The 115,343-nt window shown below is 62.8% G+C and carries 76 protein-coding genes and 1 tRNA gene (2 of these 77 only partly in view); 29 read left to right on the forward strand and 48 right to left on the reverse strand.

The window, feature by feature from the left end:
* Positions 1-337, forward strand: partial view of a delta-9 fatty acid desaturase DesA gene (gene desA, locus N805_RS21260; protein ID WP_019473677.1) — the end only. It extends 848 nt beyond the left edge of the window; the window shows 337 of its 1,185 coding nt (coding positions 849-1,185); its start codon lies beyond the left edge, outside the window; it ends in the stop codon at positions 335-337.
* A gap of 99 nt (positions 338-436) precedes the next feature.
* Positions 437-1,465 (forward strand): GGDEF domain-containing protein, encoded by a 1,029-nt coding sequence (locus N805_RS21265; protein WP_019473676.1) that lies wholly within the window; start codon positions 437-439, stop codon positions 1,463-1,465.
* Between the two features lie 141 nt (positions 1,466-1,606).
* Here N805_RS21265 and N805_RS21270 read toward each other — a convergent pair whose 3' ends face one another.
* The 5 genes from N805_RS21270 to N805_RS21290 form a co-directional block, all read right to left on the reverse strand.
* Entirely contained in the window at positions 1,607-2,866 is a 1,260-nt protein-coding gene (locus N805_RS21270; RefSeq protein WP_019473945.1) for a response regulator, read from the reverse strand.
* Between the two features lie 138 nt (positions 2,867-3,004).
* Positions 3,005-4,282: a 4-aminobutyrate--2-oxoglutarate transaminase gene (gabT, locus tag N805_RS21275; RefSeq protein ID WP_019473946.1), complete on the reverse strand. Its 1,278-nt coding sequence runs from the start codon at positions 4,280-4,282 to the stop codon at positions 3,005-3,007.
* 182 nt (positions 4,283-4,464) lie between these two features.
* The gene (gene gabD / locus N805_RS21280) at positions 4,465-5,907 is read right to left on the reverse strand and encodes an NADP-dependent succinate-semialdehyde dehydrogenase (RefSeq protein ID WP_016484375.1); all 1,443 of its coding nucleotides are present in this window, start codon (positions 5,905-5,907) and stop codon (positions 4,465-4,467) included.
* Between the two features lie 339 nt (positions 5,908-6,246).
* Positions 6,247-7,923: an aryl-sulfate sulfotransferase gene (locus N805_RS21285; protein ID WP_019471767.1), complete on the reverse strand. Its 1,677-nt coding sequence runs from the start codon at positions 7,921-7,923 to the stop codon at positions 6,247-6,249.
* A gap of 17 nt (positions 7,924-7,940) precedes the next feature.
* Positions 7,941-10,277, reverse strand: a complete 2,337-nt coding sequence (locus N805_RS21290) for a TonB-dependent receptor (RefSeq protein WP_019471768.1) — start codon at positions 10,275-10,277, stop codon at positions 7,941-7,943.
* Positions 10,278-10,469: 192 nt separating this feature from the next.
* Between N805_RS21290 and N805_RS21295 the strand changes: the two genes are divergently transcribed.
* Positions 10,470-11,384, forward strand: a complete 915-nt coding sequence (locus tag N805_RS21295; RefSeq protein ID WP_019471769.1) for a LysR family transcriptional regulator — start codon at positions 10,470-10,472, stop codon at positions 11,382-11,384.
* Between the two features lie 140 nt (positions 11,385-11,524).
* Here the strand turns inward: N805_RS21295 and N805_RS21300 are convergent, their stop codons facing one another.
* Together N805_RS21300 and N805_RS21305 are read right to left on the reverse strand one after the other, a co-directional pair.
* Positions 11,525-12,430 (reverse strand): TauD/TfdA dioxygenase family protein, encoded by a 906-nt coding sequence (locus tag N805_RS21300; protein ID WP_019471770.1) that lies wholly within the window; start codon positions 12,428-12,430, stop codon positions 11,525-11,527.
* A 40-nt stretch (positions 12,431-12,470) separates the two neighbouring features.
* A complete protein-coding gene (locus N805_RS21305) occupies positions 12,471-13,508 on the reverse strand; it encodes an ABC transporter substrate-binding protein (RefSeq protein ID WP_019471771.1) in 1,038 nt (345 codons plus the stop codon).
* Positions 13,509-13,805: 297 nt separating this feature from the next.
* On the opposite strand from N805_RS21305, the gene N805_RS21310 reads away from it, so the two are divergent.
* Together N805_RS21310 and N805_RS21315 are read left to right on the forward strand one after the other, a co-directional pair.
* Complete coding sequence (locus N805_RS21310) at positions 13,806-15,407, forward strand: ABC transporter permease (RefSeq protein WP_026034483.1); 1,602 nt, start codon at positions 13,806-13,808, stop codon at positions 15,405-15,407.
* Positions 15,404-16,267: an ABC transporter ATP-binding protein gene (locus N805_RS21315; protein ID WP_019471773.1), complete on the forward strand. Its 864-nt coding sequence runs from the start codon at positions 15,404-15,406 to the stop codon at positions 16,265-16,267. The genes N805_RS21310 and N805_RS21315 overlap by 4 nt, the downstream gene beginning before the upstream one ends.
* On the opposite strand, the gene N805_RS21320 is transcribed toward N805_RS21315, so the two are convergent.
* From N805_RS21320 to N805_RS21355, 8 genes are all read right to left on the reverse strand, one after another.
* Positions 16,207-16,542 carry a DUF971 domain-containing protein gene (locus N805_RS21320; protein ID WP_019471774.1) on the reverse strand — a complete coding sequence of 112 codons (336 nt, stop codon included), beginning with the start codon at positions 16,540-16,542 and terminating at the stop codon, positions 16,207-16,209. The genes N805_RS21315 and N805_RS21320 overlap by 61 nt on opposite strands.
* A complete protein-coding gene (locus tag N805_RS21325; protein WP_028614136.1) occupies positions 16,542-17,507 on the reverse strand; it encodes a HEAT repeat domain-containing protein in 966 nt (321 codons plus the stop codon). The genes N805_RS21320 and N805_RS21325 overlap by 1 nt, the downstream gene beginning before the upstream one ends.
* The gene (locus N805_RS21330; RefSeq protein ID WP_019473130.1) at positions 17,504-18,355 is read right to left on the reverse strand and encodes an ABC transporter ATP-binding protein; all 852 of its coding nucleotides are present in this window, start codon (positions 18,353-18,355) and stop codon (positions 17,504-17,506) included. Before N805_RS21330 ends, N805_RS21325 begins: the two co-directional genes overlap by 4 nt.
* Positions 18,355-19,137, reverse strand: coding sequence for an ABC transporter permease (locus N805_RS21335; protein ID WP_019473129.1), 783 nt, complete (start codon positions 19,135-19,137; stop codon positions 18,355-18,357). The genes N805_RS21330 and N805_RS21335 overlap by 1 nt, the downstream gene beginning before the upstream one ends.
* A gap of 15 nt (positions 19,138-19,152) precedes the next feature.
* Positions 19,153-20,559: an ABC transporter substrate-binding protein gene (locus tag N805_RS21340; protein ID WP_019473128.1), complete on the reverse strand. Its 1,407-nt coding sequence runs from the start codon at positions 20,557-20,559 to the stop codon at positions 19,153-19,155.
* A gap of 119 nt (positions 20,560-20,678) precedes the next feature.
* On the reverse strand, positions 20,679-20,924 hold the full coding sequence (locus N805_RS21345; RefSeq protein ID WP_008096634.1) for a 4Fe-4S dicluster domain-containing protein: 246 nt from the start codon (positions 20,922-20,924) through the stop codon (positions 20,679-20,681).
* 162 nt (positions 20,925-21,086) lie between these two features.
* Positions 21,087-22,811 carry a fumarate reductase/succinate dehydrogenase flavoprotein subunit gene (locus tag N805_RS21350; protein WP_019473127.1) on the reverse strand — a complete coding sequence of 575 codons (1,725 nt, stop codon included), beginning with the start codon at positions 22,809-22,811 and terminating at the stop codon, positions 21,087-21,089.
* A complete protein-coding gene (locus N805_RS21355) occupies positions 22,808-23,557 on the reverse strand; it encodes a GntR family transcriptional regulator (protein ID WP_019473126.1) in 750 nt (249 codons plus the stop codon). The genes N805_RS21350 and N805_RS21355 overlap by 4 nt, the downstream gene beginning before the upstream one ends.
* Before the next feature lie 214 nt (positions 23,558-23,771).
* Here N805_RS21355 and N805_RS21360 point away from each other — a divergent pair.
* Positions 23,772-23,848: transfer RNA gene (locus N805_RS21360), tRNA-Arg, on the forward strand.
* Positions 23,849-23,887: 39 nt separating this feature from the next.
* On the opposite strand, the gene N805_RS21365 is transcribed toward N805_RS21360, so the two are convergent.
* On the reverse strand, positions 23,888-24,793 hold the full coding sequence (locus tag N805_RS21365; RefSeq protein WP_019473125.1) for a hypothetical protein: 906 nt from the start codon (positions 24,791-24,793) through the stop codon (positions 23,888-23,890).
* A gap of 210 nt (positions 24,794-25,003) precedes the next feature.
* On the opposite strand from N805_RS21365, the gene N805_RS21370 reads away from it, so the two are divergent.
* From N805_RS21370 to N805_RS21430, 13 genes are all read left to right on the forward strand, one after another.
* Positions 25,004-26,503: an SrfA family protein gene (locus N805_RS21370; protein ID WP_026034639.1), complete on the forward strand. Its 1,500-nt coding sequence runs from the start codon at positions 25,004-25,006 to the stop codon at positions 26,501-26,503.
* Between the two features lie 21 nt (positions 26,504-26,524).
* Positions 26,525-29,602 (forward strand): virulence factor SrfB, encoded by a 3,078-nt coding sequence (locus N805_RS21375; protein WP_019473123.1) that lies wholly within the window; start codon positions 26,525-26,527, stop codon positions 29,600-29,602.
* Positions 29,599-32,307 carry a virulence factor SrfC family protein gene (locus N805_RS21380; RefSeq protein WP_019473122.1) on the forward strand — a complete coding sequence of 903 codons (2,709 nt, stop codon included), beginning with the start codon at positions 29,599-29,601 and terminating at the stop codon, positions 32,305-32,307. The genes N805_RS21375 and N805_RS21380 overlap by 4 nt, the downstream gene beginning before the upstream one ends.
* Positions 32,308-32,312: 5 nt before the next feature.
* Complete coding sequence (locus N805_RS21385) at positions 32,313-33,353, forward strand: hypothetical protein (RefSeq protein WP_019473121.1); 1,041 nt, start codon at positions 32,313-32,315, stop codon at positions 33,351-33,353.
* Complete coding sequence (locus N805_RS21390) at positions 33,350-35,302, forward strand: vWA domain-containing protein (protein ID WP_019473120.1); 1,953 nt, start codon at positions 33,350-33,352, stop codon at positions 35,300-35,302. The genes N805_RS21385 and N805_RS21390 overlap by 4 nt, the downstream gene beginning before the upstream one ends.
* A gap of 6 nt (positions 35,303-35,308) precedes the next feature.
* The gene (locus N805_RS21395; RefSeq protein WP_019473119.1) at positions 35,309-36,007 is read left to right on the forward strand and encodes an ABC transporter ATP-binding protein; all 699 of its coding nucleotides are present in this window, start codon (positions 35,309-35,311) and stop codon (positions 36,005-36,007) included.
* A complete protein-coding gene (locus tag N805_RS21400) occupies positions 35,991-37,214 on the forward strand; it encodes an ABC transporter permease (protein ID WP_026034638.1) in 1,224 nt (407 codons plus the stop codon). The genes N805_RS21395 and N805_RS21400 overlap by 17 nt, the downstream gene beginning before the upstream one ends.
* On the forward strand, positions 37,204-38,754 hold the full coding sequence (locus tag N805_RS21405) for a formylglycine-generating enzyme family protein (protein ID WP_019473117.1): 1,551 nt from the start codon (positions 37,204-37,206) through the stop codon (positions 38,752-38,754). The genes N805_RS21400 and N805_RS21405 overlap by 11 nt, the downstream gene beginning before the upstream one ends.
* Before the next feature lie 25 nt (positions 38,755-38,779).
* Entirely contained in the window at positions 38,780-39,514 is a 735-nt protein-coding gene (locus tag N805_RS21410; protein WP_019473116.1) for a hypothetical protein, read from the forward strand.
* Between the two features lie 13 nt (positions 39,515-39,527).
* Positions 39,528-40,031, forward strand: a complete 504-nt coding sequence (locus tag N805_RS21415) for a hypothetical protein (protein ID WP_019473115.1) — start codon at positions 39,528-39,530, stop codon at positions 40,029-40,031.
* Positions 40,032-40,077: 46 nt separating this feature from the next.
* Positions 40,078-41,313, forward strand: coding sequence for a VWA domain-containing protein (locus N805_RS21420; RefSeq protein WP_019473114.1), 1,236 nt, complete (start codon positions 40,078-40,080; stop codon positions 41,311-41,313).
* Between the two features lie 8 nt (positions 41,314-41,321).
* Entirely contained in the window at positions 41,322-42,614 is a 1,293-nt protein-coding gene (locus N805_RS21425) for a VWA domain-containing protein (RefSeq protein ID WP_026034635.1), read from the forward strand.
* Between the two features lie 125 nt (positions 42,615-42,739).
* On the forward strand, positions 42,740-43,177 hold the full coding sequence (locus N805_RS21430) for a CBS domain-containing protein (protein ID WP_019473113.1): 438 nt from the start codon (positions 42,740-42,742) through the stop codon (positions 43,175-43,177).
* Between the two features lie 6 nt (positions 43,178-43,183).
* On the opposite strand, the gene N805_RS21435 is transcribed toward N805_RS21430, so the two are convergent.
* The 3 genes from N805_RS21435 to N805_RS21445 form a co-directional block, all read right to left on the reverse strand.
* Positions 43,184-43,822 (reverse strand): hypothetical protein, encoded by a 639-nt coding sequence (locus N805_RS21435; RefSeq protein WP_019473112.1) that lies wholly within the window; start codon positions 43,820-43,822, stop codon positions 43,184-43,186.
* A gap of 69 nt (positions 43,823-43,891) precedes the next feature.
* Positions 43,892-44,134, reverse strand: coding sequence for a DUF2789 domain-containing protein (locus tag N805_RS21440; RefSeq protein WP_019473111.1), 243 nt, complete (start codon positions 44,132-44,134; stop codon positions 43,892-43,894).
* Between the two features lie 61 nt (positions 44,135-44,195).
* Positions 44,196-44,654 carry an aminoacyl-tRNA deacylase gene (locus tag N805_RS21445; RefSeq protein WP_019473110.1) on the reverse strand — a complete coding sequence of 153 codons (459 nt, stop codon included), beginning with the start codon at positions 44,652-44,654 and terminating at the stop codon, positions 44,196-44,198.
* 98 nt (positions 44,655-44,752) lie between these two features.
* Between N805_RS21445 and N805_RS21450 the strand changes: the two genes are divergently transcribed.
* Positions 44,753-46,090, forward strand: a complete 1,338-nt coding sequence (locus tag N805_RS21450; RefSeq protein ID WP_026034634.1) for an NfeD family protein — start codon at positions 44,753-44,755, stop codon at positions 46,088-46,090.
* 11 nt (positions 46,091-46,101) lie between these two features.
* Complete coding sequence (locus N805_RS21455; RefSeq protein ID WP_026034633.1) at positions 46,102-46,854, forward strand: slipin family protein; 753 nt, start codon at positions 46,102-46,104, stop codon at positions 46,852-46,854.
* 32 nt (positions 46,855-46,886) lie between these two features.
* Here the strand turns inward: N805_RS21455 and N805_RS21460 are convergent, their stop codons facing one another.
* From N805_RS21460 to N805_RS21470, 3 genes are all read right to left on the reverse strand, one after another.
* On the reverse strand, positions 46,887-47,519 hold the full coding sequence (locus N805_RS21460) for a LysE family transporter (protein WP_019473108.1): 633 nt from the start codon (positions 47,517-47,519) through the stop codon (positions 46,887-46,889).
* A 199-nt stretch (positions 47,520-47,718) separates the two neighbouring features.
* Positions 47,719-48,306, reverse strand: coding sequence for a mechanosensitive ion channel family protein (locus tag N805_RS21465; protein ID WP_016497491.1), 588 nt, complete (start codon positions 48,304-48,306; stop codon positions 47,719-47,721).
* On the reverse strand, positions 48,306-50,216 hold the full coding sequence (locus N805_RS21470; protein WP_026034632.1) for an ATP-binding cassette domain-containing protein: 1,911 nt from the start codon (positions 50,214-50,216) through the stop codon (positions 48,306-48,308). The genes N805_RS21465 and N805_RS21470 overlap by 1 nt, the downstream gene beginning before the upstream one ends.
* A gap of 50 nt (positions 50,217-50,266) precedes the next feature.
* Between N805_RS21470 and N805_RS21475 the strand changes: the two genes are divergently transcribed.
* Entirely contained in the window at positions 50,267-50,749 is a 483-nt protein-coding gene (locus N805_RS21475) for a TIGR02444 family protein (protein WP_028614135.1), read from the forward strand.
* Here N805_RS21475 and N805_RS21480 read toward each other — a convergent pair.
* Entirely contained in the window at positions 50,725-51,843 is a 1,119-nt protein-coding gene (locus N805_RS21480; protein ID WP_028614134.1) for an AlgP family protein, read from the reverse strand. The genes N805_RS21475 and N805_RS21480 overlap by 25 nt on opposite strands.
* Positions 51,844-52,022: 179 nt before the next feature.
* On the opposite strand from N805_RS21480, the gene N805_RS21485 reads away from it, so the two are divergent.
* On the forward strand, positions 52,023-52,661 hold the full coding sequence (locus tag N805_RS21485) for an FKBP-type peptidyl-prolyl cis-trans isomerase (RefSeq protein WP_019471711.1): 639 nt from the start codon (positions 52,023-52,025) through the stop codon (positions 52,659-52,661).
* A gap of 9 nt (positions 52,662-52,670) precedes the next feature.
* Here the strand turns inward: N805_RS21485 and N805_RS21490 are convergent, their stop codons facing one another.
* From N805_RS21490 to N805_RS21520, 7 genes are all read right to left on the reverse strand, one after another.
* Positions 52,671-53,141, reverse strand: coding sequence for an Rsd/AlgQ family anti-sigma factor (locus N805_RS21490; RefSeq protein WP_019471710.1), 471 nt, complete (start codon positions 53,139-53,141; stop codon positions 52,671-52,673).
* A gap of 231 nt (positions 53,142-53,372) precedes the next feature.
* Entirely contained in the window at positions 53,373-53,879 is a 507-nt protein-coding gene (locus N805_RS21495; protein WP_019471709.1) for a disulfide bond formation protein B, read from the reverse strand.
* Positions 53,880-54,101: 222 nt separating this feature from the next.
* Entirely contained in the window at positions 54,102-55,340 is a 1,239-nt protein-coding gene (locus N805_RS21500) for a heme biosynthesis protein HemY (protein WP_019471708.1), read from the reverse strand.
* Positions 55,337-56,437 (reverse strand): uroporphyrinogen-III C-methyltransferase, encoded by a 1,101-nt coding sequence (locus N805_RS31050; protein ID WP_019471707.1) that lies wholly within the window; start codon positions 56,435-56,437, stop codon positions 55,337-55,339. Before N805_RS31050 ends, N805_RS21500 begins: the two co-directional genes overlap by 4 nt.
* Positions 56,438-56,482: 45 nt before the next feature.
* On the reverse strand, positions 56,483-57,250 hold the full coding sequence (locus N805_RS31055; protein WP_019471706.1) for a uroporphyrinogen-III synthase: 768 nt from the start codon (positions 57,248-57,250) through the stop codon (positions 56,483-56,485).
* Complete coding sequence (hemC, locus tag N805_RS21515; RefSeq protein WP_019471705.1) at positions 57,247-58,188, reverse strand: hydroxymethylbilane synthase; 942 nt, start codon at positions 58,186-58,188, stop codon at positions 57,247-57,249. Before hemC ends, N805_RS31055 begins: the two co-directional genes overlap by 4 nt.
* A 199-nt stretch (positions 58,189-58,387) precedes the next feature.
* The gene (locus tag N805_RS21520) at positions 58,388-59,131 is read right to left on the reverse strand and encodes a LytR/AlgR family response regulator transcription factor (protein ID WP_015268539.1); all 744 of its coding nucleotides are present in this window, start codon (positions 59,129-59,131) and stop codon (positions 58,388-58,390) included.
* Between the two features lie 296 nt (positions 59,132-59,427).
* Between N805_RS21520 and argH the strand changes: the two genes are divergently transcribed.
* Entirely contained in the window at positions 59,428-60,822 is a 1,395-nt protein-coding gene (gene argH, locus N805_RS21525; protein WP_019471704.1) for an argininosuccinate lyase, read from the forward strand.
* Between the two features lie 131 nt (positions 60,823-60,953).
* Here argH and N805_RS21530 read toward each other — a convergent pair whose 3' ends face one another.
* On the reverse strand, positions 60,954-61,616 hold the full coding sequence (locus N805_RS21530; protein WP_019471703.1) for a glutathione S-transferase: 663 nt from the start codon (positions 61,614-61,616) through the stop codon (positions 60,954-60,956).
* Between the two features lie 147 nt (positions 61,617-61,763).
* Here N805_RS21530 and N805_RS21535 point away from each other — a divergent pair, with 147 nt between their 5' ends.
* Both N805_RS21535 and N805_RS21540 read left to right on the forward strand, forming a co-directional pair.
* Positions 61,764-62,063, forward strand: a complete 300-nt coding sequence (locus tag N805_RS21535; protein ID WP_019471702.1) for a hypothetical protein — start codon at positions 61,764-61,766, stop codon at positions 62,061-62,063.
* A 69-nt stretch (positions 62,064-62,132) separates the two neighbouring features.
* Positions 62,133-62,378, forward strand: a complete 246-nt coding sequence (locus N805_RS21540; protein WP_016484337.1) for a TIGR02647 family protein — start codon at positions 62,133-62,135, stop codon at positions 62,376-62,378.
* A gap of 134 nt (positions 62,379-62,512) precedes the next feature.
* On the opposite strand, the gene N805_RS21545 is transcribed toward N805_RS21540, so the two are convergent.
* From N805_RS21545 to N805_RS21585, 10 genes are all read right to left on the reverse strand, one after another.
* The gene (locus tag N805_RS21545) at positions 62,513-64,456 is read right to left on the reverse strand and encodes an FTR1 family protein (RefSeq protein WP_019471701.1); all 1,944 of its coding nucleotides are present in this window, start codon (positions 64,454-64,456) and stop codon (positions 62,513-62,515) included.
* 112 nt (positions 64,457-64,568) lie between these two features.
* Complete coding sequence (locus N805_RS31340; RefSeq protein ID WP_080956829.1) at positions 64,569-65,291, reverse strand: RHS repeat-associated core domain-containing protein; 723 nt, start codon at positions 65,289-65,291, stop codon at positions 64,569-64,571.
* Between the two features lie 107 nt (positions 65,292-65,398).
* The gene (locus N805_RS21555; protein ID WP_026034480.1) at positions 65,399-65,650 is read right to left on the reverse strand and encodes a DUF3077 domain-containing protein; all 252 of its coding nucleotides are present in this window, start codon (positions 65,648-65,650) and stop codon (positions 65,399-65,401) included.
* Complete coding sequence (locus tag N805_RS30595; RefSeq protein ID WP_019471697.1) at positions 65,647-65,802, reverse strand: hypothetical protein; 156 nt, start codon at positions 65,800-65,802, stop codon at positions 65,647-65,649. Before N805_RS30595 ends, N805_RS21555 begins: the two co-directional genes overlap by 4 nt.
* A gap of 443 nt (positions 65,803-66,245) precedes the next feature.
* Positions 66,246-67,664 (reverse strand): efflux transporter outer membrane subunit, encoded by a 1,419-nt coding sequence (locus N805_RS21560; protein ID WP_019471696.1) that lies wholly within the window; start codon positions 67,662-67,664, stop codon positions 66,246-66,248.
* Positions 67,661-68,536, reverse strand: a complete 876-nt coding sequence (locus N805_RS21565; protein ID WP_019471695.1) for an HlyD family secretion protein — start codon at positions 68,534-68,536, stop codon at positions 67,661-67,663. The genes N805_RS21560 and N805_RS21565 overlap by 4 nt, the downstream gene beginning before the upstream one ends.
* Positions 68,533-68,745 carry a DUF1656 domain-containing protein gene (locus N805_RS21570; RefSeq protein WP_016497473.1) on the reverse strand — a complete coding sequence of 71 codons (213 nt, stop codon included), beginning with the start codon at positions 68,743-68,745 and terminating at the stop codon, positions 68,533-68,535. The genes N805_RS21565 and N805_RS21570 overlap by 4 nt, the downstream gene beginning before the upstream one ends.
* Positions 68,742-70,829, reverse strand: coding sequence for an FUSC family protein (locus N805_RS21575; protein WP_019471694.1), 2,088 nt, complete (start codon positions 70,827-70,829; stop codon positions 68,742-68,744). Before N805_RS21575 ends, N805_RS21570 begins: the two co-directional genes overlap by 4 nt.
* Entirely contained in the window at positions 70,826-71,278 is a 453-nt protein-coding gene (locus tag N805_RS21580) for a MarR family winged helix-turn-helix transcriptional regulator (protein WP_019471693.1), read from the reverse strand. Before N805_RS21580 ends, N805_RS21575 begins: the two co-directional genes overlap by 4 nt.
* Before the next feature lie 232 nt (positions 71,279-71,510).
* Entirely contained in the window at positions 71,511-72,305 is a 795-nt protein-coding gene (locus tag N805_RS21585; protein ID WP_019473265.1) for a tetratricopeptide repeat protein, read from the reverse strand.
* A gap of 207 nt (positions 72,306-72,512) precedes the next feature.
* Between N805_RS21585 and N805_RS21590 the strand changes: the two genes are divergently transcribed.
* Positions 72,513-73,070, forward strand: a complete 558-nt coding sequence (locus N805_RS21590; protein WP_019473266.1) for a WYL domain-containing protein — start codon at positions 72,513-72,515, stop codon at positions 73,068-73,070.
* A 113-nt stretch (positions 73,071-73,183) separates the two neighbouring features.
* Here N805_RS21590 and N805_RS21595 read toward each other — a convergent pair whose 3' ends face one another.
* From N805_RS21595 to N805_RS31065, 6 genes are all read right to left on the reverse strand, one after another.
* Positions 73,184-74,047 (reverse strand): ABC transporter permease, encoded by an 864-nt coding sequence (locus tag N805_RS21595; protein ID WP_019473267.1) that lies wholly within the window; start codon positions 74,045-74,047, stop codon positions 73,184-73,186.
* Between the two features lie 14 nt (positions 74,048-74,061).
* Positions 74,062-74,925, reverse strand: a complete 864-nt coding sequence (locus N805_RS21600; RefSeq protein WP_019473268.1) for an ABC transporter ATP-binding protein — start codon at positions 74,923-74,925, stop codon at positions 74,062-74,064.
* A 6-nt stretch (positions 74,926-74,931) separates the two neighbouring features.
* The gene (locus tag N805_RS21605) at positions 74,932-75,951 is read right to left on the reverse strand and encodes an ABC transporter substrate-binding protein (protein WP_019473269.1); all 1,020 of its coding nucleotides are present in this window, start codon (positions 75,949-75,951) and stop codon (positions 74,932-74,934) included.
* A 17-nt stretch (positions 75,952-75,968) separates the two neighbouring features.
* Positions 75,969-76,868 carry a TauD/TfdA dioxygenase family protein gene (locus tag N805_RS21610; protein ID WP_019473270.1) on the reverse strand — a complete coding sequence of 300 codons (900 nt, stop codon included), beginning with the start codon at positions 76,866-76,868 and terminating at the stop codon, positions 75,969-75,971.
* 198 nt (positions 76,869-77,066) lie between these two features.
* Positions 77,067-77,408: a hypothetical protein gene (locus N805_RS21615; RefSeq protein WP_012269973.1), complete on the reverse strand. Its 342-nt coding sequence runs from the start codon at positions 77,406-77,408 to the stop codon at positions 77,067-77,069.
* A gap of 170 nt (positions 77,409-77,578) precedes the next feature.
* On the reverse strand, positions 77,579-108,721 hold the full coding sequence (locus tag N805_RS31065; protein WP_046811335.1) for an immunoglobulin-like domain-containing protein: 31,143 nt from the start codon (positions 108,719-108,721) through the stop codon (positions 77,579-77,581).
* A gap of 1,007 nt (positions 108,722-109,728) precedes the next feature.
* Between N805_RS31065 and N805_RS21625 the strand changes: the two genes are divergently transcribed.
* Both N805_RS21625 and N805_RS21630 read left to right on the forward strand, forming a co-directional pair.
* Positions 109,729-111,885 (forward strand): type I secretion system permease/ATPase, encoded by a 2,157-nt coding sequence (locus N805_RS21625; RefSeq protein ID WP_019471019.1) that lies wholly within the window; start codon positions 109,729-109,731, stop codon positions 111,883-111,885.
* A gap of 7 nt (positions 111,886-111,892) precedes the next feature.
* Complete coding sequence (locus N805_RS21630; protein WP_169725173.1) at positions 111,893-113,251, forward strand: HlyD family type I secretion periplasmic adaptor subunit; 1,359 nt, start codon at positions 111,893-111,895, stop codon at positions 113,249-113,251.
* Positions 113,252-113,436: 185 nt separating this feature from the next.
* Here N805_RS21630 and lapD read toward each other — a convergent pair whose 3' ends face one another.
* Positions 113,437-115,343: the 3' portion of a cyclic di-GMP receptor LapD gene (gene lapD, locus N805_RS21635; protein WP_019471021.1), read on the reverse strand. Its footprint extends 40 nt past the window's final position; only the last 1,907 of its 1,947 coding nucleotides appear in the window; the start codon falls outside the window, past its right edge — the gene reads right to left on this strand; the stop codon is at positions 113,437-113,439.

Genomic DNA, 115,343 nt, shown 5'->3' on the forward strand with positions numbered 1-115,343 from the left:
CGGCCCGCTGGTCAAGCAGGAACTGGCCCGGGTGGACGCCTCGGTGCGCCACCATTTCCGCCGCGCCAAGCGCCTGCTGTCGCGCGAAACCAGCCTGCTGGAAGACCGCCACCATGTGCGTATCGAGTCCATGCTTGCCCATAGCCAGGCGCTGAAGACCATTTACGAAAAACGCCTGGCCCTGCAGCAGATCTGGGCGCGCACCAGCGCCAACGGCCACGACATGCTGGCTGCCATGAAGGACTGGATACACGAGGCCGAAACCAGCGGCATCCACGCCCTGCGCGACTTCGCAGCACAACTGAAAACCTACTCCCTGCGCCCGACTGGCGCCTGACCGCCGTTGATCGGCACGCCCCATTGCGGTGCGTGCCGTTCGGAACTTAGCCACCTCGACGCCACTCAAATTTGGCACATCGCCCGCGTGGCGGGCCAGATGCTGGCCGCACGCTTTTACGTCGAGACCCGCTTCGTGCACATGGCCAAGAACATTCCAACGACATTGCCCGGCACCTCACCTCCCGAAGCCGCCCAGACTTTACTGGCGCTACTCCACGCCCAAGGCGAGGTAGCCCGCCTGAGCGAGCGCGACCAGTTGTTCAGCTCGTTGCTGGACAGCGTTAACGCGGTGCTGTGGGCCTTCGACTGGGAAACCCGTCAGGTGCTGTACGTAAGCCCCGCCTACGAGCGCATCTTTGGCCGCCCGGCCAGCCTGGTGCTGGCCGACTACAACGAATGGCGCGACAGCATCTACCCTGACGACCTCGAGTTTGCCGAACGCAGCCTGGCCCAGGTGCTGCTCAAGGGCTCGGTGGAAGACCGCGAGTACCGCATCCTGAATGCCGACGGGCAACTGCGCTGGCTGAGCGACAAGTGCTACATCAACCAGCAACACGAGGGCGACCGGGTAATCATTGTCGGTATCGCCGAAGACATCACCGAGAAGAAACAGCTTGAAGGCGAACTGCAGCGCCTGGCCACCACTGATGTGCTGACCCAGAGCAGCAACCGCAGGCACTTCTTCGAATGCGCCCAGCAGGCCTTTGACAGCGCCCGGGAAGACGGTACGCCGCTGGCCTTTCTGCTGCTGGACATCGACGACTTCAAACGCATCAATGACAGCTACGGGCACCAGGAAGGCGACCAGGTGCTGCAACACATCGCCGACAGCGGCAAGGCCGTGCTCCGCCGTGGCGACCTGTTCGGGCGCATTGGCGGCGAGGAGTTTGCGGCGGTGTTCCCCGGTTGCAACACGCAAGTGGCCGAGCAGATTGCCGAACGCTTGCAGCGGCAGATTCAGCGTTTGAGCTTCAACCATGGCGAGCAGACGTACGGGGTGACCGTGAGCCAGGGGCTGACCGGGCTGACCGAAGAAGATGTGGCCCTGGACAGCCTGTATGCCCGGGCCGATGCGGCGATGTATCAGGCCAAGCGGCAGGGCAAGAACCAGATCGTCCTCGGCTGACCCATCCCCCGCTGGAAAGGTATAACTGGGGCTGCTTTGCAGCCCTTCGCGGGCTTGCCCGCTCCCACAGGTTCGGCAGGAACACCCTGCCCCTGTGGGAGCGGGCAAGCCCGCGAAGGGCTGCAGAGCGGCCCCAAAAACTCAGCTGGGCGCTTCAGCCTCCGCCACAGGAGGCTCTTCCTGGGGCTTCACCTCCGGGTTATCCACCTTGCGCAGCCGGTTCAGCTCCGGCAGGCCAAGCTTGAGCAAGCGCGCGGTCTTGCCACTGGCCACTTTCTCCAGCCCCTGCTCGGCCGGCAGCCGCGACAACTGCCCCGCCAGGTTCATGGCCAGGATCTCCCGCGAATACACGCCACCGCCCAACTGGTAGATCGCCGCGATCAATTCGCGCAAGGCCAGCGGCAAACGCCAGCGGGTACGCAGCGCCGAGCCGAATGCCGCACCAAACGCTTCCAGCGATTGCTGCACGTCGCGTTCGTCCAGCTCGCCCCCGGCCAACCGCCACTCTTGCAGGCAGCGCAACACCGCCAGATCGCCCAGGCAATGCAGCAACCCCGCGCAATAGCAGCGCCCTTCGTCCAGCTCGAGCATGCGCGCCAAGGTACGGCCATATTCGGCCGTATGCAGTGAAAGGTCCCAGTACCCGGCTGCGTGCTGCGCCAGCAACGGGTCGCTGAGCCGCGCGCTGCGCTTGAGGGTCATGCCCAGAATCAGGTTCATGCTCTGGGTGCTGCCAAGCTTGTTCAGGGCCTGCAGCAACGTTTGCACCGGCGCTTCACGGTGCAGCGCGGCGCTGTTGGCGGCCGCGATCAACACGGCGGTAACCTGCGGATCGTTACGCACCTCCTCTTCGAGCACCTTCAGGTTCAGGCCCTGAGGGTTGAGCGCCCGCTTGATCGCCACCTGCACATCGGCCAACAGCGGCCCGCCATCGGCGGTGGCGCGGCGCTGCTCAAGGTAGGCGGGCAAGCTGGCACCTGGCTGCAAGGCCGGCACGGGGCAGGCGATTTCTTCGCCAACGGCCAGCAGCAGCTCTTCCAGGCGCTTGCGCAGGTTGTCCAGGTTCAGTGGTTTGCTCAGGTAGGCGGTAGGGTGCAGGGGCAACACCTCGTGCACACTGGCGCTGTCGCTGCGGTTGCTCATGAGGATGAACGGCAACCCCGGCCCTTTGGCGCGCACCTTGCGCAACAGGTCCAGGCCATCGACACCGGCCAGCTCGCGGGCGGCGATAATCAGGTCTGGCTTGCTGGACAGTGCGCTGAGTGCCTGCGACCCATCGGCGCATACCTGCAGGCGGGCATCGCAGCGCACGCTGAGCAGCATCTCGCTGAGCATGTCACGCACCCAAGGGTCGCCCTCGACAATCAGTACGCTGGGGGGGGTGGGGTCTACAGCGCTCATCGCCAACTACTCCTGAATAGCCTGACACACAGTCCGTCGCAGCTTCCAAAGCCTGTCCTCCGACAACCATAGCGCCACATGGCTTTTCAGGGCACAAAAAAAACCCGCCGAAGCGGGTTTTTTCAGAAGCACGTCACATCAAGCGAGTTCAGCGAAGCACTCTTCGATGATGGCCAGGCCTTTGTCCAGCAGTGCATCTTCGGCAGTCAGCGGTACCAGGATACGCAGAACGTTGCCGTAGGTGCCGCAGGACAACAGGATCAGACCCTTGTCACGTGCCTTGGCAACAACCTGGCCAACAGCAGCAGCGTTCGGGGTGTGAGTGCCTTTCTCGAAGACTTCAACAGCAATCATCGAGCCCAGACCACGGACGTCGCCGATGATCGGGTGCTTCTTCTGGATTTCGCGCAGGCCGGTGGTCAGACGCTCACCCACAGCCTTGCTGCGGTCCAGCAGTTTCTCTTCTTCGAACACTTCGATCACGGCCAGGGCCGCGGCGCAAGCGATCGGCGAACCGGCGTAGGTGCCGCCCAGGCCGCCTGGGGCGATGGCGTCCATGTATTCGGCCTTGCCGCACACACCGGCCAGCGGGAAGCCGCCAGCGATGGATTTGGCGAAGGTGGTCAGGTCAGGCGCAACGCCCATCTGTTCCATGGCGAAGAAGGTACCGGTACGGCCAGCGCCAGTCTGTACTTCGTCGGCGATCAGCAGGATGCCGTGCTGGTCGCACAGGGCGCGCAGGCGCTTCATCAGCTCTTTCGGCGCTGGCAGGAAGCCGCCTTCGCCTTGTACTGGCTCGAGGATGATCGCAGCGATGTCTTTAGGCTCGGCGTCGTTCTTGAAGATACGCTCGACCGAAGCGATGGCTTCGTCAACGCTCACACCGTGCAGCTCGTTCGGGAACAGCGCGCGGAACACGCCGCCTGGCATCAGGCCCATGCCAGCGGAGTACGGCACGACCTTACCGGTCAGGCCCAGGGTCATCATGGTACGGCCGTGGTAAGCGCCGGTGAAGGCGATGACGCCAGCACGGCCGGTGGCGGCACGGGCGATCTTGACGGCGTTTTCAACGGCTTCGGAGCCGGTGGTAACCAGCAGGGTCTTCTTGTCGAAGTCGCCTGGTACCAGCTTGTTGATCTTTTCGCACAGCTCTACGTAGGGTTCGTAGGCCAGCACCTGGAAGCAGGTGTGGCTGACTTTGGTCAGCTGCTCTTGCACGGCTGCAACCACTTTCGGGTGCAGGTGGCCGGTGTTCAGTACTGCGATGCCGCCGGCGAAGTCGATCAGTTCGCGGCCTTCAACGTCGATCACGGTCGAGTTCTTCGCGGTGTCGACGAAGATCGGGTGGATCTGGCCAACGCCACGTGGGACGGCGGCTACACGACGTTGCATCAAGGATTCGTTGGTCTTGCTCATAATGCCCTCATTGCGCCGACAGGAATGGCGCTTTTATTCGGGGGTGGCTGGGAGTGCTCGCGCACAGTATTCGTTGATCGACTGCCGTAAACGCCCTGGCCACCAGGTACTGCGATGTAAAAAAGGCCAGCGAGACGTCGCTCTCGCGCCCCGCTGGCAGAGGTAAAGCCTTTACCGTGCTATCAGACGCTGATGCACAGGTATTTGATTTCGAGGTAGTCCTCGATACCGTATTTGGAACCTTCGCGGCCCAGGCCCGAAGCCTTGATGCCACCGAACGGTGCTACTTCGTTGGAAATCAGGCCGGTGTTGATACCCACCATGCCGTATTCCAGGGCTTCGGCAACACGGAACACACGGCTCATGTCGCGGGCGTAGAAGTACGAAGCCAGGCCGAACTCGGTGTCGTTGGACATGGCGATGACTTCGGCTTCGTCTTTGAAGCGGAACAGCGGCGCCAGTGGGCCGAAGGTTTCTTCCTTGGCGACAGCTGCGGTCTTCGGCACGTCGACCAGGATGGTCGGCTCGAAGAAGTTGCCTTCGATCAGCTTGCCACCGGACAGCACCTTGGCGCCTTTGGAGACGGCGTCTTCGATGTGTTCCTGAACCTTGGCGACAGCTTTACCGTCGATCAGCGGGCCAGTGGTGGTGCCGTCTTCCAGGCCGTTACCGATCTTCAGCTTGGCAACTGCAGCGGCCAGCTTCTGGGCGAACGCGTCGTAGACACCGTCCTGCACGTAGATACGGTTGGCGCAGACGCAGGTCTGGCCGTTGTTGCGGTACTTGGAGATGATCGCGCCCTCGACCGCCTTGTCCAGGTCGGCGTCGTCGAACACGATGAACGGGGCGTTGCCACCCAGCTCCAGGGAAACCTTCTTGATGTCCTTGGCGCATTCTTGCATCAGCTGGCGACCGATTTCGGTCGAGCCGGTGAAGGACAGCTTGCGTACCAGGGAGTTGCCGGTCAGTTCGCCGCCAACTTCGCCAGCGCTGCCGGTAACGACGCTCAGCACGCCAGCCGGGATACCGGCACGGTGTGCCAGCTCGACCAGGGCCAGGGCGGAGTAAGGGGTTTGCGATGCAGGCTTGAGCACCATGGTGCAGCCAGCGGCCAGGGCCGGGCCGGCTTTACGGGTGATCATGGCAGCCGGGAAGTTCCACGGGGTAATGGCCGCGGTAACGCCGATTGGCTGCTTGATGACGATCAGGCGCTTGTCTGGCTGGTGGCCCGGGATGGTGTCACCGTAGACGCGCTTGGCTTCTTCGGCGAACCACTCGATGAACGAGGCGGCGTAGGCGATTTCGCCCTTGGCTTCAGCCAGTGGCTTGCCCTGCTCGGTGGTCATCAGGCGAGCCAGGTCGTCCTGGTTCTCGATCATCAGTTCGAACCAGCGACGCAGCTTGGCCGAACGCTCTTTGGCGGTCAGTGCACGCCAGGCCGGCAGGGCCTTGTCGGCGGCTTCGATGGCGCGGCGAGTTTCCGCGGTGCCCATCTTCGGCACGGTACCGATGACTTCACCGGTGGCCGGGTTGGTCACCTTGATGGTCTGGCCATTGTCCGCATCCAGCCACTCACCATTGATATAGGCTTGCTGGCGGAACAACTGAGCGTCTTTGAGCTGCATGTCGGCTTCCCGAATTGTTGATTGTTGAAAAGCGCCCAAGGCAGGGCATCGAGCGTTTGAAATCTCAAACGAATGCTAAGCGGCTGCTGGGGTGTTGGACAATAGGCTGTTCGAAAAAAAGAACGAATGGTTGAACAGCCGGGCGGAAAATTCATCATTCTGCGTGATGGCAACTGGCCTCTTCGCGGGTAAACCCGCTCCCACAGGGACCTCACAGCCTCTGAAATCTGTGGGGTCCCTGTGGGAGCGGGTTTACCCGCGAAGAGGCCGGTACAGGTTAGACGAATGAGCTGAAGGAAATGTGAAGGGAGGACCGACGGCCCTCCCGAAGGGGATGGATCAGAATGCCTTGGCCAGGTCGATCACCAGTGCCCGGTAGCCGACACTGCCCGGCTGCCGGCTGTGCACCTTCAGCTCCACCAGCACCTCCTGGGTCCCGCGGCGCACCTCGTTGAGCACGGTGGTGGTCAGTTTCTCGGGGGTCAGGAAGTTCACCGAAGCCGAGTAGATGAACTGGGTGTCGGTCTCTGGCCGGTAGGCCACCACCGAGGTCACCGGGCTGTACCACTCGTCGCCGCGCTCCTTGCCGTACTCCCACACCTGCTCGACGGTGCCCTTGGCTTCGTCGATGCGGTACTCCACCGCCCGGCTGTAGTTGCCGGCAAGCTTGGTCGGCGCAAAGTCGCGCCCCCAGCCGTTGTCGAACACGGTCAGCGTGCCTTTGCCAGTCAGCCAGGCGGTGTGCTGGGTCCACGACCAGTCGAAGTTTTCGCTCGCAACCGGTGTCAGCACTTTGTCGCGCAGGCGCTCAGGCCAGCCTTGGGGCGAGGCAAGAATCCACTTCACCTGCTTGTCGCGACCAATCTTCACCACGCCCTGATGCCGTGCTGAAACGATGATGCTGTCGTCATCGGCGTCGTAATCGATGGCATTGACGTGTGCCCAGTTGCGCCCGGTGCCCACACCCGGGGTGTCGCCAAAGGGCAGGTTACCCTCGGCCAGTTCGTTGGCCAGGCGGTCGTCCTGCCTCTGCACCCCTTCGGGCAACTGGATCGCTGCCTTGCCGAGGGTTTCCAGCAAGTCGCCACGGTACGGGTCGAGAATCTGGTTGAGGTCCCAGAAGTCCAGTACGTCCCCGGCTTCGCTGACCTCGATGATGTGGTCACGAATCGAACGCACACGCTTGCCGTCGGGGCGGCGGTAGTCGCTGGTGCCCACCCGCAGCAGGTAGGTGCCGTTGGCGGTTTCGCGGATTTCGTGGGAAAAGTCGGCGAACTTGTCGGGCAGGCTCCGCTGCCAGATGCGCCGCCCCAGCAGGTCGTACTTGGAGTAGGTCTGGCCCTGGCCCCAGATCAGCTTGCCGTCGCGGGTCTGTTGGAAGCCCATGGTGCCGCCCAGGCCGTCGCGGCGGTTGGAGTCGTGGATCTGCTCGATATCCAGGTACCAGCGCACATCGCCATTGCTGTCGGCAATCCAGTTGTTGCCCACCTGGTCCCATTCCGCTGCGCCACCCAGGGCATTCCACTTGAAGGCGCGGCCGCCCGGGATGTCACCCTGCAGGTGGTTGAACAGGTACAGCCGCTTTTCAAAGCCGGGCGCCACCTTGACCGGCTGCACCTCCGGCAGCGCGGCGGTCTGCCTGGCCACCACCGGCAGGCGCACGGCAGGGGCGTAGATCTGGTACTGCTCGCGAATGCGCTCGCCGTCGAGCTTGTAGGTCACCTCGACCTGGTTGACGTAGTCCGGATACAGCCCGAATACCGGGATGCCGCCGTAGGTCCACAACGAACGGTCAGACACGTCATAGACAATGTCCACACCGCGCTCGCCACGCCCCAGCACACGCACATGCGCATCACTCAGGCTGCGCCCACCGTCGCGGATGATCGCGGTCAGCGGCGCCAGGCGGTACGGGTTGACCACCACGTCGCCGAGCAGCGCTTGGTCGCGCTCCGGGACTTTCGCAGTAAGGCAGGCGCCTTCAGGCAGTGCAGGGGTTTCGGTCTTGGCATTCATGGCAAAGCTCCTTGTGCTCAGAAGTCGTAACGGGCGGTGGCGCCGAAGGTGCGCGGGGTGCCGAGCACGCCGGCATAGCCACCGTTGGCGGAGTTCCACAGACTGGTGAAGTAGGTTTTGTCGCCGGCGTTTTTCACCCACAGCGACAGGTCGACCACGCCATCGCCTTGGTCCAGGCGCACACCGGCGGAAAGGTTGACCAGCGCATAGCTGGGGATCTGGCCGAAATCGGAATCGTCGATGGTGCCCACGGCCTTCGAGCGGAAGGCGTAGCTGGCAGTGACGTAGGGCTCGACGTGCTGGGTGGCCTGCCACTTGTACTGGGTGTTGAGGTTGGCGATGTACTTGGAGGCGCCGACCACCTGGTGGCCGGACAGGTCGCAGGTGGCGGTGGCATTGGCCAGGCTCACCTCAGGCGGGCATGGAGCATCCTTGTACTCGGTGTAGCGCACGTCGTTCCACGAGCCGTTGAAGTTGACCGTGAGGCCACGGATCGGCAGCGCCGTGGCTTCGAACTCCAGGCCGCGCGAGCGCACGCTGCCGGCGTTGGCCAGGTACTGCACGCGGTTGATCTGGTCGTAGACGTTGGCCTGGTAGCCATGCACCTCGGCCCAGAACAGGTTGCTGTTGAGTTGCAGGCGACCGTCGAACAGGGTGCTTTTCAGGCCCAGTTCGGCGTTGTTGACCCGCTCGGTACCCACCAGCAGCGAATCGGTACCCAGCCGTGGTGCGGCGCCGACGGTAAGGTTGACGCCACCCGACTTCTCGCCGTGGGTCAGGGTGGCGTAGCCCAGCAGTTGTTCGTTGAAGCGGTAGCTCAGGCCCAGCAAGCCGGAAGGGCTGAAGCTGTACTGGTTGAGGTCACCCGAATCGTAGGCCCCTATCCGCGCCTGGCGCGCGGTGGCAGCAGCCCCGGTTACAGCCGCACCACCGTCAGGTGCATCGCGGGTTACCCAGGCGCTCTTTTCTTCATAGGTACCGCGCACGCCGGCGGTGAAATCCAGGCGGTCGGTAACATGCCAGGTGCCCTGGGCGAACAGCGCATAGCTGTCAGTATCGATGTGCCCGTCACCAATGGTGTTGACGTTGTTCAGCGCACCGGCCGGGGTGAGGTTCCAGACATCCGCCTGCGGCCCGTAGTAAGTGAAGGATTTGTTGTCCAGGTCCTGCTTGAAGTAGTAGGCACCCAGCACGTAGTCGAAGGCGCCACCCGTAGGTGAAGCCAGGCGGATTTCTTGCGAGTACTGCTTGTCGCGTACCGATACCCCGGCGCTGTAGAACACCGGCACGTCCAGGCCATCGTCGTTGCGCGGGGTGAAGTCCCACCAGCGGTAGGCAGTGATCGAAGTCAGGGTGAAATCATTGGGCAGTGTCCAGTTGGCCTCCACCGAAGTGCCGCCCTGGAACACCGTCACCTGCTGGTCGGCGTCGAAATTGACCTTGCGGTCCTTGCCCGACACCAGCGTCGCACCCGCCTGGGCAGCCAGGCTTTCGTAGCGGTTGACGCCATTGATGGTGGGGCCGGTGCTGTACAGGCTGAGGATGCCGTTGTTGGAGTCTTCTTCGTTGTATTCGCCAATCCAGCGCAGGTTGAACGTTTCGCTGGGCTTGAAAAGCAGCTGGGTGCGAAAGCCCTGGCGCTTGCCGCCGTTGAGGTCGTCACCGTTGTGGATGTTCTTCACATAGCCGTCGTCTTCGGTGCGGTAGGCACTGATTCGCCCGGCGAGGGTTTCGCTGATCGGCCCCGAGAAGCTGCCCTGGGTTTGCAGATAGCCGTCTTCGCCAATCGACTGCTGGATGCTGCCTTCGCGGTGGAAGGTGGGCTTGCGCGTGGTGATGTTGAGCACGCCGGCCGTGGTGTTCTTGCCGAACAGCGTGCCCTGCGGGCCGCGCAGCACTTCCAGCTGCTCCACATCCAGAAGGTCGAATACCGCCATGCCCGGGCGGCCGAGGTAGACGTTGTCCAGGTAGATGCCGACGCTGCCTTCCAGGCCATCGCTGGCCGGGTTGTTGCCCAGGCCACGGATCGAGATGCTCGACTGGCGTGCATGCACGTAGGCGACGTTGGTGCTGGGCACCAGCTGTTGCAAATCCTGCACGCGGTAGATGCGCTGGGTTTCCAGGGTTTCGCTGTCCAGCACGCTGATGGGCGTGGGCACGCTTTGCGCGGTTTCTTCACGGCGGCGGGCATTGACCGTGACGGTGCCGAGCTTGGCTTCCTGCTCTACCGCCGGGGTGGCGCTGGCCGGCTCTTCGGCGAAGCTGCCAGAGGACGCCGCCAGCAACACTCCGGCGGCCAAGGGTTGCAAGGTGAAACGCGACGCGCGCGCAGGCCAACGGGAAAGTCCGGACATGCAAATGCTCCTTGAGGCGTGGGCCCTGGCGAGCATTTCCGTTGGCGGAACCGAATCGCGGTCAGTCGGGCTTATATTCTTTTAAGTGATATAAATATTTGTAATTCATATTTAGTGGAATAAGTAACACCCTTTATAAGGGGACTCACCCTTGTCAGCAATTGCATTTGACCGAAGGTTTTAATGTAAAAAATGCATATCGATCTGCGTCAGCTGCGCCACTACATCGCCCTTGTCGAGCACCGCAGTTTCGTGGCCGCTGCCGCGGCGGTGAACCTGTCGCAATCGGCCTTCAGCCGCAGCATCCAGACCCTGGAGCACAACATTGGCTGCCGCCTGGTGGACCGCGCCAGCAAGGAACTCGCGCCCACGCGCCAAGGCTTGCTGGTGCTGGAGCATTCGCGGCGGCTGGTGCATGGGGCGCACAACCTGGTCAACGAGATCCACCAGTTCAATGGCGCCACCACCGGGGTGGTACGCTTTGGCTCCGGCCCTGCGCCAGCCGGCGGCCTGGTGCCGCGCGCGGTAGCGCGCTTCGTGGCCGAGTACCCGGCGGCGCGCACCTGCTTCCAGGTGGACAATTGGCAGGCGCTGAACCGCAAGCTGGTGGCCGAAGAGATCGAGTTCTTTGTCGCCGACACCCGCCAGTTCGAGTCTGACCCGGACTACCAGGTGCACAAGCTGACACCACAGCGCTGGCATTTCTGCTGCCGCGCCGGGCACCCGCTGACCGAGCAGGAGGCCGTGCAGGCGCGCGACCTGTTCGACTTCCCGATGGCCACTACCTTCCGCCCGCCGAACATCCGCAAGATCCTCAGCGACCTCAGCGGGCGGCAGGACTTCTTGCCAGCGGTGGAGTGCGAGCACGGGTATGCGTTGCTGAATGTGGTGATGCATTCGGACACCATCGGCATTGCCTGCAATGCCAACTTGCGGCCATATCAACGCGAGGGCGGGTTGGTGAAGTTGAAGCTGGCAGACCTGACGCCCGAGCAGGAAGAGGCGTGCCATACCCGCTATGGGGTGGTAAGCCGGGTGGGGTATGGTTTGTCGCCGTTGGCGCAGGGGCTGGTCAGGCAGTTGATCGCCTGTGATACCGGGTTGTGACGGGCGGGGGCTTCGCCCCCGAATCGCCGGCAAGCCAGCTCCCACAAGATCACCGCTGCCTCCTGCCCTGTGAGTTACCTGTGAGGTACCTGTGGGAGCTGGCTTGCCGGCGAAAGGGCCGCAAAGCGGCCCCGGCAATATCAGCCTTTACGGGTAGTCCGGCTCAACTGGCCATCCACACCCACCGGCACCTCCCCTGCCAAGGTCACACGCCGCACCACACGCGGCTGGGTGCCGTAATCATCCACCGCATAATGCTGCGTCGCGCGGTTATCCCAGATCGCCACGTCCCCCGCCTGCCAGCGCCAGCGCACGGTGTTTTCCAGGCGCGTCACATGCCCCTGGAGCACAGCGAACAGGTGCTGCGAATCCGCCAGCGAATACCCCTTGATGCGCTTCACGAAATGCCCCAGTTGCAGCGCCCGCTCACCACTGATCGGGTGCACACGCACTACCGGGTGCTCGGTCTCGTAAACGGTCGATGTGAACACCTTGCGATAGCGCTCCAGCTTGGCCGGGTCGACATCCGGCTTGATGCTGGCATAGTCGTATTCGTTGCTGTGCACCGCCCACAGCTTGTCGGCCAGCTCGCGCAGCGGTTCGGGCAGTTCCTGATAAGCCGCAGCCGTGTTGGCCCAAACGGTATCGCCACCCGAAGCCGGCGCTACCACGCTGCGCAGGATCGAGGCCTTGGGGTAGGCGTCGACGAAGGTTACGTCGGTGTGCCAGGAGTTGGCCCGCTGGCCTTCGGCGCCATCGAGTTGCAGCAGGTAGCTGGTGCCATCCACCACCGGTACGGTGGGGTGGGCGACCGGCTCGCCGAGCAGTTTGGCAAAGCCTTCCTGGCTCTGGTCATCCAGGTGGGTCTGATCGCGGAAGAAGATCACCTTGTGCTGTACCAGTGCAGCCTGGATAGCCTCGATGGTGGCGGCATCGAGGTCGGCGGACAGTTGCACACCGCGGATTTCGGCGCCGATACGGCCGGCAACCGGGTGAATGTCGAGTTCGAGCGTTTGTGGCGCGGTGGCCAGGGCGGCATTGCTCATGGTCGTGGTCCTTGCGGTCATTGTCGGGTTTTTTGAAGGTTTAGCGGGCGGCCTGCACGGCCTGTTCCTGTTTCAGCGCAGCATCGAGGAAGCGTGGCTCGACCCAGTCGGCGACCTGGAAGCCACGGCGGATCAGGCGCTCCTTGGCAGCCAGGTCCACGCCCTTCTGCAACTGGCCTACGAAGTCAGCGTCCAGGCGCGGGTCGAAGTAGTGGGCAAGGTCTTCTTTGGCCAGGTCATCGCTGAGGATGGTGCGCGGCCAGTTGGCGTTGCTGGCCACAAGATCGATATAGGCCTGGCGGTTGTGTTCATCGCGCAGCCAGGTACTGGCGTGCTCCTGGGCGTTGACCAGGCGCTGGACCAGCTCGGGGTATTTACGGATGAAATCGCCGGTGCCCAGCAGCACTGCCTGGGTGCTGCCGGCGCCTTCCAGGTCACGCGAATTGACCGGCAGTTCGACCAGCCCGCGCTCACGCAGCGACAGCAGGTTGGACAGCCCCCAGGTGGCGTCAATCTGCTTGGCGGCCAGTGCGGCGTTGGCGGCGTTGAAGTCCAGGTTGATGACTTTCAGCTCGCGTTCGGTCAGCCCTTGGCTGGCCAGAGCGCTGGCGAACGACAGCTGGTTGGCTGTGCCGCGGAACACCGCCACGCGCTTGCCCTTGAGGTCCTGCAGGGTCTTGATGCCAGAGCCGGGCACCACGCCCAGGTAGCTTTTGACCCCACGCACCCCCGCCGACAACACGCGGGTGTCCAGGCCGTTGGCCTTGCCGACGATCGCGGCCAGGTCGCCCAGATAGGCGAAGTCGGCCTGGCCGTTGGCCAGCGCCTCGTTCACCACAGGCCCGGCGCCTTTGAAAAAATGCCAGTCGATGCGAATGCCGTCCTTGGCAAATTCCTTCTCTAGCAGCTGCTGGTCACGCAGCACATCGACCACCCCACCGGCGCTGGGCTTGCTGCCGGCACTGAGGTCGGGCACGGCGATGCGGATGCTTTCTGGCTTGGCGGGTTCAGCCGCGTGGGCACCGAGGGTGAAGGCCAGCCCAAGGGCGGTGATCAGGTGGCGCAACGGGGTTTTCATGGCAAGGCTCCTTGGCAGGCTGCCACCGGCGAAGGCCGGCGCTTTGGCCAGAAGCTAGGCAGGTCTGGTTAGAACCTACAAAGATCAAAACTTCATTTTTTAGTAACTGAAAGGCATAAACCAAGCGGCATGCGGGCCTGCGGGGAGCTTGCGGAAAACGCATGGAAAATATGAGGAAAACGCAACGGCGGGGGGCTTCCGTATGCACGGGGCGCATGCTCTTATCTCTTGAAAGTCACTTTTTGGTTTTTCTAATTCCATAAGTGAATAACCTAACAACGCTTCGAGAGATGGCTGATGAATGGAGTTCTGAGCAGGAATCGGAGGTGGCTTCGGGGGCCGCTTCGCGGCCCTATCGCGACACAAGGCCGCTCCCACATAGGCCGTGAGCGCTTGTTGCCTTGGTTGTTACCTGTGCTGATTGCGCTGCTGTGGGTGGTGGCGAGCCGGCAGCACTGGATGAGCGAGCAGATCCTGCCGGCACCGGCGCTGGTGTGGCAGAGCGCGCTGGAGTTTGGCTCCGGGGAGCTGTGGGGGCACCTGTGGATAAGCCTGCAACGGCTGTTCTGGGGGCTGGCGGCGGGCATTGCCAGCGGCTTGCTGCTGGGTGTGTGGCTGGGGGCTTCGCGGCGGGCACAGAGGCTGGTGCTGCCGACCTTCGTGGCGCTGGCCCAGATCCCTACGCTGGCCTGGATTCCGTTGTTCATGCTGTTCTTCGGCATCGGCGAGCTGCTCAAGCTGGTGGTGCTGGTAAAAGCCGTGGTGGTCCCCGTTACCTTGCACACGCTGGTGGGTGTGCGCGATGCCCAGCCAAAACTGCGTGAGGCCGCTGCGGCTCTACGCCTGCCCAGGCACCTGCTGCTCCTGCGCCTGTTACTGCCAGCTGCCCTGCCCGCCTTCCTCACGGGTGTGCGCCTGGCCCTGGCCACCGGCTGGACCTCGCTGTTGGCGGTCGAGTTGCTGGCCTCCAGCGAAGGGATCGGTTACCTGATGGTGTGGGGGCGGCAACTGTTCATGCTCGACCTGGTGATGTTGTGCATTCTGGTGATCGGCCTGGTCGGCGCTGTGCTGGAGCGCAGCTTCTCAGCCCTGGAAAAGCGCCTGCTGTATTGGCCGCAGCCGGCCACTGGCGAGCAGCAGCGCGGGCCTGTGCCACGCGGCTGGCAAAGCCTGCTGCTGCCCTTGGGGCTATTGGCGCTGTGGCAGGCCAGCAATAGCTTTGGCTGGGTTGACCCGAACATCCTCACCTCGCCACTTGAGGTACTGCGCACGCTGTTGGTCGGCCTGGCCGATGGGTCGCTGCCGCAAGCCTTGTTGCTGAGCCTGCAACGCACCCTGAGCGGCCTGTTGCTGGGCGGCGCCGCGGGCTTGCTGGGCGGATTGCTGCTGGGGCTTTCCAGCACAGCCGAACGCCTCTTCGGGCCGAGCCTGTCGGCCTTGCGCCAAGTTGCACTGTTCGCCTGGGTGCCATTGCTGACTGCGTGGTTCGGCCTGGGTGAAGGGGCCAAGCTTGTGTTCGTTGGCCTGGCCGCATTCTTCCCGCTGCTGATCGCTACCCAGCGCGGTATCGCCAGCCTTTCGCCACAACTGGGCGAAGCGGCCCGCACCCTGCGCCTGAACCTGTGGCAACGCCTGCGTCTGCTGGTGCTGCCTGGCGCGGCACCGGCGATTTTCGCCGGCCTGCGCCTGTCGCTGATCTACGCCTGGCTGGGCACCATCGGCGCCGAATACTTCATGCCGTCGGACGGCGGCATCGCCAGCCTGATGATCGGCGCCCAGCAACTGTTCCGCATGGACCAGGTGATGGCCGCCATGGTCCTGATCGGCCTGGTCGGCGCCCTGCTCGGCACCCTTGGACAACGCCTTGAATCGCGCGCCACGCGCTGGAGAACCGCATGAACGCATTCAACACTTCGCACCTGCAGGCGGCCAACCAGCCCGACAGCACCCCGCCTATTGTCAGCTTCGAGGGGGTCGGCAAGGTATTCAGCGTGGACGGCCAGCCGCTCGAGGCTATCCGCAACTTCAACCTGTCGATCAACGAGGGCGAGTTCATCGCCATCGTCGGGGCTTCCGGTTGCGGCAAGTCCACCCTGCTACGGCTGTTGGTGGGGCTGGATACCGAATACAGCGGCAGCATCCGCGTCGATGGCCGCGCTGTCAGCGGCATTGGTGGCGAACGCGGCATCGTGTTCCAGGAGCACCGGCTGTTCCCATGGTTGAACGTGGAACAGAACATTGCCTTGGGGCTGGTCAACGAGTCGCTCACTCAGGGTGAACGCGCCCGGCGGGTGCATGAATTCGTGCAACTGGTGGGGCTGGTCGGCTTCGAATCGGCTTATCCACACCAGTTGTCGGGCGGCATGGCGCAGCGCGTGGCAATTGCCCGTGGCCTGGTAGCCAGCCCGCGTATCCTGCTGCTCGACGAGCCGTTCGGCGCCCTGGATGCCCTGACCCGCCAGCAACTGCAGGACGAGCTGCTGGCCATTCGCGAACGGGCAGGTATCACAACCTTGCTGGTGACTCACGATGCCGAGGAGGCGACGTACCTGGCTGATCGGGTTGTGGTGCTGGAACCACGCCCGGGCAGGATCAAATCGGTGGTCGAGATAGACCTGCCGCACCCACGGTTGCGCACCGGTGTTGCACTGCATGGGCTACGCGAGAAGGTGCTGCACCAGATCACCGGGGATGGCGGCTACCTGCCACCGCCGGTGCGACGGGTCGAAGGGCTGCGGCCGGAGCTGATTGCATTGTGAATGACCAGGTCACGCAAGTAAGCCCAAGGGTAGATCCCGCGCTCATGCCCATCGCTGAACACCAGCTGCACGCCGTACCCCTGCGAGGTAATCCGCTCCACACGCACATCGTCGCGCACCAGGCTGATCGCACCCGACAGCCGCGCCGCACGGCATTGTGAACAAGGGCAGGCACCGCGTAAACGGGTATGGCTGAGGCTGTGTTCGCCGTCTTCCCATTGCAGTACCAACTGCCCTGGCCCGCGCAAGTTGCGAATAGCTTGCGGGGCGTTCATCAGGCAGCCCCGCGCAGTTGCGCCAGGGCAATCCGCACCGCCTTGCGCACCTCAGGGTCGCTGTCGGCCTCGGCGGCCTGCAGCACCGGCAAGGCACGCGCCCGGCCCAGCTCGCCCAGGGCCAGCGCCGCTTCCTTGCGCAGGTTGGCAATGCCATGGCCAAGCAACGCGCCAAGCGTGTCCAGTGCAGCGGCATAGCGCAGCCGACCCAGTGAGCGCGCTGCCCGCAGGCGTACCTGCCAGAAGTCATCGGCAAGGGCATCCACCAGCGCCGGGCCTGCTTGGTCCTGACCGACTTTGCCTAACGTGGTGGCGGCCTCCTCGCGCACTTGCCAGGCCTGGTCAGTCAATGCCGCCACCAACGCAGGCAACACCGAGTTGTCGCGGGCAAGGCCCAGCGCGCCGATGGCCGCGCGGCGTACCTCGGTGTCCGGCTCGGCCTCGGCGAGCGCTGCCAACGCCCGCAACGCCGGCTGGTGCTTGAGCCAGCCCAGAATGCCCACTGCCTCACGCCGCACGGCGGCGTCGTCATCGGCCAGCGCCAGCAGCGCAGGTTCGGCAGCATCCTCCAGGCGCAGCTCGCGCAAGGCACGCAGGGCACTGGCGCGGACGAAGGCATCGGCGTGTTTGGCCCACGGGAGGATCAGCTGGCCGGCCTCAAGGCTCTTGAGTTCGCTGAGGCTCTGCGCTGCTGCCAGCCGTACCGGCTCGGCGGCATCGGCCAGCGCAGCGCACAAGGCTTGCACAACTTCGGGTTCTTCCCAGGCCTCAAGCAGGCGCGCGGCCTCGGCACGCACCTCGTCGGCGGCGTCCACCAGCAGGGCATCGGTGAGCCAAGGCAAGCCATCCGGGTCTTCCAGGTCGGCCAGCTCGATCAGGGCGATGCGGCGCACGCCAGCATCGGTGGCATCAAGGCGAGGCAACAGGGCAAGGATGTCGGGGTTGTCGGTCGTTCGGTCAGTCATAGCGCGATCCGTAGCGGTGGGTGGTCAGTGTCCGGCAGGCCCAGCGGGGTCAGGCGCGGCAGTTCGCGGCCTTCCTCGTGGCGCAGCAACGCCAGGCAGTGACGCTTGAGGTGAGTGAATTCAGGGCTGGTCAGCAGGCTGGCGCGGCGTGGGCGCGCAAAGTCCAGGCGCAGGTCTTCGATAAAGCGACCAGGGCGCGGGCTCATCACCAGGATGCGGTCGGCGAGGAACAGCGCTTCGTCGATATCGTGGGTGACGAACACCACGGTGGTGCGGATGCTGGCCCAGATATCCAGCAACAGCTCCTGCATGCGGGCACGGGTTTGCGCATCCAGTGCGCCGAAAGGTTCGTCCATCAGCAAGAGCCGTGGGCGGTTGATCAGCACCCGGGCGATTTCGGCCCGCTGCTGCATACCGCCGGACAGCTGGCTGGGCCAGCGCCCGGCAAAGTCGGCCAGCCCCACCAGTTGCAACATTTCACGTGCTTGCCGGTGACGTTCGGCGCGGCCCAGGCCCTGCATCTTCAGGCCGAAGGCCACGTTGTCGAGCACGCTACGCCAGGGCAGCAAGGTGTGGTGCTGGAACACCATGCCCCGCTGCGGTGACGGCCCGGCAACGGGCTGACCGTCCACCTTCAACTGGCCGCTGCTGGGCACCAGGTGCCCGGCCAGGGCGCCGAGCAACGTCGACTTGCCACAACCGGAGGGGCCGAGGATGCAGACGAACTCGCCCGGCTCCACGGCAAAGTCCAGGCGCTGCACCGCCTCGAACGCCTCGCTGCCGTGCCCCAGGCGAATCGACAGGCCACGACCATCGATACGCCCCGGCGCCTGTTGATAACTGTTCATCAACTGGCCCTCCGCGTGCGGTACCACGGCGTGGCCAGCGCCCCCAGGCGCTTGACCAGGGCGCTGCTGCCCATGCCCAGCACGCCGATCAGCAGCATGCCGACGATGATGTCCGGGTAGTTTTGCAAGGTGTAGGACTCCCAGGTGTAGTAGCCGATGCCGAACTGCCCGGAAATCATCTCGGCAGTGACCAGGCAGAACCATGACGTTCCCATGCCGATGGCAAGGCCGGTGACGATGCTCGGCAACGCCCCAGGCAACACCACCTCGCGCAGGATCGCCCAGCGCCCGGCGCCGAGGCTGCGCGCCGATGCCACCAGGCGCGGGTCGACGGCCTCGACGCCGTGCACGGTGTTGAGCAGGATGGGGAACAACGCACCAGTGAAGGTGATGAACACCATCGACAGTTCCGACGACGGGAACATCAGGATCGCCAGCGGGATCCACGCCACCGCCGGAATCGGCCGCAGCACTTCCAGCGGCGGCAGCAGGGTGTCTTCCGCCCATTTCGAGCGGCCGATCAGCAACCCCAGGGCCACGCCAACCAGTGCCGCAGTGGCATAACCGGCAAATACCCGCGACAGGCTGCTGCCCAGGTGCGCCAGCAGGGTGCTGGAGGTCAGCAACTGCCAGGCAGCGTCCAGCACCGCCTTGGGTGTGGGGACATAGGTGAACGTCAGCAGACCAAGGTCCAGTTTCACGTTTGCCGCCAGCTGCCAGAACAGCAGGCAGGCCAGCAGCGACGCCAGGCGCACCGGCCAGCGCTTGAGGTTGCGGGTCATGTCGGTGCCTCCCGGTCAGCGCTGGGCGACCAGCTTCTGGTTGGCGCTGACGAAGTCCAGCGCCTCGCCACCATGGGCCTTGGCATACTGCTCGGCCTGGCCCTTGAGCAGGAACGCCGCCAGCTCGCCTTTACCGTTGCGCACGAACCAGGCCTGGTTGGCCAGCAACTTGATGCCGCTGTCGGCGGCCTGGGCGTAGATGGCGCGGATGTCCTTGCCCTCCTGCTCCAGCTGGGCCAAGGCACCAAGGGCGGCCTCCGGCGAAGCGTAGTGGCGGACCTTGTCTTCACCGCGCACCCAGATCTGCGCCAGGCGGCTGAAGTCGGTGATCGGTCTGCCGGTCAGCGCGTCATTGGCCTTGAGTGGCAGTGGGTCGTAGTCTTTCAGCGCCTTGTCGTAGTCCAGGCCAGCCTGTTTGAAGGCGGCACGGATGTACTGGTCGTCGATGAACTTGTCGGTGTCCAGGCCACGGTCGGTCTTTTTCAGCAGCTCGAGCGTATCGATGGATGTAGCCACTGCCTGGCGGTATTCAGGCTTCCAGGTCAGGTCGCGGGTCTGCAGGCCGAGCGGGCCGTGGAACAGGTAATTGACCTCGGCTTCGATCCCCGTGACCTTCTCGATCAACTCGCTGTACTTCTCAGGCTGCGCAGCGATCAGGCGGTCGGCTTCAAGGCTGGCGCGCAGGTAGGCGGTGACCACTTCCGGGTACTTCTGCGCGTAGTCGGCATCGACCAAGGCACCATGGAAGGTCGGTGCGTTGGCCTGGGCACCATCGTAGATCTTGCGGGCGAAGCCGCGGTTGGGGAACAACTCGGCGAACGGCACGAAGTCGGCGTGGGCTTCGATGCGGTTGCTGCGCAGGGCGGAGCCGGCGATTTCCGGCGCCTGGGCGATGATCCGCACATCCTTCTGCGGGTCCCAACCCTGAGCGGCGACGGCGCGCAACAGCATGCCGTGGGCAGTGGAGGCGAACGGCACGGAAATGGTCTTGCCCTTGAGCTCCGCCAGCGACTGCACGCTGGAGGCGGCGGGCACGACGATGCCGTTGCCGCTGCCATGCACGCTGCCCGACAGCACACTGATGAACAGGCTGCGCTTGCCGGCATCCAGGTGCGCAACCCCGTTGAACGACCCCGGGAAGTCGGCCATGGCGCCGAAGTCGAGTTTGCCGGCGACCATTTCGTTGGTCAGCGGCGCACCGCTGGTGAAGTTCTTCCACTCGACCTGGTAGGTGGCGTCCTTGTACTTGCCGTCGTGCGGCAGGTACTTGTCCAGCAGGCCCAGCTCACGGATCAGCAGGCCACCGGTGGCGCAGTTGATGGTGGTGTCCTGGGTGCCGATGGCGATGCGGATGGTTTCGGCGCTGGCGTTCAGGCCAGTGAGCGCCAGCGCGAGGCCGGCCACGGTTGCAACAAGGCGCATGGGTGTTTCCCCTCGAATCGTTATAAGAGTTGGCGTCGTCTCCGCCTCCCGGCTTGGGTGGTGGGAAACGAGGGGCACAGCAGGAGGGCGTCCGGTGGTTCGCCGGATGGCAGGATGAATCAGCGCAGCAGGTACGGGATGTCGACCTTCACCGCACCGGTGGGGCAGTCCTTCTCGCAGGGCATGCAGTACCAGCATTCGTCGAAAGCCATGTAGGCCTTCTGCGTGGCCGGGTTGATCGCCAGCAGGTCCATGGGGCAGACCTCGACGCACACGGTGCAGCCTTTTTCGGCGATGCATTTGTCTTCGTCGATGGTGACCGGGGCGCTGCTGCGAAAGAAGATTTCTTGCGGCTGGTAGGCCATTTCACGGAGTCCTTGGGGCCTGTGGCCCTCGTTCTGTTTTTTGCAGAGGCTGATGGCCCCATCGCCGGCAAGCCAGCTCCTACAGGAGGGTGCAGACTTCACCGCCGATGCAGTACCTGTGGGAGCTGGCTTGCCGGCGATTGGGCTGCGAAGCGGCCCCATTCACGCTGCATCAGCCTTCACTCGCAACCGGTCATAGGCGGTCTGCTCATCGGCATCCAGGGCGATCAGGTAGGGTTCGACGGCCTTCTTGAAACTGGTCATTTCACCGTTCTCGCCCTTTTTCAGGTGGCAATGGCAGTACCACTCGCCATCGTTGCGCTCAGGGAAGTCCACCCGGTGGTGGTACAGCCCCCAGCGGCTTTCCTCGCGGAACAGCGAGGCGCGCGCCGCCATCTCGGCGCAGTCGCGAATCACCGACACTTCCATCGCACGCATCAGTTCATGGGGGTTGCTGGCCTTCATCTGCTCAAGGTCACGCTCAATCTCGGCAAAGCGCGCCAGGCCGATCTCCATCTTCTTGGTCACCTTCGGCGGCTGCAGGTAGTCGTTGACCATGCGCCTGAGCTTGTACTCGACCTGGGCTGGCGGCAGACCATGCTCACGCTGCAGCGGGGCAAACACCCGCGCGCGCTCGCGTTCGACCTGTTCGGCATCGACCTCGGCGAGTTCGCGCCCGGCCACGTAATGCGCGGCGTTCACACCGGCAAACCAGCCGTAGGTAAAGGCGCCCAGCATGTAGTTGTGCGGCACCGCAGCCATGTCGCCCGCGGCATACAGCCCTTTGACGCTGGTCTCGGCCTTTTCATTGACCCACACGCCCGACGCCGAATGCCCGGAGCAGAAACCGATCTCGGAGATATGCATCTCGACCATGTGCTGGCGGTAGTCGGTGCCACGCCCTGCGTGAAACTGGCCACGGCTGGGGCGCTCGTTACTGTGCAGGATCTCTTCGATGTTCTGGATGGTCTCTTCGGCCAGGTGGTCCAGTTTGAGGAACACCGGGCCATTGCCGCCTTCGAGCTCCTGGTGGAACTCCCACATCATCTGGCCGCTCCAGTAGTCGCACTCGATGAAGCGCTCACCCTTGCTGTTGGCGGTGTACCCACCCAGCGGGCCGGTGACGTAGGCACAGGCCGGGCCGTTGTAGTCCTTGATCAGCGGGTTGATCTGGAAGCACTCGAGGTTGGCCAGCTCGGCGCCTGCATGGTAGGCCATGGCGTAGCCGTCACCGGCGTTGGTCGGGTTCTCGTAGGTACCCATCAAATAACCCGACGACGGCAGGCCCAGGCGCCCGGCGGCGCCGCAGGCAAGGATCACCGCCTTGGCCCGCACCACCCGAAACTCGCCGCTGCGGCAGTCGAAGCCCAACACACCCGCGGCGGCGCCTTCGCCATCGAGCAGCACACGGGTGCAGACCATGCGGTTGCTGATCTCCACCCGGGCACGCTTGAGCTGGCGGTACAACACCTTCTTGATGTCGTGGCCTTCGGGCATGGGCAGCACGTAGGCGCCCATGTGGTGAACCTTCTTCACCGCGTAGTCGCCCGTCTCGTCCTTCTCGAACTTCACGCCCCAGCGGTCGAGTTGCTCGATGGTTTCAAAACTGTGGGTTGCGTAGGCATGCACGGTGGCCTGGTTGACGATGCCGTCATTGGCCACGGTGATTTCCTTGGTGTACTGCTCGGGGGTGGCGTGGCCGGGGATGATGGCGTTGTTCAGCCCGTCCATGCCCATGCTGATGGCACCGCTGCGCTTGACGTTGGCCTTGTCCAGCAGCAGCACGCGCAGGCTTTTGTCTTGCTCCTTGGCCTTGATCGCCGCCATCGGCCCGGCGGTGCCGCCACCGATGACGATGATGTCGTAGTCCTGGGTCTGGATGCTCATGCCTTGCCCCCTTTCTGGCGATCAATGCGCAGGCGGTACTGGAAGGCATCGCCGCGGTAGTAAAGGTGTTCGAAGTCCAGCGGCGTGCCATCGGCCGCATGGGTCAGGCGCTCGATGCGCATGATCGGCGAGCCTTCTTCTACATCCAGGGCCTGGGTCAGGTCGCTGTCGGCCAGTACCGCATCGATGGCCAGGTCGGCGTGGCCAAGGGCGATGCCGCAGTCGTTCTCCAGCAGCAGGAAGATGTCGCGGGTGACCAGGTCGGCCTTCTCCAGTTTTTCGCCGACGGCCTTGGGCAGCCAGGTCAGCTCCAGCGATACCGGCTCGCGGTTGATCAGCCGTACCCGGCGGATCTCGGTCACCAGGCTGCCCTCCTCGACCTGCAGCCGCGCGGCCACCAAGGCATTGGCCGGGACATGGCGGAAGCTGCGCAGGCGGTTGATCACTTCGTAGCCCATCTGCGTCATCGACTCACCCAGGCCCTGCAAGGTACTGACGTTCTGGAACGCCTTGGGCTTGGCGACGAACGTGCCTTTGCCGTGGATCTTGAAGATCAACCCTTCCTTCTGCAGGTCGCCCAGCGCCTGGCGCACGGTGATGCGGCTGACGTCGAAGGCCTTGCCCAGTTCGCTTTCCGAGGGCATGCGGCTATGCGGTGGATAACTACCGTCGAGGATGCGCTCGCGCAGCAGTTCCTTGAGCTGGGTATAGAGCGGTACCGGGGACAGGGGGAGCAGTTCGGCCATGGGGTCTCTTCGCTGATCGATGACTTGTTATAACAAGTTGTGACCAGAGGATAGAGGGCATAAGAAGGGTGTGGGAAATATTGATATCGCATATGGATAGATAAATTTGCGCAGGCCAGCGGCCCGCAAACGCCGCCTGCGCAAAAAGAGGAAAAAGGCCACAGATCAAGGCGATGGACGTCAACGACACAGATGGGTATCATGCGTGCGCGTTGCACTCGTAGCTCAGCTGGATAGAGTACTGCCCTCCGAAGGCAGGGGTCGTGGGTTCGAATCCCGCCGAGTGCGCCATATCAAAAAGCCCTGGGAAATCTCCCGGGGCTTTTTCGTTTATTCCGCCTGCGCTTCTATCAGCTGGCCGGCACGCCTGTCACCGTGCAGCGCCATGTACCTGGCCAGTTCGCCCAGACGCTTGTCCAGCGCCTGCAGCAGCCTGTCGCGCGTGCTGTTCACTTCGTTGGCGTTGAAAATGCCGGGCTCTTTCAAGTACAGCTGAAACTGCTGGTTGATCTGCCTCGGCGAGAGGGTCACGAAGTTTTGCCCGGCGTTATGGTTGTACAGCGCCACCATCTGCCCCATGTCCTGGTTGGCGTTGCGCACAAACGCCATGCTCACATACTGCCCAGGGCGCAGGCGCACACCATTGTTGTTCAGCTGGAAACACGCCTCGGTGCCATTCTCCAGGCGCACCCAGAACTCGTGCTCCTGAACATTGTGCGCAGTGACCTGCATGGTCGATGAGCTGCTACCGGTATGACCCGTGCCCTTCCACATGTGGCCACCGGTGGTGCGGTGCGAGTGGTGGGCGTCCAGGTGCGTCTGGTTGCGCTTTTCGCTTTCCAGCACCTCGCCGTTACGCACGAAGAACATCAACTGCCGCTCAAAATGGTTGAACGGCTCCTCGACGAAATTGACGTCTTCCGGGGTTAAGGTGATGTCATACATGGTGCGGATCATTTCCGCGCGCGCGGCCTTGTCGCGCTTGGCCTGCTCTTGCAACTGGGCACGACGCTGCTTGGCATCGTCAATCGCCTTCAGGGCCTGGGCCTTGAGCAAGGGGGTCTTTTCCTGGGCATAGCCCGCGGCCTTGTCACTGGCTTCCTTGATCAAGGGCGCGGCTTTCTGCCCTGCCTCCACCGCCAGGTCCCGGGCCTTCTCCAACGCCTGGGCGGCCTTGGCGGCCAGCTCCGGGTTGGCATCGTAGGCCTTTTTCTTCAGGTCATCCCAAAGGCTCATGCTCTTCGTGCTCCATTCGTCGATGATGAGTTGCCGATGCCGTTGATCGGACCAGGGGGAGTGTAACCGGATAAAACGTCCTTTGACGTCAAAAAGCCATCCATATGAATTGACGAAAAAAGCACTTTGCCATTAGTGTTGCTCGGTTTTTCGGTATTGTTTAATGGATACCGAATGGATTCGGCTAATAGACTAGGTAGGTCTACAAGGATGCGCGGAGTATTACTACGCAGCGGTAGAAGTGAGCACTTCACCGCATTGGGCGAGACTGGCCAACCCGTCTATCGCGCTGCTTTGCAGATTCGCGAAGCGATTCGCCGCAAGTACCCGGAGCACCCGGAGCTGATCGAGCACCTGGCCATCCCGCAGAGCGATGAGCAGGGCCGCACCATCGATTGGTACAGTGACCGCCCAGGCGATGTCATCCCCTGGAGCAGCGCCACCGAGGAAGAACGCGCGCCGGCACGTGTGCAGCTCGAGGTGTTGCAAAGCAAGATCAACGCCCTGAGCAACACCTTGCTTGGCCTGGACGCCAACGGCCAACCCTCGGCAACGGCCAGAAAGGCCGCCGAAGGTGATAACGCGGTGTTCGGCAAGCTGCTGACCTGTGTGGTGCCCTTCCCTGACGAAAACTTCGTCTACCTGGTCGATGGCCGCCCTGTACTGACCTTCTGGGGCTTTATACATGCCGGTGCCGAGCGCAGCCGACAGCCCCTGCACTGCCTGTATCCGCGCACCGCTCCCATCGCCGAACCCGTGGCCGCACCGCTGGTACCGCCAGCCGCCCCCATCGCGCCTGCAGCAGCAGCGGTTGCGCCAGCCGCTGCCGTCGCACGCCTGCCGTGGTGGCGCAACTGGCGCTGGCTGCTGCCATTGCTGTTGCTGCTGGCGCTGCTGCTCCTGCTGTTGTTCGGGCTGCGCGGCTGCATCCCTGGGGTCAACCTTTCCGGTCCAGGCATCCCGGACATTGGCCGCGATTCCTCTACTCAGGTCGATACCCTTTCCAGGACCCAAGGGGCCCCGTCGGCCCTTGTCGGCGCTCCGCACGGCAATGCCAGCGGGCCTGCCCCAGGCGAGTTGACGCCTGCAGGTGGTCCGTCCAGCGTGCCGACGAACCCGCCCGACGCAGGCGGCGAAGCGCCACAACTCGGTAGCGAAGCGCCCGCGCAAGAGGGTACTGCCGAGAACACGCCAGAAGGCACACCAGAGGCACAGCAAGCGCCGGGCGAACAGGCTGCGCCAGAGCAGACGGCCGACACCCCCGATGCCCTGCAGCCCGAAAACACGCCTCCCGCGCCACCACAGATACCCGACGAGCAAGCCGGCAACCAACCACCCCAGCCAAACCAGCTGAGCATTCCGCCAGATGCGGCCGATGGCAACGCTGACTTCCTCAATGGCAAGTGGGCAGGAACAGGTATTCAGGAAGCGGGTACCAGCAAGCCCCTGCGCCTGAAGTACGAGTTTGAAAATGGCAAAGGCCAGGCCACGGTCAGCCGCTCGGACGGCGTGCGTTGCCAGGCGCCGGTATCGGCGGCCATGCAGGGTGGTCAGCTGTCGATCAATAGCGCAGGCCAAGCCGCTTGTGCCGACGGCAGCAGCTACGACCTACCACAAGTGGATTGCACACCCAACGCCAGCGGCGCAACCAACTGCAACGCTAATTACGGCACCCAAGGCTTCCCGATGCAAATGAACAAAGCCGGCTAACCCAGACGAGAAACGCAGAAGATGTTGCCCGAAATCACCCAGTTCGAAGAAACGGTCACGCTGGTCAGCGATACCGGAATTCAATTCATGGATTTCGCCCTGCGTCTCGGCCCGGATGGCGAGCAGACCGGCAAATTCGTCCAGCTCAACAACGGCATGGTGCCTACGCGCCTGCTGTGGTCCAAGGAATACAAGGACTTCTACGAGCCCGAGCCGGACAAAGTGGTGCAGGTGGAGTTCGACACCAGCGAAGAGAGCCACTTCCGCCTGCCCATGGAAGACAGCCTGAAGTTGCTGGACGGGGTCTGGTTGCCGATACCGGTCCTGCGCTTCACACCGCCCTATCGCTTTGACGAGGGCCCGAACAACTGGGCGCGCATGCGCCTGGTCAAGCTCGCGGAGCCCGATGTCGACGGCAACACCCACCGCCTCACCCTCGGCTTCGACAGCCGCACCATGCCAGTGGTTACCGGCGCACCGTACCTGGCGCCCAACGAAGACGACGTGCGCTCCGGCGTGGCGTTCAAGCTGGCCTGCAGTGCCCGCGAATATGGCTGGTTCCTGACCCACACATGGATCCGCGACTGGCTGGCGGAGGTGTACACCGAGGCGCGTGCCGAGTGGACCCGCGAACGCCTGGACCGCGACCTGCAGGGCAACCGCCACCTTGGCCATTATCTGAACCTGCTGAGCCTGTTGCGCCGCCCGGTCCCGGCCGAGCAGAGCAACGAAAAGCCGAAAGTCGAGATCCCGGAAATCAAGGTGATCGCCAACGAGGCCAATGGCATCGTCAAGCCGATCCCGGTGGACCTGGTGCTGGACGTCGGCAACTCGCGCACCTGCGGCATCCTCATCGAGGACCATGGCCAGGCGGGTTCGGGCATGCGCCATAACTACGTACTGGCGCTACGCGACCTGAGCGAGCCGGAAAAGGTCTATAACCAGGCCTTCGAGAGCCGGGTCGAGTTCACCCACGCCGCCTTTGGCAAAGACCACCTGTCGATCAAGAGCGGCCGCCACAACGCCTTCCAGTGGCCGACCATCGCCCGCGTCGGCGGCGAAGCTGGCCGCCTGGCCAGCCGCAACCGCGGCACCGAAGGCTCGACCGGCCTCTCCAGCCCCAAACGCTACCTGTGGGATGAAAAGGCCTACGGCCATGGCTGGCGCTTCAACACCGCCTACGTCAAGACCGACAAGGAGCCAATGGCCGTCGCCGCGCCATTCGCCAACCTGATCAACGACCGTGGCCAGCCGCTGTACCTCAAGCCCTTCGACATGCCGGTCTTCAACCCGCGCTATTCGCGCAGCAACCTGATGACGTTCATGCTGGCCGAAGTGGTGACCCAGGCGCTGACCCAGATCAACAGCCCGGCCCAGCGTTCGCGCCAAGGCCATGCGCGGGTGCCGCGCCTGCTCAACAGCATTACCCTGACGGTGCCGCCGGGCATGCCCCAGGCCGAGCGCAGCCTGCTCAGCAACCGCCTGTACGAGGCCATCGGCCTGGTCTGGAAGAGCCTGGGCTGGCACCAGGACGAGAGCAACCCATTCAAGGGCAAGGACGTCAAGACCCGTACCCCGTTCCCCAGTGTGCGCGTGGAGTGGGACGAAGCCAGCTGTGGCCAGCTGGTTTACCTGTACAACGAGGTCAACGAGAACTTTGCCGGCCACCCGGAGGAGTTCTTTGCCACGCTGGCTCGCCCGGACAAGCAAGAACACGAACAGATCACCCTGGCGACCATCGACATCGGCGGCGGCACCACCGATCTGGTGATTACCGATTACCGCCTGGACCGTGGCGCGGGTGGCGGTGCCGGTGCCAACGTGCACATCGTGCCGACCCAGCGCTTCCGTGACGGCTTCAAGATTGCCGGTGATGACATCCTGCTGGACGTAATCCAGGAGTTCATCCTGCCGTCCTTCGCCAATGCACTGCGCACGGCGGGTGTCCCGGCACCCGATGCCCTGATGTCGCGCCTGTGCGGCAATGGCGATGCCACTGCCCAGGAGCGCTTGCTGCGCCAGCAATTGAACCTGCAGGTGTTCGTACCGCTGGGCCTGGCCCTGCTCAAGGCCTATGAGCAGTTTGACCCGGCACAACCACAGGCTGCCGTGGAGCAGACGTGGCAGCAGGTATTGGGTGAGGCACAGATCAATGACAGCGTACTGGCGTTCGTCAATGCCGCCGTACGCCGCGAAGTCGGCCGCGACGGCGCTCTGAACCTGCTGCAGACCCCGATTGTCTTCGACCTGGAGCGCGTTCACGCCGCCTTCATGGGTGGCCAGATCAACATCACCAAGGTGCTCGGCGAATTGTGCGAGGTGGTGTTTAACTACCCTTGCGACATGCTCCTGCTGACCGGCCGCCCTTCTCGCCTGCCCGGCATCCAGGCCTTCATCCGCCAGCGCCTGCCGCTGCCGCCAGGGCGCATCCTGCCGATGCAGAACTACCGCACCGGCGGCTGGTACCCGTTCCACCGCAATGGCCTGATCGACGACCCGAAAAGCACCGCCTCGGTGGGCGCAATGATCTGCCTGCTGTGCTCCAAGCACAGCGTGCCGAACTTCTATTTCCGCACTGCCGCGCTCAAGCCGTACTCGATCATCAAGCACTTTGGCCAGATCGACAATGCCGGCACCATCAAGCGCGCCGACGTGCTCTACCACGACCTCAAGTCCGACAAGGGGCTGATTGAGCTGCCAATCGTCGGCGAAGGTGAGGAGCGCGGTACGCCTTGGCTGGAAATGCGTGGAGACATGCACCTGGGCTACCGTCAGCTGGCCGCCGAACGCTGGTCTGCCTCACCGCTGTACACCCTGCGCTTCACGTCCTCGGGCAGCGCAAAGTTTTCCCACGCGGTGGGCAAGAACGGCGAGGCTCCAGTGCTGCGCATTCGCCTGGAAATCGAGCAGTTCGACCAGGAGGAACGCGAACAGGGGTTGATCAGCGACAAATTGATCATCCAGAAGCTGGAATCGAACATCCAGGATGCCGACTTCGATTTCGACCGGGATCTTGAACTCTCACTCAACACCATGCCGACCATGAGTTTGAGTGACAGCGACTATTGGCTCGACAGCGGGAACGTCAAAGGAAAATGAGCGACCTAACGCCAAAGCAACAGCAGTTGATGGGTGCCTGGGGCGCCATTCACAAAGGCGCCGGCGAGGCCCTTGACTGGATCGAGCAGGTGCGTGGCAATGCTGCCAGTGTCGAGGCCGAGGCCGATGGCCTCAACCTGCGCCTGCGCCAGGCCCGCAACCGCGCCAAGGACCTGCAGCGTGCCGCTTCCACACCCATGGTGATCGGCTTCTTCGGCCTGTCCCAGGCGGGCAAGTCGTACCTGATCTCGGCATTGGCCGCTGACCGCAGTGGCCGCCTGGAAACCGATTTCGGCGGCCGCATCCTGGACTTCATCGAACATGTGAACCCGACCGGCCTAGGCAAGGAAGCCACCGGCCTGGTCACCCGTTTCAGCCGGCGCGCCAAACCCAGCCCGGATGCCAACCATCCGGTCGAGCTGAAGCTGTTCAGCGAAATCGAAGTGGCAAAGATCCTGTCCAATGCCTGGTTCGAGGATTTCGACCAGGAAAAGCTGGATTACACCTATACAGACGAACGCATCCAGACCCTGCTGGCCGGCTTCGAGGGCCGCGATAACGAAGGCCTGCAACCGGGCGTCAACGGCGATGACGTGGTCGCCCTGTGGGACTACCTCAAAGGCAACTACGAAAAGTCGGTGCGCAAGCTCAACGAGCTTTACTGGCCACGGGTGATCAAGCTGGCGCCACGCCTGAACCCGCGCCAGCGGGCCAAGCTGTTTTCGGTCCTGTGGGGCGAACAGGACGCCCTCACCGAAATTTATGAGCTGCTGGTTGGCAGCCTGCAGAAACTGGGTTTCCCCGACACCGTCTACGCCCCCCTGAGCGTGCTGGTGAAGGAAGAAAACGGCGCCTACACCCAGGCCAACAGCATCATGAACGTCGATATTCTCGGCCGCCTGGGTACTGGCCGCGACCTGCCCGTAAACGTACTGCCGCTGCAGGGCGACAAGGTGCAGGGCAGCGTGACACTGTCGGTCGCGCAACTGGCGGCACTGACTGCCGAGATGACCTTCCGCCTGACCAACAGCCCCAAGGACCCAGTCGTAGAAGAAGTCGACCTGCTCGACTTCCCCGGTTACCGCACTCGCCAGAAGTTGCTGCGTATCGAAGATGCGGCAAGCCCGGACGTGGTAGAAGAGGTCAACCCGGCCGCCAGCCTGATCCTGCGTGGCAAGGTCGCCTATCTGTTCGAGCGCTATACCGACGCCCAGCAGATGAATGGCCTGGTGCTGTGCACCAGTTCGTTCAAGCAAAGCGAAGTGGTCAGCGTGGGGCCGGTGCTGACCCGCTGGATCCACAAGACACAGGGCGCCACGCCCAAAGAACGCAGCCAGCGCACCCCCGGCCTGATCTGGGCGCTGACCATGCTCGATGGTTTCATCGGCAACACCCTCGCCCTGAGCGAAGGGCAGCTGCCCGAAGGCTGCGAGAACATGATGAAGCTGACCATGATCGAGCGTTTCGGCAGCCAGGAGTGGATGAAAGACTGGTCCGGGGTACCGTTCAACAACACCTACCTGGTGCGCAAGCCGCGCCTGGACACTGCGTTCATCGAGCGCGATATCGGCAACGGCGAAGAAACCAGCCTGAACGAGCGCCATGCACCGCGCCTTGTACAGTTACAACAATGCTTCGCGCAAAGCCCGTCGGTGCTGCGGCACATCAAGGACCCGGCTGACGCCTGGGCCGCGATGCTCGAACTCAATGACGGCGGGATCAGCCGCTTCAGTGGCAGCTTCCGGGGCATCAGCAACATCGACTTCAAGCTCACCCGTATCGAAGAACAGCTGGAACAGTGCCGCACCGACCTGCTGGAACACGGCCTGAACACCTGGCGCGAAGAAGATTTCGAACAACTGCTGAACAAGAAGCGGGAAAAGACCCAATACCTGCTCGACAACCTGGGTGCCGACCCGGACGCGATCAGCGAACTGATCCATGCCTTGCAGGTGCCTGTCGAACAGCTGCGTGACCTTTATCTGGGCGGTGTGTACGACATCGACGGGATTGACGGCGACGCCACTGAAGAGCCGGAACAAGCCGCCAAAGCCCCGGCCAACAAGGCCCCGGCCATCAGCTTCGGTAACCTGTTCGCCAATACCCCTGCCGCAGCACCAGCCCCTGCTGCCAAGCCACTGGCCAAACGCCTTACTTCTGAGCAGCGCTTTGTCCGCGCGGCACTGAAGGCGTGGATCAAGCACATGCGCGATCTGGGCACCCAACCCATGCGCCTGGTCAGCCTGCGCATCAGCCGTGAAGTGGTCGAGGCCTTGGTCGAAGAGTTGGTCAGCGCAGTGCGCCGCCCGTTGTTCATCGAGCAGCTGGACACAGCCGTCATGCGCCGGGTGCTAAACGGCATGCGCCGTGACCAGATGGTCCAGCGCCAGGTGCTGACGGTGCAGCTGGCCATGCGCGACTTCCTGTCCTGGTTCGGCTTGCTGGAGAAACCCGCCGCAGAACGCCCGAACAGCCTGCTGGGTTCGCGCGAGCCGGTGTTCGACTTTTACCAGAGCGTGCCCTTGGGCGAGCTGCCGATGCTGCCGGAACAACCTCCGCACCATGAACAACGCTTCCTGGTTGACTGGCTGTCGGGCCTCGCCTGGCTGACCCAGGAAAACGCCAAGAGCGGCGCCGACCCGGAAATTACCACCGAGCAGCGACGCCAGTTGGCGGTGCTGCTGAACACCTTTCAAGCGAGTTGATTGCAATGGGTATCAGAGTTGATGTGCTGCCACTGGACGTGAACACACCAGGCCAAGGCCTGCTGCGGATCACCGGCTGGGAGGGCGCCAGTGAAGGGTTGCAATGCTCCCTGCAAAGCAGCCAGTCCCATGAGTTCCTGCATGAAGGCGGGCACTGGGGCAACGTCGCCCATTGGTTCCGCCTGGATAACCTCACTGCCGTTGCAGGCGCACCGGCCATCGAGACGCGGATCGGCCCCAACCTGATCAACCCATTGCTGCAAGCCAGCGGCACCGCCACCTTCCGCATCGAGGTCAGCAACCCGCAGACCGGGCGCAGCGACCTTGGCATGGTGCGTATCAACAGCGCCATCATCGCGTCTGTCGAGTCTGGGCCAGCGCTGGAGAAATCGCCGCCCCCGGCACCCTTGCCCAGCGCGACGGTGGTTGTCGAGCCACCTGCGGTGACCACCCCTGAGCCTGCTCCGGCAGTGGCGGCAGAGCCCGAGCCCGAGGCCGCGCCAGCCCCCCAGCCCGCACCTGTGGCTCCGCCGCCGAAGGCGCCTGCCAAGCAAGGCCAGAAGTGGCTGCTGCCCCTGTTGATCCTGATCCTGCTGGCGCTTGCCGCCGGCGGCGGTTGGTGGTGGTTCAACCGCAGCGCAGCCGAAGCACCTGCAGCCGTGCCGCCTGAAGACAAGCCCGTCGCACAGGCCGACGCGGCCAAACCTTGTTCGCTGGAAAGCATGCAAGGCCAGACGTCACTGGCGTTCCTGCAGTCGTGCATCCAGAGCAAACCGGACAGCGCAGCGCTGCTTGAGGTGATCAGTTTGGCCAAGGCCAACGACCAGTGCGATGTGGCCCAGCGCCTGTATGCCAACCGCGCCAATGCCGGTGACATCCAGATCGCCACGGCCTACGCCCACGAATACGACCCCAAGTACCACCAGCCAAGCAACTGCTTCAAGGCGCCGGAAGCCGCCACCGCAGCCTCCTGGTACGAGACCATCCTCAGCTTCGATGAAAACAACGCCGAAGCCAAGCAGCGCTACGAGGAGCTCAAGCCATGAAGATGCGTAGCATTGGCGCCGCGCTGCTGGCCTTGTCGCTCAGCCCTGCCCTGCAGGCAGCCGACAAGCCCCTGCTGCAGGATGGCAAGAAAACCCTGTTCCAGCGCGTGTTGACCACGCCGGGCTGCAAACTGAGCGATAACGCCGGGGCAGCCCCTGGCGCCGCACAACCCACCTTCAGCCGCTTCTACGTGTACGAACGCGCCCAGGCTGACGCCCGCGAGTGGCTGCGGGTCGGGCCTGACACCCAGGGCAAGAGCATCGGTTGGCTGCCTGCCGATTGCACCGTCGAATGGAAAATGCAGCTGACCCTGGCGTTTACCAACCCCGCCAACCGTGATCGGCTGATGTTCTTCAAGGAGCGCAACCAGCTCGAAGGCATTCTCAACGCCCCCGACCCGGTCAGCCATGTCGCCCCGCTACGCGCCAAGCTCAAGCACGGCACCGAGGCACCCGGCGTGCTGGCCGAAGAGCCCGAATATTTCGTCGACCTGCAGAAAAACTTCTACCTGCTGCCAGTGCTCAGCGGCGAAGAAGTGATGACCGAGGAAGGCTTCCGCACGCGCATTCTCAATGTGGCGTCGGTCAGCAAGGCCGACAGTGCCGCAGCCGCAACGCCTGCACCTGCCCAGGCCGCTGCCAACCAGCAGTTGAAGGCGTTCAGTGCGGCCGTGGTGTTCGTCATCGACTCGACCATTTCGATGGACCCGTACATCGATCGCACCCGTGAGGCGATCAAGCGCGTGTACGGGCAGATCGAGAAGGAAAACCTCGGCAAGCAGGTCAAGTTCGGCCTGGTTGCCTACCGTTCCAGCACCAAGGCCGTGCCGGGCCTGGAGTACGTCAGCAAGATGTACGCCGACCCCAACACGGTGAAAGACGGTGCCGATTTCATGGCCAAGGTCGCGGACCTGAAGCAGGCCAAGGTGTCCAGCAGCGAGTTCAACGAAGATGCCTACGCCGGTGTCATGTCTGCCGTGGACCAGATCGACTGGAGCCAGTTTGGTGCCCGCTATGTGGTGCTGATCACTGATGCCGGCGCCATTGACGGGGGTGACAAGCTGTCGAGCACCGGCCTTGGCGCCGAACAGGTCAAGATCGAAGCCAGCAACCCTGGCGTGGCCCTGTACACCCTGCACCTGAAAACCCCGAGTGGCGCCAAGAACCACAGCTCCGCCGAAGCGCAGTACCGTACCCTGTCGAGTTACCCGGGTACCAACACCTCGCTGTACTACCCGGTCAATGCCGGCGATGTGGAGGCCTTTGGCCGCAAGGTCGACGGCCTGGCTGCCGCCATCACTCAGCAAGTGCGGGCGGCCTACATGGGCGAGGCGGCCATCGGCAGCGCAACCAACGCCAAGGCCGATCCTGCCGAGAAGAAAATGCTCGAGGATGCCGCACTGATTGGCCACGCCATGCAGCTGGCCTACCTGGGCAAGGCCAACGGAACCCAGGCGCCACCGGTGTTCCAGGCCTGGATCAGCGACCGCGACCTGATCAAACAGAACGTGCCAACCACCGATGTGCGCGTATTGCTGACCAAGGCGCAACTCAGCGACCTGAGCGATGTACTCAAGCAGATCCTGGATGCCGCCAACGAAGGCATGATTTCGCCCGACGAAATGTTCACCCGCCTGCGCTCGGTTGCAGCAACCATGGGTGCCGACCCCAACCAGCTGAAGCAGGGCTCGACCACCCGCGTGGCAGACCTGGGCGTGCTTGGCGAGTACCTGCAAGACCTGCCCTACCAGAGCGAAGTGCTGAACCTGGACGAAGAAACCTGGAAGGGCTGGGATGGCCTGGCCCAGGAGAAATTCATCCGCAGCCTGAGCACCAAGCTGCGCCATTACCAACGCTACAACGCCGATGTCGACCGCTGGGTTGCCCTGGCGCCGGGCAGTGACAGCCGCGACAACGTCTACCCGGTACCGCTGGAAATGATGCCCTGACCCCATATGCTCGATATCAAGGGATTACAAGTCGTTCGAGGCGAAGGATCGCAGGCTCACCGGGTACGGCTGGACACGCTGAGCCTGCAACCCGGCGAAGTACGTGCCATCACGGGCGAGAGCGGCTGCGGCAAGAGCACACTGCTGGAGGCCATTGGCCTGCTGCTCAAGCCTGAGCAACTGACGCACTACAGGCTTGGCCCGCAACGCCAGGATGTGGCCAGCCTGCTGGCCAGCGACCAGCAGCCCGCGTTGGCGGCATTGCGTTCGCGCGAGCTTGGCTTTGTGCTGCAGAACGGCGGGCTGCTGCCTTTTCTCAGTGTGCGCGACAACATCCTGCTGCCACGCCGGCTGCTCGGCCTGCCACCTGCCAGCACGGCGGTGGACAAAGCTGTCGAGGCACTGCGCCTGGCACCGCTGCTGGGCAAACTTCCCCAAGCGCTGTCCATCGGCGAACGCCAGCGGGTGGCCTGCGTGCGTGCCATCGCCCATGAACCACGGGTGCTGTTGGCCGACGAGCCCACCGCCGCACTCGACCCGCACAATGCAGAGCGGCTGTTCGAACTGCTGCTGCAATTGGTGGCTGAGCTAGGGCTGAGCGCCTTGATCGTGTCCCACGACTGGGCACTGGTCGAACGCTTCGGCCTGCCGCGCCTGGGTGCCATCAACGGTCAAGGGGAAACACGCTTTGAACCCGTGGCATAAACGCCTGGCATTGCTGGCACGGTTATCCCTGGCCGATCTCTGGCACGACCGTAATGTTTCCTTGTGCATGGCGGCCTCACTGGTCGCCGTCATTGCCCCGCTGTTGTTGCTGTTCGGCCTCAAGCACGGGGTGGTCAGCCAGTTGCAACAGGAACTGCTCAGCGACCCCCGCAACCTTGAGGTCAAGATGCTCAGCAGTGGCCACTTCGACCAAGCCTGGCTGCAACGGTTGCAGGATCGCCCGGAGGTGGGCTTCGCCATCGGCCAGACCCGCTCGCTGAACACCCAGGCCGACCTGCTGGGTGCACACGGCCGCTTCGCCGACAACGTCGAGGTCATCCCTACCCGGGCCGGCGATCCCTTATTGGCAACAGACCTGAGTGAGCTGGCGCCCGACCAGGTGATTCTCAGCGAACGTGCCGCCGAACGCCTCGACGCCAAGGCCGGTGACACCCTGCGCTTGCGCGTTGCCCGGCGGCTGAACGAAGTCAACGAGCGTGGCGAGCGCACGTTGCAGGTGCGTGCCATCGTCAGCTCGGTGCGCTTCGCCCGCCCTGCAGCCTTCGTCAGCCCCGAGCTGCTGATGGAGCTGGAGCACTATCGCGACGGTTATCTGGTGGCCAGCCTCGGGGCAAGCAGTGGCCAGGCCCTTGATGCCCTGAACGTCGGCTACGCCCGGGCCCGGGTCTATGCGCGGGACATCGACAGCGTGGCACCGCTGGAGCGCTGGCTTAACGAACAGCGCATCGAAACCGCCAGCCGCCTGGCAGAAATCAACAGCGTCAAGGCAATCAACCACGTGCTCGGGCTGATTTTCAGCGTTATTGCCGGGGCCGCCCTGATCGGCTGCATCGCCTCGCTGGTCGGCGCCTTCCTGGCCAACATCGATCGCAAGCGCCGCCACCTGGCCGTGCTGCGCCTGTTGGGCTTCAGCAGCCCCGCCGTATCGGCCTACGTGGTGCTTCAAGCACTCGTGCTGAGCCTGGTGGGCTACCTGGGCGGCCTCGGCAGCTACTACCTCGGCAGCCTGCTGTTCGACCGGTTGCTGGTCAGCAGCCAGGCAACCGGCGCCTTCATTTGTCACATCACCGTATGGCATGGCGTGGTCGCCCTGCTGCTGGCGTTCCTGGTCGCCGGCCTGGTCGCCCTGATCGGCGCCTTGCGTGCCATACGGATACAACCTGCGGAGAGCCTGCGTGAACTCTAAAGCCTACAGCCACCTGCTTCTGGCGCCACTTGCTCTCGGCTTTGCGCTGCAAGCCACAGCGGCGACCTGGGAAGAGAAGTACTACAACCCCATGGCCGACGCCGACGACGTGGTATTGCCCATGCCCTGTGACGGTGCCATGGCCTTTCGCAAGGTGATGATCCCGGTGGCCGGCCCGCTGGACGACTACCCCATCAACATCGGCCAGGACAGCGCCGAGTGGGGCTATGTCGAGCAGACCCGCCCGGCGTTCATTGCCGGCAGTTTCACCAGCGCCAAGGGTGAGAAGTCGCGCTACTACCTGCTGGCCAAGTACGAGATGAGCCAGCTGCAGTACAAGGCGTTGATGGACGAAACCTGCCCGACCGCCTCCAACAAGCAGCGCCTGCCGGTTGTATCGGTGTCGTGGCTGGACGCCCTGCAGGCTGCCGACAAGTACAACCGCTGGTTGCGTGCCAATGCACCCGACAAGCTGCCCCGGGAAGATGGCGCCCAGGGCTTTTTGCGCCTGCCAACCGAGGTGGAGTGGGAGTTCGCCGCGCGTGGCGGTTTGCAAGTCAGCACGGCCGAGTTCCGCGATGGCCGCTACCCCATGCCCGAAGGCCTGAATGCCTACGAGTGGTTCGCCGGCGCGCAGTCTGCCAACGGCCAATTGCAGCTGAGCGGGCTGCTCAAGCCCAACCCGTTGGGCCTGCATGACATGCTGGGCAATGCCAGCGAGATGATGTTCGAGCCGTTCCGCCTGAACAAGCTCGACCGCCAGCACGGCCAGGCCGGTGGCTATGTGGTGCGCGGGGGCAACTACCTGACCAGCGAAGGTGAACTGCGCACCTCGCTGCGTCAGGAAGAGCCGTACTACAACGCCGAGGGCGCAGTCGCCAAGAAGACCAACGGCCTGCGCCTGGCCATGGTTTCCCCGACCCTGACCTCGCGCGACCGGGTAAAAAATATCGAAAAGAGCTGGAGCAAGCTGGGCAGCGATCAACCGGCTGCCGAAAGCAAACAGAAAGGCACCGTCAAGGCGCTGGAAGAGCTCGCCTCCAACGTGGAAGACGAAGCCCTCAAGAACCAGCTCAAGACGGTCGAGAACCAGCTGCGCGCCAGCAACCAGCAACAGCAGGAAGCCCGTGACCAGGCGATTCGCGCCAGCCTCAACCTTGGCGCCTTCCTGTGCACCAAGATGCTCGACGATGGCCAGTACCTGGACTTTTTGCAGAAAAACTACGCCGCCAACTGCAAGGCCGGCGAAGAAGACCCGACCTGTGGCGTGCGCAAGGTCAAGCTCGAAGAGCAGCAGGAGCGCCTGCACAAGCTCAGCCGCTACTACGCCAGCTCCCTGGTGGAGTCGGGTTCGCTGTACGGCAAGGACTTGCTCGAAGCCCAGGTGCCGGTGCTGGACGGCTCGTTCAAGGCCAACAAGAACCTCAAGGATCTGTCGCCCTACCTGCGTACCCACTGGGCCAACCAGGCGTCGTTCCTCAAGACCCAGAAGATTGATGCCAATGCATGGCTGAACAGCTGCAAGACCGTCGCACATTGACCCAAGGACATCCAGGAGCCACACCATGAACTTCCCGACATCCACCCGTATCAATCCCTGGCTGGGTCTGCTGATGGCTGCTTGCCTGGCCATTACCGGTTGTGCAAATACCGGCAGTTCGATGACCGGCAGCCAGGGCACGGCGGACCCGCGCCTGACCAGTGGCAATGATGCCAAGTTCTTCACCACATCGGGCTTCCAGGCCTGTGCCATCGCGGCCAGCGCCGGCATTCTTGCCTGCATGCTGTCCAACTCCGGCAACAAGGCAGCCTGTTCGATCATCGCCGGTGTCGGCGCGTGCGGCGTGGCCATGGGCGCCAACTACTACCTCGATCAGCGCCGGGCGAAATATGCCAATACCACCGAGCGCCTGAATGCGATGACTGCCGAAGTGCAGGGTGAAACCGCCAAAGTCGCGCAGCGTACCGATACGCTGCAACGTGTCATCAATGACGACAAGCAACAAATTGCCAGCATCCAGCAGAGCATGAAAGCCAAGACCCTGGACAAGGCCAAGGCCCAGCGGGATATCGCCAACATCGACCAGAACATCGGGTTGATGCGCAAAGACCTGACCAACATGAAAAAACGCGTTACCGAATACCAGCAGGTGGCCAAGCTTGAACGTGACGGCGGCGCCAGCCAGGCCGAAGTGCAAAAGGTCGAAGCCGAGATCACCAAGATGAACACCAAGGTCGCCTCGCTGCAGCAGGAGGTCGATGGCCTCTACAGCCAGCGTTCGGCAATCACCCTGGGCTGAAGGAGTGCACGCCATGTTTCTACGTAACTGCCTGTGCCTGGCACTGCTGGCCAGCCTTGCCGGTTGTGCGACCACTGCCTCCCAGTGCAATGCCTCCGACAGCAGCGCCAGCCTGATCGGCAAGCTCAACTGCGATTACGGCGGAGGTTATGCCGAGGGTGTGCGCAACAGCGAACAGGAACTGCTCAGCGCCAAGGAGCAGAACCGCCAGTTCAACGAAGTGTACGCACAACTGAGTGCACTGCAGGCCTCGACCCGCCAGGACCTGCAAAGCCAGCAGCGCCAGCAGGCCAGCCTGGAAAAATCGTTGAACGACCTGCTGGGCACGCTCAAGGCGCGCCATGGCAACAAGAGCGATGTGCAAAAGCAGATCGCCGGCCTGGAGCAACAGCTCAAGGCTAACCAGGCCGCACCCTCGCAAAATGCCAGCAGCGCCCAGATCGAAGCCCGCAAGCAGAAGCTGGCGGCCCTACAACAACAGGTCAGCCGCCTTCAGCTGAGCCTGGGTTACGAGTGAAACCTCATCGGCAGCTTCGGCTGCCGTCTCTTTTCAGGATATCCACATGCAGCGGGTCACCCGCGACACCAGCCCCCCCAAGGACGACCTGCGGGTGCTCGAACAGGCCATGGCGATCATCGTCAGGCATTTTCCCCCAAGCATTGCTCATCTGTTTGCCACCCCACGCAACGGCAAGGATGGCCTGCGCGAATGGTGGTCGGAACTGCAAGGCCAACCGCACCGCTACCACGACCTCGGCGCCGAGCAACAGGCAGCCTTGCTGCGCCTCTACGACGAGCGCCAGGAAGCCGTTCACCAGCTGGTAAGCAAACTGCAAAGCCTCGGCCAGGCCAACGATGCTGCAATGCTGCGCAAGCTCATCGGGCCTGCCGACCTGAACAACCTGTACAGCATCAACGGCCAACCGCTGGTCGTGCGGTGGGCCGAACCTGCCCCCGTCAAGCCGCTGCCCGCATCGGTGCCACCGCGACCCGCGCCCGTGATTCGTCGGCGCTGGGTCTGGCTGCCGTGGTTCTTGCTGCCGCTGCTCGGCCTGCTGTTGCTGGCCCTGGCCTTGTGGTTGGGCTGGCCCTACCTGCAGCATTGGCTTGGCAACCGCCACGCCACGCCCTTCGCCTGTGTGAAAGACACCCGTATACAGCCGCCCGAGTTTTCCGTGGTACTGGACACTTCGGGCTCGATGCAACTCAACGTGGCCACCACCCTTGAAGACGAGCAATGGTTCTTCAAGCACATCAATAACGACCCGAACATCGATCAGCAGCGTGTTGCGCAAATCACCCAAGCCCCCGTGCGCATGGACGTGGCCAAGAGCAGCCTGACCCGCCTGATCAACGACCTGCACCCGGCAATCGACATGCGCGTGGTGACCTTCGATGGCTGCCGCGCGCCGCTGGACCATGGCGTGTTCACCCTGGCCCAGCGCCCGGCGTTGATCAAAGGTATTCAGGCACTGGTGCCCGATGATGGCACCGCCCTGGCAGCCAGCCTTGATGTGGCGGCCAGGACCATGAACGGTCGCGATCGCGATGGGGTGATCCTGATGTTCATCGACGGTGCCGATGGCTGTGACCAGGACGTTTGTGCAGTGGCGCAGCGGATTGCCCGCGAGCAGCCGCGGTTGCGCGTCAACCTGGTCGATATCAGCAACAGCAACCTGGCCAGCTGTGTCGCCCAAAGCACGGGGGGAAGCATCTATTCCGCCAACGATGCCGGGCAGGTTGCCGCTGCCATCAAGCTTGCCAGCCAGGAAGTCTCCAGCACAGCCGATTGCGACTAGGACAAACCATGCAAAGGGTAAACCGCGACACCCACGCCAGCCAGGATGCTGCCAGCGCGCTCGAACTCAGGGTGGCGTTGATCCGTCAGCACTTTCCGCCGGGCATCGCTCACCTGTACGCAATACCCCGGCAGGGCCGCGACGGTGTGCTGGAATGGTGGTCTGAACTGGAGGGGCAACCGCATCTGTATACCACGCTCGGCCGAGAGCAGCAGGCTGCCTTGCTCAAGCGCTATGAAGAGCGCCAGGCAGCCGTCAGCCAATTGGCCGATGAGCTGCAACGGCGCGGCCAGGCGCCCGCAGCCGAAGCGTTGCGCACACTGATCGGCCGACCCGACCTGGCCAACCTGTACAGCATCAACGACGAACCCCTGGTGATTCGCTGGGGGCAGCCGGCACCTGTCGCTGCGCCGCCCGTGATGTCGCCACCTCCGGCACCGCGACAGCCCGCGCCGGCCAAGCCAAAACCCGCACCACCCCCCAAGCCCACCCGGACAAGAACCGTGGTGATGACCGAACGCCGCCGCCTGCGCCTGTGGCCCTGGCTGCTGTTTGGCCTGTTACTGCTCCTGCTCTACTGGCTGTACAGCAGCTGGCCTGTGCTGTACCAGCGCTGGCAGGGCTATACGCAGACTGCAATCTGTACCCCGGGGGGCGCCTTCCAGGCGTCGGAATTTGCGGTGGTGCTGGACACCTCGGGCTCCATGGACCAGCGCATCCGCGTGAAAAAGGAAGATGACCCTTGGTACCTCGGCTTGCTGGCGCGCATTCCTTTCGTCGATGAGCTGCTGGCCAACAACCAGCCGCAACGGCTCACCCGTATGGAGGTGGCGAAAACTTCGCTGACCGCCGTGATCGGCGACCTGGACAACGCCGTGGACATGCGCCTGGTAACTTTCGATGGCTGCCGCAGCCCGGTGGATCACGGCGTCTTCGGCCAAGGCCAGCGCGCAGACCTGGTCAAGCGTGTGGCCGACCTGAAAGCACGTGGCGGGACCGGGCTCGGTATAAGCTTGCAAGCGGCCGCAAGCAAGATGAACGGGCGCGATCGAGATGGCGTGATCGTGATGTTCGTGGATGGCCGGGACAGTTGCGGCACCAGTGTGTGCAGCGTGTCGGAACAAATCGCCAAAAACCAGCCACGCCTGCGGATCAACGTGGTCAATATCAGCGCCAGCACCGGCTCCAACTGCGCAGCCAGCAACACCGGCGGGCGGGTGTATACCGCCAACGATGCCGCCGCTGTGGCGGCGGCACTCAAGGAAGCGAGCCAGGAGGTGGCCGCGACGGGTTGCCCGTAGGGGCAATAACGACTAATGACGTTTTTCAATCGACTCAATGCCGTTTCCTGCATTGCCGTGCAGAGCGCCGTGCCGGATGCTTTAGTTACTCCGAGACAGTGCTTTTTTTACCCGCAGAGGCCCGTATGAAGACCGTCGAACAAATCCTCAGGACCAAGTCCCAGCACCAGACCGTTTACACCATCGGCCCGGATGACTCGGTGCTCGACGCCCTGAAAATGCTGGCGGAGAAAAACGTCGGTGCGTTGCCCGTGGTCGAGGGCAACCAGGTGGTGGGTATCGTCAGTGAACGGGACTATGCGCGCAAACTGGTACTCAAGGGCCGCTCTTCCGCCGCCACCCCGGTGCGCGAAATCATGAGTGCACCCGTGGTCACCGTGGAGCCCAAGCAGAAGCTCGATTTCTGCATGAACCTGATGACAGACCGTCACCTGCGTCACCTGCCGGTGGTCGACAACGGCAAGCTGCTCGGCCTGCTGTCGATCGGCGACCTGGTCAAGGAAACCATCACCGAACAGGCCAGCCTGATTCAGCAACTGGAGCAGTACATCCGCGGCGAATGAAGCCCCTTAGTGGTAGGCGCGCTCCAGCTCGTCCAGTTGATGGTCGAAGCTGCGCAGGCGCGCCGACCAGGTGTACACCAGCACCTCCAGGTCACGGTTGAGCACAGCAGTATTGCCATTGCCACTGCAGGTGGGCTCGCCCAGGTCCAGCTGGTAACGTTCACGGGCCATGGCCTGGGCCACGCTGGACAGGTCGCGGGCGTTGGCCAGCCAATGGTGATGGTGGTCATGGATTTCACGGTCGAGTACACGACACTGGCGCTTCAGGGCATCAAGGCTCTGCTCCAGCGGTGTGCCCTTGAGCTCGCCCATGACCTCTTCGAACGTACGCCCCGAATGCCAGTAGCTGCCCCAGAAATAGCGGTCGAATACCGTCTCGACGCGGCGTAGCGCCACCTTGGTGTTCCAGATGGTGAGCAACGTTCGTCCCTGAATCACTTCGCGCTTGTTCAGGTGCAACTGCTGCCAGGCGATCCAGGTCAGCGCCACCAAAACCACCGCCACGGTGACAGCGGCAGCCGCATACAGGAAGTGCACCGCCTGGTTCATCTGTTGCGTCTGCCTGATGCCATAGAAGTAACTGGCCGTCAGGGTGCCCAGGATCGTCACGGAGCACCAGAAACCTGGTGCATAGGGATCTTTCATCGCGCTATCCCCTTATTGTTTTCCTGAGCATAGCAACGGCCGATCACTCGTCAGGTGCCGCTCGGCGCTTTATTTTCGGGGGCGGCGCAACGCTTCGTTGAGTTGATCGAAGGGCACGGCCCAATCGGAATCTTCAATGATGCTTTCCTTGAGAAAAGCACGCTGCGAGTCGGTCCAGAACGGCGCATCCACCAACTTTATCTCGTTCTTCAGCGGAGAATGGCTGGTGATGAACTGATCGATACTCTCGGGATCGTCGGGCAAGCCCAACTGCTTGAACAGGTCGGCAAAGGGATGGATCGGCGCTTCCATGGTTCCTCCTGAGCGCCAGGCAGGCCGTCCACGACGCCCGTCTGGCATTTGTGTGAAAACATCAGCACAGCTCGCGCACTTCGGCGTGCGGCACCAATTTCATGTACTGCTCCATGCTCATGTGGATCAAGTGATCGTGGTCACCCGCCTCAAGGTAGACATCACCCTGGCGAGTAAGACTCGGATCGAGCAACATTTTTATCTGGTAAGCGTCGCCAAGGGCCGGCACGGCGCCGCGTTCGCAGTCGCCGAACAGGCTCGGCAGGCCGCTTTCGCGGGTCAGGTGCCAGGCCCCGGACATGCGCACCTTGGTCATGTCCAGGTGCCGGTTGGCCGGTAACACGGCCATGATGTAGTTGCCATGACGGTCATCGAGCATCACCGACTTGGCGACCCGCTCGGCGGGCACGCCGGCCGTACGGGCCGACTCCAGGCTGGTGGCCGAGTGTGGATGGGGAATGATGTCGTAGTCGCAGTTGGCCTTGTCCAGGCGGGCCTGCAGGGTCTTTGCCATACGCATGATGCACCTCCGGTTTCGCCCCCCAATCTGCAATTTTAGGCCGGCTAGCGCCAGCCAGGGCTAAACTTGTGTAATACGGGCAAACGAGGTGACGACAGGTGATCGCCCGCTGCTGGCGCTGGCTATTGCTGCTGTTGCTGCTTGGCATCACGCCAGGTGGCCAGGCAGCGCCCGGTGCGGTGTGGGTGCTGGGCATCGATGATGCCATTGGCCCGGCCAGCGCCGACTACCTGGTACGCAGCCTCGACCAGGCCCAGGCTCAGGGCGCGCAACTGGTGGTGATCCGCATGGACACCCCCGGTGGTCTGGACAGCGCCATGCGCCAGATGATCAAGGCGATTCTCGCCAGCCCCGTGCCGGTTGCCACCTATGTGGCCCCCAGCGGTGCCCGCGCTGCCAGCGCCGGCACCTATATTCTTTACGCCAGCCATGTTGCCGCGATGGCCCCCGGGACCAACCTGGGTGCCGCCACGCCCGTACAGATTGGCGGCCCCCCAGGTGCGCCCAAAGACGACGAGGCCAAGGGTGGCGATGATGAAACCTTGGCCCGCAAGCAGGTCAACGACGCCGCTGCGTACATCCGCGGCCTGGCGCAGCTGCGCGGGCGCAATGCCGATTGGGCGGAGAAGGCCGTGCGCGAGGCCGTCAGCCTCTCTGCCAGCGAAGCCTTGCGGCTGAATGTGATCGACCAGGTAGCCGATGACCTGCCCGCCCTGCTGCGCAAGCTCGATGGCAAAACGCTGGAGGCCGCCGGCCAGCCACACCAGCTGAACACCGCCGGCGCCAGCTTGGTGGAGCACCTGCCGGATTGGCGCACCCGGGTACTGGCGGTCATCACCAACCCCAGTGTGGCGCTGATCCTGATCATGATCGGCGTGTACGGCCTGTTGTTCGAATTCATGAGCCCCGGCTCTACGGTGGGTGGTGTGGTCGGCGGCATCTGCCTGCTACTGGCGCTGTACGCCCTGCAGCTGTTGCCGGTGAGCTTCGCCGGGGTGGCGCTGATCGTGCTGGGCATCGCCTTCATGATCGCCGAAGCCTTCCTGCCCAGTTTCGGCGTGGTCGGGTTTGGCGGCATCGTTGCCTTTGTGGTCGGTGCGCTGATCCTGATCGACACCGACGCACCCGGCTTCGGCATCCCGCTGGCCTTGATCGGTACCCTGGCAGTGCTCTCGGCGCTGTTGATCGGCGGCGTGCTGGGCATGGCCCTGAAGGCACGCCAACGGGCGCTGGTCAGCGGTGACGCCGGCTTGGTCGGCAGCCTGGTCCCCGTCACCCAGGTGATGGCAGGCAACCCGTTCCGTGGCGTGGTACTGGCCCAAGGCGAGCAATGGCAGGTGCAGTGCGCAACGCCGCTGCACGCTGGCCAAAACGTGCGGGTGACCGCGCGCCATGGCGTGATGCTGGACGTGAGCGCCGCCGCGCCTGCGGCGTAAGGAGAATGACCATGTTCATGCAAGTGGGTTTCGGTGCCGTGCTGATCGTGCTGGTGATGCTGTTGCTGTCGACGTTTCGCATCCTGCGCGAATACGAGCGCGGCGTGGTGTTCCAGCTGGGGCGCTTCTGGCAGGTGAAGGGGCCGGGGCTGATCCTGCTGATCCCGGTGATACAGCAAATGGTGCGGGTCGACCTGCGCACGGTGGTGCTGGATGTACCCCCACAGGATGTAATTACCCGCGACAACGTCTCGGTCAAGGTCAACGCGGTCCTCTACTTCCGCGTGCTCGACCCGCAAAAGGCGATTATCCAGGTGGAGGACTTTCTGGTGGCGACCAGCCAGTTGGCCCAGACCACGCTGCGTGCGGTGCTGGGCAAGCACGAACTGGATGAGCTGCTGGCCGAACGTGAGCAACTGAACGCGGACATTCGCCAGGTGCTGGACGCGCAAACCGATGCCTGGGGCATCAAGGTGGCCAACGTCGAGATCAAGCATGTCGACCTCAACGAATCGATGGTCCGCGCCATCGCCCGGCAGGCCGAGGCCGAACGCGAACGGCGGGCCAAGGTGATCCATGCCGAGGGGGAATTGCAGGCGTCAGAGAAGCTAATGCAGGCTGCGCAGATGCTGGGCAAGGAGCCTGGGGCGATGCAGTTGCGCTATATGCAGACGCTGGGGGCGATTGCGGGCGACCGGACCTCGACCATTGTCTTCCCGATGCCGGTGGACTTGCTGACGGGGCTGGTAGCCAAGCAGAAATAGAGCTGGGGCCCGGACGAGGCCCCAGCGGTCTGTTAAAGAGGTGCGCGGCGCAGGGTCGCCAGGAAGGTGGCCGCACCAATGAACAACCCGGCAAAAGTCCGGTTAAGGCGCTTCTGCTGCTTGGGTGTACGCAGCAAGCGCAACACCCGCGAAGCCAACCCGGTGTAACCCGCCATCACCAGCATGTCCACGGTGATCATGGTCACGGTGATTGCCACATACTGCGGCAGCAGCGGTGCATGCGGGTTGATGAACTGCGGCAGTACCGCCAGCATGAACACCAGCGCCTTGGGGTTGCTGACGTTGACCAGGAACCCGCGGAACACCAGGCTCAGCGGTTTGCCGATAGGGCGCACGCCGGACTCATCGGACATGTCCATCGGCAAGGCGCGCCATTGCTTGTAGGCCAGGTAGACGAGGTAGGCAACGCCGAACCATTTGATGACCTGGAAGGCGGTGGCCGAGGCGGCCAGGATGGCGCCGACGCCGGCGGCAATAATGGCGATTTGCACAATCAGGCCCAGTTGCAGGCCCAGGGCGTTCCAGTAACCACGCCAGAAACCGTATTGCAGGCCGCTGGACATCGAGGCAATTGCCCCGGCACCGGGTGACAGGCTGATCACCCAACAGGCGGCAAAGAAGCCCAACCATACTTCCATCGACATCACACACCTCGCTCGAACATTTGTTGCAAAGCGTTAAGCTAAGGTTTTGGTGAAAAAATAACCAGCGATTTCTGATGGATTTTCTATCGCCTGTACCGGCCTCTTCGCGGGTAAATCCGCTCCCACAGGTACTGCGCCACATCACGGCCTGTGGAGATCCTGTGGGAGCGGGTTTACCCGCGAAGGGGCCAGTACAGGTTTAATCAGCTTCGGCAGCTGTTTCTTTATGCAAGGCCTGCACCTCAGCCCCGCGCCAGCGCCGTACCGACTTCTGGAAGAACTGGCTATTGGGCACCTGCACCAGCGCCCCGCCCGCTTCGGGCATTTCCAGCAGGGTGGTAAACAGCAGGTTTATAGCGATCACCCGGCCTTTCACCCCCGGCTTGTCCAGCGTGTCGACCAGCTCGACCACATCACCGATGCGAAACGGCCCGACCGTGAAGATGAGCACCGCGCACAGCAGGTTGGACAGCACGCTCCACATGGCGAAGAAGGCCACCGCCGCCACCGCGACAAAGCCGGACAATGCCGTCCACAGCACGGTCGCCGAAACCCCCAGGCGCTCCAGCACGAACAGCAGCGCGCTGCCCATGATCAGCCAGCGCAGGCCGCCACGCACCGGTACCAGCAGCTCAGGCGGCAGCGGATAACGCTGGCCCAGGCGGCTCAACCCGCGAGCAACGATGCGCTGCAGGACGAAGGCCGCCACCAGGATCAACAGAATCTGCAAGCCCAGCCAGAAGGTGTCCATCCATTGCCCTGGCAGCAGCGAACGCAGTTCCTCCATCAGGACAGCGCCTCGAGTTCGGCCTGCATGCTTTCGAGGGTTTCCAGCGCTTCCATCCAGGCTTCTTCCAGCTCACCTTCGCGTTGCTTGAGCTTGGTCTGGCGCGCCAGCAGGTCACGCAACTCGTCCTTGCGCGCCGCTTCGTAGAGGCCACCGTCACCCAGCGCGGCCTCGATCTCGGCCAGTTGCACGTGCACCTGGTTAAGCTCGGTTTCCAGCTTGTCGGCAGCCTTCTTGTGCGGTGCCAATTGCTGGCGCAAGGCTGCGGCAGCCTGACGCTGGGCTTTCTTGTCGGTCTTGTCCGGGTTGACCGGGGTGGTACTGGCCGGCGCGCTGCGCTGGCGGTACTCGACCAGCCAGCGGCTGTAGTCGTCCAGGTCTCCGTCAAAGGGTTCGACCTTGCCGTCGGCTACCAGCAAAAAGTCGTCGGTGGTGCTCTTGAGCAGGTGGCGGTCGTGAGACACCACCACCACGGCACCGGCAAACTCCTGCAACGCCATGGTCAGCGCCAGGCGCATTTCCAGGTCCAGGTGGTTGGTCGGTTCGTCGAGCAGCAGCAGGTTCGGCCGCTCCCAGGCAATCAGCGCCAGCGCCAGGCGGGCCTTTTCGCCACCAGAGAAATTCACAACCGGCTCGTCGGTGCGGGCGCCATGGAAGTCGAAGCCGCCGAGGAAGTCGCGCAGGGTCTGTTCGCGCTCGGTGGGGGCAATACGCTGCAGGTGCAGCAGCGGGCTGGCCTTGTCGTCCAGCGAGTCCAGCTGGTGCTGGGCAAAGTAGCCAACCGCCAGGTTTTCGCCACGTACCAGGCGGCCCGACAACGGCTCCAGCTCACCCGCAAGGTTTTTGATCAGGGTCGACTTGCCGGCGCCGTTGGGCCCGAGCAGGCCAATGCGCGCACCTGGGGTGAGCTGCAGCTTGACCTTGTCGAGGATGGCCTTGTCGCCATAACCCAGGCAGCCTTCGGACAGGCTCAGCAACGGGCTGGAGATTTTTTGCGACTCGCGGAAGACGAAGTCGAACGGCGAGTCGACATGCGCCGCCGACAGCTCCTCCATGCGCTCCAGGGCCTTGATCCGGCTTTGTGCCTGACGTGCCTTGGTGGCCTGGGCCTTGAAGCGGGCGATGTACTTTTCCATATGCGCGCGCTGTGCCTGCTGCTTCTCGTAGGCTTGCTGCTGCTGCGCCAGGCGTTCGGCACGGGTGCGTTCGAAAGCGGAGTAGCCGCCCTTGTACAGGTTCAGCTTGCGCTGCTCGACGTGCAGCACATGGTCGACCACGGCGTCGAGGAAGTCACGGTCGTGGGAGATCAGCAACAGCGTGCCGGGGTAGCCCTTGAGCCAGTCTTCCAGCCACAGGATGGCGTCGAGGTCCAGGTGGTTGGTGGGCTCGTCGAGCAGCAGCAGGTCGGACGGGCACATCAGCGCCTGAGCCAGGTTCAGGCGCATCCGCCAGCCACCGGAGAAGTCGCCGACGCGGCGGTCCATCTGCTCGTTGGTGAAGCCCAGGCCTGCCAACAACTTGCGCGCACGGGCGTCGGCAGTATAGCCGTCGGCGCCTTCCAGCTCACTGTGCAGGCGCGCCAGGGCGGTGCCATCGTGAGCCTGCTCGGCCGCAGCCAGTTCGGCCTGGACCTTGCGCAGGCGCGCATCGCCGTCGAGCACATAGTCCACGGCCAGGCGGTCGAGGGTGTCGACCTCCTGGCGCATGTGGGCGATGCGCCAGTCGCCGGGCAGCAGGCAATCGCCGCCATCGGGCGACAGCTCACCGCGCAGCAAGGCGAACAGGCTGGATTTTCCGGCGCCGTTGGCGCCGATCAGGCCGGCCTTGTGACCGGCGTGCAGGGTCATGTCGGCGCCGTCTAGCAAGCGCTGCGGACCACGCTGTAAAGTGAGGTTGGATAGTCTGATCATGATGGTCGCGGAGTCTACCAGCTTCCTCGGCCCATAGCGCGAGTGGAACCATGTACACCGACCTGTGGAATTACGCCCTGGCCCTGTATGCCAGGCCCGGCGTGGAAGCGGCCTGCCTTGAGCTGCAGGCGCAGGGTGGCGATGTCTGCTTGCTGCTGTGCGCAAGCTGGCTGCAGGCACGTGGCGTGGCCGTGCTGGACGAGCGCGTGCAAGCGCTGCACGAAGTTGCCGAGCCCTGGCAGCGTGACGTGGTCGCCCCGTTACGCAGCCTACGCCAGCAATGGCGAGTGTGCGCGGCGGGTGATACGCAACTGGCGGCGTTGCGTGAACAGGTAAAGGGTTTGGAGTTGCAGGCGGAAAGAACTTTGCTGGAGCGCTTGCAGGAACGCTCGCGACAGTGGCCCGCGGACTCCAGTGAGCCCACGGACGACTGGCTGGCCCGGCTGGCGCCCGCCCCTGCCCGACACCACGACGCGCTGGATCAGTTGCGCGTCGCGGCGGCTGCGCTTCAGGACGCCGAAGACGGTGCCTGAGCCGGGGTGCTGGCGGGTGCTGACGGTGCTGCCGACGGGGCCGGGGTGGCCGAGTTGGTTGCCGCGGCCGGGGTGCTTGCGGCTGGCGTAGCAGGTTTGGTTTCGGCTGGCTTGCTGGCAACAGGCTTGGCGGCAGCTGGCTTGGCGGCCGTACGTGCTGGAGCCTTGGCGGCAGCGGGTTTCGCTGCTGGTTTTGCTGCTGGTTTCGCGGCAGCGGCTTTGGCCGGCGCAGGCTTGGCTGCAGCAGTGGCTTTGGCTGCTGGCTTGGCCGCAGGTTTGGCAGCAGTAGTCGCTTTGGCAGCTGGCTTGGCGGCAGGCTTGGTAGCCGCGGTCGCTTTGCCAGCTGGCTTCGCGGCTGGCTTGGCAGCAGCAGTCGCTTTGGCAGCTGGCTTCGCGGCTGGCTTGGCAGCAGCTGTCGCTTTGGCAGCTGGCTTCGCGGCTGGCTTGGCAGCAGCAGTCGCTTTGGCAGCTGGTTTCGCGGCAGGCTTGGCAGCAGCAGCGGCTTTGGCAGCTGGCTTCGCGGCAGGCTTGGCAGCAGCAGCGGCTTTGGCAGCTGGCTTCGCGGCAGGCTTGGCAGCAGCAGCGGCTTTGGCAGCTGGCTTCGCGGCAGGCTTGGCAGCAGTAGCCCGGACGGCTGGCTTGGCTGCAGATTTGGCAGCAGTGGTTTTGGCAGCTGGTTTGGTGGTTTTGGCGGCGCGCAGGTCAAGTGCCTTGGCTGCTGCTTCGCGAACTTTGCCTACACCTTGGGCCAGCTTGAGGCTGTCCTGAGCGTCGCGCTTGAGTTCCTGGATATAAGAGCGGGTCTGGGTTTGACGTTCCTTGAGGGCATCGAGCAGCCCTTCAAGTTCGCCAATGGCTTTTTGCGCTTTGGACTGCGCCTTGCCTTTACCTGCCTTGGCGGCATCCTGCAATTTCAGGCGACCGTTGTGCAGTTTTTCCTGGGCCTTGCCACGCTGCTTTTCCAGTTTGGCCAGCAGTTTTTCCGCATCAGCCAGCGCTTGCGAGCAGGCATCTTCCAAGTGTTCGAGCAGGCTGCCCGAAAGTTGCTGGAGCAGGTGTAACGGCGTACTTACTGGCTTCTTTTTGGCCGACATGGTTTACCTCCTGGCTGACGAGATTGCGGCTCATACTATGCTTCTGCTGCTACCGCCGCTAGGGCATGTTGACAGTAATATTTACGCCGCGTTGCATGCCTGGGCAAAGTTGTTATCTTGCAGCTGCGTGAAAGTGTAGTTGCTGAATTAATCATTGCTGGTATTTAGGAGTCAGGGCATTGCCTCGATATCTTGTATTAGGTTTATGCCTGCTGGTGCCAGTTGCAATGGCTGACAGCAACGACCAGGACCTCGCCTACAGCCTGGGCGCCAGCCTGGGTGAGCGTCTGCGCCAGGATATGCCTGGCCTGCAACTGGACGCACTGGTCGAAGGCTTGAAGCAGTCCTATCAGGGGCAGCCCTTGAAGCTCGACAAAGCACGTATGCAGGCCGTGCTCCAGCAACACGAAGCCCAGGAAGGTGACGCCGCCACGCAGAAGTTGCAGGCAGCCGAAACACGCTTCATGGCCAACGAGCGTGGCCGTTATGGGGTACGCGAACTACCGGAAGGTGTGCTCTACAGCGAGCTGCAGCCAGGCACCGGCGCGCAGCCCAAAGCTGGCGGCAAAGTGCAGGTGCGCTATGTGGGCAGGCTGCCGGATGGCTCGGTGTTCGACCAGAACCAGGCACCCCAGTGGTTCAGCCTGGGCTCGGTGATCGAAGGGTGGCAGGTGGCCTTGCCAAGGATGCATGCCGGGGCCAAATGGCGCCTGGTAATTCCGTCGGCGCAAGCCTATGGCGCCGAAGGCGCCGGTGACCTTATCGCACCCTATACACCCCTGGTGTTCGAGATCGAATTGCTGGCGGTTGGCGACTGACGCCAACCCTCACGCCTGGACTGCACCCTCTTCCTTGTGTGCGTTGTGCAGCACCTCGATCAGGCAATCTTCAAGTTCGAAGCGCTCGTGCAACAGCCCGCCCAACTTGCCCAGCTTTTCGGCGAAGCGTTCGGTGTCCTTGCACTCACCCTTGGTGCATTGGTCATTGAAGGCCAGTGCGATCTGGGTACTGTCGTTGATCCGTGGGTTGATTTCTTCGGCCAGCCTCAGCGCCTTTTCGTCTCCGAAAGCCTTGGCCTCGCTGACCAGTTGCTCGCAAACTTCGAAGTGCCACGCCGAAACGTAGTCGACCAGGAGCGCGCAAAAGTCCCCGTTGGTGTCCTTGTCGGCGAAGGCTGGCTTCAAATCGCGCAGTGCGCCGAAAGACTGCACCAGGTCCTGGCGCGCCTTCAGCCAACGGTCGATCAGGTCGTGAACCCCACCCCAGCGTTCCTGGGCATTCTGACAACTATCGAGCATGGCAATCTCTTCCCTTCTGGGTAGATGCCGCTGCACCTCGCACCACGACCGCGCAGCACAAAGGTGAGATCAGCAGGACGGCATCGAGCAGTTGTATTTTCGGTATGCGTGCTGGGAGATTATTCCCGCGCGTGCTGCCCATCAAGGTACGCAGCGGACAAAGTTCATACAAGTGTTTAATACCCTGCCCAACCGCCATTGGTCGCGCTAGTGACCCACCCTTGTTCCAGGTCAACTTCTTGCCAGGCTGCGGAAACGATACGCCAGCAGGCAACTCAAGGGCAGCATGGCCAGCAACAGGAAGGCCAGCAGGCTCCACTCCGGCAATGTGAGGTCGAGAAAACTCCAGGTCAGCGAGCTGCAATCAGGCCCACCCAGCAGCAGTTGCCGTGCAGCTTGAGCCCAGGATTGCTCGAACACACGCCCGATCGGGGCCGGGCATACCGCAATAGCACCGCTGGCTCCTTGCACCCAGACATGCCGTGCCGCCAGCAACGCACCGGCCAGTGAGCAGCCCAGCGTCGCCCGCGCATAATGGCGGATGCCTTGCGTGCCCGGGGCCTGCAATACCGCCGCCAGGCTCAGCAGTGCGTACACGGCAAGCAGCAGCCGCTGGCTGAAGCATAAAGGGCACGGCACCAGCCCCAGTATGTGCTCCAGCTGGAATGACACGACCAGAACCGCCAGTGCGGCGAGGCAGGCAGGAAGGAAAAAAGTGCGCAAACGGGCCGCAAGCATGGGGGGTGAAAGTCCCAGGGAAAATGTTGTGGTTTGAAACGGTAGAGGAAAGACACGCTTTGTTTCAAGGCACGACAGCAGCGACAAGGCGCTGAATTGTGTAGGAAATTTCCAGCAGTGCAGTAGGAAGCGGCGGAAGAAATGGACTGCAGATCTAACTGGCAGCAGTAGATAAATTACCCGCCCCCAAAGCCCGCACCTTGGCGCGGGCACTGGGGTGGGTCAGGCGCGTACGCCTTCTGGCAATGGCAGCGCCAGCAGGCGCTCGTCCAGCAGGCCAAGGCCCTCCTGGAACAGCTGGTTGCTGCGCTCGGTCTCGCCCAGGCCAGCCAGCAGGCGGGCCAGCTCGGCACAGGCCTCGGGGTTGCGCTCCATGCGCAGGCTGCTTTCCAGGTAATCACGCGCCTTGCCCCACAGGCGATTCTGCAGGCTCAGGCGGCCCAGGGTCAGCAGCAGGCTGGCGTCTTGTGGGTGATCCTTGAGCCAGCCTTCGGCGGTTTGCAGCTGGCGTGCCGGGTCATCACCGCGCACCAGGCCATACAGGCGGGCCAGGTGGCTTTCGTATTCACGCTTGAGGGCGGTGCGCAGCACTTGCTCGGCCTCGCCTTGGGCACCCACCTGGCGCAGTTGCTCGGCGTAGGCCAGCACCAGTTGCGGCTCCTGGCGCTGGGCCGCGGTCAGCTGCTGCCAGGCACGCTCCAGGGCCTGACGTGAACTTTGCGCGTCTTCGCCACGGGTAGTGGCCAGGCTCAGGTTCTGGCCCCAGGCGCGTTGCTCCAGGGCGGCCAGCTCGGCGGCCGGCAGCACCTTGCCTTTGCGCAGGTCTGGCAGCAGGCGGATCAGTGCCGACCAGTCACCGCGCTCCAGGTACAGGCGCTGCAGCAGGCGCAGCACCTGGCCATTGTGCGGGTGACGTTCCTGCATGGCCAGCAGGGTTTCCAGAGCGCCGTCACTTTCGCCACGGTCCATCTGCAACTGCGCATGGGTCAGGGCGATGGCCAGTTCCGCTTGCGGCTGACGCTCCAGGGCGCGCTCCAGCAGGTTGTCGCTGTCTTCGGTGCGGCCTTGCTCGTTGGCAGCGCGTGCGGCACCGAGGTAGTACAGCAGCGGTTGGCGCTCGGCCTCGGCGGCACGGTGCAAGTGGCGTTGAGCGCTGGCCCAGCGGCCTTCGGCAAGGTCCAGCTGGCCCTGTTCGATGGCCAGGCGGATGCGCCGGCTGCGGTTACGCCGCGACCACGGGTTGACCACGCCGCTGGAGGTCAGCACCAGGCCGACCAGGTAACGCACCAGCCACAACAGCGCGACCACGGCCAGCAGGCCGGCCAGTGCCGCCCACAACCCCGATTGATAGCGGAAGCTTCCATAGGAAAGCAGTACGTAACCGCTGTGCTTGGCGACCGCAGTACCCAGCGCCGCAGCAATCACGATCGCCAGCACGGCCAGCAGGTAGACACGCTTCATGGCTTGCCCCCTTCAGCCTCGGCCGGCAGGTGACGGCGCTGGATGTAGGCCTGCACGGCCGCCAGGCTTTCGCTGAGGTCGGGGGTAACCACCGACACCGGCTGATCGGCCAAGGCATTGAGGCTCTCGAGCATGGCCTTGCTTTGCGGGTTGTCGGCGTTGAAGTTGGCCAGCAACACGCTGCGGGCGTCGTCCAGCGCCTGGGTGTAGACCTTGGCGTCACCATTGAGCGCCGCCCACTGGGCCTGCTCGATGGTCAGGCTCAGGGCCAGGCGCAGCTGGTTCAGTTGCTGCCCGGCCAGCAGCGGCCGCACGTTTTCATCGGCATTGAAGTCGATCTGGAAGTACTTGGAGATTTCTGCCCACCACTGCGACAACCGGCTGGCACCATCGCCGTCGGCGGTCAGCGCACCCAGCGCATCGGCATTGCTGTCGAACTCGGGCGACTGCGCGCTCAGCTGCTGGACCATCTCACGCTGAGCGGCCAGTTTCAGGAACAGGCCGGTACGGTCCGGTTGCTGGGTGCTGCCGAGCGTGGCCAGGCTGCGCGCCAATTGCTCGCGGGCGGCGAATGCGCCTGGGTCGCTCTGCTCGCGCAGGATCTCGTCGGCGCCCTCAACCAGGGCCTTGGCGCTGGTGATGTCCTGCAAGGCCGACAGGCGCAGGGTAGCCAGGCGCAGCAGGTGCTCGGCTTCAGCCAGGCGCCACTCCTTGCGGCTTTCGCCCAGCACGGTTTCCAGGCGCTGGCTGAGGCGCTGCTGGTCGCCCTGCAATTGCGCCACCAGGCGCCGGCGATCTTCCAGCTCGCTGGCCGCCGGCAGGCTGGCCAGCTGCGCACTGATCTGCTGTTCGCGCTGCTGCAGGGCTTCGGCGCGCTGGTTCAGCGCCTCGATGTGCTGGCCCTGGTTGAACTCGCTGCCTTGCAGTTGACGCACCTGCCAGACACCCCAGCCACCTACCGCCACCCCGGCCGCACCCAGCAGCAAGGCCAGCGCTGCCAGGCCACTGCCGGAGCGCTTGGCAGGTGGGGCGGTGACGGGTTCCGCCGGCGCCTGTGCCGACGGCTGATCGTTATTGGACAAGACAGTCTCGCTCACGTATCCATCCTTTGCATGGGGGCGCATCGCGTTCAGCTTAGCGCCTTAAGAGGCAGGTGCAGCGCTGCGCTGCACGGCTGCCAGCAAGGCCGTGGCACTGGCGCCACGGCAATCCACAACCTGTTGGGCCCCGGCGGCCCTGGCCTGTTCGGCGACCCGTGGGCTGGGCACGAACAACGGCAGGCGTGCCAGCTGCGGCCAATCGGCACCGGCCAGCTGCTGCAAATGTTCAAAACCCTGCCCACTGCTGACCACCAGGCCATTGAGGCGTTCCGCTTCGATGCGGCGCTTCAGGGTGCCCGCCGGGTAAGCCGGCAGGCAGCGACGATACAGTTCCAGATATTCGACACTAGCACCTTGCTCTGCAAGACGCTCTGCCAGCAGTTCGCGACCTCCGACGCCGCGAACGACCAAGACACGCGCCGCAGGCACGGCAACTGCCTGAAGCAGGGCCGGTAGCGCCAGCAAGGCTTCGCTGTCATCGCCACGCGGCGGAGTGCTTACCGCCAGCCCCGCACCCTGCAGCACCGCAGCGGTTGCCTCACCCACGGTGAACCAGCCTTGCCGTGGAGGTTGCATGCCGGCTTCGGCCAGATGCTCCAGCAACAACCGGGCAGCCGGCTTGCTGACCACGATGATCGCCTGAAAGCCATGCAGGCCCTCCAGCAGCAGACGTTGCTGGGGCTCCACGGTGACGGGTTCTATCGCGAGCAGCGGCAGGCAACTGCTGCCCACCCCCGCTGCCGCCAGGCTTTGCGCCAGCGCTGCACAGTCCTCGGCAGGCCGGGTCAGCAACAGGCGCCATTGGCTCACGGGTGGCCGGCCTCGCCGTAGACTTCCTTGAGGATGGCCTCGGCACCTTGGCCCAGCAGGTCTTCGGCCACCTGTACGCCCAAGGCCTCGGCAGCCGCACGGGGCGCGCGGGCATCGGCCACCAGCAGGGTCCCGCCGCTAGGCTGGCCGACCAGGCCTCGCAGCCACAGCTGGTCACCTTCGAGTACTGCGTAGCAGGCGATCGGCACCTGGCAGCCGCCATTCAGCCGTTTGTTCAGGGCGCGTTCGGCCACTACCCGGTCGGCGGTGTCGGCATGGTGCAGCGGTGCCAGCAGTGCATGGATCCCCGCGTCGGCGCTGCGGCACTCGATGCCCACCGCGCCCTGGCCGCCAGCCGGCAGGCTGTCGTCAACGCTGATACTGGCGGTGATGCGGTCTTCGAAGCCCAGGCGGATCAGGCCGGCGGCGGCGAGGATGATGGCGTCGTACTCGCCGGCGTCCAGCTTGGCCAGGCGGGTGTTGACGTTGCCCCGCAGAAAGCGGATTTGCAGGTCCGGGCGGCGCGCCAGCAACTGGGCCTGGCGGCGCAGGCTGGAGGTGCCGACGATGCTGCCGGCTGGCAGCGCCTCAAGGCTGTCAAAGGTATTGGAAACGAAGGCATCACGCGGGTCTTCGCGCTCACAGATGCAGTACAGGCCCAGGCCTTCCGGGAAGTCCATGGGCACGTCTTTCATCGAATGCACGGCGATGTCGGCTTCGTTGTCCAGCAGGGCGGTTTCCAGTTCCTTGACGAACAGGCCCTTGCCGCCAATTTTTGCCAGCGGCGCGTCGAGCAGCTTGTCACCACGGCTGACCATAGGCACCAGGGTGACAAGCAGACCGGGGTGGGCCTGCTCGAGGCGGGCTTTGACGTATTCGGCCTGCCACAGGGCCAAGGCACTTTTACGGGTGGCAATGCGGATTTCGCGAGTGGACATGGAACGCCCCGAACCAAAGAAATGCCGCCGATGATAACAGCATCTCCTTTATCGCTTGCAGATGTGGATCAGCTGAGGGCCTCTTCGCGGCTAAAGCCGCTCCCACAGGGTGAGGTGCCGCTCTACAGGCCAATGATCAACCTGTGGGAGCGGGTTTACCCGCGAACAAGGGCGCAGCCCTTGCCATGCGGGCGCCGTATCAGAGGGTCTGCATCATCTTGCGCACACCGGCCACATGCCGGCGGCTGACGGTCAGGGCATCGCCGTCCAGGCCTTTCAGGTACAGCTGAAAGTGCCCCAGCGGGGTGCGCTGCAGGCGTTCTATGCGCTCGCGGGCTACCAGCGCATTGCGGTGGATGCGCACGAAGCGCTCGCCAAATTCGTCTTCCAGGGCTTTGAGCGGCTCGTCGAGCAGCACTTCCCCGGCTTCATGACGCAAGGTCACGTACTTGTGATCGGCAATGAAATAGATCACCTGGGGCAAAGGGATCAACTCGATGCCTTTACGCGTGCGGGCACTGATGTGGCTGCGCGGGCCGCCACCTTCATTGGCCGGCCGGGTAAGCGCCGCCAACTGGGCGCGGTTGGGTTTTTCGGCCTTGCGCAAGGCATCGCGCAGCGCCTGGGCCTGGAAGGGCTTGGTCACATGGCTGAGGGTACTGTCCTTGAATGCCTCGGCACCGTATTCATCATCCCCGGTGCAAAACACCACCGCCGGCGGCGCCTCGCGTTCGCACAAGCGAGCGGCTACCTGCAGGCCATCCAGGCCTGGCATGCCGATGTCCAGCAGGACCACATCGGGCTTGAGGCTCTCGATCAGCGCAAGGGCCTCCTCGCCGTTGGTGGCGCTAGGCTCCAGCACGGTGTAACCCTCCAGTTCGCCGAGCAGCCGGCTGAGGCGTTCACGGCCTTGGGGTTCGTCATCAACGATCAGGACATTCATAATTGCGCTGGATTCCTGAATGAGTCTCGCACAGGTATAGCGTAGACAGGTGTGGTTCGAGCGACACTGCGGTCACGCTCTAGACCGGTGCGATGGCCAAAGATTCACTCGGACGGCAGATTCACCGCCAGTCCTTTGTCCAACTGTAGACGGTCCGTGGAACACTGCCGTTCATTCCTTAAAATCCTTCTCTGCCATTTTCCGGGCATTTCTGTCGACCGGCGCCCTGCGGCAGCCAGCCCAACCCTGCTATTATCGGCGCCACTTTTTCGTTCACGCCTGCAATGAGTGAATCCATGAGCACCGACAAGACCAATCAGTCCTGGGGCGGCCGCTTCAGTGAGCCCGTCGACGCCTTCGTCGCCCGTTTCACCGCCTCGGTCGATTTCGACAAGCGCCTGTACCGCCACGACATCATGGGTTCGATCGCCCATGCCACCATGCTGGCGCAGGTCGGCGTGCTCAGCGATGCCGAGCGCGACACCATCATCGATGGCCTGAAGACCATCCAGGGCGAAATCGAAGCCGGCAACTTCGACTGGCGCGTTGACCTCGAAGACGTGCACATGAACATCGAAGCACGCCTGACCGACCGCATCGGCATCACCGGCAAGAAGCTGCACACCGGCCGCAGCCGCAACGACCAGGTGGCCACTGATATCCGCCTGTGGCTGCGCGACGAAATCGACCTGATCCTGGCCGAAATCACCCGCCTGCAGCAGGGCCTGCTGGAGCAGGCCGAGCGTGAAGCCGAAACCATCATGCCCGGTTTTACCCACCTGCAGACGGCCCAGCCGGTCACCTTCGGCCACCACCTGCTGGCCTGGTTCGAAATGCTCAGCCGCGACTACGAGCGCCTGGTCGACTGCCGCAAGCGCACCAACCGGATGCCCCTGGGCAGCGCCGCGCTGGCTGGCACCACCTACCCGATCGACCGCGAGCTCACCTGCAAGCTGCTGGGCTTCGAAGCCGTGGCTGGCAACTCGCTGGACGGTGTGTCGGACCGTGACTTCGCCATCGAATTCTGCGCCGCTGCCAGCGTGGCGATGATGCACCTGTCGCGCTTCTCCGAAGAGCTGGTGCTGTGGACCAGCGCGCAGTTCCAGTTCATCGACCTGCCGGACCGCTTCTGCACCGGCAGCTCGATCATGCCGCAGAAAAAGAACCCGGACGTGCCAGAGCTGGTACGTGGCAAGAGCGGCCGCGTGTTCGGCGCCCTCACCGGCCTGCTGACCCTGATGAAAGGCCAGCCGCTGGCCTACAACAAGGACAACCAGGAAGACAAGGAGCCGCTGTTCGACGCTGCCGACACCCTGCGCGACTCGCTGCGCGCCTTTGCCGACATGATCCCGGCAATCAAGCCCAAGCACGCCATCATGCGTGAAGCGGCCCTGCGCGGGTTCTCCACCGCCACCGACCTGGCCGACTACCTGGTACGCCGTGGCCTGCCGTTCCGTGACTGCCACGAAATCGTAGGCCACGCGGTGAAGTACGGCGTGGACACCGGCAAGGACCTGGCCGAGATGAGCCTGGACGAACTGCGCCAGTTCAGCGACCAGATCGAGCAGGACGTGTTTGCCGTGCTGACCCTGGAAGGCTCGGTGAATGCCCGTAACCACATTGGTGGTACGGCACCGGCGCAGGTACGCGCTGCCGTTGTTCGTGGCAAGGCGCTGCTGGCTTCCCGTTAAGGCCCATTGCGAGGGCTTTGCCCTCGATCGCCGGCAAGCCAGCTCCCACAGGTACTGCATGTGACTTGAAGGTTGCACTGTACCTGTGGGAGCTGGCTTGCCGGCGATGGGCTGCGGAGCAGCCCCTGGTTTTAGCGTTTACCGCTACGAATCATCTCCATGAAGGCTGGCATCGCTGCCTCCTTGTCCGCCATGATCCGCGCCATGTGCGGGTTCTCGCCCATCAGCTGCAGCAACGCCTTGGCCTGCGGGAAGTCCGCCAAAAAGTCGATGTTCAGCACTTTCTTGCCCACGGCATACGCCAGGTCGACCGAGAAGCAGAACATCAGGTCTGCCAGCGTCAGCTGCTCACCCGCAACATAGGGTGCAAAGCGACCGTTGCGCTTGAGGGTGGCAAAGCCGGCCAGCAAATCGGCACGCGCTTTCTCTTTGACCAATGGCTCAACCGACATGCCGAAGAACGACTCGGCATAGCAAGTACGCGCCGGCAGCTCGATGTACAGCTCGATTTCCTTGAGCAGCTCACGCACCTTGGCCTGCCCGAACGGGTCGGCGGGCAGCAGTGCCTTGCCGCCTTGGGTCTGCTCGATGTAGTCGAGGATCACACTGGTTTCGCTGAGGTAACCGTGTTCGGTCTGCAGCACCGGCACCTTGCCCCGCGGGCTCACTTCCAGCGCCTGTGGCGCCTGGCCGCCATAGAAGGTGACTTCCTCGAAGGGCAGGCCTTTTTCCAGCAGGGCCAGCTTGACCATGTTGTAGTAGTTGCTGACCGAGAATCCATGAAGCTTGAGCATGAGGTAACAGCCTCCAGGCCGTAAGGGGTTGGCCCGGCTTTTATAGACCCTAAGCCCGGCCCTGACCAGCGTCATGCACCCCGTCAATGCCCGGGCATTGCCGCCACGGGCGTGGCACACTGTGCATCCCATCACAGGAGTACCGCCATGAGCGAGCCCACCGACATCGACAATGACGACGAAGCCTTCGCCGAGGCGACACTGACCCAGGCCATCGAAAACCAGATTGAAAGCGGCGAGCCGCCTGCGGCCAAGGCCACCTTAAACAAGCTGACCCTGGTCGGTTACGAGCGCGAGGACATCCTCAACCTGATGGCCCATGTGCTGGCCTTCGAAATCGACAACATGCTGGTGGAAGACCGCGCATTCAACGGCGAGTGGTACGAGAACGCCCTGCGCGCGCTGCCGGAGCTACCACCTGAGATGGATCAAGGCGAGGACGAATAACCCGACTACACTCGAAGGTCAGGCACCGTAAGCGGTGCCGCCATCCTTGTCTGGAAGTCAGGAGTCGCCATGTCCTTTACCCCCGATCTGATCGCTGAACTGGAAGTACTCGCGCTGTTCAAACACGACAGCAGCCAGGAAGGCATCAAGATAAACAGCAACGCCGCCCCTGCCCTGGTCGCCGCTGCGCAACGCCTGCATGAAAAGGGGCTGACCGATCAACCCGATGGTGGCTACCTGACCAGCCTGGGTCATGACGCCGTTGACAGTGTCCAGCTGCTGCAGAACATCCTCAAGGCGCCACAGCCAGCCTGAACCGAGATTGCAAGGGGCTGCCATGCAGCCCATCGCCGGCAAGCCAGCTCCCACAGGTATTGCACATGGCTTGAAAATGATGCGGTCGGGGTGGGAGCTGGCTTGCCAGCGATGGGCCGCAGCGCGGCCCCCGGTCAGTTAGCAGTTGCCCTGCGTTTTTCCACCAGCCACGAGCGCCCATACAGGAACACGATGGCCAGCAAGGCCACCGCCTGTGCCGACAGCGAGTAGGCATCAGCGTGAATGCCCAGCCAATCGAACTCGAAGAAGGCCACCGGCCGTGTGCCCAGCACCCCGGCTTCTTGCAGCGCCTTCACGCCGTGCCCGGCAAACACCACCGACAGTGCGCACAGCAGTGCGGCGTTGATGCTGAAGAACAGCGTCAGCGGCAGCTTGGCAGAACCACGCAAGATCACCCAGGCCAGGCCCACCAGCAGCACCAGCGCCGTGGCGCCACCCGCCAGCACCGCCTGGTGCCCGGCAGGGCCTGCTTGCAACCACAGGGTTTCGTAGAACAGGATCACTTCGAACAGTTCGCGGTACACCGAGAAAAACGCCAGCATGGCAAAGCCAAAGCGCCCGCCGCCGCTGACCAGGCTGCTTTTGATGTAGTCCTTCCAGGCGGCAGCGTGGCGGCGGTCATGCATCCACACACCGAGCCATAGCACCATCACCGCGGCGAACAGCGCCGTGCAGCCTTCCAGCAGTTCGCGCTGGGCGCCGCCCACATCGATCACATAGGCCGCCACCGCCCAGGTGGCGAACCCGGCAACCAGCGCCAGCCCCCACCCGATGTTGACGCTGCGTACCGCCGATTGTTGCCCGGTGTTACGCAGGAAGGCCAGGATCGCCGCCAGCACCAGAATGGCCTCCAGGCCTTCGCGCAGCAGGATCAGCAAACCGGAGATAAAACTCAGCGACCAGCTCAGGCCGTCGCTGCCCAATAGCTTGGCGGCCTGGTCGAGCTTGCCTTTTGCCTCAGCCAGACGCTGCTCGGCCTGAGCCACGGGCAGGCCGTCCTGCAGGGACTGACGGTAGGCCATCAGGGATTTTTCGGTGTCCTTGCGCGCCTGGGTATCGATGTTGTCCAGCGAGCTTTCCACCAGCTCGAAGCCTTCCAGGTAGGCCGCTACCGACAGGTCATAGGCCTGGTCGTGGTCACCTGCGCGGTAGGCCGCCAGGCTTTTGTCCAGCGTGCTGGCGGTGTATTCGAGCAGTTGCGCCGGGCCGCGCTTGGCTTGCGGCGGCTGGGCACGCTGGGCACGGAACGCCTCTACGACCGCGTTGCCTTCGTTGGCGGCGACTTCGGCCGGGGTTTGCCGGGCCAGGTCGGCGATGTTCCAGGTCTTGTCACCTTTGCCGGCTGCCGGCTTGGCGGTGAAGCTGGCGATATAGGCGGCCACATCCCAGCGCTGACGGTCATCCAGCTGGTCGGCAAAGGACGGCATCTCGGTGCCGTCGATACCCAGGGCCAGGGTGTTGTAGAGGTCGAACAGGCTCAACTGGTCCAGGCGTGAAACATCGCGCAGGTTGGCGGGCGCAGGCTCCAGGCCCACGCCAGCCGGGCCGTCGCCTGCGCCGGTGTCGCCGTGGCAGATCGAGCAGTTTTGCGCGTACAACGCAGCGCCACGGGCCGGATCCGGTGTGATGACTGGGGCCTGACTGACCTCGTAGGCCACTGCCAGCCGCGCGCCCAGCTGGCGGGCCTGCCTGGCGACAGCCGTGCCCTCCTGGCGCTGATCGATGGCCTGGCGCAACGCCTGGACGCCCTGCTCCAGGGCGGCTTGCTCAGTATTTGCGGGCAGGGCTTTGACCAGGTCGGCCAAGACCGCGCTGAATTCCTGTTGCTCGCGGTATTCGCCCTCGTCGATCACCCTGCCTTCTTGCACCGTCGGCGGGTAGTCGGCGCCGATGTAGTCCAGCAGATGCAGGGCTTTGCCGGCCTCAGCCGGGGCCTCGGCCAGCGCCAAGGTGCTGCACAGCGCCAGCGCCGGGCCGAGCAATGCAGCCGGCAGCCAGGCGAGCAGACGGGTACGGGTTTTCATGGCCAGTCTCGAAGGGAATGCGAAAGAGAACATTGTTCACTCCGACTTGCCTTCCCTCAAGGGCGCTGGGCGGATTTCATGAAAAATTTTGCTTCAAATCAGATGAGGAGAGATTGAGCCAGAAGAGCATCACAATTCGACGTTATCACGAATGTCCGCCAATCTGCCGAATGGTGACTACCTTGTCCTCGATAGTGAAAGTCACCCGGTCATACCCACCAAGCTGAAGCTGATGCTGGTTAACTGTTGCTCCATGCAACGGTTTGATGCGAAGAGTCACAAAGTCTGCAGCATCATTCGGACTGGCGCCGAGATCCTGGATGATTAACTTGAACAACTTGAGCCTTCTTTGCTGATCCTCATTCAGAACGCCTTTGTATTTTGCCTTGTCGGAATTCAGCGTGTATCCGGAGTTCTTGGGCAAAGGCTGTTGTTCGAGACGGTAGTGCTGGACCAGTTCGAGAGCATCGGGGGAAAAAGTGCGTGCAGGGGTGGCGTGATCAATGGTGGATGGCCCTGGCTGGCGCAGCGGATTGGGGCCGGCACTGCTCTGCTCTTTTGAAGACTTTTTGGCTACTGCGAAGGTGACACTTCCATGTTTTCGACCCATATGTCCCGACGGGTCAACGAAGTTGATAGGATCACACTGCGAGTAACAATAGCAATTCAGCCCACCAAGCCCAAACGGGCTCCAGCTATCCGCACTGACAAAGCGCATTAATGATGGACTGAACAGCCGATGATAGCCCGTACCCAGTAGATAGAAGCCCGTGATCACATCCCGGCGCTCGCCGTTGAATCCAAGACTTTCAGCAGAAGAATGCCCATAGGGTGAGTAGGTATGGGCACTGCGTGTTCTTGTGGTCATTGCAGTTCCTGCCTCGCGCCTTGTGTAGGACAGATGATCCAGGAGCGGCACAGGTTTCAAAACTGGCAAAAATGTCAGGGCCGCAAAGCGGCCCCGGCGCTTGAAGGCTATTGAAGAACCTTGCTCATTCCTCGCTCCATATCATCGATCAGCGCCTTGGCCATCTCACTGAGTATCCGCGCAGCACTACCGGAAATACGGTCATTTTCCATTTCCGCTTCGGTGGTCAGGTGGCGGATACAGCCGAGTAATACCGACAACTGTGAAAAAGCATGGCTGAACGGCACATTGGGCTGCAGGCGGAACAGGTCGAAGGTTTCCACCCCTGCGGTTGCAGAATCTCTCGGATCATTGCTCATCCGGTCACTCCCTGGTCGTGGTCGATCGTCAGGGTGAGGGCGCTGATCAGCTCTTCACAGTCTTTGGGGCTGAGTGGGTCGATAAGTGAAAGCGCGGGAGGGTCGAGCAGTAGCAGATCGCTAACAGGTGGATCGGGGATGAGCTTGTTCATCGTAGAACTCCGTATGGTGGATTGAACTGCTCTCCTTCTTGTCTCACGAAGTTGGGTGGCAGTCGTGCACGGTGTGAGACACGGGACATACGGTAACCCCGGCCAGGTCGAAGCCTGTCCGCACACGACCGCCATAAAGCGGTGCTACCGAATGAAAACCGGGTGTCTCACGCCCGATCGCCTTGCGAGGCGACCCCACGACAGTAGTCCGGGAACACTCCCCAGCCAAGACAGCACCTTCCGATAGGTGCTGTAGGATAATTCGACAGAGCGTCCGAACTGAAGCATTGGGTTTCAGGTTCGGAAATGTCTTACAGCTCTAGAACCTAGGCGAGGGCTCTGCCCTTGATCGCCGGCAAGCCAGCTCCCACAGTGCTCCACAGTTTTCGAGGCCTGTGGCTCAGCGGTGGGCGCTGTGGGAGCTGGCTTGCCGGCGATTGGCCTCAAGGCTTGGCGGTGTCCTTCCAGCCACCACCCAGCGCCAGAAACACCCCAATCTGCCCCATGGCTACCTGACTATTGGCCGCTGCCAACTGCGCACGCATATCGGTATAAGTGCGCGTGGCCTGCAAATCCGCCAGGAACGACTCACGCCCGGCCTGATAGTACCGGTGAGTCTGGTCGGCCGCTTCCTTGGCCGACTTCTCTGCCTCGGCCAGCGCATCACGCCGGTCCAGCAGGGCGCTGTACTGCGCCAGGCGGGTCTGGGTTTCACGAATGGCGTTCAGCACCACGCCATCGAAGTTTGCCAACGCCGCCTGGGTAGAGGCTTCGGCCATGCGAATACGCGCACGGGTGCCGTTGGTGGGGATGGTCCAGCTGATCTGCGGGCCGAAGCCCCAGCGGTTGGTCGACGGTTCGCCGAGGTTTTCCAGGATGCCGATGGTGCCAACCTGGGCACCAATGCTGATGTCCGGGTACAGCGACCCTGTGGCCACGCCGATGTAGGCAGTGGCAGCAGCCAACTGGCGCTCGGCCTGGCGCACGTCCGGGCGACGTTTGAGCAGCGCGGCGCCATCACCCACCGGAACCAGCTGGTTCAGGTGCGGCAGCTCGGCACAATCGGCGGTGCCGGCAGGCAATTGATCAACCGGTTTGGCCAGCAGCGCAGCCAGGGTGTACATACCCGTCTCGCGCTCGGCCTTGAAGCGTGGCAGTTCGGCGCGCAAGGATTTGAACTGGGTCTGCGAGCGGGTGACCTGGGTTTCATCACCGCGGCCAGCATCGCGCAGGCGCTGGTTGAGCGTGACGCTTTGCTCCTGCAGGTCCAGCGACTCACGGGCGATGTGGAGTTCCTCGTTGGCCGAACACACCTGGGTGTAAGCCTTGACCACATCCGCCACCAGGGTGATACGCGCGGTATCGGCAGCGGCCTGCACCGCGTCGGCATTGGCCTTGGCGGCCTCGGTGCCGCGCTTGAAGGTACCCCACAGGTCGAATTGGTACGAGGCACTGATGATAGCCTCGCCGATGTTGGCCACCGGAACCTTCTCGGGCTGCAGGAAGGCTTCGCCCGACTCCTGCAGGCGCTGGGCGCCGAGCTTGACGCCACCGTTGAAGCCCCCTTGCGATTCGGCTACTTCGACCTGGGCACGGGCCTTGGCGATGTTGGCCGCCGCCACGCGCAACTCGGTGTTGGCACTCAGGGCCTGACGCACCAGCGTGTTCAGCCGCTGGTCCTGATACAGCTGCCACCAGTCCTCGGGCACCGGCGCCGAGACCACACTGTCGGCATCCTGGCGCAGCGGGCCGCTCAGGTCGCTGCGTTGCACCGCCGCGTCCTTGGGCACCTCATAGTCGGGCCCGACCATCATGCAGGCCCCCAGCGACAGGCACAGGCCGGCCAGGATCAGCTGTTTCATGGGCGCTCGCCCTCGATGATCGACACCGTGGCCGTGCGCCCGGCAATCATGCGGAAGTCCTGCGGCACTTCATCGAAGGCGATGCGCACCGGAATACGCTGGGCCAGACGCACCCAGCTGAACGCCGGGTTGACGTTGGGCAGCAGGTTGGCGCCGCTGCTGCGGTCGCGGTCTTCGATGCCGGCGGCAAAGCTTTGTACATGGCCGCGCAGGCGGGTGTTGTCGCCCATCACGCGAATGTCCACCGCATCGCCAATGTGGATGCCACCCAGCTTGGTTTCTTCAAAGTAGCCGTCAACGTGATACGAGGCACTGTCGACCACCGACAGTACTGGGCGGCCGGCGGTGACAAATTCGTGGTTACGCGGCGCGCGGTCGTTGAGGTAGCCGTCCACCGGGCTGCGCACCACCGAACGGTCGAGGTTGAGCTGGGCGGTGTCGACCGCCACCTGGGCCTCGCTGACAGCAGAGCGGGCGCGGGCCTCGCGGGACTGGCTTTCTTCCAGCTGCTCGGCGGCCACCAGGTTGCCCAGCTTGCGGTTGCGCTGCGCTTCGCGCGAAGCCTGGGCCAGGGTTTCCTGGCGCTCGCCCAGGGTCGCCTTGGCCTGGCGCAGGGCCAGGCTGAAGCGGTCCTGGTCGATGGTGAACAGCACGTCACCGCGCTTGACGGTCTGGTTGTCGCGCACCTCGACCTTCTGGATCAACCCCGACACATCGGGGGCGATCTGGATCACGTCAGCGCGAATGTGGCCGTCGCGGGTCCAGGGGGCAAACATGTAGTACACCACCATCTGCCACACGAGCACGGCGGCGAAGGTCACTACCAGCAAGGTCAGGACCACACGGCCCAAGGTCAGCAAAGGTTTTTTCATGGCAGCATCAGGTTTCGGCAAAAGTGGTCCACCGCACCAAGCAGCACGGCATACAGAGCAACGTTGAACAACGCCCGGTGCCAGACCAGGCGGTAGAAATGAAGGCGCACCAGCACCGCGTGCACCCCCAGGAACACCAGGTAGGTGCCAAACATCATCACCAGCAGCGTGGGCAGAAACACCCCGCTGATATCCAGTTCACCAATCACAGGGGCGCTCCGTCGAGGCCAGGGGGCAGTTGCGGTTGTTCGGCGGGTTCGAGCATCACTTCCACGCCCGGCAACAGCGCCAGCCGCAGGCCGCTCAGGGCATGCAGCAGGTGGGTGCGGGCATCGCCACGCTCGTACAGCTCATCCAGGTTCAGCGCCAGGCGTGCGCGTTCCATGTTGCGCAGCAGCGCGGCCGGGGCATGCAGGCGCTCACCGGCACGCAGGCAGGCGGCGTAGTGCGCGCCGACTTCCTCGACCACCGTGTTCAGGCGCTCGCGGGCCTGCTGGCCGGCGCGCGGCATATAGGCCAGCAGGTCGAGCAGGTTCAGCCCCACACGCAGGTCACGCAGTGCCACCCCGCTGTCCTGGCCGGTTTGCGACAGCCGCGGCAGGTGCTGCATCAGGCGGTCGAGCATCTGCACGCCAACCTGACGGTGTTCGGCCAGGGTCGCCGGTTCGGTCATTTCGACAATGTCGCGCCAGGCGAAGCGGGTCATGCGCTTGGCCGCCAGCTCCACGCCGAACGGGCGCATCACCAGGGTCCAGATGAAAGCGAACAACAGGCCTACGGGGCCGGCCAGGTTGGCGTTGAGGAAGGTGAAGAAGTCGGCGTCATAGGCACCCTGGATGCTGATGAAGGTCGAGGTGTTGACGATGGTCAGCAAGGTGCCCAGGTAGAAACGCGGCTGCACGGTGAGGGTACCGATGCAAATGAACGGCACGGCAAACGCCAGCACCAGCATCGGGAAATCGTGCAGGTTGGGCAGCACCAGGAACAGGTACAAGCTGGAGAAGATGACCGACATCAGCGTCCAGAAGAAGAACCGGTAAATCTGCGGCGCGGGGTCGTCCATGGCGGCGAAGAAGCTGCACGATACTGCAGCCAGGATCACAGCGCTGGCGCCGTCGTTCCAGCCCAGGCCGATCCACAGGCCGCACGCGACCACAATCGCCAGTACGGTGGAGGCCACCGAGTACAGCATCAGGCCACGGTCGAAGAACGCCGTCAGGCGGCCCAGGCGCCAGTGGCGGTACACCGCGCGCCAAGGCTTTGCATCGTCGGTACGCAAGGCGTGCTGCAGGGTGCAGCAGTCCTGCCACAAGTCGGCCCATTCGGTCAGGCGGTACAGAGCGTTGGACAGCAGCAGTTCGGCGCGCTGGTCGAGGGCGGCGGCACCGGGCTGCAAGCGGTCGATCTGCTCGTGCAGCACAGTCCAGCGCGCTACCGAAGCACTGTCGGCCGTGCCTTTGAGCCATTCGCGGGCGGCTTCAAGCACGGGTTGAAGTTGGGCGAACTGGGCCGGGGCGCGGCCTTCCAGGGCCACCAGGGCGTCGTCGAGCGCGTCGATTACCGGCAACAGGTGGATCATCCGCCCGCGCAGCTCACGGGCATTCTTCAGGGTATGGGGGCCGGCGCCTTCGTGGCCTAGCTGGCCGATCATCAGCTCCAGCGAGTTGAAGGTGGCAACCATCGACCCGCGCATGCCGCCGACCTTGTCGGCGCTGGCTTCGCGGGCAAGGTAGGTGTCGCTGTAGCGGATCGCCTCGGTGAACCAGTTACCGGTGGCACCGACCACCACAGGGGCCAACCGGCGTGGCCAGAAAATGGCGCCGACCACTGCCGCGCAGACGATCCCCAGGCAAATTTCCTGAGCGCGGGAAGACGCCACGTCGAACACCGCCAGCGGGTTGTCGACCACCGCCAGGGCGATCATCGGCAGGGTATAGCCAGCCAGCATCAGCACATAGTTATTGGCCGTGCGCAGGTTGAGCGACAGGAACAGCAAGGTGCCGGTCCACAGGGCGATGGCGACGCTCAGCAGCAACGGCGACTGCACCAGCGGCGGCACCAGGAAAATCGCCCCGCCGGCACCCAGCAGCGTGCCCACGGCGCGGTACAGGGCCTTGGAACTTGTCGGGCCGACGAAGGGGCTGGAGACAATGTATACCGTGGCCATGGCCCAGTAGGGGCGCGGCAACTGCATGAGCAACGCGATGTACAGGGCAATCATGGAGGCGGCGAAGGTACGCACGCCGTAGAACCAGTCGCGGGCCGGCGGTACAGAGCTGAAGAAGCCGTTCATGCCACCCCGCCCGCACTGCCCAGGCCGGCAGCTTCGAAAGCGCGCAGCACGCGCAGGGCAGCTTCCAGGTCGGCCTGGTCGATACCGTTGAGCACATCGCGGCGCAGGCGTACCAGTTCGGCTTCGATGGCTTCGGCCAGGGCACGGCCTTCGGCGGTCAGGCTCAGGGCCTTGGCGCGGCGGTCCAGTGGGTCCTCGCTGCGGCATACCAGGCCGGCCTTGCACAGTTGGTCAAGCAGGCGCACCAGCGATGGGCTTTCCAGGCCGGCAGCCTGGGCCACGGCCACCTGGTGCACACCGTCGCCCAGGCGCACGATCATCAGCAGCGGCGCAGCGCAGGCTTCGGAAATGCCGTAACCGGTCAGGGCGGTATGGCAGATGCGCCGCCAATGACGGGCGGCGACCACCATGCCACTGCTGACTTGCAGGCGCAGGAGATCAAGGGACATGACGGGAACCAAGGATATTCATAGTTTGCTAACTATCAATATACGCCTTGCCCTCCCCCTGTCGTCAACAGTGGGCGACGGACAGCCGGGTTAAATGTTGTTCATTTTTTAGCCTGTGCCGGCCTCTTCGCGGGTAAACCCGCTCCTACAGGTACCCCACAAATGTTGAGGCTTGTGGTTTTCCTGTAGGAGCGGGTTTACCCGCGAAGAGGCCGGCTCAGGCAACAAAAAATCAGGGCTGGATCTGGTCTTCCAGCTTCATGGTCAGTGCCAGTGTGCTGCCCATCTGCACCGCCCGGTCCCGCCATTCCTGGTACCGCGCCGCATCACGGCTGCTGAAATGCACCGCCAGCTCCTCCGCCGCCTGCACCACCCCGGCCGCTGCCGCCAGCTCCAGCCAGTACAGCGCGGCCTTGAGGTCGGCCTCTACATACAGCCCGTGCATCAACCGGTAACCCACCTCGAAGCGGCAGCGTGCTTCACCCCGCTCGGCCCCGCGCATGAACCACTGGTAGGCCTGCACCAGGTCGACCTGCCAGCCCAGTTCGCCATCGCACACCTCCTCCTCATACAGGTCACCCAATGCCGCGGCCGCGTGCAGCATGCCTCGCTCGAAAGCCTGCCGGTAGCACTCCGCTGCCTGCACGTAGGAAGGGTCGATGCCTTTGCCAAAGTAATGCTGCTGCCCAAGGTTGAACCAGGCTGCGGCATTGCCCTGCAGGGCTGCCATGCGCAGCAGGTGGCCGGCCAGCACGGTATCGGCCCGCCAGTACTTGCCGTTGAGCCAGATCCAGCCAAGGTCGTTCAGCGCCGCCACGCTGCCTGACAACGCCTGGCGGCGCAGGTCGGCATATACCGCCTGCAGGTCGCTGGCCTCATCCAGGCGGTTGACCAGCATCGAGCGCTGGCTGGGCAAACCCACACCGGCAAACAGCCGCTGTCGCCTCCCGACCGGGGCCGGCGGCGCAATGACCCGCTCGGGAAGAAGGCGGGCAAGCAGCGAATGGATATTGCTGGCAGCAGACATGTTCATCCTCATTGAACGACGCACAACCCCAACCTTCGGCTGTGATGAGGCGTGATTCTGCGTGACGTCACGTCAAAACCTGTCGCGAACGATTCGGCACACGGCAACCAAATGCGAGTTCCTTGATCTGAGCAGGCTGTGGCCAATTGCCATACAACACGCGTGCCGCCATCCTATTGCGGCAAGCCTAGACAAGGACGTTACATTTTGCCGTTCGCCACCACTCGCGCCACCCTCAGCCGTCAGTGGGCGCTGCTGCGCCTGCTGCCCAGCCGCTCCCCAGGCATTACCAGCGCCGAGCTTGTCTGGGGCCTGCGCGATGTCGGCTTCACGGTCAGCAAACGCACTGTCGAGCGTGACCTCAACGAGCTGTCGCTGATCTTTCCGCTGGAGCGCAACGACAAGAGCATCCCGTTCGGCTGGCACTGGTCAGCGAGTGCGGTGGGCGAGTTGCGCGGTAACTTCGACTTGCTGACGCACCTGCGGGGGGATGCGTTGCAACCGGCGCGGGGTGAGGGCGTTGAGCTGGTGGCGCGGATCAGCGATGCACTGGCGCGGCAGTTGCGCGATGCGCCGTTGAGCAGCGACATGCAGCTGACGGCGCTGGAGCATGGGCATCGGTTGCGGGCCACGGTGAGTGACGGCTGGCCATTGCGCTGGTGGCTGTTGAGCCACGGGGATGGGTTGGTGGTGGAGCAGCCTGCGGTATTGAGGGAAGAGATTGGCAAGATCCTGAGCAATGCGGCAGCTCAGTACCTGAGTTGATAGCCTGTACTGGCCCTATCGCCGGCAAGCCAGCTCCCACAGGAAAGCCACAAGCCTCGCGACCTGTGGAGTACCTGTGGGAGCTGGCTTGCCGGCGATAGGGCCAGTACAGGTCAGCGCTGCATCCCCCAACGCCGCACGGTCAACCGCTCCAGGGTGTTGAACACCAACCCTTCCACCAGCAAACCGATCAGGATCACCACCGCCAACCCGGCAAACACCTTGTCGGTATACAGCTCGTTACGGTTCTGGAAGATGTACCAGCCCAGCCCGCCTTTACCACTGCTGGCACCAAACACCAGTTCGGCGGCGATCAGGGTGCGCCAGGCAAAGGCCCAGCCGATCTTCAGCCCCGACAGGATCGACGGCAAGGCCGCCGGCACGAGGATGTGAAGCACCAGCCGCAGCCCTTTCAGGCCATAGTTGCGGCCAGCCATGCGCAGTGTTTCCGAGACGCCCAGAAAGCCCGCGTAGGTATTCAACGCCAACGCCCACAGCACCGAATGCACCAGCACGAAGATCAGGCTGTTGTCGCCCAGCCCGAACCACAGCAAGGCCAGCGGCAGCAGGGCAATGGCCGGCAGCGGGTTGAACATCGAGGTCAACGTACCTAGCAGGTCCCGCCCCAACTGGGTCGAAACCGCCAGGCTGGTCAGGCCGAAGGCCAGAACGATGCCCAGTACATAGCCCTTGAGCAGGATCACCAGCGACACGCCAACCTTGGACGGCAGTTCGCCACTGATCATGCCGTCCCACAGGGCGGCGGCGGTTTGCACAAAGCCTGGCAACAGCAGGTCGTTGTCCTGATAGCGGGCGACGGCCTCCCAGAGCACAGCGATCACCAGCAGGATAACTGCCTTGCGCAGCCAGCCTTGCTGCCACAGGCGCTGGGCCAAGGGCAGTGGTCGTTCCACAGGCACACTGAGCAGGGGCTCCAGCTGCACCTCGTATTCCTGGCGTACAGGTGTAGTGGTCATGGCTGAAGCTCCTGTCAGTAGGCGATGCGAATATCGTTGAAGCCAATGTCGTCAGGCTGCTGCGGGGTATCCACCTCGTCAAACAGCAGACGGTGGATACGCCGGGCACTGGCCTGGAAGTCGCTGCCCCCCAGGCTACCCAGGTCGTACTGATGGCTGTGCACTTCGGCCCGTACCCGCCCCGGGTGCGGCGAAAGCAGCAGGATGCGGTTGCCGACCACCAGCGCTTCCTCGATGGAGTGGGTCACGAACAGCAGGGTGAACCGCACTTCCTCCCATAGCAGCAGCAGTTCTTCCTGCATCTTGCGCCGGGTCAGCGCATCAAGGGCGGCGAACGGCTCATCCATCAACAGGATCTTAGGCTGCGTGGCCAAGGCCCGGGCAATCGCCACGCGGGCCTTCATGCCGCCCGACAAAGTGTGCGGGTAGGCATCGGCAAAGGCAGCCAGGCCGACCTTTTCCAGGTAATGCAGCGCCCGGTCTTCGGCTTCGGTGCGCTTGAGCTGGCCCGACACCAGCAACGGGAACATGACGTTCTGCTTTACCGTTTTCCACGGTGGCAGCTGGTCGAACTCCTGGAACACCACGATGCGGTCGGGGCCTGGGCCACGGACCGCTTGGCCCTGCAGCAGAATCTGCCCTTCCTGCGGCTGGATGAAACCAGCCACGGCCTTGAGCAAAGTGGACTTGCCGCAACCGGAGGGGCCGAGCAGCACAAAGCGGTCGGCACGGTCGACTTCGAAGCTGACCTGGTGGGTGGCCCGCACCACGCGTTGCGCGGTGCGGTATTCAAGGCTGAGGTTATCCACCTTGAGCAAAGGCGGCGTTGCGACACGGCTCAGGTTGCTGGCCGTGTGGCCTGGCAATGGGGCGGTCATGATCGATCAGCTCCCCTGCAGCGGGCGTTCGTCCTGGAAGAAGTAGTCCTTCCACGATTCCGGCTTGTGCTTGATGGCGCCTACCCGATAGAGAAAATCGGCCAGCTTGTAGGTGTTCTTTGGTGTGACGGTGAATTCGTACTGCGGGTTGTCGATCAGCTTGATCAACGCGTCGCGGTCGATCTTGGCCTTGGTTACACGGATGTAGGTGTCAGCGGCAGCGGCCTTGTCTTTCTGGGCAAAGTCTGCGGCTTCGGCCAGGGCATCAACGAAGGCCTTGTAGGTTTTGGGGTTGTCCTTGCGGAATTTCTCGGTGGCAAACAGCAAGGTCGGCGAGTTGGGGCCGAGCAGGTCGTAGCTGTTGAGCACCACATGCACGTCCTTGTTGGCCAGTACCTGGTCCTGGAACGGTGGGTTGGAGAAATGCCCGTTCAGCTCGGTGCCGCCCGCCAGCAATGCGGCGGTGGCATCAGGGTGCGGTACGGCAAGGGTGTATTTGTCGAGGCGGTTGTATTCCTTGTCGCCCCACTGCTGGGCAGCGGCGTACTGCAGGAAGCGCGACTGCACCGAAACACCTACCGCCGGCACCGCGATACGGTCTTTGTTGGAAATGTCGGCGATAGTCTTCACGTTCGGGTTGCTGCTGACCAGGTAGTAGGGGAAGTTACCCAGCGAGGCCACTGCCTTTACGTTCTGCCGCCCCTTGGTGCGGTCCCACACCGTAAGCAGCGGGCCGACACCCGCGCCGGCGATGTCCACCGAACCGGACAGCAGTGCGTCGTTGATGGCCGAGCCACCCGACAGCTGGGCCCAGTCGACTTCGATGTCGATGCCCTGCTCCTTGCCGTGCTTTTCGATCAGGTGCTGGTCACGTACCACGTTCAGCAGCAGGTAGACGATGCCGAACTGCTCGGCAACGCGGATCTTGCCTTCGGCCTGGGCCACTGCGGGGGCGGCCAGGCTGCCGACGACCAGGCTTGCGCCCAGGCCGATGCTTGCCGCCAGGCGGCTGATGGATTTGCGCATGAAGATGTCCTCAGTCGTCAGAACGGGGCGTCGCCCTGGATGGTGGTGCGGTACAGCTTGCGACGCAGGTGCGCGGGGCAGCCGGTGGCCAGGTGAATGAGCGAGCGGTTGTCCCAGAACACCAGGTCGTGGGGCTGCCATTGGTGGCGGTAGATGTTCTGCTCCAGCACGCTCAGGGCGTACAGCTGTTGCAGCACGTCGCGGCTTTCGTCGTCTGGCAGGCCGACGATGCGGGTAGTGAAGCCTTCGCTGACGAACAACGCCTTGCGGCCGTTTTCCGGGTGGGTACGAGCCACCGGGTGAATGACTTCCTGTACCTGCGCCAACTGTTCGGCGGTCAGGGTCGGGCGCCAGTTGCCTTCAAATTTGGTCTCGCCGTAGCGGGCGGTGTAGGAGTGAGCGGCACTGCGGCCCTCGACTATTTTGCGCAGGGCGTCGGGTACGGCGTCCCAGGCTTTGTGCATGTCGGCGAACAGCGTGTCGCCGCCTTCGCTGGGCAGTTCCTGGGCATGCAGCATGGAACCGAGGCTGGGCAGCGCCTTGTACGACAGGTCGGAGTGCCAGAACTTGCCGGCATCACCCAGGCCGATGTTCTGGCCGTTTTCGATGATGTTGGAAACGATCAGGATCTCGGGATGACCTGTGAGCAGGAACTGCTTGAGCACATGGATCTGCAACTCGCCAAAGCGGCGGCTGAAGGCTATCTGCTGTTCCGGGCTGATGCGCTGGTCGCGGAACACCAGCACATGGTGGTCGAGGTGGGCGCGATGGATACGGGCGAAATCCTCGGCGTTGACCGGTTTGGCCAGGTCCAGGCCGATGATCTCGGCGCCTACGGCACCGGAGAACGGGCGGATTTCGAAAACTTGCGGCTGGGCGCTGTCGATGGTCGACAAGGCGTTCGAGGCGGCTGACATTTATCACTCCCACGCAGTGCGCGACTTCAATGGCGCGCAACGATCAGAAACGCACGGGGATTTCCCGTGTGGGTTCAAGTCGTGCGGCGCATCGATTGGTCGACGGGTACGCAGTGGTGTGACTATAAAGTCATAACGGCGATATTTTAAATACCTTTAAAGCATAATCATATCACTGTCGCCGGGGCTGGCCTGCTGTCAGATCAGCCCGCCCTGCTCTTCTTCGTCAATCAGGTTGTTGAGGCTGCTGAGCGCCTTGCGCGCGGTGGAGCGGTTGAGCAGCTTGGCCTGTGCGCCGGCGGGCAAGTCGGTGATCTTGAACACACCCTTGGCGGTCAGCACGTCGATGAGGTCCTCAAGCACGCGGATCATGTCCAGGTCACTTTGCTTGAGCTGGTTGAGGCTGTTTTCCACGACGTCATCGGCAAACCATTCCTGGATATCGGCATGGTCGGCGGGGAGCATTTCGGTGAACTGGTCAAAAGCGGCTGCTTCTACCCGCAGCAACTGGCCAGCGGCGTCGCGTTGCACGTAGAACATGGCGGTGTCCCTCGTCACGTTGGTTCCTTGTTGGTAGACAGCAGCATAGGCAAAGATCGCCGGGCGCGCAGGCCCGGCGCCAGAGTATGCGCTGTCAGCAGATTGCAGGAAAGACCCGTGTGGGAGCGGCCTTGTGTCGCGAAAGGGCCGCGAAGCGGCCCTTTAGCACATCAGCTGTCTTTGTTGTGGATGATGATGGTCGGGTCAGCACCGCTGATCAACGAGTTGATCGTGGTGTTGGACCAGTTCACCCCTTCCAGCTTGATGGTCACGTCGGCGTTGGCGATACCACCTGCGGCGTTGAGCTTACCTTCGCTGCTGACTTGCAACGTGGTCGTGCCTTCCACCGTGGTGAGTTTCAGGTAGTTGTCGATCGTGCTGCCCTTCTCACCTTGAAGCAAATCGCTCAAGTCGATCTTGTCTTTCTCACCTACCTTGAAGTCCTTGATCACGTCGTTGCCGTAATCGCCCGCCTTCCACACGAAGGTGTCGGCACCGCTGCCACCGATCAGGATATCGTCGCCGTGGCCACCGATCAGGGTGTCATTGCCAGTACCGCCCAGCAGGATGTCGTTACCTCTGCCACCATCGAGCGTGTCGTTACCACCTTGGCCGAAGAGGATGTCGTTGCCATTGCCGCCGGACAAGAAGTCCTTGCCGTCGTTGGCACCGGAGATATCGAACTCGGTGTAGTGCTCGGTGATGTACTGGTGCATGGTCCTGCCATCTACCTGGCTGGCATCCACCCCAGTCTGCTTGGCCACATAGCTCTGCAGCGCTTCCACGCCGTTGCCCGCTACAGACGGGAACTGGATCAGGTCGCCGAACACGATGTCATTGCCGTCGCCGGCATAAACGGTGTCGCTACCCGGCAAGGTTGACTCGGTGTGACCCAGGATAGCGTCGGCCAGGTTGGTGGCATCGATGTTGGTCTGTGGCTTGCCGTCGGTGTCATAGGGTTTCAAGTCGTTGGTGTCGACACCGCTGCCAATGCCGATGGCCTCGATGTTCGGTGACAGCGACTTGAGCACCGCAAAGGCACTCTTCGAGTTGCTGATGGTGTCGGAGTCGGACCAGCTGCCTTGACCGGCCAGGCTCGACAGCTCGTATGTGCCATCGCCCTGGGCATGCAGGGTGCCGCTGAGCGACGAGTACCAGCTGCCGTTCTTGTACAGGTTGAGGTTACCGCTGCTGTCGATTGTCAGGCGGTTGCTGCTGTCCAGGTAGACGTTGACCACTTGGCCGATCTTGTAATTGATCGACGTCAGGTAGGCGTCCATCGTCAAGTTGGCCTTGTTGCCGCTGTAGGCGATCAGCGTTGGGTTGGCACGCTCGCCGGACTGGTAGTAGGTCGGCTGGCCGTCAGTGATGAAGAAGGTCTGGTTAGTCGCGGAGACACCCGCATCCTTCAGCGCCTGGAACCAGTTGGCCGTAGTCTTGAAAGCGTCCTCGTAGTTGGTACCGCCATTGGCGGTCATCGCGTTCAGGGCGTTTTTCAGGGTCTGCAGGGCACCGCTGTCGTTCAGGTTGACCGATACCGTGGTCTTGACCTGGGTGGCGAAGTCCACCAGCAGAATGTTCACCGTGCCAGAGCTGGCACCCTTGACGCTGTTGGCCAGGGTGGTGAAGACGGCCTGCAGCGCCTTCTGTGCGGCATCCACCGAGTCTTTCATGCTGCCCGACGTATCGACGATGAACGCAAGGTTGTAGTTCTGACCCGGCGTTACATGCAGGCCACTGATGTCGGAAACGATGATCTCGCTAGCACCGGTGCCAGTGAAACTGTCGTTGTCGGTGGTCAGGTTGGTGGCAGTGTAGGTGTCCGGATAAACCGTAACCTTGATGGTGCCTTCGCTGGTTGCAGTGCTGCCACCCACGCTCTCGGTAGAGGTCGAGGTGACCTTCACATCGAACTGGCCCTGGTAATAAGCCGGCGGCTTGATGCTGAGGCTACCAAGGTTCCAGCCAGTGACATCGACCGCACCGGCACCCACGGTGAGGGTATGACCAGCACCATCTGTGAGCACCGAGCCTGCAGGTATACCGGCCAGCTTGACGCTCAGGCTCTCGGAGCCATCGGTATCGGTAAGGGCGGTCGAAATACCGACCAGCTTCACCGAGCCACCCTCCGGCCCTTCGTTGAGTTTGTAGCCGTCGTAGTAGCTCTGGCCATTCACCGTGTGCAGGTCAGATACGCCCAGGCCGGCGTTGGCCATCTCGGTCACGTTCTGGTACATCTTGATGTTCGAGCTGCTCAGGTCGGTAACCGCACCCGAGCCCACCTGGATATTCAGGTCATAGCTGCCTGGACCAGACTGGTTGGCATGGTAGACCTCGATCGGGTAGTAGCCACTGGAGGTCGGGGTGAAGGTGCCCGAAACCTGGCCGCCAGCGCCCCAGGTAGCCGTGACCACAGTCTTGCCACCAATGGTGACCACGAAGCTGTCGTCGGCGATACCGCTGAAGGTGTAGGTCTTGCCGGCTTCCAGGTAGATCAGGCCCGACGTTTTCGAGCCGCTGCCACCGGTGACGCTGGCATCGGACTGCACGTTGTTAGTGGTGCTGCTGGAGTTGGCATTGCCGGAGTTGGCAAATACCGTCTTCAGGTCATCACCGGTAATGCCATTGCCGCCAGTACCCAGGCCTTTCAGGCTGGTCCAGACTTCCTTGGTCAGGCCTTTGGACTCGATATCGGCGCTGCCGAAGCTTAGCGTCGGTTTGTCGGCGACCGGGCTGATGTCGACCTTCATGGTCACTTCGCTGCCCAGGTTGGTGCCATCGTTCGGCTTGTACTTGAACTGCGCGTAGTCAGCCTGTTTGTTGCCCACACCGGTACCACCGTAGCCATCGGCACCCGACTGGTTGAGGGTCGGAACGAACTTCAGGTTCTTGGCAATGATGTCAGCCTGGCTCACCACCTGGCCAACGGTCACATTCACCCAGGCAGTACCGTTGAAGAACTGCAGGCTGCCGGCGCCCGGGATCGAGGTAATAGTCACGGACAGATCGGTGTTGCCATCGGCGTCGGTGACTTTGAAATCGCTCCAGGCAAACACGTAGTCAGTGTCTTCCACGCCCAACACTGCGCCACCAGGCGAAACTGGCAGGTGGTCATTGTCGAGGATGGTGGTAGTCACGCTCGATTTGCTGCTATCCACCTGCAGGTTCTCGAAGTTGCCACCGCTGGCGTTTTCAATCTTCACAACGAAGTTCTCGGTACTTTCGACCAACTTGTCGTCGATGGTAGCGATGTTGAACGTCGTGCCTGTGCTATTGGCCGGGATCTTCACGGTGATGACACCGGTGAAGTCGTCACCGTTTTTGGCGGTGCCGCTGTAGCTGAGGGTGATCGTGACTTCGGCCTTGGAGGCGTTGCTCAGGGTCAGCGTGTACTGGCCTGTTTCGCCCTCGGTCAGCGAAGTGGTGCCGGTGATGCCGACTGTGGTGACGTCGCCTTGGTTGCCCGTGCCCGGAGTGCCCGAACCCGGTTCGTCGGTGACGGCGGTGCTGACTGGGGTCTTGTCCAGGGTCAGCTGCTCGAACTTGCCAACATCAGTGCCGCTGACCGAGGCGATCGCTTTGATCACAGGGTCATTGGTGCCCACATAGATGTTGTCCGGCGCGATAACAGTCGCAGTCCCCACTGTGCCATTGGCCGGTACGGTGATGACGGTCTTGCCGTCGCTCAGCGTGAAGGTCAGAGCGTTGTGGTTGTTGATCGGCAGGCCGTCTTTGTTGGTCAGCGTCACGGTGTAGGTGATCACGCCGCCTTCGGTTACCGACGGGGTCGCGGTCAGTTTCGCCACGACTTCGTCGGTGGTGTCGGTGACGTTGACCTTCGCCGCGTCGCCCAGCTGCAGGTTCTCGAAGGTACGGCCACCGATGTCGGCTGCCGACTTGATACCCAGGCTGATTTCACCGGAGTCTCTGTAGACGTCGTCGCCTTGGGCCACGTGCTGGTAGGGCGCGCTGGTCTGGCCGGCCTTGATGGTAACCGTGGCGTTGTTGCTCAGGGTCACGACCAGGTCGTTGGCCAGGGCAGTGTTGATGTGCACGGTGAAGGTCGGTTTGACGTTCTCGGCCACCGAGGTCTGGTCGGCGGTGATGGTAACCAGCACCAGGTCGCCTTGGTTGCCAGTGCCCGGCGTACCCGAACCTGGTTCGTCGGTGACGGCGGTGCTGACCGGGGTCTTGTCCAGGGTCAGTTGCTCGAACTTGCCGACATCCGCGCCGGTGACCGACTGGATGGCCTTCACGACCGCAGCGTTAGTGCCGGTGTAGACGTTGTCCGGAGCCGTGACAGTGGCAGTGCCGGTTGTACCGTTAGCCGGGATGGTGATGGTGGTTTTGCCATCGTCCAGGGTAAAGGTCAGCGCCGCGTGCTTGTCGATCGGCAGGCCGTCTTTGTTGGTCAGCGTCACGGTGTAGGTAATCACGCCGCCTTCGGTTACCGACGGGGTCGCGGTCAGTTTCGCCACGACTTCGTCGGTGGTGTCGGTGACGTTGACCTTCGCCGCGTCGCCCAGCTGCAGGTTCTCGAAGGTACGGCCACCGATGTCGGCTGCCGACTTGATACCCAGGCTGATTTCACCGGAGTCTCTGTAGACGTCGTCGCCTTGGGCAGCGTGCTCGTAGGGCGCGCTGGTCTGGCCGGCCTTGATGGTAACCGTGGCGTTGTTGCTCAGGGTCACGACCAGGTCGTTGGCCAGGGCAGTATTGATGTGCACGGTGAAGGTCGGTTTGACGTTCTCGGCCACCGAGGTCTGGTCGGCGGTGATGGTAACCAGCACCAGATCGCCCTGGTTGCCAGTGCCCGGAGTACCCGAACCTGGCTCGTCGGTGACGGTGGTGCTGACCGGGGTCTTGTCCAGGGTCAGTTGCTCGAACTTGCCGACATCAGCGCCTGCAACAGTCGCGATCGACTGCACTACCGGAGTGTTGCTGCCAACGTAGACGTTGTCCGGAGCAGTGACGGTGATCGAACCGCTGGTGCCATTGGCCGGTACGGTGATGACGGTCTTGCCGTCGCTCAGGGTGAAGGTCAGGGCGCCGTGGTTGTTGATCGGCAGACCATCTTTGTTGGTCAGCGTGATGGTGTAGGTGATCTCGCCGCCTTCGGTGACCGAAGGGGTGGCGGTCAGCTTGGCCACGACTTCGTCGGTGGTGTCGGTGACATCCACTTTCGCAGCGCCGCCCAACTCCAGGTTTTCGAAGGTTGCACCGGTAGCGTCTACCGCCGACTTGATGCCAACGCTGATTTCGCCGGCGTCGTTGTAAACGTCATCGCCCTGCGCGTCGTGGGTGTACGGCGCGCTGGTTTCGCCGGCCTTGATGGTGACTTGAGCGTTGTTGCTCAGGGTCACGACCAGATCGTGGTCCAGCGGCTGGTTGATGTGCACAGTGAACGTTGGTTTGACGTTCTCGGCCACCGAAGTCTGGTCAGCAGTAATGGTGACCTGCACCAGGTCGCCCTGGTTACCGGTGCCCGGAGTGCCCGAACCGGGTTCGTCGGTGACGGCGGTGCTGACCGGGGTCTTGTCCAGGGTCAGTTGCTCGAACTTGCCGACATCAGCGCCCGTGACCGACTGGATGGCCTTCACGACCGCAGCGTTAGTGCCGGTGTAGACGTTGTCCGGAGCAGTGACGGTGATCGAACCGCTGGTGCCATTGGCCGGTACGGTGATGACGGTTTTGCCGTCGCTCAGCGTGAAGGTCAAGGCGCCGTGGTTGTTGATCGGCAGACCATCTTTGTTGGTCAGCGTGATGGTATAGGTGATCTCGCCGCCTTCGGTGACCGAAGGAGTGGCAGTCAGCTTGGCCACCACTTCGTCGGTGGTGTCGGTGACTTGAACGGTAGCCGCACCGCCCAGCTCGAGGTTCTCGAAGGTAGCGCCAGTGGCGTCTACAGCCGAGTTGATGCCCAAGCTGATCTGGCCAGCATCGTTGTAAACGTCATCGCCTTGCGCATCGTGGCTGTACGGTGCGCTGGTTTCCCCGGCCTTGATGGTCACGGTCGCATTGTTGCTCAGGGTCACGACCAGGTCGTGATCCAGCGGCTGGTTGACGTGCACAGTGAACGTTGGTTTGACGTTTTCCGCCACCGAAGTCTGGTCAGCAGTAATGGTGACCTGCACCAGGTCGCCCTGGTTTCCGGTGCCCGGAGTGCCCGAACCGGGTTCGTCGGTGACGGCGGTGCTGACCGGGGTCTTGTCCAGGGTCAGTTGCTCGAACTTGCCGACATCAGCGCCCGTGACCGACTGGATGGCCTTCACGACCGCAGCGTTAGTGCCGGTGTAGACGTTGTCCGGAGCAGTGACGGTGATCGAACCGCTGGTGCCATTGGCCGGTACGGTGATGACGGTCTTGCCGTCGCTCAGCGTGAAGGTCAGGGCGCCGTGGTTGTTGATCGGCAGACCATCTTTGTTGGTCAGGGTGATGGTGTAGGTGATCTCGCCGCCTTCGGTGACCGAAGGGGTGGCGGTCAACTTGGCCACGACTTCGTCGGTGGTGTCGGTGACATCCACTTTCGCAGCGCCGCCCAACTCCAGGTTTTCGAAGGTTGCACCGGTAGCGTCTACCGCCGACTTGATGCCAACGCTGATTTCGCCGGCGTCGTTGTAAACGTCATCGCCCTGCGCGTCGTGGGTGTACGGCGCGCTGGTTTCGCCGGCCTTGATGGTGACCTGAGCATTGTTGCTCAGGGTCACGACCAGGTCGTGGGCCAGCGGCTGGTTGATGTGCACGGTGAAGGTCGGTTTGACGTTCTCGGCCACCGAAGTCTGGTCGGCCGTGATGGTGACCTGCACCAGGTCGCCCTGGTTACCGGTGCCCGGAGTGCCCGAACCGGGTTCGTCGGTGACGGCGGTGCTGACCGGGGTCTTGTCCAGGGTCAGTTGCTCAAACTTGCCGACATCCGCGCCCGCAACGGTCGCGATCGACTGCACTACTGGGGTGTTACTGCCAACGTAGACGTTGTCCGGCGCGGTCACGGTGATCGAACCGCTGGTGCCATTGGCCGGTACGGTGATGACGGTCTTGCCGTCGCTCAGCGTGAAGGTCAAGGCGCCGTGGTTGTTGATCGGCAGGCCGTCTTTGTTGGTCAGGGTGATGGTGTAGGTGATCTCGCCGCCTTCGGTTACCGACGGGGTCGCGGTCAACTTGGCCACGACTTCGTCGGTGGTGTCGGTGACATCCACTTTCGCAGCGCCGCCCAACTCCAGGTTCTCGAAGGTAGCGCCGGTAGCGTCTACCGCCGACTTGATGCCCAAGCTGATCTGGCCAGCGTCGTTGTAAACGTCGTCGCCTTGCGCATCGTGGGTGTACGGCGCGCTGGTCTCACCGGCCTTGATGGTGACTTGAGCGTTGTTGCTCAGGGTCACAATCAAGTCATGAGCAAGCGGTTGGTTGATGTGCACGGTGAACGTCGGTTTGACGTTCTCGGCCACCGAGGTCTGGTCGGCAGTAATCGTGACCTGCACCAGGTCGCCCTGGTTACCGGTGCCCGGAGTGCCCGAACCTGGCTCGTCGGTCACGGTGGTGCTGACCGGAGTCTTGTCCAGAGTCAGTTGCTCAAACTTGCCGACATCCGCGCCTGCAACGGTCGCGATGGAGTTGACCACTGGCGTGTTGCTGCCGACGTAGACGTTGTCCGGAGCAGTGACGGTAATCGAACCGCTGGTGCCATTGGCCGGTACGGTGATGACGGTCTTGCCGTCGCTCAGCGTGAAGGTCAAGGCGCCGTGGTTGTTGATCGGCAGGCCGTCTTTGTTGGTCAGGGTGATGGTGTAGGTGATCTCGCCGCCTTCGGTTACCGACGGGGTCGCGGTCAGTTTCGCCACGACTTCGTCGGTGGTGTCGGTGACGTTGACCTTCGCCGCGTCGCCCAGCTGCAGGTTCTCGAAGGTACGGCCACCGATGTCGGCTGCCGACTTAATACCCAGGCTGATTTCACCGGCATCGTTGTAAACGTCGTCGCCTTGCGCGTCGTGGGTGTACGGCGCGCTGGTTTCGCCCGCCTTGATGGTCACGGTCGCATTGTTACTCAGGGTCACGACCAGGTCGTGATCCAGCGGCTGGTTGACGTGCACGGTGAAGGTCGGTTGGACGTTTTCCGCCACCGAGGTCTGGTCGGCGGTGATGGTGACCTGTACCAGGTCGCCCTGGTTGCCAGTGCCCGGAGTACCCGAACCTGGTTCGTCGGTGACGGTGGTGCTGACCGGGGTCTTGTCCAGGGTCAGTTGCTCAAACTTGCCGACATCCGCGCCCGCAACGGTCGCGATCGACTGCACTACTGGGGTGTTACTGCCAACGTAGACGTTGTCCGGCGCGGTCACGGTGATCGAACCGCTGGTGCCATTGGCCGGTACGGTGATGACGGTCTTGCCGTCGCTCAGCGTGAAGGTCAAGGCGCCGTGGTTGTTGATCGGCAGACCATCTTTGTTGGTCAGCGTGATGGTGTAGGTGATCTCGCCGCCTTCGGTGACCGAAGGGGTGGCGGTCAGCTTGGCCACGACTTCGTCGGTGGTGTCGGTGACATCCACTTTCGCAGCGCCGCCCAACTCCAGGTTTTCGAAGGTCGCACCGGTAGCGTCTACCGCCGACTTGATGCCAACGCTGATTTCGCCGGCGTCGTTGTAAACGTCATCGCCCTGCGCGTCGTGGGTGTACGGCGCGCTGGTTTCGCCGGCCTTGATGGTGACTTGAGCATTGTTGCTCAGGGTCACGACCAGATCGTGGTCCAGCGGCTGGTTGATGTGCACAGTGAACGTTGGTTTGACGTTCTCGGCCACCGAAGTCTGGTCGGCCGTGATGGTGACCTGCACCAGGTCGCCCTGGTTACCGGTGCCCGGAGTGCCCGAACCGGGTTCGTCGGTCACGGTGGTGCTGACCGGGGTCTTGTCCAGGGTCAGTTGCTCGAACTTGCCGACATCAGCGCCCGTGACCGACTGGATGGCCTTCACGACCGCAGCGTTAGTGCCGGTGTAGACGTTGTCCGGAGCAGTGACGGTGATCGAACCGCTGGTGCCATTGGCCGGTACGGTGATGACGGTCTTGCCGTCGCTCAGCGTGAAGGTCAAGGCGCCGTGGTTGTTGATCGGCAGACCATCTTTGTTGGTCAGGGTGATGGTGTAGGTGATCTCGCCGCCTTCGGTGACCGAAGGGGTGGCGGTCAACTTGGCCACGACTTCGTCGGTGGTGTCGGTGACATCCACTTTCGCAGCGCCGCCCAACTCCAGGTTTTCGAAGGTCGCACCGGTAGCGTCTACCGCCGACTTGATACCAACGCTGATTTCACCGGCATCGTTGTAAACGTCGTCGCCTTGCGCATCGTGGGTGTACGGCGCGCTGGTCTCACCGGCCTTGATGGTGACCTGAGCGTTGTTGCTCAGGGTCACAACCAAGTCGTGAGCCAAAGCAGTGTTGATGTGCACGGTGAACGTCGGTTTGACGTTCTCGGCCACCGAAGTTTGATCGGCGGTAATGGTGACCTGCACCAGATCGCCCTGGTTTCCGGTGCCCGGAGTGCCCGAACCTGGCTCGTCAGTGACCTGGGTGCTGACCGGAGTCTTGTCCAAGGTCAGCTGCTCGAACTTGCCGACGTCAGCGCCCGCAACGGTCGCGATGGAGTTGACCACTGGCGTGTTGCTGCCGACGTAGACGTTGTCCGGAGCAGTGACGGTAATCGAACCGCTGGTGCCATTGGCCGGTACGGTGATGACGGTCTTGCCGTCGCTCAGCGTGAAGGTCAAGGCGCCGTGGTTGTTGATCGGCAGACCATCTTTGTTGGTCAGGGTGATGGTGTAGGTGATCTCGCCGCCTTCGGTCACCGAAGGCGTGGCGGTCAGCTTGGCCACCACTTCGTCGGTGGTGTCGGTCACTTGAACGGTAGCCGCACCGCCCAGCTCGAGGTTCTCGAAGGTAGCGCCAGTGGCGTCTACAGCCGAGTTGATGCCCAAGCTGATCTGGCCAGCATCATTGTAAACGTCATCGCCTTGCGCATCGTGGGCGTACGGCGCGCTGGTTTCCCCGGCCTTGATGGTCACAGTCGCATTGTTGCTCAGGGTCACGACCAGATCGTGGTCCAGCGGCTGGTTGATGTGCACGGTGAACGTCGGTTTGACGTTTTCCGCCACCGAGGTCTGATCGGCAGTGATGGTGACCTGTACCAGGTCGCCCTGGTTACCGGTGCCCGGAGTGCCCGAACCTGGCTCGTCGGTGACGGTGGTGCTGACCGGGGTCTTGTCCAGGGTCAGTTGCTCGAACTTGCCGACATCCGCGCCTGCAACAGTCGCGATCGACTGCACTACCGGAGTGTTGCTGCCGACGTAGACGTTGTCCGGAGCAGTGACGGTGATCGAACCGCTGGTGCCGTTGGCCGGTACGGTGATGACGGTTTTGCCGTCGCTCAGCGTGAAGGTCAAGGCGCCGTGGTTGTTGATCGGCAGACCATCTTTGTTGGTCAGGGTGATGGTGTAGGTGATCTCGCCGCCTTCGGTGACCGAAGGGGTCGCGGTCAACTTGGCCACGACTTCGTCGGTGGTGTCGGTGACATCCACTTTCGCAGCGCCGCCCAACTCCAGGTTTTCGAAGGTCGCACCGGTAGCGTCTACCGCCGACTTGATACCAACGCTGATTTCACCGGCGTCGTTGTAAACGTCATCGCCCTGCGCGTCGTGGGTGTACGGCGCGCTGGTTTCGCCGGCCTTGATGGTGACCTGAGCATTGTTGCTCAGGGTCACGACCAGGTCGTGATCCAGCGGCTGGTTGACGTGCACGGTGAACGTCGGTTTGACGTTCTCGGCCACCGAAGTCTGGTCGGCCGTGATGGTGACCTTGACCAGGTCACCTTCGTTGGTGCCACCTGGGGTACCAGGGGTACCTGGTTCATCGGTAACGGTGGTGCTGACCGGCGTCTTGTCCAGGGTCAGCTGTTCGAACTTACCGACATCCGCGCCTGCAACAGTCGCGATCGACTGCACTACCGGAGTGTTGCTGCCGACGTAGACGTTGTCCGGAGCAGTGACGGTAATCGAACCGCTGGTGCCATTGGCCGGTACGGTGATGACGGTCTTGCCGTCGCTCAGCGTGAAGGTCAAGGCGCCGTGGTTGTTGATCGGCAGACCATCTTTGTTGGTCAGGGTGACGGTATAGGTGATCTCACCGCCTTCGGTGACCGAAGGAGTGGCGGTCAGGTTGGCCACCACTTCGTCGGTGGTGTCGGTCACTTGAACGGTAGCCGCACCGCCCAGCTCGAGGTTCTCGAAGGTCGCACCGGTGGCGTCTACCGCCGACTTGATACCCAGGGTGATTTCGCCAGCATCCTGGTAGACGTCGTCGCCCTGCGCGTCGTGGGTGTACGGCGCGCTGGTTTCGCCGGCCTTGATGGTGACTTGAGCGTTGTTGCTCAGGGTCACGACCAGGTCGTGGGCCAGCGGCTGGTTGATGTGCACGGTGAACGTCGGTTTGACGTTCTCGGCCACCGAAACCTGGTCAGCGGTGATGGTGACCTTGACCAGGTCGCCTTCGTTGCCCGGGGTGCCTGGCTCATCGGTGACCTGGGTGCTGACCGGGGTCTTGTCCAGGTTCAGGTTTTCAAACTTCCACGCATCCGCCCCACTGACGGCGTCGATGGCGTTGACCACCGGCTGGTTAGTCCCGACATAGACGTTATCCGGCGCGGTTGCAGTGGCCGAGCCGGTGGTGCTGTTGGCGGCCACAACGACCGTCGTGCCATCGGTGAGCTTGAAGTACAGCTCCGAATGGTTGTTGATCGGCAGGCCGTCTTTGTTGGTCAGCGTGATGGTGTAAGTGATCTCGCCGCCTTCGGTCACCGAAGGCGTAGCGGTCAGCTTGGCCACCACTTCGTCGATGGTGTCGGTCACTTTGACCGAAGCGTCACCACCCAACTGCAGGTTTTCGAAGGCAGCGCCGGTAGCGTCCACCGCCGACTTGATGCCCAGGGTGATTTCGCCAGCATCCTGGTAAACGTCGTCGCCTTGCGCATCGTGGGTGTACGGCGCGCTGGTTTCGCCGGCCTTGATGGTGACCTGAGCATTGTTGCTCAGGGTCACGACCAGGTCGTGATCCAGCGGCTGGTTGACGTGCACGGTGAACGTCGGTTTGACGTTCTCGGCCACCGAAGTCTGGTCGGCCGTGATGGTGACCTTGACCAGGTCACCTTCGTTGGTGCCACCTGGGGTACCAGGGGTACCTGGTTCATCGGTAACGGTGGTGCTGACCGGCGTCTTGTCCAGGGTCAGCTGTTCGAACTTACCGACATCCGCGCCTGCAACAGTCGCGATCGACTGCACTACCGGAGTGTTGCTGCCGACGTAGACGTTGTCCGGAGCAGTGACGGTAATCGAACCGCTGGTGCCATTGGCCGGTACGGTGATGACGGTTTTGCCGTCGCTCAGCGTGAAGGTCAAGGCGCCGTGGTTGTTGATCGGCAGACCATCTTTGTTGGTCAGGGTGACGGTATAGGTGATCTCACCGCCTTCGGTGACCGAAGGAGTGGCGGTCAGGTTGGCCACCACTTCGTCGGTGGTGTCGGTCACTTGAACGGTAGCCGCACCGCCCAGCTCGAGGTTCTCGAAGGTCGCACCGGTGGCGTCTACCGCCGACTTGATACCCAGGGTGATTTCGCCAGCATCCTGGTAGACGTCGTCGCCCTGCGCGTCGTGGGTGTACGGCGCGCTGGTTTCGCCGGCCTTGATGGTGACTTGAGCGTTGTTGCTCAGGGTCACGACCAGGTCGTGATCCAGCGGCTGGTTGACGTGCACAGTGAACGTTGGTTTGACGTTTTCCGCCACCGAAGTCTGGTCAGCAGTAATGGTGACCTGCACCAGGTCGCCCTGGTTTCCGGTGCCCGGAGTGCCCGAACCGGGTTCGTCGGTCACGGTGGTGCTGACCGGGGTCTTGTCCAGGGTCAGTTGCTCGAACTTGCCGACATCCGCGCCTGCAACAGTCGCGATCGACTGCACTACCGGAGTGTTGCTGCCGACGTAGACGTTGTCCGGAGCAGTGACGGTGATCGAACCGCTGGTGCCGTTGGCCGGTACGGTGATGACGGTTTTGCCGTCGCTCAGCGTGAAGGTCAGGGCGCCGTGGTTGTTGATCGGCAGACCATCTTTGTTGGTCAGGGTGACGGTGTAGGTGATCTCGCCGCCTTCGGTGACCGAAGGCGTCGCGGTCAGCTTGGCCACGACTTCGTCGGTGGTGTCGGTGACATCCACTTTCGCAGCGCCGCCCAACTCCAGGTTTTCGAAGGTCGCACCGGTAGCGTCTACCGCCGACTTGATACCAACGCTGATTTCGCCGGCATCGTTGTAAACGTCGTCGCCCTGCGCATCGTGGGTGTACGGTGCGCTGGTTTCCCCGGCCTTGATGGTCACGGTCGCATTGTTGCTCAGGGTCACGACCAGATCGTGGTCCAGCGGCTGGTTGATGTGCACGGTGAACGTCGGTTTGACGTTTTCCGCCACCGAGGTCTGATCGGCAGTGATGGTGACCTGTACCAGGTCGCCCTGGTTACCGGTGCCCGGAGTGCCCGAACCTGGCTCGTCGGTGACGGTGGTGCTGACCGGGGTCTTGTCCAGGGTCAGTTGCTCGAACTTGCCGACATCCGCGCCTGCAACAGTCGCGATCGACTGCACTACCGGAGTGTTGCTGCCGACGTAGACGTTGTCCGGAGCAGTGACGGTGATCGAACCGCTGGTGCCGTTGGCCGGTACGGTGATGACGGTTTTGCCGTCGCTCAGCGTGAAGGTCAGGGCGCCGTGGTTGTTGATCGGCAGACCATCTTTGTTGGTCAGGGTGACGGTGTAGGTGATCTCGCCGCCTTCGGTGACCGAAGGCGTCGCGGTCAGCTTGGCCACGACTTCGTCGGTGGTGTCGGTGACATCCACTTTCGCAGCGCCGCCCAACTCCAGGTTTTCGAAGGTCGCACCGGTAGCGTCTACCGCCGACTTGATACCAACGCTGATTTCACCGGCGTCGTCGTAAACGTCATCGCCCTGCGCGTCGTGGGTGTACGGCGCGCTGGTTTCGCCGGCCTTGATGGTGACCTGAGCATTGTTGCTCAGGGTCACGACCAGGTCGTGGGCCAGCGGCTGGTTGATGTGCACGGTGAAGGTCGGTTTGACGTTCTCGGCCACCGAAGTCTGGTCGGCCGTGATGGTGACCTTGACCAGGTCACCTTCGTTGGTGCCACCTGGGGTACCAGGGGTACCTGGTTCATCGGTAACGGTGGTGCTGACCGGCGTCTTGTCCAGGGTCAGCTGTTCGAACTTACCGACATCCGCGCCTGCAACAGTCGCGATCGACTGCACTACCGGAGTGTTGCTGCCGACGTAGACGTTGTCCGGAGCAGTGACGGTAATCGAACCGCTGGTGCCATTGGCCGGTACGGTGATGACGGTCTTGCCGTCGCTCAGCGTGAAGGTCAAGGCGCCGTGGTTGTTGATCGGCAGACCATCTTTGTTGGTCAGGGTGACGGTATAGGTGATCTCACCGCCTTCGGTGACCGAAGGAGTGGCGGTCAGGTTGGCCACCACTTCGTCGGTGGTGTCGGTCACTTGAACGGTAGCCGCACCGCCCAGCTCGAGGTTCTCGAAGGTCGCACCGGTGGCGTCTACCGCCGACTTGATACCCAGGGTGATTTCGCCAGCATCCTGGTAGACGTCGTCGCCCTGCGCGTCGTGGGTGTACGGCGCGCTGGTTTCGCCGGCCTTGATGGTGACTTGAGCGTTGTTGCTCAGGGTCACGACCAGGTCGTGGGCCAGCGGCTGGTTGATGTGCACGGTGAACGTCGGTTTGACGTTCTCGGCCACCGAAACCTGGTCAGCGGTGATGGTGACCTTGACCAGGTCGCCTTCGTTGCCCGGGGTGCCTGGCTCATCGGTGACCTGGGTGCTGACCGGGGTCTTGTCCAGGTTCAGGTTTTCAAACTTCCACGCATCCGCCCCACTGACGGCGTCGATGGCGTTGACCACCGGCTGGTTAGTCCCGACATAGACGTTATCCGGCGCGGTTGCAGTGGCCGAGCCGGTGGTGCTGTTGGCGGCCACAACGACCGTCGTGCCATCGGTGAGCTTGAAGTACAGCTCCGAATGGTTGTTGATCGGCAGGCCGTCTTTGTTGGTCAGCGTGATGGTGTAAGTGATCTCGCCGCCTTCGGTCACCGAAGGCGTAGCGGTCAGCTTGGCCACCACTTCGTCGATGGTGTCGGTCACTTTGACCGAAGCGTCACCACCCAACTGCAGGTTTTCGAAGGCAGCGCCGGTAGCGTCCACCGCCGACTTGATGCCCAGGGTGATTTCGCCAGCATCCTGGTAAACGTCGTCGCCTTGCGCATCGTGGGTGTACGGCGCGCTGGTCTCACCGGCCTTGATGGTGACCTGGGCATTGTTGCTCAAGGTCACGACCAGGTCGTGCGCCAGGGCGGTGTTGATGTGCACGGTGAACGTCGGTTTGACGTTCTCGGCCACCGAAGTCTGGTCGGCGGTAATGGTGACCTTGACCAGATCGCCTTCGTTGGTGCCACCTGGGGTACCAGGGGTACCTGGTTCATCGGTAACGGTGGTGCTGACCGGCGTCTTGTCCAGGGTCAGCTGTTCGAACTTACCAACATCCGCGCCCGCAACGGTCGCGATCGACTGCACCACTGCTGGGTTGCTGCCAACGTAGACGTTGTCCGGCGCGGTCACGGTGATCGAACCGCTGGTGCCATTGGCCGGTACGGTGATGACGGTCTTGCCGTCGCTCAGCGTGAAGGTCAGGGCGCCGTGGCTGTTGATCGGCAGACCATCTTTGTTGGTCAGGGTGATGGTATAGGTGATCTCGCCGCCTTCGGTGACCGAAGGGGTGGCGGTCAACTTGGCCACCACTTCGTCGGTGGTGTCGGTGACATCCACTTTCGCAGCGCCGCCCAACTCCAGGTTTTCGAAGGTCGCACCGGTAGCGTCTACCGCCGACTTGATACCAACGCTGATTTCACCGGCGTCGTTGTAAACGTCATCGCCCTGCGCGTCGTGGGTGTACGGCGCGCTGGTTTCGCCGGCCTTGATGGTGACCTGAGCATTGTTGCTCAGGGTCACGACCAGGTCGTGGGCCAGCGGCTGGTTGACGTGCACGGTGAACGTCGGTTTGACGTTCTCGGCCACCGAAGTCTGGTCGGCCGTGATGGTGACCTTGACCAGGTCACCTTCGTTGGTGCCACCTGGGGTACCAGGGGTACCTGGTTCATCGGTAACGGTGGTGCTGACCGGTGTCTTGTCCAGGGTCAGTTGCTCGAACTTGCCGACATCCGCGCCTGCAACAGTCGCGATCGACTGCACTACCGGAGTGTTGCTGCCGACGTAGACGTTGTCCGGAGCAGTGACGGTGATCGAACCGCTGGTGCCGTTGGCCGGTACGGTGATGACGGTTTTGCCGTCGCTCAGCGTGAAGGTCAGGGCGCCGTGGTTGTTGATCGGCAGACCATCTTTGTTGGTCAGGGTGACGGTGTAGGTGATCTCGCCGCCTTCGGTGACCGAAGGCGTCGCGGTCAGCTTGGCCACGACTTCGTCAGTGGTGTCGGTGACATCCACTTTTGCAGCGCCGCCCAACTCCAGGTTTTCGAAGGTGGCGCCGGTAGCGTCTACCGCCGAGTTGATGCCAACGCTGATTTCGCCAGCGTCGTTGTAAACGTCATCGCCCTGCGCGTCGTGGGTGTACGGCGCGCTGGTTTCGCCGGCCTTGATGGTGACCTGAGCATTGTTGCTCAGGGTCACGACCAGGTCGTGGTCCAGCGGCTGGTTGATGTGCACGGTGAACGTCGGTTTGACGTTCTCGGCGACCGAAGTCTGGTCGGCGGTAATGGTGACCTGCACCAGATCGCCCTGGTTACCAGTGCCCGGAGTACCCGAACCTGGTTCGTCGGTCACGGTGGTGCTGACCGGCGTCTTGTCCAGGGTCAGCTGTTCGAACTTACCAACATCCGCGCCCGCAACGGTCGCGATCGACTGCACCACTGCTGGGTTGCTGCCAACGTAGACGTTGTCCGGAGCAGTGACGGTGATCGAGCCGCTGGTGCCATTGGCCGGTACGGTGATGACGGTTTTGCCGTCGCTCAGCGTGAAGGTCAGGGCACCGTGGTTGTTGATCGGCAGGCCGTCTTTGTTGGTCAGGGTGATGGTGTAGGTGATCTCGCCGCCTTCGGTAACCGATGGCGTTGCGGTCAGCTTGGCCACCACTTCGTCGGTGGTGTCGGTCACTTGAACGGTAGCCGCACCGCCCAGCTCGAGGTTCTCGAAGGTAGCGCCAGTGGCGTCTACCGCCGACTTGATACCAACGCTGATTTCGCCAGCGTCGTTGTAAACGTCATCGCCTTGCGCATCGTGGGTGTACGGCGCGCTGGTTTCGCCGGCCTTGATGGTGACCTGAGCGTTGTTGCTCAGGGTCACGACCAGGTCGTGGGCCAGGGCGGTGTTGATGTGCACGGTGAACGTCGGTTTGACGTTTTCCGCCACCGAGGTCTGATCGGCAGTAATGGTGACCTGCACCAGGTCGCCCTGGTTTCCGGTGCCCGGAGTGCCCGAACCTGGTTCGTCGGTCACGGTGGTGCTGACCGGCGTCTTGTCCAGGGTCAGCTGCTCGAACTTGCCGACGTCAGCGCCCGCAACGGTCGCGATGGAGTTGACCACTGCAGGGTTGCTGCCGACGTAGACGTTGTCCGGAGCAGTGACGGTGATCGAACCGCTGGTGCCGTTGGCCGGTACGGTGATGACGGTTTTGCCGTCGCTCAGCGTGAAGGTCAGGGCGCCGTGGTTGTTGATCGGCAGGCCGTCTTTGTTGGTCAGGGTGACGGTGTAGGTGATCTCGCCGCCTTCGGTAACCGATGGCGTTGCGGTCAGCTTGGCCACCACCTCGTCGGTGGTGTCGGTCACTTGAACGGTAGCCGCAGCGCCCAGCTCGAGGTTCTCGAAGGTAGCGCCGGTCGCGTCTACCGCCGACTTGATGCCAACGCTGATTTCGCCAGCGTCGTTGTAAACGTCATCGCCCTGCGCGTCGTGGGTGTACGGCGCGCTGGTTTCGCCGGCCTTGATGGTGACCTGTGCATTGTTGCTCAAGGTCACGACCAGGTCGTGCGCCAGGGCGGTGTTGATGTGCACGGTGAACGTCGGTTTGACGTTCTCGGCCACCGAGGTCTGGTCGGCGGTGATGGTCACCAGCACGAGGTCGCCCTGGTTACCGGTGCCCGGAGTGCCCGAACCTGGCTCGTCGGTGACGGCGGTGCTGACCGGGGTCTTGTCCAGCGTCAGCTGCTCGAACTTGCCGACATCAGCGCCCGTGACCGACTGGATGGCCTTCACGACCGGAGCGTTGGTGCCGGTGTAGACGTTGTCCGGAGCAGTGACGGTGATCGAACCGCTGGTGCCATTGGCCGGTACGGTGATGACGGTTTTGCCGTCGCTCAGCGTGAAGGTCAAGGCGCCGTGGTTGTTGATCGGCAGACCATCTTTGTTGGTCAGCGTGATGGTATAGGTGATCTCGCCGCCTTCGGTGACCGAAGGAGTGGCAGTCAGCTTGGCCACCACTTCGTCGGTGGTGTCGGTGACTTGAACGGTAGCCGCACCGCCCAGCTCGAGGTTCTCGAAGGTAGCGCCAGTGGCGTCTACAGCCGAGTTGATGCCCAGGCTGATCTGGCCAGCGTCGTTGTAAACGTCGTCGCCTTGCGCATCGTGGGTGTACGGCGCGCTGGTTTCGCCGGCCTTGATGGTGACCTGTGCATTGTTGCTCAAGGTCACGACCAGGTCGTGCGCCAGGGCGGTGTTGATGTGCACGGTGAACGTCGGTTTGACGTTCTCGGCCACCGAGGTCTGGTCGGCCGTGATGGTGACCTGCACCAGGTCGCCCTGGTTACCGGTGCCCGGAGTGCCCGAACCTGGCTCGTCGGTGACGGCGGTGCTGACCGGGGTCTTGTCCAGCGTCAGCTGCTCGAACTTGCCGACATCAGCGCCCGTGACCGACTGGATGGCCTTCACGACCGGAGCGTTGGTGCCGGTGTAGACGTTGTCCGGAGCAGTGACGGTGATCGAACCGCTGGTGCCATTGGCCGGTACGGTGATGACGGTTTTGCCGTCGCTCAGCGTGAAGGTCAAGGCGCCGTGGTTGTTGATCGGCAGACCATCTTTGTTGGTCAGCGTGACGGTGTAGGTGATCTCGCCGCCTTCGGTAACCGATGGCGTTGCGGTCAGCTTGGCCACCACTTCGTCGGTGGTATCGGTCACTTGAACGGTAGCCGCACCGCCCAGCTCGAGGTTCTCGAAGGTAGCGCCAGTGGCGTCTACAGCCGAGTTGATGCCCAGGCTGATCTGGCCAGCATCGTTGTAAACGTCATCGCCTTGCGCGTCGTGGGTGTACGGCGCGCTGGTTTCGCCGGCCTTGATGGTGACCTGAGCATTGTTGCTCAGGGTCACGACCAGGTCGTTGGCCAGCGGCTGGTTGACGTGCACGGTAAACGTCGGTTTGACGTTCTCGGCCACCGAAGTCTGGTCGGCCGTGATGGTGACCTTGACCAGGTCACCTTCGTTGGTGCCGCCTGGGGTGCCAGGGGTACCTGGTTCGTCGGTGACGGTGGTGCTGACCGGCGTCTTGTCCAGGGTCAGCTGCTCGAACTTGCCGACATCCGCGCCTGCAACAGTCGCGATCGACTGCACCACTGCTGGGTTGCTGCCAACGTAGACGTTGTCTGGGGCAGTAACAGTGATCGAACCGCTGGTGCCGTTGGCCGGTACGGTGATGACGGTCTTGCCGTCGCTCAGCGTGAAGGTCAAGGCGCCGTGGTTGTTGATCGGCAGACCATCTTTGTTGGTCAGCGTGATGGTGTAGGTGATCTCGCCGCCTTCGGTGACCGAAGGGGTGGCGGTCAACTTGGCCACGACTTCGTCGGTGGTGTCGGTCACTTGAACGGTAGCCGAACCGCCCAGCTCGAGGTTCTCGAAGGTAGCGCCAGTGGCGTCTACAGCCGAGTTGATGCCCAGGCTGATCTGGCCAGCATCGTTGTAAACGTCGTCGCCTTGCGCATCGTGGGTGTACGGCACGCTGGTTTCGCCGGCCTTGATGGTGACTTGAGCATTGTTGCTCAGGGTCACGACCAGGTCGTGGGCCAGGGCGGTGCTGATGTGCACGGTGAAGGTCGGTTTGACGTTCTCGGCCACCGATACCTGGTCAGCGGTGATGGTGACCTTGACGATATCGCCTTCGTTGCCTGGGGTACCTGGCTCGTCAGTAACCTGGGTGCTGACCGGGGTCTTGTCCAGGTTCAGGTTCTCAAACTTCCACGCGTCTGCGCCGCTGACCGCGTCGATAGCGTTGACCACCGGCTGGTTAGTCCCGACATAGACGTTATCCGGCGCGGTGGCAGTGGCCGAGCCAGTGGTGCTGTTGGCGGCCACAACGACCGTCGTGCCATCGGTCAGCTTGAAGTAAAGCTCCGAATGGTTGTTGATCGGCAGGCCGTCTTTGTTGGTCAGCGTGATGGTGTAGGTGATCTCGCCGCCTTCGGTGACCGAAGGCGTTGCGGTCAGCTTGGCCACAACCTCGTCGATGGTGTCGGTCACTTTGACCGAAGCGTCACCGCCCAACTGCAGGTTCTCGAAGGCAGCACCGGTGGCGTCTACCGCCGACTTGATGCCCAGGCTGATTTCGCCAGCATCCTGGTAAACGTCGTCGCCTTGCGCATCGTGGGTGTACGGCGCGCTGGTTTCGCCCGCCTTGATGGTGACCTGGGCGTTGTTGCTCAGGGTCACGACCAGGTCGTGGGCCAGGGCGGTGTTGATGTGCACGGTGAACGTCGGTTTGACGTTCTCGGCCACCGAAGTCTGGTCGGCGGTAATGGTGACCTGCACCAGATCGCCCTGGTTACCAGTGCCCGGAGTACCCGAACCTGGCTCGTCAGTGACCTGGGTGCTGACCGGCGTCTTGTCCAAGGTCAGTTGCTCGAACTTGCCAACATCCGCGCCCGCAACGGTCGCGATGGAGTTGACCACTGCAGGGTTGCTGCCAACGTAGACGTTGTCCGGCGCGGTCACGGTGATCGAACCGCTGGTGCCATTGGCCGGTACGGTGATGACGGTCTTGCCGTCGCTCAGCGTGAAGGTCAAGGCGCCGTGGTTGTTGATCGGCAGGCCATCTTTGTTGGTCAGGGTGATGGTGTAGGTGATCTCACCGCCTTCGGTTACCGAAGGCGTTGCGGTCAGCTTGGCCACAACCTCGTCGGTGGTGTCGGTGACTTGAACGGTAGCCGCACCGCCCAGCTCGAGGTTCTCGAAGGCAGCGCCAGTGGCGTCCACCGCTGACTTAATGCCCAGGGTGATTTCGCCAGCATCCTGGTAGACATCATCGCCTTGCGCATCGTGGGTGTACGGCACGCTGGTTTCGCCGGCCTTGATGGTGACCTGAGCGTTGTTGCTCAGGGTCACGACCAGGTCGTGGGCCAGGGCGGTGTTGATGTGCACGGAGAACGTCGGTTTGACGTTCTCGGCAACCGAAACCTGGTCGGCGGTGATGGTGACCTTGACGATATCGCCTTCGTTGCCCGGGGTGCCTGGTTCGTCGGTGACCTGGGTGCTGACCGGGGTCTTGTCCAAGTTCAGGTTTTCGAATTTCCACGCATCCGCGCCGCTGACGGCGTCGATAGCGTTGACCACCGGCTGATTAGTGCCGACATAGACGTTATCCGGCGCGGTTGCAGTGGCCGAGCCAGTGGTGCTGTTGGCGGCCACAACGACCGTCGTGCCATCGGTCAGCTTGAAATACAGCTCCGAGTGGTTGTTGATCGGCAGGCCGTCTTTGTTGGTCAGCGTGATGGTGTAGGTGATCTCGCCGCCTTCGGTGACCGAAGGCGTTGCGGTCAGCTTGGCCACAACCTCGTCGATGGTGTCGGTCACTTTGACCGAAGCGTCACCGCCCAACTCCAGGTTCTCGAAGGCAGCACCGGTAGCGTCTACCGCCGATTTAATGCCCAGGCTGATTTCGCCAGCATCCTGGTAGACGTCGTCGCCTTGCGCATCGTGGGTGTACGGCGCGCTGGTGTCACCGGCCTTGATGGTGACTTGGGCATTGTTGCTCAAGGTCACAACCAGGTCGTGGGCCAGGGCGGTGTTGATGTGCACGGTGAACGTCGGTTTGACGTTCTCGGCCACCGAGGCCTGGTCGGCGGTGATGGTGACCTTGACGATATCGCCTTCGTTGCCCGGGGTGCCTGGTTCGTCGGTGACCTGGGTGCTGACCGGAGTCTTGTCCAGGGTCAGTTGCTCGAACTTTCCGACGTCAGCGCCCGCAACGGTCGCGATGGAGTTGACCACTGCAGGGTTGCTGCCAACGTAGACGTTGTCTGGGGCAGTAACAGTGATCGAACCGCTGGTGCCGTTGGCCGGTACGGTGATGACGGTCTTACCGTCGCTCAGCGTGAAGGTCAAGGCGCCGTGGTTGTTGATCGGCAGCCCGTCTTTGTTGGTCAGGGTGATGGTGTAGGTGATCTCGCCGCCTTCGGTAACCGAAGGAGTGGCGGTCAGCTTGGCCACCACTTCGTCGGTGGTGTCGGTCACTTGAACGGTAGCCGCACCGCCCAGCTCGAGGTTCTCGAAGGTAGCGCCGGTGGCGTCTACAGCCGAGTTGATGCCCAAGCTGATCTGGCCAGCGTCGTTGTAGACATCATCGCCTTGCGCATCGTGAGTGTACGGCGCGCTGGTCTCACCGGCCTTGATGGTGACCTGAGCATTGTTGCTCAGGGTCACAACCAGGTCGTGGGCCAGCGGCTGGTTGATGTGCACGGTGAACGTCGGTTTGACGTTCTCGGCAACCGAAACCTGGTCGGCGGTGATGGTGACCTTGACGATATCGCCTTCGTTGCCCGGGGTGCCTGGTTCGTCGGTGACCTGGGTGCTGACCGGGGTCTTGTCCAAGTTCAGGTTTTCGAATTTCCACGCATCCGCGCCGCTGACGGCGTCGATAGCGTTGACCACCGGCTGATTAGTGCCGACATAGACGTTATCCGGCGCGGTTGCAGTGGCCGAGCCAGTGGTGCTGTTGGCGGCCACAACGACCGTCGTGCCATCGGTCAGCTTGAAGTAAAGCTCCGAATGGTTGTTGATCGGCAGGCCGTCTTTGTTGGTCAGCGTGATGGTGTAGGTGATCTCGCCGCCTTCGGTGACCGAAGGCGTTGCGGTCAGCTTGGCCACAACCTCGTCGATGGTGTCGGTCACTTTGACCGAAGCGTCACCGCCCAACTCCAGGTTCTCGAAGGCAGCACCGGTAGCGTCTACCGCCGATTTAATGCCCAGGCTGATTTCGCCAGCATCCTGGTAGACGTCGTCGCCTTGCGCATCGTGGGTGTACGGCGCGCTGGTGTCACCGGCCTTGATGGTGACTTGGGCATTGTTGCTCAAGGTCACAACCAGGTCGTGGGCCAGGGCGGTGTTGATGTGCACGGTGAACGTCGGTCTGACGTTCTCGGCCACCGAGGCCTGGTCGGCGGTGATGGTGACCTTGACGATATCGCCTTCGTTGCCCGGGGTGCCTGGTTCGTCGGTGACCTGGGTGCTGACCGGAGTCTTGTCCAGGTTCAGGTTTTCAAACTTCCACGCATCCGCGCCGCTGACCGCGTCGATAGCGTTGACCACCGGCTGGTTAGTCCCGACATAGACGTTGTCCGGTGCGGTGGCAGTGGCCGAGCCAGTGGTGCTGTTGGCGGCCACAACGACCGTCGTGCCATCGGTCAGCTTGAAGTAAAGCTCCGAATGGTTGTTGATCGGCAGGCCGTCTTTGTTGGTCAGCGTGATGGTGTAGGTGATCTCGCCGCCTTCGGTGACCGAAGGCGTTGCGGTCAGCTTGGCCACAACCTCGTCGATGGTGTCGGTCACTTTGACCGAAGCGTCACCGCCCAACTGCAGGTTCTCGAAGGCAGCACCGGTGGCGTCTACCGCCGACTTGATGCCCAGGCTGATTTCGCCAGCATCCTGGTAAACGTCGTCGCCTTGCGCATCGTGGGTGTACGGCGCGCTGGTCTCACCGGCCTTGATGGTGACCTGGGCATTGTTGCTCAGGGTCACGACCAGGTCGTGCGCCAGGGCGGTGTTGATGTGCACGGTGAACGTCGGTTTGACGTTCTCGGCCACCGATACCTGGTCAGCGGTGATGGTGACATTGACGATATCGCCTTCGTTGCCTGGGGTGCCTGGCTCGTCGGTGACCTGGGTGCTGACCGGGGTCTTGTCCAGGTTCAGGTTTTCGAACTTCCACGCGTCTGCGCCGCTGACGGCGTCGATAGCGTTGACCACCGGCTGGTTAGTCCCGACATAGACGTTGTCCGGTGCGGTGGCAGTGGCCGAGCCAGTGGTGCTGTTGGCGGCCACAACGACCGTCGTGCCATCGGTCAGCTTGAAGTAAAGCTCCGAATGGTTGTTGATCGGCAGGCCGTCTTTGTTGGTCAGCGTGATGGTGTAGGTGATCTCGCCGCCTTCGGTGACCGAAGGCGTTGCGGTCAGCTTGGCCACAACCTCGTCGATGGTGTCGGTCACTTTGACCGAAGCGTCACCGCCCAACTGCAGGTTCTCGAAGGCAGCACCGGTGGCGTCTACCGCCGACTTGATGCCCAGGCTGATTTCGCCAGCATCCTGGTAAACGTCGTCGCCTTGCGCATCGTGGGTGTACGGCGCGCTGGTCTCACCGGCCTTGATGGTGACCTGGGCATTGTTGCTCAGGGTCACGACCAGGTCGTGCGCCAGGGCGGTGTTGATGTGCACGGTGAACGTCGGTTTGACGTTCTCGGCCACCGATACCTGGTCAGCGGTGATGGTGACCTTGACGATATCGCCTTCGTTGCCCGGGGTGCCTGGTTCGTCGGTGACCTGGGTGCTGACCGGAGTTTTGTCCAGGTTCAGGTTTTCGAATTTCCACGCATCCGCGCCGCTGACGGCGTCGATAGCGTTGACCACCGGCTGATTAGCGCCGACATAGACGTTATCCGGCGCGGTTGCAGTGGCCGAACCAGTGGTGCTGTTGGCGGCCACAACGACCGTCGTGCCATCGGTCAGCTTGAAGTACAGCTCCGAATGGTTGTTGATCGGCAGGCCGTCTTTGTTGGTCAGCGTGATGGTGTAAGTGATCTCGCCGCCTTCGGTGACCGAAGGCGTTGCGGTCAGCTTGGCCACAACCTCGTCGATGGTGTCGGTCACTTTGACCGAAGCGTCACCGCCCAACTCCAGGTTCTCGAAGGCAGCGCCAGTGGCGTCCACCGCCGACTTGATGCCCAGGGTGATTTCGCCAGCATCCTGGTAAACGTCGTCGCCTTGCGCATCGTGGGTATACGGCGCGCTGGTTTCGCCCGCCTTGATGGTGACCTGGGCATTGTTGCTCAGGGTCACGACCAGGTCGTGGGCCAGGGCGGTGTTGATGTGCACGGTGAAGGTCGGTTTGACGTTCTCGGCAACCGAAACCTGGTCAGCGGTGATGGTGACCTTGACGATATCGCCTTCGTTGCCCGGGGTGCCTGGTTCGTCGGTGACCTGGGTGCTGACCGGGGTCTTGTCCAGGGTCAGTTGCTCGAACTTGCCGACGTCAGCGCCCGCAACAGTCGCGATGGAGTTGACCACCGGCTGGTTAGTCCCGACATAGACGTTATCCGGCGCGGTGGCAGTGGCCGAACCAGTGGTGCTGTTGGCGGCCACAACGACCGTCGTGCCATCGGTCAGCTTGAAGTACAGCTCCGAATGGTTGTTGATCGGCAGGCCGTCTTTGTTGGTCAGGGTGACGGTGTAGGTGATCTCGCCACCTTCGGTAACCGAAGGAGTGGCGGTCAACTTGGCCACGACTTCGTCGGTGGTGTCGGTGACTTGAACGGTAGCCGCACCGCCCAGCTCGAGGTTCTCGAAGGTCGCGCCGGTGGCGTCTACCGCCGAGTTGATGCCCAAGCTGATCTGGCCAGCGTCGTTGTAAACGTCGTCGCCCTGCGCATCGTGGGTGTACGGCGCGCTGGTTTCCCCGGCCTTGATGGTGACTTGAGCGTTGTTGCTCAGGGTCACGACCAGGTCGTGGGCCAGGGCGGCGTTGATATGCACGGTGAACGTCGGTTTGACGTTCTCGGCAACCGAGGTCTGGTCGGCGGTGATGGTGACCTTGACGATATCGCCTTCGTTGCCCGGGGTGCCTGGCTCGTCAGTAACCTGGGTGCTGACCGGGGTCTTGTCCAGGTTCAGGTTCTCAAACTTCCACGCGTCTGCGCCGCTGACCGCGTCGATAGCGTTGACCACCGGCTGGTTAGTCCCGACATAGACGTTATCCGGCGCGGTGGCAGTGGCCGAACCAGTGGTGCTGTTGGCGGCCACAACGACCGTCGTGCCATCGGTCAGCTTGAAGTACAGCTCCGAATGGTTGTTGATCGGCAGGCCGTCTTTGTTGGTCAGCGTGATGGTGTAGGTGATCTCGCCGCCTTCGGTCACCGAAGGCGTAGCGGTCAGCTTGGCCACCACTTCGTCGATGGTGTCGGTCACTTTGACCGAAGCGTCACCGCCCAACTGCAGGTTTTCGAAGGCAGCGCCGGTAGCGTCCACCGCCGACTTGATGCCCAGGGTGATTTCGCCAGCATCCTGGTAAACGTCGTCGCCTTGCGCAGCATGGGTGTACGGCGCGCTGGTTTCGCCCGCCTTGATGGTGACTTGGGCATTGTTGCTCAAGGTCACGACCAGGTCGTGCGCCAGGGCGGTGTTGATGTGCACGGTGAACGTCGGTTTGACGTTCTCGGCCACCGAGGTCTGGTCGGCGGTGATGGTGACCTTGACGATATCGCCTTCGTTGCCCGGGGTGCCTGGCTCGTCGGTGACCTGGGTGCTGACCGGAGTCTTGTCCAGGTTCAGGTTTTCGAATTTCCACGCGTCTGCGCCGCTGACCGCGTCGATAGCGTTGACCACCGGCTGGTTAGTACCGACATAGACGTTATCCGGCGCAGTTGCAGTGGCCGAGCCGGTGGTGCTGTTGGCAGCCACAACAACCGTCGTACCATCGGTGAGCTTGAAGTACAGCTCCGAATGGTTGTTGATCGGCAGACCGTCTTTGTTGGTCAGCGTGATGGTGTAAGTGATCTCGCCGCCTTCGGTGACCGAAGGCGTGGCGGTCAGCTTGGCCACCACTTCACTGATAGTGTCCGAGATTTCAACAGTAGCCGGGCCACCCAAGTCCAGCTTCTCGAAGGTGGCACCTGGAACGGTAGCGTCGGTAACGCTGAGGGTGATGGATCCAGCGTCTTGATAGACGTCATCGCCCTGAGCCGGGGTCTTGTACTCGACTTCGGTCTTACCGGCTTCGATCGTCACGGTGTCGCCGTTCGACAGAGTTACGGTCAACGGACGGTCCAGCGCCTGGCTTACTTTCACAGTAAAGGACGGTTGCTGGTCTTCGGTCACATTGCCGTTGCTGACGATGCTTACGGTTACGGTATCGACGCTGTCACTGATGACAGTCGAAGCCGGAGTCGGATTCGGGGTCAGTTGCTCGAAGTTACCGCCCGTGGCGTTTTCGATGGTGACGCTGACGGTCGAGCCGTTGTTGTAGACGTCGTTCGCCGGAGTCTGGAAGTCGACACTGCCTTGGGTTTTGCCGGCCTCAACGGTGATGGTCTGGCCGTTGGACAGGGTCACGGTCACCGGCGTCTGGGCAGGGTTGCTCAGGGTCACGGTGTAGGTGATCACGCCGCCTTCAGTGACGCTTGGCGAAGCCGTCAGGGTCGCGGTGGTAGTGTCGACCGAATCGTTGATCGTGGTCTGAGCCGGGGTCGGATTCGGGGTCAGTTGCTCGAAGTTACCGCCCGTGGCGTTTTCGATGGTGACGCTGACGGTCGAGCCGTTGTTGTAGACGTCGTTCGCCGGAGTCTGGAAGTCGACACTGCCTTGGGTTTTACCGGCCTCAACGGTGATGGTCTGGCCGTTGGACAGGGTCACGGTCACCGGCGTCTGGGCAGGGTTGCTCAGGGTCACGGTGTAGGTGATCACGCCGCCTTCAGTGACGCTTGGCGAAGCCGTCAGGGTCGCGGTGGTAGTGTCGACCGAATCGTTGATCGTGGTCTGAGCCGGGGTCGGATTCGGGGTCAGTTGCTCGAAGTTACCGCCCGTGGCGTTTTCGATGGTGACGCTGACGGTCGAGCCGTTGTTGTAGACGTCGTTCGCCGGAGTCTGGAAGTCGACACTGCCTTGGGTTTTGCCGGCCTCAACGGTGATGGTCTGGCCGTTGGACAGGGTCACGGTCACCGGCGTCTGGGCAGGGTTGCTCAGGGTCACGGTGTAGGTGATCACGCCGCCTTCAGTGACGCTTGGCGAAGCCGTCAGGGTCGCGGTGGTAGTGTCGACCGAATCGTTGATCGTGGTCTGAGCCGGGGTCGGATTCGGGGTCAGTTGCTCGAAGTTACCGCCCGTGGCGTTTTCGATGGTGACGCTGACGGTCGAGCCGTTGTTGTAGACGTCGTTCGCCGGAGTCTGGAAGTCGACACTGCCTTGGGTTTTACCGGCCTCAACGGTGATGGTCTGGCCGTTGGACAGGGTCACGGTCACCGGCGTCTGGGCAGGGTTGCTCAGGGTCACGGTGTAGGTGATCACGCCGCCTTCAGTGACGCTTGGCGAAGCCGTCAGGGTCGCGGTGGTAGTGTCGACCGAATCGTTGATCGTGGTCTGAGCCGGGGTCGGATTCGGGGTCAGTTGCTCGAAGTTACCGCCCGTGGCGTTTTCGATGGTGACGCTGACGGTCGAGCCGTTGTTGTAGACGTCGTTCGCCGGAGTCTGGAAGTCGACACTGCCTTGGGTTTTGCCGGCCTCAACGGTGATGGTCTGGCCGTTGGACAGGGTCACGGTCACCGGCGTCTGGGCAGGGTTGCTCAGGGTCACGGTGTAGGTGATCACGCCGCCTTCAGTGACGCTTGGCGAAGCCGTCAGGGTCGCAGTGGTAGTGTCGACCGAATCGTTGATCGTGGTCTGAGCCGGAGTCGGATTCGGGGTCAGCTGCTCGAAGTTACCGCCGGTGGCATTTTCGATGGTGACGCTGACAGTCGAGCCGTTGTTGTAGACGTCGTTCGCCGGGGTCTGGAAGTCAACGCTGCCTTGGGTTTTGCCGGCCTCAACGGTGATGGTCTGGCCATTGGACAGGGTCACGATCACCGGAGTCTGGGCAGGGTTGCTCAGGGTCACGGTGTAGGTGATTACGCCGCCTTCGGTCACCGACGGGCTCGCAGTCAGGGTCGCAGTGGTGTTATCGACCGAGTCATTGATCGTGGTCTGAGCCGGGGTCGGATTCGGGGTCAGCTGCTCGAAGTTACCGCCCGTGGCGTTTTCGATGGTGACGCTGACGGTCGAGCCGTTGTTGTAGACGTCGTTCGCCGGAGTCTGGAAGTCGACACTGCCTTGGGTTTTGCCGGCCTCAACGGTGATGGTCTGGCCGTTGGACAGGGTCACGGTCACCGGCGTCTGGGCAGGGTTGCTCAGGGTCACGGTGTAGGTGATCACGCCGCCTTCAGTGACGCTTGGCGAAGCCGTCAGGGTCGCGGTGGTAGTGTCGACCGAATCGTTGATCGTGGTCTGAGCCGGGGTCGGATTCGGGGTCAGTTGCTCGAAGTTACCGCCCGTGGCGTTTTCGATGGTGACGCTGACGGTCGAGCCGTTGTTGTAGACGTCGTTCGCCGGAGTCTGGAAGTCGACACTGCCTTGGGTTTTACCGGCCTCAACGGTGATGGTCTGGCCGTTGGACAGGGTCACGGTCACCGGCGTCTGGGCAGGGTTGCTCAGGGTCACGATGTAGGTGATCACGCCGCCTTCAGTGACGCTTGGCGAAGCCGTCAGGGTCGCGGTGGTAGTGTCGACCGAATCGTTGATCGTGGTCTGAGCCGGGGTCGGATTCGGGGTCAGCTGCTCGAAGTTACCGCCGGTGGCATTTTCGATGGTGACGCTGACAGTCGAGCCGTTGTTGTAGACGTCGTTCGCCGGGGTCTGGAAGTCAACGCTGCCTTGGGTTTTGCCGGCTTCAACGGTGATGGTCTGGCCGTTGGACAGGGTCACGGTCACCGGCGTCTGGGCAGGGTTGCTCAGGGTCACGGTGTAGGTGATCACGCCGCCTTCGGTCACCGACGGGCTCGCCGTCAGGGTCGCAGTGGTGTTATCGACCGAGTCATTGATCGTGGTCTGAGCCGGGGTCGGATTCGGGGTCAGCTGCTCGAAGTTACCGCCGGTGGCATTTTCGATGGTGACGCTGACAGTCGAGCCGTTGTTGTAGACGTCGTTCGCCGGGGTCTGGAAGTCAACGCTGCCCTGGGTCTTGCCGGCTTCAACGGTGATGGTCTGGCCATTGGACAGGGTCACGGTCACCGGCGTCTGGGCAGGGTTGCTCAGGGTCACGGTGTAGGTGATCACGCCGCCTTCGGTCACCGACGGATTTGCCGTCAGCGTCGCAGTGGTGGTATCGATGGTATCGGTAACCTGGGTAACTGCCGGCGTTTGCGGCACTGTCACCGTCAGGCCGTTGCCACCGGTGGTACCCGTGACAGTTGCCGAGATCTGGCCACCGTCGATATAAGGCGTGTCATTTGCCGGGACCACGACATTGACGCTGCCGCTGGTCTGCCCGGCCGGGATGACGATAACGGCACCGTTGGACAGGGTGACGATCAGGTTGGTGGTCGGCGCCTGGCCAACCGTGGCGGTATAGACGATTACGCCACCCGCTTCGCTGATGGAAGGAGTGGCGCCAAGAACAAGGTCTGTCGCAACGTTGGTGTCTGTCGTCGGCGTAGTCACCTGGTTGTTGCTGGTGGTATCCAGCAAGCCAACCTCTTCGCTATCGATCACAGCCGCAAAGCCTAGCCCTTCTGTCGGGAAGCCGACGGTAGCGTCGACCCGGCCTGCGGTTTCCTCGAGCATCACGAAGCTGTGACCACCGCCCAGCGCGCCGCCGCCCGCTGCGGACGGGCCGGCTGCGGTGGCCTCGAGCTCGGTAGTCGGGTCGACACCGGCAGCGATCGCCTGTTGCAGTTCTTCCACCGACGGCGCGGCCTGGGCGGTCGCCTGGCTCAGGTCGGTGCTGCTGTCAGGCGCATCGGCACTCCACTGACTGTCACGGCCCAGGTCAAGCAGACGGCCATCGGCCAGCTCAAGCGTAACTGCGCCGCCCGGGCCAGTGAGTACTTCCTCACCTGCCAACAGGCGGTCCCCTTCGATGAGCACACGACGAATACCCTCCGGGGATACCGCAATAACCTGGCCGACAATGCTTTTGACGATGGCTACAACGCTGCTCATTGGACTCTCCGTGTGACCCTATGGGTACTTCCCTGCCAGAGCGGCACTGGCAAGCCACTTCAGGCGGAACTATGTCGATGATCTCTTGACGCTTTATTGCGTCAATTTTCCGTCTATAACTATTTGGAATTACTTAAATGCCAAACTATTGACCTTATACCGGTCATCCTAAACAATCGGCAATGTAATGTCACATTGATATTTGTACCTTAGCCAACCGTTGATTGAGGACAAATGTCGTACATCATCGAAAGCTCGCTCAACCTGAAGTTCAGCAACGTTTTCCACGCTGGGCGCCAGCGTTTATTGCCGTAGAACAGCCGCTCATCGGCAACGCTCAAAGCCTGCACGCGTCAATTTCAGATCATTTTTTACGCCACCGGGCTGCCGCTTATCTACAAGCACAAACCTTGCCTGAAACCTCTCGGCTGGACACTTCAAATCCAGGCAATACCGGGCCTGCACTCCTGCGCGAGCCTACACCGACGTTGTAATTCGCTCGGGCTAGAACAACGCTTCATCGCAGATCAAACAGATAGAGAACGATTGCGCAGATAATTACACAGCGATGATGGCAAACCATTGACGATTTCTGAACCGGACGCGAGCGTGCAAACTGACTTTGCATGATGAATTTTAATGATCAGCTCATACAAGAACGTCAACAAATCAGCGCCCATTTACTGGCGCTTCTAAAGTTTGATCCTCGACTGCAACACTCACTGTCTGGCAGGCGGGCTATGCTGCTGAAAATACTCCAGCCTGTACGCCGTACCGGATCAAAAATGAAACACCCATTGCCCAGGAGCAGTCTGGTAGCTATGAACAACGTACAATTGTTTACTCAGTATCGATTCGAGGCGACCATTGGCCCTCTGCTCAGCCGTAAGGGCGTCGTAGCCCCTACCCACACCGCTTGGCAGCACCATTGAACGCCCGGGCGAGCCGGCCAGACCTTAATGGCGGCACACCCACCCCACCCACCACAAGGATGAAGAGAGCGCCGCGTGGAATCTGAAGTCAGTCGAGTCCAACTCAGCCATGATCCACGCAGTCAGCATGACGATCCCTTGCTGGATAGCCTGCTGAGCCTGTGTGTCCTGCACCAGAAACCCGCCAGCCGGGTCATGCTGACCACCGGCCTGCCGCTGCCCGCGCAGCGCCTGAGCCCCGAGCTGCTGCCTCGCGCCGCCGCCCGAGCGGGCCTGCAAGGGCGTCTGTTACAGCGCAAGCTGGAACAGATCCCGAGCATCGCCATGCCGGCGATGCTGCTGCTGAAGGAAGGCCGCAGTGCCGTTCTGCTGGGCTGGGAAAACGAAGACACCGCGCGCCTGCTGCTCAGCGAGAGCGATGGCGGCGAGGTGCATGTCAGCCGCGAAGCCCTGCAAAGCGACTATAGCGGCCGGGTATTCTTCGCCCAGCCCCAGCACAAGTTCGATGTCAACCACGGCAACCTCATCCCGCGGGCAAAGTCGTGGTTCCGCGATACCCTGCTGCGCAGCAAATGGCTGTATATCGACGCCATCGCCGCCAGCCTGGTAATCAACCTGATTGCCCTGGCCGCGCCGCTGTTCGTGATGAACGTGTATGACCGTGTGGTGCCCAACCAGGCAACGTCAACGCTCTGGGTGCTGGCTATCGGTATCGCCGGCGCCTACATCTTCGACCTGATCCTCAAGGGCTTGCGCGGCCTGTGCCTGGACCTGGCCGGCAAGAAGACCGACCTGATCATCTCGGCGACACTGTTCGAGCGCATCGTCGGCATGTCGATGAAGTACCGCCCGGCCAGGGTCGGCAGCTTTGCCCAGAACATTCACGAGTTTCAGGGCCTTCGCGACTTCCTCGCCTCACTGACCCTGACCAGCCTGATCGACTTGCCGTTCACCATCCTTATCCTGATCGTCATCGCCATCATTGGCGGGCACCTGGTGTGGATCCCGATCATTGCCTTCCCCCTGGCCCTGGGCATCGGCTATGCCTTGCAGCGGCCGCTGATGGCAACCATGGAGCGGACCATGGCCCTGGCCTCCGAGCGCCAGTCCAGCCTGATCGAAACCCTGGCCGGCCTGGATGCGGTAAAGGTCAACAACGCCGAAAGCGAACGCCAGTACATGTGGGAGCAGACCCTCGGCACCCTCAGCCGTCTGGAACTGCGCGTGAAGGTGCTGTCGAGCCTGGCGATGAACATCACCATGCTCATCCAGCAGCTGGCTGGCGTTGCAATGATCTGCGTCGGCGTGTACCTGATCATCGACGGCAACTTGAGCATGGGCGGTCTGGTGGCGTGCTACATGCTTAGCGGTCGGGCGCTCGGGCCACTGGCCTCGCTCAACGGCTTGCTTGCCCGCTACCAACAAGCCAAGGTCACCATGGTGGCCACAGACCACATGATGGAACTGCCGCAAGAGCGCAACTTCGAGGAGCGCCCGCTGAGCCGCAAGGTACTGCAGGGCAGTGTCGAGTTCCGCGGGGTCGATTTCACCTACCCGAACCAGCAGAACCTGGCCCTGAAGAACATCAACCTGACCATCCGCCCCGGCGAGAAGGTCGGCATCATCGGCCGCAGTGGCTCGGGCAAGAGTTCGCTGGCCAAGCTCATCGTCGGCCTGTACGAGGCCGATGGCGGCTCGCTGCTGGTCGATGGCGTGGACATTCGCCAGATCGACGTCAGCGAACTGCGCCACAACATTGGCTATGTACCGCAGGACATCCAGCTGTTGGCCGGCACCCTGCGCGACAACCTGGTCAGCGGTGCCCGCTACATCGAGGACGAACTGATCCTGCAGGCCGCCGAACTGGCAGGTGTGCATGAATTCGCCCGCTTGCACCCGGACGGTTACGAGCTGCAAGTGGGTGAGCGCGGGCAGAACCTGTCCGGCGGCCAGCGACAGAACGTAGCCCTGGGCCGTGCGCTGCTGCTCAACCCGCAGATCCTGTTGCTGGACGAGCCCACCAGTGCCATGGACAACACCGGCGAAGAGCGCCTCAAGCAGCGCCTGCAAGCCGTGGTGGAAGGCAAGACGGTACTGTTGGTCACGCACCGTGCCTCGCTGCTGTCGCTGGTGGACCGGCTGATCGTGATCGATCGCGGGCAGATTGTCGCCGACGGCCCGAAAGCCGCGGTCATGGATGCGCTGAAGAAGGGGCAGATCAGTGTTGCATAAGCTGGATATGGGGCAATTCAAGGATGGCCTGCGGCGCTACTTCAAAGGTTCCGACTCACTGGGCGGCCAGCCGCTGCCAGAGGTCAACAAGGCCCTGATCGAAGATGCGCCGCGGGTTGTGCGGCTGACCATCTGGGGCGTAATCCTGTTCTTCGTGTTCTTGATCGTGTGGGCCAGCGTCGCCCCTATCGACGAGGTAACGCGGGGTGAAGGCAAGGCCATTCCGTCGTCCAAGGTGCAGAAGATCCAGAACCTGGAGGGCGGTATCGTCGCCGAAATCTTCGCCAAGGAAGGTCAGATCGTCGAAATCGGCCAGCCATTACTGCGCCTGGATGAAACCCGCTTCGCCTCCAACGTTGGTGAAACAGAGGCCGACCGCCAGTCCATGGCCCTGCGGGTTGAACGCCTGAGTGCCGAGGTAGAGGACCGCCCGCTGAAGATCGACGAAGAACTGCGCAAGGCCGCACCAAGCCAGGCGGCCAGTGAAGAGTCGCTGTACCAGAGCCGGCGCCAGCAACTGCAGGACGAAATTGGCGGCCTGCAGCAGCAGCTGGTTCAGCGCCAGCAAGAACTGCGTGAGTACAGCTCCAAACGCGCGCAGTACGCCAACAGCCTTGAATTGCTGCGCAAAGAAATCGGCATGTCCGAGCCTTTGGTGGCAACCGGTGCGATCTCCCAGGTCGAAGTGCTGCGCCTGCGCCGCGCCGAAGTGGAGAACCGTGGCCAGCTGGACTCCACCGCGCTGGCCATTCCACGTGCCGAGGCGGCCATCCGCGAGGTGCAAAGCAAGATCGAGGAAACCCGAGGCAAATTCCGCAGTGAAGCGCTGACCCAACTGAACGAGGCGCGCACCGAGCTGAACAAGGCCACGGCCACCAGCAAGGCACTGGACGATCGGGTGCACCGTACCATGGTCACTTCGCCTGTACGCGGTATCGTCAAGCAGATGCTGGTCAACACCATTGGTGGGGTGATCCAGCCTGGCAGCGATATCATCGAAGTGGTACCACTGGACGACACGCTGGTCATCGAAGCGAAGATCCTGCCCAAGGACATCGCGTTCCTGCACCCTGGCCAGGAGGCGACCGTCAAGTTCACGGCCTACGACTACACCATCTACGGTGGGCTCAAGGCCAAACTGGAGCAGATCGGGGCCGACACCATCACCGACGAAGACAAGAAGACTACCTACTACCTGATCAAGCTGCGCACCGACCGCAGCCACCTGGGGACTGACGAGAAGCCGCTGCTGATCATCCCAGGGATGGTGGCGACGGTGGATATCATGACCGGCAAGAAGACCATCATGAGCTACTTGCTCAAGCCGATCATGAAGGCGCGTTCGGAAGCGCTGCGCGAGCGCTGACAGACGAGATATCAATGGCTCAGGGTCAACGCAACACTTGTGGGAGCGGGTTTACCCGCGAAGCAGGCAACGCGATGGAAGGCACGGGCTTCGCCCGTGTTCGCGGGTAAACCCGCTCCCACAGGTACGGCGCTGGTGTCACGGGCAGCGTCGTACCTGCTGGCTTGCCGGTGGTTAAGCTGTGATCAGCGCCAGGGCGCAGGTTCGCCCACCAGCTGTCCCTGTATCCCGCCTACCCCCATCTCCAGCAACACCCGCCGCTCCCCTTCTGTCTCGACCCGCTCGGCAATCAGCGGCAGGTCGATGCTGTGCGCCGCGCGCTGGATCGCTTCGATGAACAGCCGCTTGTGCTGCTCATGGTCGATGTTGCGAATGTAGCTGCCGTCAATCTTCAGGTACGCCAGGCCCAAGTGGGCCAGGTTGCCGATCATGCTGAAGCGCCCGCCAAAGCGCTGCAGCGCCAGCCCGAAGCCCAGCCCATGCAGGCGCCGAGTGAGTTGCTCCAGGGCTGCCTGCTCAGGCAACTGCTCCTCGCCAATTTCAAAAACCAGCCGCGGGCCGAGCGCCGCGTTCTGGCCCAGCAGTTCGAAAACGCGGTGCAGGGCCCTGGGATCGGCCAGGGTGGCGGCGGACAGGTTCACCGCAAGCACCTGGTCATGCCCACGCAGGTGCGCCAACACTTTCTCCAGCACCAGCACGTCCAGCCGCGGCATCCAGCCGAAGCGCTCCAGCCAAGGCAGGAAGCGGCCCGCCGGCAGTGCCTCGCCCTGGCCATCCTGCAAGCGCGAAATCACTTTGTGATGCAGTACCCGTTGCACCGAAGCGCAACCCACCACTGGCTGGAAGAACAGCTCGAAATGCCCATTGTTGAATGCCTGATCGAGCCGCTCGTGCCAGGCGTGCTGGCTATCGGCAGCCACTGCAGCCACGCCTTGTTCAAGGCATACCCAACCCGGCGTTGGCTGGTTTTCGGCACGGGCCAAAGCCTCATCGGCGAGCTTCAGCAAAGCCTGCGGAGAATCGCCCGGGCTGAACGGCGCGAGGCCAATACACGCCACCGGGTCGATATCACTGGCGCCCGTTTCGTGCAGGCTCTGCAGCGTTGCCTCCAGGGCCTGGGCAAGGCTTACCGCTTCTTCATGCACCATGCCCGGCGCCAGCACGGCAAACTCGCCACCGCGGCTGCGGGAAATCAGGTCTTTGGTTTCCGGGAAACTGGCACAGGTGCGGCGCAACTGCTCACCCACGGCCTGCAGCAACTGGTCGGTACGCTGACCGCCAAGGCGTGCATTCAGCCCCGCCAGCCCTTGGACACGCAGTAACAGCAGGTAGCCGGCGCGCGCGTCCTCCAGGTTGCTTACCCGGGTGTTCAGCTGCATTTCGAAATAGCGGCGGTTCGAGAGCCCGGTCAGGCTGTCCTGGTAGGACTCCGCACGCAGCCGTTCGCTGCGCTCGGCCTGCTCGGTGAACAGCGCCTTCAGCTTCTCGACCATCTGGTTCATCGCCTGCACCACACGGCGCAGCTCCGGTGTGCGCGGCAACTCTGGCAGGCTCAGGAATTCGCGGCGCGCAATGGCATGGGATTGCTCAACCATATAGTCCAGCGGGCGCAACTGGCGGCGCAGCAGCAAGGCGCCGAGCACGGCACTGGCTGCACCGCACAGCAGCAACCAGCCCAGGCTGCCCAAGGCGCTTTGCCAGAGTTTGGCAATGGCAAACATCGGATGGCTGATCACCTCTACCCGCGCGGCCTGCTGCCAGCCGCGGCTGACGATGGCGTCGCCACCGGCGGCCTCAAGGCCGATCAGGTGCACGAACCAGCGCGGTACCCCGCCAGGGTCCGGCTCGGCGTGGCGCTCCACCAGCACGGCGTTGGAGCCCAGGTCGACGACCTTGATGCTTGCATAGTAACCACTGTCGAAGATCGAGCTGACCATCAGCTCGACCATCGCCGGGTCGTCGATATTCGGCGTCAGCGACAGCGCCAGGGCGGTCGCTGCATCCTGGGCGTGCGAGCGCAGCTGGTTGACGTACTGGCTGCGCGAGCTTTCCAGGCTGACCATGAAACTGCCACTGAAGGCGACCACCAGGA

The sequence above is a fragment of the Pseudomonas putida S13.1.2 genome (genome assembly GCF_000498395.2).
In the GTDB taxonomy this organism is placed as follows: Bacteria; Pseudomonadota; Gammaproteobacteria; order Pseudomonadales; family Pseudomonadaceae; genus Aquipseudomonas; species Aquipseudomonas putida_Q.

Bases quoted from the DNA above. Each gene is read 5' to 3' on its own strand.
- N805_RS21340 (WP_019473128.1), bottom strand. From the start codon at position 20,559: ATGCGCCTTGTTGCAACCGTGGCCGGCCTCGCGCTGGCGCTCACTGGC.
- N805_RS21270 (WP_019473945.1), bottom strand. From the start codon at position 2,866: ATGAGCGCTGTAGACCCCACCCCCCCCAGCGTACTGATTGTCGAGGGC.
- N805_RS21355 (WP_019473126.1), bottom strand. From the start codon at position 23,557: ATGGCCGAACTGCTCCCCCTGTCCCCGGTACCGCTCTATACCCAGCTC.
- gabT (WP_019473946.1), bottom strand. From the start codon at position 4,282: ATGAGCAAGACCAACGAATCCTTGATGCAACGTCGTGTAGCCGCCGTC.
- N805_RS21335 (WP_019473129.1), bottom strand. From the start codon at position 19,137: ATGACCCGCAACCTCAAGCGCTGGCCGGTGCGCCTGGCGTCGCTGCTG.
- N805_RS21265 (WP_019473676.1), top strand. From the start codon at position 437: ATGCTGGCCGCACGCTTTTACGTCGAGACCCGCTTCGTGCACATGGCC.
- N805_RS21535 (WP_019471702.1), top strand. From the start codon at position 61,764: ATGAGCGAGCCCACCGACATCGACAATGACGACGAAGCCTTCGCCGAG.
- N805_RS21490 (WP_019471710.1), bottom strand. From the start codon at position 53,141: ATGCTCGATAGTTGTCAGAATGCCCAGGAACGCTGGGGTGGGGTTCAC.
- N805_RS21630 (WP_169725173.1), top strand. From the start codon at position 111,893: ATGGGGCAATTCAAGGATGGCCTGCGGCGCTACTTCAAAGGTTCCGAC.
- N805_RS31340 (WP_080956829.1), bottom strand. From the start codon at position 65,291: ATGACCACAAGAACACGCAGTGCCCATACCTACTCACCCTATGGGCAT.
- N805_RS21575 (WP_019471694.1), bottom strand. From the start codon at position 70,829: ATGAACGGCTTCTTCAGCTCTGTACCGCCGGCCCGCGACTGGTTCTAC.
- N805_RS21565 (WP_019471695.1), bottom strand. From the start codon at position 68,536: ATGAAAAAACCTTTGCTGACCTTGGGCCGTGTGGTCCTGACCTTGCTG.
- N805_RS21530 (WP_019471703.1), bottom strand. From the start codon at position 61,616: ATGCTCAAGCTTCATGGATTCTCGGTCAGCAACTACTACAACATGGTC.
- hemC (WP_019471705.1), bottom strand. From the start codon at position 58,188: ATGTCCACTCGCGAAATCCGCATTGCCACCCGTAAAAGTGCCTTGGCC.
- N805_RS21580 (WP_019471693.1), bottom strand. From the start codon at position 71,278: ATGTCCCTTGATCTCCTGCGCCTGCAAGTCAGCAGTGGCATGGTGGTC.
- N805_RS21325 (WP_028614136.1), bottom strand. From the start codon at position 17,507: ATGACTGACCGAACGACCGACAACCCCGACATCCTTGCCCTGTTGCCT.
- N805_RS21520 (WP_015268539.1), bottom strand. From the start codon at position 59,131: ATGAATGTCCTGATCGTTGATGACGAACCCCAAGGCCGTGAACGCCTC.
- N805_RS21595 (WP_019473267.1), bottom strand. From the start codon at position 74,047: ATGACCACTACACCTGTACGCCAGGAATACGAGGTGCAGCTGGAGCCC.
- N805_RS21300 (WP_019471770.1), bottom strand. From the start codon at position 12,430: ATGAGCAATGCCGCCCTGGCCACCGCGCCACAAACGCTCGAACTCGAC.
- N805_RS21345 (WP_008096634.1), bottom strand. From the start codon at position 20,924: ATGGCCTACCAGCCGCAAGAAATCTTCTTTCGCAGCAGCGCCCCGGTC.
- N805_RS21425 (WP_026034635.1), top strand. From the start codon at position 41,322: ATGCAAAGGGTAAACCGCGACACCCACGCCAGCCAGGATGCTGCCAGC.
- N805_RS21285 (WP_019471767.1), bottom strand. From the start codon at position 7,923: ATGAATGCCAAGACCGAAACCCCTGCACTGCCTGAAGGCGCCTGCCTT.
- N805_RS21460 (WP_019473108.1), bottom strand. From the start codon at position 47,519: ATGTCGATGGAAGTATGGTTGGGCTTCTTTGCCGCCTGTTGGGTGATC.
- gabD (WP_016484375.1), bottom strand. From the start codon at position 5,907: ATGCAGCTCAAAGACGCTCAGTTGTTCCGCCAGCAAGCCTATATCAAT.
- N805_RS21290 (WP_019471768.1), bottom strand. From the start codon at position 10,277: ATGTCCGGACTTTCCCGTTGGCCTGCGCGCGCGTCGCGTTTCACCTTG.
- N805_RS21600 (WP_019473268.1), bottom strand. From the start codon at position 74,925: ATGACCGCCCCATTGCCAGGCCACACGGCCAGCAACCTGAGCCGTGTC.
- N805_RS21585 (WP_019473265.1), bottom strand. From the start codon at position 72,305: ATGTCTGCTGCCAGCAATATCCATTCGCTGCTTGCCCGCCTTCTTCCC.
- N805_RS21295 (WP_019471769.1), top strand. From the start codon at position 10,470: ATGCATATCGATCTGCGTCAGCTGCGCCACTACATCGCCCTTGTCGAG.
- N805_RS21370 (WP_026034639.1), top strand. From the start codon at position 25,004: ATGCGCGGAGTATTACTACGCAGCGGTAGAAGTGAGCACTTCACCGCA.
- N805_RS21540 (WP_016484337.1), top strand. From the start codon at position 62,133: ATGTCCTTTACCCCCGATCTGATCGCTGAACTGGAAGTACTCGCGCTG.
- N805_RS21320 (WP_019471774.1), bottom strand. From the start codon at position 16,542: ATGAACGCCCCGCAAGCTATTCGCAACTTGCGCGGGCCAGGGCAGTTG.
- N805_RS21430 (WP_019473113.1), top strand. From the start codon at position 42,740: ATGAAGACCGTCGAACAAATCCTCAGGACCAAGTCCCAGCACCAGACC.
- N805_RS21305 (WP_019471771.1), bottom strand. From the start codon at position 13,508: ATGAAAACCCCGTTGCGCCACCTGATCACCGCCCTTGGGCTGGCCTTC.
- N805_RS21475 (WP_028614135.1), top strand. From the start codon at position 50,267: ATGTACACCGACCTGTGGAATTACGCCCTGGCCCTGTATGCCAGGCCC.
- N805_RS21350 (WP_019473127.1), bottom strand. From the start codon at position 22,811: ATGAGCATCCAGACCCAGGACTACGACATCATCGTCATCGGTGGCGGC.
- N805_RS21410 (WP_019473116.1), top strand. From the start codon at position 38,780: ATGAACTTCCCGACATCCACCCGTATCAATCCCTGGCTGGGTCTGCTG.
- N805_RS21610 (WP_019473270.1), bottom strand. From the start codon at position 76,868: ATGTCAGCCGCCTCGAACGCCTTGTCGACCATCGACAGCGCCCAGCCG.
- N805_RS21495 (WP_019471709.1), bottom strand. From the start codon at position 53,879: ATGCTTGCGGCCCGTTTGCGCACTTTTTTCCTTCCTGCCTGCCTCGCC.
- N805_RS21465 (WP_016497491.1), bottom strand. From the start codon at position 48,306: ATGGAGGAACTGCGTTCGCTGCTGCCAGGGCAATGGATGGACACCTTC.
- N805_RS21365 (WP_019473125.1), bottom strand. From the start codon at position 24,793: ATGAGCCTTTGGGATGACCTGAAGAAAAAGGCCTACGATGCCAACCCG.
- N805_RS21395 (WP_019473119.1), top strand. From the start codon at position 35,309: ATGCTCGATATCAAGGGATTACAAGTCGTTCGAGGCGAAGGATCGCAG.
- N805_RS21385 (WP_019473121.1), top strand. From the start codon at position 32,313: ATGGGTATCAGAGTTGATGTGCTGCCACTGGACGTGAACACACCAGGC.
- N805_RS21420 (WP_019473114.1), top strand. From the start codon at position 40,078: ATGCAGCGGGTCACCCGCGACACCAGCCCCCCCAAGGACGACCTGCGG.
- N805_RS21545 (WP_019471701.1), bottom strand. From the start codon at position 64,456: ATGTTCTCTTTCGCATTCCCTTCGAGACTGGCCATGAAAACCCGTACC.
- N805_RS21480 (WP_028614134.1), bottom strand. From the start codon at position 51,843: ATGTCGGCCAAAAAGAAGCCAGTAAGTACGCCGTTACACCTGCTCCAG.
- N805_RS21375 (WP_019473123.1), top strand. From the start codon at position 26,525: ATGTTGCCCGAAATCACCCAGTTCGAAGAAACGGTCACGCTGGTCAGC.
- N805_RS21310 (WP_026034483.1), top strand. From the start codon at position 13,806: ATGAATGGAGTTCTGAGCAGGAATCGGAGGTGGCTTCGGGGGCCGCTT.
- N805_RS21440 (WP_019473111.1), bottom strand. From the start codon at position 44,134: ATGGAAGCGCCGATCCATCCCTTTGCCGACCTGTTCAAGCAGTTGGGC.
- N805_RS21435 (WP_019473112.1), bottom strand. From the start codon at position 43,822: ATGAAAGATCCCTATGCACCAGGTTTCTGGTGCTCCGTGACGATCCTG.
- N805_RS21330 (WP_019473130.1), bottom strand. From the start codon at position 18,355: ATGAACAGTTATCAACAGGCGCCGGGGCGTATCGATGGTCGTGGCCTG.
- N805_RS21615 (WP_012269973.1), bottom strand. From the start codon at position 77,408: ATGTTCTACGTGCAACGCGACGCCGCTGGCCAGTTGCTGCGGGTAGAA.
- N805_RS21560 (WP_019471696.1), bottom strand. From the start codon at position 67,664: ATGAAACAGCTGATCCTGGCCGGCCTGTGCCTGTCGCTGGGGGCCTGC.
- N805_RS21380 (WP_019473122.1), top strand. From the start codon at position 29,599: ATGAGCGACCTAACGCCAAAGCAACAGCAGTTGATGGGTGCCTGGGGC.
- N805_RS30595 (WP_019471697.1), bottom strand. From the start codon at position 65,802: ATGAACAAGCTCATCCCCGATCCACCTGTTAGCGATCTGCTACTGCTC.
- N805_RS21500 (WP_019471708.1), bottom strand. From the start codon at position 55,340: ATGAAGCGTGTCTACCTGCTGGCCGTGCTGGCGATCGTGATTGCTGCG.
- argH (WP_019471704.1), top strand. From the start codon at position 59,428: ATGAGCACCGACAAGACCAATCAGTCCTGGGGCGGCCGCTTCAGTGAG.
- N805_RS21470 (WP_026034632.1), bottom strand. From the start codon at position 50,216: ATGATCAGACTATCCAACCTCACTTTACAGCGTGGTCCGCAGCGCTTG.
- N805_RS21445 (WP_019473110.1), bottom strand. From the start codon at position 44,654: ATGCGTATGGCAAAGACCCTGCAGGCCCGCCTGGACAAGGCCAACTGC.
- N805_RS21555 (WP_026034480.1), bottom strand. From the start codon at position 65,650: ATGAGCAATGATCCGAGAGATTCTGCAACCGCAGGGGTGGAAACCTTC.
- N805_RS21415 (WP_019473115.1), top strand. From the start codon at position 39,528: ATGTTTCTACGTAACTGCCTGTGCCTGGCACTGCTGGCCAGCCTTGCC.
- N805_RS21605 (WP_019473269.1), bottom strand. From the start codon at position 75,951: ATGCGCAAATCCATCAGCCGCCTGGCGGCAAGCATCGGCCTGGGCGCA.
- N805_RS21390 (WP_019473120.1), top strand. From the start codon at position 33,350: ATGAAGATGCGTAGCATTGGCGCCGCGCTGCTGGCCTTGTCGCTCAGC.
- N805_RS21315 (WP_019471773.1), top strand. From the start codon at position 15,404: ATGAACGCATTCAACACTTCGCACCTGCAGGCGGCCAACCAGCCCGAC.
- N805_RS31065 (WP_046811335.1), bottom strand. From the start codon at position 108,721: ATGAGCAGCGTTGTAGCCATCGTCAAAAGCATTGTCGGCCAGGTTATT.
- N805_RS21455 (WP_026034633.1), top strand. From the start codon at position 46,102: ATGTTCATGCAAGTGGGTTTCGGTGCCGTGCTGATCGTGCTGGTGATG.